Below are 115,343 nucleotides of genomic sequence, written 5' to 3'. Positions count from 1 at the left end.
GCGGCTGAAGCCGCTCCTACAGTTGCGACGACAGATGCCGCTACGCCACGGCAAAGGCGCATTGCTAAAGCCACTTGGAAACACGCCAAGTCGCTCATCGAGCGCAGCGCCCCGCGATCGCAAGATCACCCCATCTCCACCTGCGGTATCACCGCCAGCATATCGGTCACGCCGACACCCACACCCGCCTGGCTGAGCAGGGTGGTCGCTTGGCCGCGGTGGTGGGTCTGGTGGTTGAAGAAGTGCAGCAGCAGGTCGCCGAAGCGCCGGCAGTGCGATTCGCCACGGGTATTGCGATAGCGCAGCGCCACATCGAGATCGTCGGGCTGCAGTTCCGTCATCCAGGCGGCGATCGTCGCATCCAGCGCCTCGCGCTGCGTCTGCAGGTCCGCCAGGCAGTCGGCCTGCGGCACGTCCAGGGCGGCCGGGACCGGCTTGGCGGCGATGGCCTGCAGCGCCGGGTGCCGGGCCGGATGCTGGGCGAAGCGCTGTAGCCAGATCGTATCCGCCACCACCAGGTGGTTGAGCGTGCCCAACAGCGATCCGAAGAAGGCGCCGCGCGGTTCGGCGATGGCGGTGTCCGGCAGGGTCGCGGCCGCGGCGTAAAGACGCTGGTTCATCCACTGGCTGTAGTCGGCAAACAGCCGCAGTGTGTGCAAGGTGTCCATGCTCAGGCGCGGTCCTGGGGCGCGTGCAGTTCGCACAGATGGAGTTCGACCTCGGCCGCCTCCGGACTCAGGCGCACCTGCCCCTGCGCGACGAAGCCCAGCGCGGCGAGCAGCCGCAGCGAGCGCGCATTGCCTGGGGCCACGATCGCGTAGACCCGCGGCAGCGCCAGCACGCTGCGCGCGTACTCCAGCACGGCGCGCGCCGCCTCGCTGGCATAGCCCTGGCCCGCGTAGGGCTGCAGCAGGGCGTAGCCCAAATCGGGCGCGGGCAGGGTTGGCCGCAGCACCAGCCCGGCCACGCCAAGCCAGGCGCCGTCGTCGCGGCGTTCCACCGCATACAGGCCGAAGCCGTGCTCGGCGTAGCTGCGCGCCGAGCCGTCGGCGAGATAGCGGCTGGCCTGGGCTTCGTCGCGCACGCCGCGGTCGCCGATGTGCGCCAGGAAGCCGGGGTCGTTGAGCAGGGCCAGCATCGCCGCCGCGTCGCGCTCGGGGTCCAGCCGACGCAGCAGCAGGCGCGCGGTCTCGATCACGGTGGACATGCGGCGCTCCTGCGGGTCGGGGCGTCAGCGTGCCGCCGCCGTTACGGCTTGGCAAGCGACGCACCCGCGTTTCGTGGGGTAGACGCCTCGATGCAGCAGGTTCGGGAAGCGCGAAATCCCCTGCGCAGAGGCCACCGCGTCCGACATCCCGGTCACACATAACAAACGTCTAGTTAACAGCTTCACATGGGGTGCCGGTATTCTGACGCCCATGCGACCCATCCCCCGTCTCGCCACCTTCCTGTCCCTGCTCTCCCTGGCCGGCCTCGCCGAGGCCCGCGGCGTCATCGAGAAAGTGCAAATCGAGGGGCTGAACAAGGACGAAGACGAGGCGATGATCGAGAACATCCAGGTCTCGCTGTCCCTGTACGACGCCATCGGCAAGGACCAGGGCGAGTCGCGCCTGGAGTATCTGCTGAGCCAGGCCGAGCGGCAGACCCGGCAGGCGCTGGAGCCGTTCGGCTATTTCACTCCCACCATCACCGTCGACGCGCCGCGCCAGGACGACAAGCTGACCGTGGTGGTGCACGTGGACAAGGGCGAGCCGATCCGGGTGCGCAATTTCCATGTGGGCATCACGGGCCCGGCCGAGGACGACCGCTACCTGGGCGAGGACCTGAAGAACTTCCGCCCGCGCCAGGGCGACATCTTCGTCAGCAGCGTCTACGAGACCAGCAAGGTCACCATCACCCGGCGGCTGGCCGAGCGCGGCTACTTCGATGCCGACTTCACCCAGCGCAAGGTCGAGGTGACCCGCGCCGACCACGCCGCCGACATCGACCTGAGCTGGGACAGCGGCCGCCGCTACAACATGGGCCCGATCCGCTTCCACCAGGACTACTTCAACCAGAAGCTGTTCGATCCGCTGGTGTACTGGAAGGAAGGCAGCTACTACCACGAAGGAAAACTCGACCGCTTGCGCGAGTCGCTGGTCAAGCTCGACTACTTCAGCGTGATCGACATACAGCCCAAACCGGAAGAGGCCGACGCCAACGGCGAGGTGCCGGTGGACGTCAACCTCACCCGCGCCAAGCGCAGCATCTACACCGCCGGCCTCAGCTACGGCAGCGAGAGCGGCGCCGGTGTGCGCCTGGGCGTGGACCGCCGCTACGTCAATGCGCGCGGGCACAAGCTCAGCACGCAGCTGGATTACGCGCAGAAGCGCAAGAGCTTCATCACCAGCTACCGGATCCCGGCGTTCCGCTGGCTCGATGGCTGGTACACCACCTCGCTGCGCGTCTACGACGAGCAGACCGACTACATCGACCTGCGCAACGTCAAGCTCACCGGCAGCCGCAGCGGCCAGATCAACGAGCACTGGACCGCCATCGCCTCGATCAACGCGTTGCGCGAGCGCTGGCGCTACGCCACCGACGAGGTGTTCGACGGCGCGCTGTACCAGACCTCCACGCTGTTCTATCCGCAGATCGAGGCCGACTACGTCGGCGTGGACGACAAGGTGTTCCCGCGCAAGGGTTTCAGCGGCAACATCAGCCTGCGCGGCGGCGCCGAGGGCGCGGGTTCGGATGCCAGCTTCGTGCAGGCGCACATGCGGGTGAACTGGTTCCACGGCCTGGGCGACAACGACCGCCTGATCCTGCGCGGCGAAGCCGGCAGCACCTGGACCGACGCGCTGGTGGCGATGCCGCCGAGCCTGCGTTTCTTCGCCGGCGGTGACAACAGCATCCGCGGCTACGCGTTCCGCGAGGTCGGCCCGCGCACGCCGCGGCCGGATCGCTTCGCGCTCGGCGCCAAGCACGTGCTCACCGGCAGCGCCGAGTACGAGCACTACTTCAAGGGCGGCCCGTGGGGCGGCGCGGTGTTCGTCGACAGCGGCAGCGCCTTCGACGACACGCCGGATTGGCACACCGGCGTCGGCTTCGGCCTGCGCTGGCGCTCGCCGGTCGGCCCGGTGCGGGTGGACGTCGCCCATGGCTTGAACGATCCCGACTCGCAGTTCCAGCTCTACCTCAACATCGGAGCCAACCTGTGAGCGCGCCGATCGAGCCGACGTCGCCCGCCTCGCCGCCGCCGCGGCGCCCGCGTTTCTATCGGCGCAAGCGCTTCTGGTGGGGTTCGGCGCTGACCATTGCCGGCCTGGTGCTGCTGGCCGCGATCGCGCTGTACTGGCTGCTGCAGACCGTGGCCGGGCGCGACGTATTGCTGGCGCAGGTGGTGGCGCGGCTGCCGGCCGGCTCCACACTCACCTGGGAGCGCGCCGAAGGGCCGCTGGCCGGCCCGCTGACCCTGCACAACCTGGATTTCCGCTACAACGAGATCCACTTCACCGCCGAGCGCGCCTACCTCGATCCGGACATCCGCCCGCTGCTCGGGCGCAAGCTGCAACTGGACGCGCTGGAGCTGACCAACGCCACGCTCAACCTGGCCAAAAGCGACGAACCGTTCGAACTGCCGCGCTGGCCGCAGTCGTTGCCGCAGATCGAAGTGCCGCTGGCCCTGCAGGCCGACCGCATCGCCATCGATGGCCTGCGTATCACCCAGGCGCAGCAGCCGATGATCGACATCCGCACCCTGCGCGGCGGCGTGGAAGTGGCCAACGGCGAGTTCCGCGCCACCCAGGTGGTGGTGAACAGCGACCGCGGCGATTTCGGCGTCAATGGCGACTACCTGCCGGGCCAGGACTACAAGGCCGACCTCACCGCCAGTGCCGTGCTGCCGGCCGCGCGCGGGCGTACCCCGGCGCGCCTGGGCCTGGTCGCGCGCGGCGACCTGGACAAGATGGAAGTGGCCATCGCCGGCAACGCGCCGGCGCCGCTGCGCGCCACCCTGGTGTTCACCGGCCGCACCGATCCGGTGTGGGAGTTCGCCGCCAGCAGCAAGGCGCTGGATCCGTCGCTGCTGGTACCGCCGGCCGACGACGCGCCGGCGGCGGTGCCGTTGGCCTTCGACCTGCGTGCCAAAGGCAAGGGCGGCAACGCCGACCTGCAGGGCGAACTGTCGCGCGACGGGCAGAAGCTCGTGCTCGATCCCTCGCACCTGAGCCTGGACAACCAGGTGCTCACCGTGGCGCCGCTGCAGCTGCGCGCGTTCGACGGGCAATTGCGTTTGCGCGGCACCGCCGATCTGCGCGACCCGGACAATGCGCAGTTGCGCTTCGCGGTCAACGCCAGCGGCATGACCTTCACCACTGCGCCGGATCCGTCCACCCCGGACGCGCCAGCGGTGCCGATCAAGCTGGTCGAGGCCAACCTGGGTGTGGCCGGCACGATGAAACAGTGGGCCACCTACGGCGAAGCCACCGTCGCCCGCGGCAAGGACAGCGCCAACCTGCTGCTGGACGTGCGCGGCGACGATCGCCAGGCGCAGTTGAAGCAGGTGCGCGCGACCATGCCCAGCGGCACGCTCGACCTCGGCGGCACCGTGGCCTGGGTGCCGGAGTTGAACTGGGACGTGCAAGGCACGCTGGCTGGGTTCGACCCGGGCTACTTCGCACCGGGCTGGGACGGCAAGCTGTCCGGCACCTTCGCCTCGCAGGGCAAGCAGTTGCCGGCGCGGCCGGACGGCAGCGCCGCCGGCTACCAGGCCACGCTCGACATCCCGCGCTTGAACGGGCGCCTGCGCAGCCGCGCCCTCGATGCCAACGCCAAGCTCGCGCTGCAGGGCAGCCAGGGCGAGGGCAAGCTGCAGCTGAGCCTGGGCGACAGCCGCCTGCAGATGCAGGGCAAGGTCGGCGACCAGCTCGACATCGATGCGCAACTGCAGCCGCTGCAACTGGCCGACCTGCTGCCCGGCGGCGCCGGCAGCTTGCGCGGCAGCGTGCAGATCAAGGGCCGCCGCGATGCGCCGGACCTCACCGCCGACCTCACCGGCAATGGACTGAAGTGGGACAGCTACGGCGCCGACAGCCTCAGCCTGCGCGGGCGCCTGCCCTGGCGCGGCAACGGCGGTGAACTGGCGCTGCGTGGCAGCGCACTCAATGCCGGCGTGCTGCTGCAGACGCTGAGCGTGGATGCGCGCGGCGCGGTCGAAAACCTGCAGCTCGATGCCAAGACCCAGAACGATATGGGCGCATTGGCCCTGGCCGGGCAAGTGCGCCGCGACGGCGCGCGTTGGCAGGGCGCCTTGAACACGCTGCGCATCGCCCCGGCCAAGGGCGAGCCGTGGCAACTGCGGCAGGCAGCCAATTTCAGCGTGGCCGGCAGCGCCTTCAGCCTGTCCGAGAGCTGCCTGGCGCCGGGCAGCGGCGGCGCGTTGTGCGTGTCCGCCGACTGGCCGAAGCAGGGCCTGACCCTGCGCGGCGACGCCCTGCCGCTGGCCCTGGTGCAGCCATGGCTGCCGCCCAACAGCGGCCGCAAGATGTACCTGCGCGGCGACCTGTCCATCGACGGCAGCTTCAAGCCGGCCGGCAATGCCTGGCAGGGCTCGCTGCGCCTGGCCTCGCGCGAAGGCGGCCTGCGCCTGGGCGACAACGCGCGTGGCGAACTGCTGCGCTACGACCAGTTCAGTTTCGTCACCGATTTCAGCGCGCAGCACATTCATTCCAAGCTCGGCATCGGCTTCCAGGGCGACGGCTTCGTCGATGCCACCGTCGACACCGGCTGGGACGCGTACGCGCCGCTGACCGGCGAGATCTACATGAACATGGCGCGGCTGTACTGGCTGGAGCTGTTCTCGCCCGACCTGGTCCGGCCCAAGGGCTTGGTCGAGGGCCACGTCAGCCTGCGCGGCACCCGCTCGCAGCCGGCGATGGGCGGCGACGCCACGCTGAGCAACTTCACCGGCGAACTGCCGGCGCTGGGCCTGACCCTGAGCGAAGGCAAGGGCCGCTTCGACGCGCAGCCGGATGGCTCGGCGCGCATCGTCGCCTCGGTCAAGTCCGGCGAAGGCACGCTCAATGTCGATGGCGGCCTGTCCTGGTACGGCGACCGCACGCCGCTGCAGTTGAATATCCGCGGCACCAACGTGCTGGTGTCCAACACGGCCGAACTGCGCGCGGTGGCCAACCCCGACCTGCAGTTCGGCATCGCCAACAACACCATGATGCTGAGCGGGCAGGTCACCGTGCCCTCGGCCGATATCGATCTGGAGCGCTTGGACCGCGGCACCTCGCTGTCCGAGGATGTGGTGGTGCTGGATCCGGCCGACCCCGAGGCCGCGCCGAGCTCGCCGCTGGAAATGGATCTGCGCGTGACCCTGGGCGACCAGGTCAAGATGGCCGGCTTTGGCCTCAAGGGTGCACTGACCGGCGCCATGCAGGTGCGCTCGCGGCCGGGCCGCGAAATGACCGCCACCGGCGGGCTGGACGTCAGCGGCAAGTACAAGGCGTACGGGCAGGACCTGACCATCACCCGCGGCCAGCTCACCTGGAGCAACAACATCGTCTCCGACCCGCGCATCAACATCCGCGCCCAGCGCCAGGTCGCCGACGTCACCGCCGGCATTGACGTCACCGGCCGCGCCACCGCCCCGCATGCGGATGTGTGGTCGGACCCGTCGATGTCGCAATCCGAAGCGATGTCCTACCTGGTACTGGGCCGCAGCCTCAGCAACACCAGCAGCGCCGAAGCCGACCAGGTTACCGCCGCAGCCAGCGCCCTGTCGGCCGGCAGCGGCCTGCTCGCCTCGCAGCTCGGCGCCAAGCTCGGCTTCGACGACGCCGGCGTCAGCCAGTCGCGCACCCTCGGCGGCTCGGTGGTGGGCTTCGGCAAATACCTCTCGCCGAAACTCTACGTCAGCTACGGCGTGTCGCTGATCGGCAGCGGCTCGGTGCTGACGCTGAAATACCTGCTCGGCCGCGGCTTCGACGCCGAAGTGGAATCGAGCACGGTGGAGAACCGTGGGTCGGTGAATTGGCGGAAGGAGAAGTAAAAAGCGCCTCTCCCTAGGGGGTGCTGAAACTGACGCGATCGAATGATCTCTAAAGTAATTTGAGCGAAGTCGCAGCTCTTGAGATGCATGTGGCCCAAGATGCACGTCTGGTGTTAGCGCACGAGTTGTCTAAGAAGCTCACGCTCTTAGTCACAGCGTGGCCTTAAGCCTGCAACAAATGCCTTTTAGGCCGCACTTACTTGCAACATCCATTGCTGCCGGTTTGAGCAGCTAAAGGGCGCAGAGCCGAGATGTGACTTCGGTCCAATTGCAGCCACCTAATGCAACAAGTAGTTTCTATGTTGCAGTGGCGCAAATTGTTGACAAATTCAATGGATGTGAAGAAAATCGTAGAAGTACAGGGGTGCTCGATGTGTGGGCGGGTGTTTGTTACACATAGAGCCACGGAAGAAAGTTAGTTGCAGCGAAGCACCAGGGGGATAAAGTGAGCTTCAAGATCGGTCATGTCTGCAGCGTCAGCGCTGTGGCGGTTGTATGCCTTTCTATTTTTGGCGCCCAGGCAACAGAGCCATATCAAGAATACCGTAAGCGCATTGAGTCTTCCCAGAATCTCACTGCACTAAAGAGTGATCTCTTTGGTGAGAGTGTGAGTTTATACAACGGCAAGACAGAATTTTCCGCGACCGACATCGATGTGCCTGGTAACAGTGCGCTCCCTGTTCGTTTGCAACGTCGTTTCAATGTTGAAATTCATTTGACTGGAACTTCGACTAACTTCAACTCCAACATTGAAGGCGCCGGAGCCTGGGACATTGACGTTCCATACATCTCCGGAACGTTTCCTGGTTCTGGTTGGTCGGATCAACGCTGCAGTGGATCGATGGTCCCGAGTGTTCCAGCCGCTTTTATGCTGACTGATGTTTGGCAGGGAAATACGGTCCATATACCAGGCGACGGCGATCGCACCATGTTGGGGCTGGAATCCCAAACGCCGAAGCCATCCGACGGCGTCGGGAGGAAATGGACCACAAGTCAGAGAGATGCGATTGACTGCATCCCGATGCAGAGTGGCCTTACTGGAGAAGGATATCGGATCACCACAACGTCCGGCATCCGTTATTACTTCGATATCGCAACCAGTCGCCTGGCTGGTTTAATGCGAAAAACATTGGGCCCTGCCAGCACTGCACAGGTGAGTCGAACAAAAATCTATCTTCTCGCAAGCAAGGTCGAGGATCGCTTCGGCAATACAGTGCAATATCAGTACAACGCAGATGGTCATCCAACGCGGATTTGGTCGAGTGATGGTCGAGAGATTTCACTATCCTATAATGGTGCGCAACTCAGCACTGCGACATCTGCAGGGCGAAGCTGGGTTTATGGTTATGGTACTGTTGAAGGACAGGTGCGTCTTACCTCTGTCACGAGGCCGGATGGCAGCAGCTGGGGTTATGCATACTCGAATGCGCTCAGCCCCGAGTACGTAGCGTGGGATGGAAACTCAAATTCGACATGCAGCGAACAGCCACCAGAAGTGCCAGCGGAATTTTCGTTTTCGGTCACGCACCCGAGTGGAGCTGTAGGTACTTTCCAATTTGCCAATGCACGCCGCTTTCGCAGTGGCGTACATATGAGTGCCTGTATAAAAAGAATTAATAATAACAATCAGCAATACTACTATGAGTTGGCAACGCCGAATTTTTTTGACGTTGTGTCGCTTTATAGTAAAACGATCACCGGGCCTGGTCTGTCTGCGCCATTGAAATGGACGTACAGTTATGGTGGCGGTCGTCAATCGCTTTGGGGTACGAGTGGATCGGCAGCGGCATATCCCTGTACGACGTGTCCAACTGAAAAGGAAGTGGTGCTGACCAATCCTGACCAGACACAAATCAAATATCGCTATGGCTTCCTTTACGCGCTAAATGAAGGAAGGCTACTTGGTAGCACTGTGCTCGATGCCTCAGGAAATGTCGTCAGCGTCAGCAGAACCGATTATATGACGACCGACCAAGTTGCCAACCAGCCTTTCGCTCCGCGCTACGGTATTATTTACAACGGCGACGACCCCAGCACAGCCCAGGTGCGGCCTGTCATCAGCAGCAGTAAGCAGCAGGCGGGCGACACCTATACATCGGTCAATAATAGCTTCGATGCAATGGCTCGGGTGCGTAACGTGACCCTTTCAAGCCCGTGGCACAGCCGGACCAATACCACTGAATACTACGACGACACAGGTCGCTGGATTCTTGGACAAGTAGCGAAGCTGAGCAACGACAATAGTGGCTTGGTCGTGTCGCAGACCAGCTATGATGGCAATGCCATGCCTTACCAGGCATGGGCATTTGGAAAGCTGCAGCAGACGCTTTCGTATAATGCTGATGGCACTCTGGCGTCCGTTAAGGATGGCAATAATCAAATGACGGCACTTTCGTCATGGAAGCGTGGAGTGCCGCAATCGATCGTCTATGCTGACGGCAGCCATATGTCTGCGAATGTCGACGATAACGGCTGGATTAGCTCGGTTACTGATCAGAACGGTTATGTCACGTCCTATGGCTATGATGCGATGGGCCGCGTTGCAAGTATTAACTATCCGAGCGGCGACAGCGTTCCATGGAATGCGATGACGCAGACGTTTCAGCAGGTTCAGAGCGACGAATACGGGCTGGGCGCAGGCCACTGGCGTCAGACGATTTCCACCGGCAACGCTAGCAAGATCACATACTTTGACGCGTTCTGGCAGCCGATCGTCACCCGTGAGTATGACGCCGCTTCCACCGCATCGACACAGCGTTTTCAGCGCTTCGCTTATGACTACGAAGGCCGTACAACCTTTGCCTCTTATCCGGGCAGCAGCGACGCGCTCAGCAAGGGCACTTGGAACACGTACGACGCCTTGGGGCGGAAGACATCCGTTTCTCAGGACAGCGAACTGGGTGGGGCACTGACCACGTTGACGGAGTACTTGCCAGGCAATCAAACCCGCGTGACCGATCCACGCGGCAACAAGACCCTGACCGGCTACCAAGTCTTTGATCAGCCGGATTACACGACGCCGGTTTGGATCCAGCATCCGGAAGGTGTCTACACCGACATCAACCGCGACATCTTTGGCAAGCCGCTGTCCATCCGCCGCCACGACGCCAACAGCACCGTGTCCGTGACCCGCAGCTACGTCTACGATGGCTATCAGCAGCTCTGCAAGACGGTGGAGCCGGAAACCGGCGCCACCGCCAACGGCTACGACGCTGCCGGCAATCTGGTGTGGAGTGCGGCAGGCCTGTCGCTGCCCAGCACTACATCGTGCGATGCGGATTCCGCCTTCGCCTCCGGTCGCCGAGTCGACCGCAGCTACGACGTGCGTAACCGCATCAAGGCGCTGAGCTTCCCGGACGGCAACGGCAACCAGGCGTGGAGTTACTGGCCGGATGGGGCGGTCAAGCAGATCACCACCACCAACAACGGCGTCGCCACCTACAACAGCTACGCCTATAACAAGCGTCGCCTGCTGATCGCCGAGAGCCAGGGCCAGGCCGATGGCGAGACCTGGGCGCTGGGCTACGCCTACGATGCCAATGGCCACCTCGCCGCGCATCGCTATCCGTCGGGGCAGACGGTGGACTACGCGCCCAATGCACTGGGCCAACCGACCCAGGCCGGCAGCTATGCCACCGGCGTGAGCTACTACCCGAATGGTGCGATCAAGCAGTTCACCTACGGCAACGGCATCGTCCACACCATGACGCAAAATGCGCGCCAGTTGCCGGATACCAGCCAGGATGCCTACGGCGGCACGGCGTTCCTCAGCGATGGCTACGACTACGACGCCAATGGCAATGTCGCAGGTATCAGCGACGGCGCCACCGGCCGCAACCAGCGCGGCAACCGCACCATGACCTATGACGGCATGGACCGGCTGACCAAGGCCGAGTCGCCGATGTTTGGCACTGCCACCTACAGCTACGACGTACTCGACAACCTGACCCACGTCGTCGCGCCGGGCCGCGATCACTATTACTGCTACGACGCCAACTGGCAGCTCACCAACGTCAAGACCGGCAGTTGCGGCGGCAGCACGGTGATCGGCATGAGCTACGACCCACAGGGCAACCTCAGCAACAAGAACGGCCAGGCCTTCGTCTTCGATTACGGCAACCGCCTGCGCCAGGCGACCGGCAAGGAGACCTACCGTTACGACGGCAACGGCCGTCGTACGCTGTCGCTGCAGAGCGCGGGAAACATCGGCTCGCTCTACGATCAGCCAGGTGCGTTGCGCTTTCAGAAGAACCAGCGCCAGTCCAAGTCTACCGACTACATCCTGCTCGGCGGCAGCCTGGTCGCCGAAGCCGACTGGCCTTTGGGCCAGGCGCTTTCGGTCAAAGACTACGTGAACTGGAACCCGGTCTCCGGCGCGACCCGCTATGTCGTGGAAGAGAGCGTGGACGGCGTCACCTGGACCTCTGTGTACGACGGCAGCCAGGGCAACTGGACCTCGTTGGCCAGGCCGGCAGGGACCTATTCGTACCGGGTGACTGCATGCACGGCGGACGGCAACTGCACCGCGGCTTCGAACGTGACACATGACCAGCGGCCTGCGGTGGATATCGTGCCGTTGCTGTATCAGCTGCTGTTGAACGGTTAAGCCCAGCCGGATGACGGTCGAGCTCTTTGCTGTCGCGGCTAGAAAAGCTGTAGGCATTAAATACGACGAACAACGGAAAAAAGGGGATGAAATGAGCTTGAAGATGATGGGGCTGCTGTTGGCAATCGCAGCATCATGTTTTTCTTACGAGGCGCACGCTGCCATGCAGGTGGTCTGGACGGGGAAAATTACTTATGTCGAGAATGGTTGGGATGGCGAAGGGATGGCGATCCACACCTCAATCGATGGCCCATCTGGATGTTCGGCTCCCCTGAATGACTTCGCGATTGACAAGAATCATCTAGCCTACAAAGAGCTGACGGCGCTGGCGCTGGCTGCTTACACCAGCAATACGGACGTCGAACTCCTGGTCGACTCGGGTGTCTGCCTTTTCGGTAATCGCACTAAAGTTATTTCCATACGGCTGAAGAAGTGAGGAGATGCGAGGGTGTCAAGCCTCGGTTGTATGGCAAAGATCGATTCCAATTTCGGGAAGAAAAGAAATATGAAATATGAAGGAGGCTTGCTGTTGATGCTCGCTTTGCTGAGTTGGCAAGCATCGGCAAACGAATCGATGCAGAACCTCGACGTCGTGCAATTGGGCACATACCAGGCTCATGCTGACCATTTTGTCTGGCTGTCGGACACGCCAGCGGAATGCAAGGCCACATCCGGAAACCACGTCCTGCATTTTCAAGACGACCAGCCCGGGGGTAAGGCGCTGCTGGCAGTGTTAATGACGGCATTGGTAAACAAGCGCAAGATCGATGTGCAGACAAATTGCTGCGATATCGTCGAGGTCTACTTGAAGTAAGCCTGCTGTAGCGGAGTCTGCACCTTAGATTTCGTTGGATACGTTGCACCGTGATGTTGCTAGGGGAGGCGTTGTCGATCCGACTTCCATCAGAAAAGTCGACTGTACATCGCGTATCTATGGTTCCAACTCGCAAGGACGAGTGATGTCAAATTTCCAGGGGATTTGTGCGGTGATGCGCCTGATGGCTGCAACCGCTCTTTTATTGTTCGTTGCCTTCGGCGCTTCGGCGCAGACGGTCCGCTACATCCACACGGATGGGCTGGGGTCTGTCGTGCTGGTGACGGACAAGGATCGTAACGTCTTGGAGCGCAGGGAATACGAACCTTATGGGAGTACGGTGAATCAGCCTGTGACGGATGGGCCTGGCTACACTGGTCACGTCATGGATGCGGCGACCGGGCTGACTTACATGCAGCAGCGGTACTATGATCCCGTGATTGGACGGTTTCTCAGCGTTGATCCTATAACGACTAATGCAAGTGCTGGCGCAAACTTCAATCGCTACAAGTACGCTGCGAATAATCCTTATTTTTTTACCGATCCAGATGGACGGTGTGAAAAAGTTACTGGCTCAAATATTTGTGGGGGCGGCAGTGCTAATGCAATGATGGCTACATCAGCAGGGGGGCAAGCCGATGCAAGTACAAATAAAAATCCCGCAAAAAGCGCACCGCAGTCCACGCAAGAGAGTAAAAAAGCAGAAGCAGCTAGAATGCAACAGGTGGGTGAGGTTACGGTAACGGCCTTGGCTGCTCTTGCAATGGAAATTACAGAAATGTTTCCTGATGGCGGCAGTTCTGATTTCAATGCTATGGCTTCAGTTTTTTTCGTAAAAACTGAGGTGTCAGATTTTGATTCTTTAGTGGCTGCTGGCAACAAGCCGATCAACCCTTCAGGTTTGTCAGCCGCTGCACGCGCTTGGGACAAGCACGCGGGAAGACCAGGAGGTTCATTTCCAGTGCTAAGGGGGGGGGTTGAGCAGAAAAATCTAGCTGCGGAGAACTTTATTCGCGCAGCGCTTAATGGAACTAGGACCGAGCTTTCAGGTGGGGGCTTTGAGTATCGGACATCGACTGGACAGGGTGTTCGCTTTAATCAAGATGGATCTCTTTCTGGTTTTCTTGATCCTAAAAGGAAATAGTTTATGGGTGATTTTACATTTGATTTTGTGTCGAGAAATGACTGCCGATTTTTGGTTGTTGAGATTTCTTATTGTGGTCAGATTCTTTGCCAGATAGATTCCGAGCACGGAATTGATCAGTTGGAAGTTGAATTTGCTCATGAATCCCGACTGCTTCCTGGGGGTGTGCCGCTAAAATTTTCTGTTGCTCAATTTATGGATGTTTTTGCGCAAGCTTGCGCCGAGTTGATTGAGGTTAACAAGGTGAATTTTGAATAAATTGATAAATTTTTGGAGGGGGTTCTTTAATTCTGGGGGGTATTGGTGGGATTGTGTTTAATTCATTAAGGTTCATTGTTATTTTAAAACTTACTTGTTGATTCAGGGTAAATTGACGGAATGCTTAGTTGAGGTTGCTTGATTAAGTGTGAACTGAAATCCATTTGCTAGGGTCTGGGCAATTAAAATTTTGATGTTCAGGTGGGTGCCCTCTTGTGTGAATATCGATGAGGTATTTGAAATATTACATCCTGTCTTTACTGTGTTGGTGATCCAGTGGGGGTAATTGTTGAGTTAGATGTAGTAAATATTGACTGCGGTTGTTGAGCGCATATGAAAACCTCCTTCGCGTCGTGTCGTGGGTCGCGGTCGTGTGGTCGAGTCGATCTGCCAAGCCGACCAGCCTCGGTGCGGCTGGTCCATCCACGCACGTCGTACGTGACTTGGTCAGGTAATTAAAAGTCGCTATCCATTTACCCCGCTTCTGTTAGACCAAGGAACAACGAAGCCGGCAGGACGCCGGCTTCGTTGCCCGACACATATGGCTGCAAAGGCTTATGCAGACAACTCCAACAACAACTTGTTGAGCCGCCGCACACACCCCGCTGGATCCTTCAGGCTGTCGCCAGCCGCCAGCGCAGCCTGATCGAACAGCACCTTCGCCAGATCGCCGAAGCGCTCGCCATCGGCTTCCGCGTCCAGCTTCTCGATCGGCGGATGCGCGGGGTTGAACTCGAACACCGGCTTGCTCTCCGGCAGCTTCTGGCCGCTGGCTTCGAGGATCTGCCGCATCTGCAGGCCCAGGTCGCTCTGGCCGATGGCCAGGATCGCGGGCGAGTCGGTCAGGCGGTACGAGACGCGTACTTCGGAAACCTCGTCCTTGAGCACGTTCTGGATGCGTTCGACCAGGCCCTGCTTGGCCTTGGCCGCCTCTTCCTTGGCCTGCTTCTCTTCCTCGCGGCAGAACAGGGGTCAGAGTGCACTTTCCTTTCGGGGTAACGCCGTCAGGTTCACCTATTCAATAGCAGGCATTTGTGTACAGGGGCGTAGGAAGTAAGTTGACCCTGCGCTTTTTTGTCGGGAGCATTCTGGATCTTTCTTCGTAAAGATCACATCCATCGATGAATGGATCGGCGTGTTGGTTGCTGCGATCGCATTGGCCGGCTAAGGTCCCGGTTACGTTCTTTGCCTCGACTTCCGCATGCCCCTGCCCAATTCCCTTGCCGCCTCTCTCACCCTAGGCCTCGCTCTCACGACCACTGCCCACGCCGACGAAGGCATGTGGATGCCGTCGCAGATGCCGGAGCTGGCCAAGCCGCTGCACGAGGCTGGCTTTCAGGGCGATCCGCAGACGTTGGCCGAGGTCACGCAGCCGCCATTGAGTGCGGTGGTGAAGGTCGGGGGCGGGACCGGGGCGTTCGTGTCCGGGGACGGGTTGTTGTTGACCAATCACCACGTCGCCTACGGGGTGATTCAGTACAACACCTCGGCGAAGGAGAATCTGATCGAACAGGGCTTCATCGCCAAGGATCGCGCAGACGAGCGCGCGGCCAATCCGGATTTCCGGGTGCTGGTGACGGTGGGCTTCGACAAGGTCACCGATCAGGTGCTGGGGCCGGCCAAGGGCAAGACCGGGCGGGCCTACTACGATGCGGTGGATGCGGCGAGCAAGCGCATCGTCGCCGATTGCGAGCGCGAGGCCGGGGTGCGCTGCAGCGTTGCCAACATGTATTACGGCACGGACTTCTATCGGATCCGGCAGCTGGAGTTACGCGACGTGCGCCTGGTGTATGCGCCGCCGCGGGCGATCGGCAACTACGGCGACGAGATCGACAACTTCATGTGGCCGCGGCACAGCGGCGATTTCACCTTGCTGCGCGCGTACGTGGGCAAGGACGGCAAGCCGGCGGACTACAGCACCGACAACGTGCCCTACCAGCCGCCGGCGCATCTGCAGATCGCCGCCGATGGGCCGACGGCCGGCGACTTCGCGATGCTGGCCGGCTATCCCGGCATCACCTACCGTCATCGCAAGGCGGCCGAGTTCGCCGAGCAGGTGGAGGCGACGCTGCCGCAGCGGGTGGCGGTGCTGGACCAGTTGATCGGGGTGATCGAGGCGGCGGGCAAGGCCGATGCGGAGGCGCGCACGCGCTATGCGTCGCAGCTGCAGTCGCTGAAAAACAATCGCAAGCGGGCCGCTGGCGAACTGGAAGGCTTGCAGCGCAGCGATGCGGTGCGGCTGCGCGCAGAGGACGAGCACGGCATGCTCGCAGCCACCCGCGGCAGCGATGCGCGCGATATCGCTGCGTTGCAGAAGGTGCTCGGCCAGGCGTCGGCGTTGCGCGAGCGCGATCTGCTATTGGGCTTGATCGCCACGCAGACCCAGGCGCTGCGTTCCGCATTGACCCTGGAGCGGCTGCGGCTGGAGGCCGGCAAGCCCGACGATCGCCGCGAGAGCGGCTATCAGCAGCGCGACCTGGCGTTGATCGAGGGCATGCTCAAGCAGGTGCAGCGGCGCTACTCGCCGACCGTGGAGAAGGCGCTGCTGACGACGCTGTTGACCCGCTACCAGCAACTGCCGGATGCGCAACGCGTGCCGGAGTTCGATGCGGCGTTCGGGCGGACCCCGGCGCAATTGCAGACGGCGCTGGACAAGGCCTATGCCGGCACGGCGCTGGGCACCGAGGCCGAGCGCCTGTCGCGCTTCGCTACCGCGCGCGAGGGCAAGGCGCCTGCGGCCGATCCGTTGCTGACGCTGGCCGCCACGCTGGTGCCGGCGCAGCAGCGGCTGGACGACGAGCGCAAGGCGCGCGAGGGCGAGCAGTTGCGGCTGCGCCCGGCCTACATGCGTGCGCTGTTCGCCTGGCGCAAGCAGCAGGGCCGTGCGGTGTATCCGGATGCCAACAGCACGCTGCGGATCAGCTATGGCCGTGTGGAGCCGCTGGCGCCGCGCGATGCGGTCAGCTTCGCGCCGCTGACCACGGTGGCCGGCATCGTCGAGAAGAACACCGGCAAGGAACCGTTCGATGCGCCCAAGCCGTTGCTGGCGGCGATCGCCAAGGGCGATTTCGGCAGCACGGTCGATCCGCAGTCGAAGACGCAGCCGGTGAACTTCCTGACCAACCTGGACACCACCGGCGGCAACTCCGGCTCGCCTGTGCTCAATGCACGCGGCGAGTTGATCGGGCTGAACTTCGACAGCAACTGGGAGGCGGTCAGTGCCAGCTGGTGGTACGACCCGCGCTACAAGCGCGCGATCCATGTGGACATGCGCTACCTGCGCTGGCTGATGGCCAAGGTGTATCCGGCGCCGCAACTGCTGAAGGAGTTGAACGTTCCGAAGGAGTGATTGGCCGGGTTGGGATGCCTATGTCGCTTGGCGTTGCCTCTAGCGAAATGGGCATGCACTGTGCCCTGTGCGCTCGTGTGGCGGCGGCATCGTCCGCCGCTGCTTCGGAAGCGTGAGCCCTCAGCGCTCACCTCGATGCATTGTGCCGTCGGAGATCAGAAAGATGATCCCGATACCGGACACCGTCATGCGTCGGGACTGAAGTCCCTCCCACAATGAGCATCATGCGCTGCGGTCAGGAGACCGGCGTAATGGGTGTGGGCTGCGCCGGCCGCGGCTCACTCCGCCACGGCGATGCAAGGCTTAGACTGACCCGATGAAATCTCTTGTCGCCACGCCACTGCCGCGTGGGTTCTACGCCCGCGATGCGCGCGAGGTCGCGCCTGAGTTGTTGAACAACTTGCTCGTCACCGCCGATGGACGCTGCGGGCGCATCGTCGAGGTGGAGGCCTACTGCGGTGCGGAGGATCCGGCGGCGCATTCGTTCCGCGGCATGACCCCGCGCACGCGGGTGATGTTCGGCCCGCCCGGGCATCTGTATGTGTACTTCATCTACGGCATGCATTGGGCGCTCAATGCGGTGTGCGGCGGTGCGCCGGGGCATGCGGTGCTGATCCGCGCCCTGGCACCGGTGGCCGGTGTCGAGGCGATGCAGTTGGCCCGCGGTGCGGCGCGCGTGGCCGATCTTACGCGTGGGCCGGGGCGGCTGGCCAAGGCGCTGGGCGTGTCGGGCGCGGACAACGGGCTGGACCTGACCACGCGGCAGTCGCGCCTGTGGCTGGGGCAGGACGGGACGCCGCCGCCTGCCGCGCCGGTCGTCACCACGCGGATCGGCATCAGCAAGGCGATGGACGCACCGTGGCGCTGGCATGTGCCCGACGAGCCGAACGTGTCGCGCTTCCTGGCGGGGCGGGTGAGGCAGCGCTAGTAGTGCGGCGCGTGTGGGCATCGTCGCTCTGCAAGTTGCACGAAATCAGCGCCTTGCCGGTCGCCGTAAGCTGATCGCATTGCGTGCCCTCGTGATGGAAGACGCTTCGGCTCGAATGCGGGAGTGGCTGAGGCATCTTCTTCTTCTCGTTCGTCGCGGCTGAAGCCGCTCCTACGAAAAGCGGTTGATGCTCGTGTGGTGCTACCCGCAACACTCAAAAAAACGAGCTAGGTTCCGCGCCGCGCCGCTGTGCCGAAAATCGTCGCAAGACGCACCCTCTCAGTAGGCGGTGGACATCGCGAAGTGGCTTCCGAAGCACAGCGTCATGGACAGCTGGCATGCCATTGTGGGAGGGGCTTCAGTCCCGACGCGCGGTCTCATTGGTGCGAAGACGATTACGCTCCAGCCAGGACTATCCCCGGATTGGGGAAGAGCAGTGCCTACAGCAGCACGCATGTTCCCTATTCACTCAAATTGGAAAGAGTCCACGCGGTCACCGCCACAGCACAGTGCATGCAGCATTCGCCGACCACGCATAAGCAGCGCATTGCATGCATTCATGCCGCACACACACCGCACTCGCATCACGGGAATGCAGCGTGACCCAGGCTGCAATTTCTCCCCCACGTCGAGATGCCGCCATGAAAGTGCTCAATATCGTCACCCTGGTTCTGTTGATTGTTGGCGGGCTCAACTGGGGGTTGGTCGGCCTGTTCCAGTTCGACCTGGTCGCGGCGCTGTTCGGCGGCCAGGACGCGCCGCTGTCGCGCGTGGTCTATGCGCTGGTCGGGCTGTCGGCGCTGTGGCAACTGGTGCCGTTGTTCACCAATCGCCATGAGCCGGTGCGGCATGCCGAGCATGCGCCGCATCGCTGAGTTGCGAGCGGCCGGTGCGCGCGATCCCGATGCCGCGGTGTCGGGATCGCCATCGCTGGGCGTAGTCGCGTGGTGGCGTTGTCTGGTGCGCCCGATGCTGCGGCATCACCGCGCCAGGCACCGCCTATTCTGCTGAGACGGTGCCGGCACGCCGCCTAGGCGATCGTCACGGTGGCATCCAACTGCGCGATGGCATCGACCACGACCTCGTCGAACGGTGCGTCCACGTCCACCGAGATCACGTCGGTCTCGTCCAGTGGCAGTTCCAGCGTGTCGAGTTGGCTTTGCAGCAGCGTCGGCGGCATGAAGTGACCATGCCGCGCAGTCAGGCGTTCGGCGATCACATGCGCCGCCGCATGCAGGAACACGAAACGCATCGGCACTCCAGTGTCCCGTAACTGCTGCCGGTGCGCCTTGCGCAGCCCCGAGAAGGCCAGCACGACGCTCTGCCCGGCATCGACCGATGCGCGCAGGCGCTGCGCCAGGGCGGCGACCCAAGGTGCGCGCTGTGCATCGCTGAGCGGGATGCCATGCGCCATCTGCGCCTTGGCGGCGGTGCTGTGGAAATCGTCCGCATCCAGGAAGGTCAGCCGGTAGTGCGCTGCCAGCGCCTGGGCGACACTGGTCTTGCCGCTGCCGGAGACGCCCATCACGACGATGGCTTCGGCGCGCGGCGGCAGGGACGGGGCGGGTTCGGTCACGTGATGCGGCGGTCCTCGGGGGGCCCGCACATGATGCCAGCGTGGGCGTTGTGTGGACGTGCAGTGCAGCTGTAACCGGGTCGTGCACCAGTCCTGGCATCTTGCGGTTGGTGGGCGCGCCGGGGGAACCGGGTTCTGCCTGGACCATGGCGTTGGGCTGAAGCCCCTCCCACAGGGACGCCAGTCGGCACTCCTGGTTCCGCACCCCGCGCTTCCATCTTCCCGCGAGGTGTCTACGTCGTCGCGTTCGCCGTCTCGACCAGGTCGTCCCACTGCAGCCGCGTGCCGGAGGCGTCGTCGCTGTCCTGCAGGGCGCGGCGGACGGCGCGGCGCATGGCCCGGCTGATCCAGGTCTGCAGGTCGCGACCGGACTGGCCTTCGCTGCGATCGGCAACCCAGGCCGCCGCGGCGTCGGCGTCGAGATCCAGCGGTTTGCCGCGCAGCAGGCGCGCGACGATGGCGACACGCGCATCGCGGTCGGGCAGGGCGATGACGATCTGCCGGTCCAGCCGCGACAGCAGCGCCGGGTCGATCGCGGCGGCATGGTTGCTGGCGGCCAGCAGGAACACCTGGCCGGCGTGGCTGGCGACGCCGTCCAGTTCCTGCAGCAGCTGGCCGACGATCTCGCGGGTGTAGGCGTCGTCGCCATCGGCACCGCGCGCCGGCGCGACGATGTCGAGCTCGTCGACGAACACGATGCACGGCGCCTGCGCCCGCGCGCGCTCGAACGCGGCCTGCACGCGCTGGCCGGACTGGCCCAGATAGCCGGCCTTGAGGTCGGCGCTGCTCAGGGCGATGAAGGCCAGTCCCGACTGGCTGGCCAGGATCCGCGCGACCTGGGTCTTGCCGGTGCCTGGCGGGCCGACCATCAGGATGCCGCGCGGCACCGGCACGCCCAGCGTAGCCAGGGTCTCGGCATTGCGCAGTTCCTTGCCGAGGCCGACGAACTCCGCGACCGTGGCCGCCGGCAGCACGATGTCGTCCCAGCCGAGCGTGGCGACGGCGGTGGAGCCTTTGCCGCGCAGCGCACGCAGTTGGGTCAGCAGGGTGGCATTGTCCAGCGTGCCGTCCACGCACTCGGCGGCCACCCGCGCGACCAGCGTGTGCAGGTCGCGGCCGGAGAGGCCGCTGCTGTCGGCGATCACCTGCGTGTCCGGCTCCAGCGCGAAACCGGCCCGTCGCAGTTCGGCGCCGAGGATGCGGGCGCGCGCCGCGGCGTCGGGCAGGCCGATGGCGATGCTGGCGGTGAAGCGCGACAGGATCGCGTCGTCCAGCAGCGCCGGGCGGTTGGTCGCGCCGATCACCAGCACCTGCCCGTGCGCGGCATGGAAGCCGTCCCATTCGGCGAGAAAGGTCTGCACCAGTTCGGCGCTGAAGCTGTCGCTGTCGGCGCTGCCGCGGCGTGCGAACACGCTTTCGCATTCGTCGATGAACAGGATTGCCGGTGCGTGCTCGCGGCAGCGCTGCCAGATCGCCTGCACCTTGGGGCCGGTATGGCCGACGTGCGCAGCCTTCAGGTCGGCCACGCCCAGCGCCTCGACGTGGCAGCCGGCATGGCGCGCCAGCTTGCGCGCGATCAGGGTCTTGCCGGTGCCCGGCGGCCCGTGCAGGAGCATGCCTTTCGGCGCCGGCTGGCGTCCGGACACGAACAGGTCCATCAGTTTCAGGATCTGGTCGAGCGTGGCGTCGGGCAGGGCGATGTCGGCCCAGTGCCGCTGCACCGCGTCCAGGCTCTGCAGCCGCTGCTGCAGCGCACGTTGCTGGCCGCGCGCGGCATCCCAGGCCTGCACATGCTCGTGCAGCGCGGCGATCGGGGCCGCGTCCTCCACCGCGTCCTGCGCGAGCGCCAGCGCCACCGCGTGCAGCGCCTGCGGCGCGGCCTCGGTCACGGCGGGATCGAGGACGATGCAGGCCGCCGCGTGATCGCCGCCGGGCAGCACGATCAGGGCGAGCAGACGCGGTTCCGCGGCGCCGTCGTGCAATGCGAGCAGGCGCGCACCGGACAGAGCGCCGTGCGTGGCCGGCACCGTCCAACGGCCGTGCAGGGCGCGCTGCGGCCACGGCGCGCGGGTCACCGCATACGTCGGCCCCGCATCGCGCTGCCCGGTGTCGGCCACCTGCGCCAGCGCCAGCGGCGTGCGTGCGAACGCCTGCAGCGCGCGCCGCTCGGCATGGCTGTGGTGCCAGGCCAGCAACTGCGCGCCGGCGGCGGCCAGCAGGCCGTACGCCAACAACGAGGGCAGCAGGCTCTGCAGCAGCAGGCCGCCATCGCCGTGCAGGCCGACCTGCCGCCACCAGTCCAGGAAGCCGCGCGTCTCGCCCAGCCAGTGCGCACTGGTCCAGGGCAGCACGAGCACCAGGAAAGCGATCAATGCCGCACGCCAGCGCCAGTCCGGCAGCAATGGCCGCAGCATCAGGGCCGGCCCCCAGGCGCGGCGGCGTTCGCGCCGCACCGCCGCCCGCGCCGCGGTCCTGGCGTGCGCCATGAAGCGGCGCCGGATCGCGGCCACCGCCTGCTCCACCGCCGGCAGATGCCGCTCCACCTCCGCCTCGGCCTGCGCCTGGCGCGTCTGCGCCTGCTGCAATTGCGTGTGCAGGCGCTGCGTCTGCTGTTGCAGCGACGGCGGGGGCGTCGGCACGGCGGCCGGGATGCCGGACATCAGCGGGGGCGGGCGCAGGTGGTCACCGCGCGCATCTTAGCCCGGGCGCCGGGCGGACTGCCGTGGCTGGCTGCAGGTGGATATTGCCCGTGCTGGACGTGGCAGGCCGGCGCGTGAAGCGGCTGCTGCCATGGGAGAAGGAGATCTCGGACAAGAATAGGGCGCGAGGCCCGAGGTGGGTCTCGAGACCATCGGGCCTCGTTCGTCGCGGCTGAAGCCGCTCCTACGCATTGCTGTAGCTCCATGATGGCTTCGCCTGTGCCTGTGCCTGTGCCTGTGCCTGTGCCTGCGCCTGTGCTGTGCTGTTGCTTTGGTTGTTGCCTTTGCCTTATCGGGGTTCCCTTCCGAAGCGGCGGCCAGCGCGGGGAAAAACCCGAAGGGCGGCGTACATGGATGTACGCCGTCCGCGGCAGGGGCAGGATGCCCCTTCCGCGGATCCCCGTGATGGACGCGGACCCGGAGCGCGCAGCGCGGAGGGCGCGTAGGCAGGGCGCGCTTTCTTTTGGTTACTTTTCTTTGCGCGAGCAAAGAAAAGTAACTCGCCGCAAGGCGAAAGCTTTGCTTTTGCTGTTGTCGTTGCTGCGGCTGTTGCGTTTGGAAGCTTGAAAGCAACAGAAAAGGCTTTCGCCTGATGGCGAGCTACTTTGATCAGCCTTCGGCTACTCAGAAGCGCTTCTTAGCTTGTGCAAAGAAACGTAACCAAAGAAGCGCTCCACCACAGCCGAAGGCTGATCAAGCACACCTCGCCGTGGCTGCCGCGCCCGGGGGGCCATAAAGCAATAGCAACACCAGCCCGGTGCACGCGCAGTCCAAGCGAGACGCAGCGAGCCGAACTCCCGACTACGCCGAAACGCATCCCACCCTCTAGACTGCACCCATCATCGGGGGGACTCGCCTTTGGTTTCCAGTTGGATTCTGCTGCTGGTATCGGTCGGCTATGCGGCGCTGCTGTTCGCGGTGGCGTGGTGGGGCGACCGCCGTCCGCTGTACCCGGAGCGGCCGTGGCTGCGGCCGGCGGTGTACAGCCTGGCGCTGGCCGTGTACTGCTCGTCGTGGACCTTCTACGGCGCGGTCGGCAGCGCGGTGCGCAACGGCGCTGGCTATCTGCCGATCTACCTGGGCCCGTTGCTGATGCTGCTGTTCGGCTGGCGCATCGTCGAGCGCCTGGCGCTGATCGCGCGCAGCGAGAACACCGTGTCCATCGCCGACTTCATCTCCTCGCGCTACGGCCGCTCGCGGCGCCTGGCCGCGCTGGTGGCGGTGATCGCCCTGGTCGGCGTGGTGCCATACCTGGCGCTGCAGTACAAGGCGGTGGCGATGAGCCTGCAGGTGCTCAGCGGCCAGTCCAGCGCCGGCGCGCCGTTCTATGCAGATCCGGCGTTGTACGTGGCCTTGGGGATGGCGCTGTTCGCCACCTTGTTCGGCACCCGCCAGGTCGATGCCACCGAGCACCATCACGGCATGATGCTGGCGATCGCGCTGGAGTCGGTGGTCAAGCTGCTGGCGATGGTGGCGGTGGGCGTGTTCGCCTATGTCTGGCTGTCCGCGCGCGATGGCGGCCAAGTGCTGGCGTCGACGCGCACGCTGTTCCAGAACACGCCGCCGGTGGGCTTCATCTCGCAGACCCTGCTCAGCTTCCTGGCGCTGGTGTGCCTGCCGCGGCAGTTCCACGTGGCGGTGGTGGAGTGCAGCGACATTGGCGACATCCGCAAGGCGCGCTGGCTGTTCGGCCTGTACCTGGTGCTGATCTCGGCGATGGTGGTGCCGATCGCCGCGGCCGGCATCGCGCTGTTCGGTGGCGGCGACGTGGCCGACGACAGCATCGTGCTGGCGCTGCCGCTGGCCGAAAGCCGCACCGCGCTGGCGCTGGTCGCCTACGTCGGCGGCTTCTCCGCGGCCACCGGCATGGTCATCGTCTCCAGCATCGCGCTGGCGACGATGATCAGCAACGACCTGGTGATGCCGGTGCTGCTGCGCCGCCGCGGGCACCAGGCCGCCGGCGCCGACGTGGCCTCGAAGGTGCTGTGGATCCGCCGCCTGGCGATCCTGCTGCTGGCGCTGATCGCCTATGGCTACTACCGCAGCAGCAGCAACGACACCACGCTGGCCTCGTACGGGCTGATGGCCTTCGCCGCGGTGGCGCAGTTCGCGCCGGGGGTGATCGGCGGGCTGTATTGGCGCGGCGCCAGCCGCAAGGGCGTGGAGACCGGCATGGTGCTGGGCTTCGCCACCTGGATCTACACGCTGCTGCTGCCGGCGCTGACCCAGGCCGGCTGGCTGGCGCCGGCCTGGCTGCTGGACGGGCCGTTCGGCATTTCCTGGCTGCGCCCGCAGCAGCTGTTCGGGATGAGCGGCTGGGATCCGCTGGCGCACGGCACGTTCTGGTCGCTGCTGGTCAATGTCGGCACGATGATGCTGGTGTCGGCGCGCTGGCGCCCGGGCCTGGACGAGCGCCTGCGTGCGGCGCCGTTCCTGGAGCCGTATTCGCAGCGCCCGGCGGTGGCCGGCGACTGGCTCGGGCAGGTGCGCGTGGTCGACCTGCAGGCGCTGGCCGAACGCATGGTCGGCGAGCGTCATGCCCGCCGCGCCTTCGCCGAACAGGCGCAACTGCTCGGCCGCGAGCCGCAGCCCACCGCCGTGGCCGACCGCGTCTGGGTGCAGTTCACCGAGCGCCTGCTCGCCGCCTCGATCGGCGCGGCCTCCGCGCGCCTGGTGCTGACCAGCCTGCTGCGCGGCTCGGGCATGGACCTGGGCGAGGTGGTGGCGGTGCTCGACGAGGCCGGGCAGGAGCTGCGCTTCAACCGCGAGATCCTGTCCACCACGCTGGAGAACATCAGCGCCGGGGTCAGCGTGGTCGATCCTGCGATGCGCCTGACCGCGTGGAACCGCCGCTACCAGCAGATGTTCGGCTATCCCGACGGCATGCTCTACGTCGGCCGCCCGGTCGCCGACCTGATCCGCTACAACGCCGAGCGCGGCGAACTGGGCGGCGGCCAGGTGGAGGACCAGATCGCCCGCCGCATCGCGCACATGCGCGCCGGCACCCCGCACGTGTTCGAACGCACCCGCAGCGACGGCAAGGTGATCGAGATGCGCGGCCAGCCGCTGCCCGGCGGGGGCTACGTCACCAGCTACAACGACATCACCGACTACAAGCGCGCCGAGCAGGCGCTGCTCGAGGCCAACGAGACCCTGGAACAGCGCGTGGCCGAGCGCTCGCGCGAGGCCGAGCTGGCGCAGCAGTCCAAGACCCGCTTCCTGGCCGCGATCAGCCACGATGTGCTGCAGCCGCTCAACGCCGCGCGGCTGTTCGCCTCGGCCTTGCGCGATGCGCACCAGAACGAGGAGCAGCGGCATCTGGCCGAGCGCGTGGACGCGTCGCTGCGTGCGGCCGAGGAGCTGCTCGACGGCCTGCTCGACGTGTCGCGGCTGGATGCCGGCGGCCTGCGCCCGACCATCGAGGACGTCGATGCCGGCCTGCTGTTGCGCGAACTGGCCGCGCAGTACAGCCCGATCGCCGCCGGCCGCGGCCTGCGCCTGCACGTGTACGCGCGGCCGCTGTGGGTGCGCAGCGACCGCCGGCTGCTGCGGCGGGTGCTGCAGAACTTCCTCGCCAACGCGCTGCGCTACACCCGCCAGGGCCGCATCGTGCTGGGCATGCGCCGCCGCGGCGCGGCGCTGGAACTGCAGGTCTGGGATACCGGCCCGGGCATCCCGCCACACCACATGCAGCAGATCTTCGACGAATTCCAGCGCTACCAGCAGCCATTCGACTGGGGCGAGCAGGGGCTGGGCCTGGGCCTGTCGATCTGCCAGCGCATCTCGCGCCTGCTCGGCCACGACCTGGATGCGCGCAGCCGCGTCGGCCACGGCAGCATGTTCTCCATCACCGTGCCGCGGGCGGCACCGCCGCCGCAGGCGCAGCAACGCCCGGCGCGCGCGGCGTCCGCGGCCGATTCGCTGGCCGGGCTGCGCGTGCTGTGCGTGGACAACGACCAGGAAATCCTCGACGGCATGCGCGCGCTGCTCGGCCGCTGGCAGGTGGAGGTGATCTGTGCCAGCACCGTGGACGAGGCGCTGGCGCAGGCCGCGCGCGCGCCGCACGTGATGCTGGTCGATTACCACCTGCACGACCGGCTGGACGGCCTGGAGACCCTGGATGCGCTGCGCGAGGCGATGCCGGGGCCGGTGGCCGGCGCGTTGCTCACCGCTGACGGCCGCGACGAACTGAAGCTGCAGGCGCGCGAGCGCGGCTACCGGCTGCTGACCAAACCGGTCAAGCCGGCCTCGTTGCGCGCCTTCCTCACCGCCTACCACGATCCGATCTAGGAGCCGTCGCGCGTCTTTGTAACGGTAATGTATGCGCTGTGTGGCGGCCGCCGGCGCGGCCGGCGTGGCGCACGGCGCGAGCGGGCGGCTAAGGTGGTGGATCACTCACGACCCGCCCGCGCATGACCTCCCCGGACACCACCACGATGCCGTCGCTCCCGGACCTGCTGGCGGCGCTGGAGGCCGGCCAGGCAAAGACGCTCGAACACGGTGCCCGCGCCTACCTGCGGCAGCACCCGGACGATGTGCTGGCCAGCAGCCTCCTGGCGATGAGCCTGCAGATGCAGGGCCAGCCGGCACCGGCCGCCGCCGTGTACCGCGGGCTGGCCGAGCGCGAACCGCACGAGGTCGCGCACTGGAACAACCTCGGCACGGCGTTGCGCGAAGCCGGCGAACCCGGCCCGGCAGGCGAGGCCTATCTGCGCGCCCGCGCGCTGGCGCCGGACGATCCGTTGCCGCACCACAACCTGGGCCTGCTGGCGATGGACGCCGGCGACTACGCCGCGGCACGCGAACACCTGCTCGATGCGCATGCGCTGGCGCCGCAGGCGCCGCCGCTGTGCGTGCACGCGGCCATGGCCTGCCACGAATGCGGCGATTTCCAGCGCGTGCAGGCGCTCATCGCCGACTGGCGGCAGTGGCCGCCGCTGGACCCGGACACCACCGTGGAACTGGCCTGGCTGTTGTCGCAGGGCGGCGAGACCGACGCGGCCTGCGGGCTATTGCGCGCCTGCGCCGAGGGGCCGATGGCGCAGCCGGCCCGGGCCTGGTCGCGGTTGGTGCTGGTGCTCGAACGCGCCAACCGCTTGCCTCAGGCGCGTGAGGCCGCCGCGCAGCTGCCGCCGCCGGAGCGGATCGACGACCCCGACGTGCGTCAGGACGCCAGCAATGCGCTGGCGGTGCTGGCCATGCGCGATGGCCACTGGCCGCAGGCGCATGCGCTGCTGCGCGGGCTGCTGGTCACCGGCAGCGCGGTGGACCGGCGCAAGCAGAGCAACCTGTTCTTCGCCCTGGCGCGGGTCTGCGATCGCCTGGGCCTGTATGACCAAGCGCTGGACGCCTGCGCGCAGGGCCATGCCGGCCAGGTCGAGGGCTTGGCCGCACTGGTGCCGGAACTGGCGGCGGCGGATGCGCCGCCCTTGCCGGTCGCACGGCATCGCTGGGATCCGGCGCGCCATGCCGCGGCGCGGCCGGTGACGGCGCCGGCCATGCTGGATTCGCCAATCTTCGTGGTCGGCTTCCCGCGCTCGGGCACCACCTTGCTGGAGCAGATGCTCGACGCCCACCCGCAGCTGGTGGCGATGGACGAACGGCCGTTCCTGCAGGGGCTGGCCGATCGCCTGGAGGCGCGCGGCGTGGCCTGGCCGGACGGCCTGGGCGAGCTCGAAGATGCCGCCTGCGACGCGCTGCGCGCCGAGTACTGGCAGGCGGTGCGCGGGGTGGTGCAACTGCAGCCGGGCCAGCGCCTGGTCGACAAGAACCCGCTGAACCTGCTGCGTCTGCCGCTGATCCGGCGCCTGTTCCCGGAGGCGCCGGTGATCCTGGCGCTGCGCCATCCCTGCGACGTGCTGCTGAGCTGCTACATGCAGGCGTTCCGCTCGCCGGCCTTCGCCCTGCTGTGCGCCAGCCTGCCACGGCTGGCCCGCGGCTATGCCGACGCGATGGAGTTCTGGCTGTATCACGCCGCCCTGCTGCAGCCGCGCACGCTGGAGTTGCGCTACGAGGATCTGGTCGCCGACCCGCAGGCGCAGGTGACGCGCCTGGGGCAGTTCCTGCAACTGCGGCAACCGGAGCAACTGCTGGAGTTCCAGCGGCATGCGCAAGGCAAGGGCTTCATCAGCACGCCGAGCTATGCGCAGGTGGTGGAAGGCATCAACCGCAAGGCCCTGGACCGCTGGCATGCCTACCGGGACACCTTCGCGCCGGTGCTGCCGGTGCTGCAACCGTTCCTGGATCGCTGGGACTACGCCGGCAGTTGAGTCCCGTGCGCTTGTCTGAACCGTTCCCGTCTGCCGGTTGAACGGCAAAAACGCAGTGCGCGTTGCACCCGGGTGTAGCGGCGTTTTTGTCAGCCGCTGGCGCACGCCGGCACACCGAAACAACACCCTTCTTATAAAAAACTAACAAGTGCCTGACGGTTCCGTAATGGGCCGCCGGCCCGAGGCATCCATTCGCCCGCCGCGCTTCGGTGCGTACGGGACGGTTCGCGCGCGGCGCACAGTGCCGGCGCTTGTCGCACATCACACGAGGTCTTCCCGATGTCCGTAGCAAAGAACAGACTCGCTCACGCCGTTTGCCTGGCCATGGCGACGCTTCCCGCCACGCTCTATGCGCAGAGCGCCGCACCGGCGGCGTCCGCGTCCGGCGATGCGCCGGTGACCCTGGACAAGCTGACCGTCACCGGTTCGCTGGTGCGCCGCGTGGACGTGGAGACCGCCAGCCCGGTCGCCGTGGTCGATCGCCAGCAGATCCAGCAGAGCGGCAAGCAGACCCTGGGCGATCTGCTGCAGGCGCTGCCCGGCATCGCCGGCGCCGCGACCAATCCGCAGGTCAACAACGGCGGTGGCGATGGCGCCTCGACCATCTCGCTGCGCGGCCTCGGCGACGAGCGCACGCTGATCCTGATCGACGGCCACCGCATCCAGAACAACGATGTCAACTCGATCCCGGCCAACATGATCGACCACGTCGAAGTGCTGAAGGTCGGCGCCTCGGCGATGTACGGCTCCGACGCGATCGGCGGCGTGGTCAACTTCATCCTGCGCAAGAATTTCGAAGGCGGCGAAGTCTCGGCCAACTACGGCCAGACCAGTCGCGGCGACGGCGCGCGCCAGGGTGGCAGCTTCACCTTCGGCAAGACCTGGGACCGCGGCAACGTGGTGGTCGGCCTGGACTACAACAAGCAGAAGGACGTCTCCACCGCCAACCGCGCGTTCTCCAAGTACGCGATGTACCTGTCCAGCGGCAGCGTCTACAAGGGCGGTTCCGCACGTACGCCGAGTGGCTACTACAAGCTGCCGGCGGCGACCCTGGCGGCCAATGGCTGCAAGCCCGATGGCGCGCTGACCGGCAATGGCAGCGGCGGCTACAAGTGCTACAGCTCTTCCACCGATTCCTACAACTACGAGGCGCAGAACCTGCTGCTGACCCCGCAGCAGCGGGTCGGCGGCTTCGTGCTCGGCAGCTTCAACATCACCGACTCGATGCAGGCGTATGTCAACGCCTATCACAACCACACCATGTCGAACTTTGCGATCGCGCCGCTGCCGCTCGACGCGCAGAACGACGGCATCACCATCGCCGCCAACAACCCGTACAACCCGTTCGGCGTGGAGTTCGGCCCCAACGGCTACGAGTATCAGACCCGCTTCACCTCGCTCGGCCAGCGCGAGGGCTTCTACGACACCGCCACCGATCAGGACGTGATCGGCCTGAAGGGCGGCATCGGCGACAGCAGCTGGGTATGGGATGCCAACTTCAACTACGGCCACTACCGCCAGCGCAACTGGAGCCACGGCTACGTCGATTACGCGGCGCTGCAGAACGCGATCAATGCGGGGCAGGTCAACATCCTGGACCAGACCAGCCCGACCACGGTCGCCTGGCTGCAGAGTAACGAGTCGATTCCGCGCCAGGAGACGACCACCATCATGCGGCAATGGGAAGCCAGCGCCAACGGCAGCCTGTGGGACATGCCGGCCGGTGCCGCACAGCTGGCGGTGGGCGCGCTGTATCGCAAGGAGAGCCTGAATTCCACGGTGTCGGCCAACGCGCTGATCAACAGCGACAACACCTGCGCGGTCTCCTCCGAAGCCTGTTCTTCGCCACTGAGCGGCAGCTTCAACGTCAAGGAGGCGTACGCCCAGCTGTTCGTGCCGGTGCTGGAGCAGTCCTCGCCGATCGGCGCGCTCAACCTGACCCTCAGCGACCGCTATTCCGACTACAGCAGCGTGCGGTCGGGCAACAACAGCGCCTCGTTCCAGATGGAGTGGCGGCCGATCCACGACCTGATGGTGCGCGGCACCGCGGCGCAGGTGTTCCGCGCGCCGACCATCACCGACATCTACCAGGGCCCGACCGCCGACGCGCCGAACTTCATCGACCCGTGCGTCGGCTACAGTGGCAGCGGCCATGCCAACGCCTGCGCAGGCGTGCCGGCCGGCTTCAGCGGCACGGGCCTGTCGCAGACCAATGCGATCAAGTCCGGCGCCACCTATGTCGGCTACCAGCTCAAGCCGGAGAAGGGCACCTCGTTCGACTACGGCCTGGTCTACAGCCCCGAGTACGTGCCGGGCCTGTCGGTCAACCTCGACTGGTGGAAGGTCAAGCTCGACGACCTGATCCAGCCGATCTCCGCGCAGACCGTGGCCGACCTCTGCTACAACGACGACAACAGCCCGTACTGCAGCTACATCCATCGTTACGCCGCCGGCACCGTCAGCGCCGGCAACATCGACCATATCCAGACGCCGGTGGTGAACATCGGCAAGCTCAATACCCAGGGCATCGACCTCGGCGCCAGTTACGCGCTGCCGGACACCGACTACGGCAAGTTCACCGTGACCGTGGACAGCACCTACCTGCACCGCTACGACATCGACACCGGGGACACGGTGGTGCACATGGCCGGCCGCTACAACTCGTCCTACGGCAATTACGCGCACTGGCGCGCGCATGCCCTGGTCGGCTGGAAGCTGGGCAACTGGGACGCGAGCTGGACCACGCGCTGGATCGGCAAGATGCAGGTCGGCAGCGGTGACCTGAGCCAGAACATGTCCGCCGACGCCCAGTTCAAGGGCGTGGTGCTGGACTACGGCAGCTACATGTACCACAACCTGCAGGTGGGCTACGACATGGCCGGGGCCAACCTGCGCCTGGATCTGGGCGTGGACAACCTGACCAACAAGCAGCCGCCGATGATGTACCAGAACAACGTGTTGAACGCGAACACCGACGTGAGCACCTACGACACGCTCGGCCGCTACTACTGGATGCGGGCCACGTACAAGTTCTAACCGGTTGTTGCAGAGGCAATGGTGTCGGCGCTCCTTCATGGGGCGCCGATGCCAAATGTGGTGTTTTTGTCAGCTTGGTACCTGTGAGGATTTCCCCGAAAATTTCTTCAATTTCAACGGCAAGGATTTAGCTCATGAAATTTGCATATGGTCTGCTGGGTGCAGTGCTGTCGGCCTCGTCCTTCGGGGCAAGTGCCACCGTCGTCACCGACAGGGTCGATGAGATATTCATTCAATGCGCCGACTGCGCAGTGGCGAAAAATACGGACGCCGTGCTGGGCTACGTGAAGATCGCGCTGAGCGCCTACGCATCCGCAGCAAGCAGTAACGGTTGGGGGCCGGTCAAGGTAGGCAATCAAGTCCAGATCGAGAAGTACACGCAGACACCTGGCGGCTACCTCCTTGTCGATCACTACTACACGATCAAAAATCTTCCGGTCACTTCCTTCAATGACTTGATCGATGGAGGTGTCGAGCGGGATTCGGATGTCAGAGCCGTTCCTGCACGCGCGCAAGCGGAAGCTTCAATGAAAGGCGATGTTGCCAGCTTTGTCGAAAGCTTCTCCGACTCTGGCGGAGTAACAACGATTTATGGATTCTTCCCGCAGAATTGACCCGTATCGCGTCGCGCCACCCAACTGCCTGGGTGGCGCGGGGCAATGTCATCTCTGAAGACGCGGCTTGGCCTCACCAATTGGGTATGGCCACAGTTGGCGCCTGGTATCGAGCCGGGCGTCTGCTGATCTTCCGCGCCCACGCTCGATGTTCCTGCATGCAGGGCCTGCCGCCGCGCAGCGGCAACAAGTACATCCTGTCCACCTACCTGGAATTCACCGCCAAGCCGGCCTGACCCAAGGCGCCGTCACGGCATGATCGGCACGCACCGTCGCCGCACATCCCCAATCCCGAATCCCCACTCCCGGCCGAACGCGCGCCACGTCGATCAACCTGCACCATACAGATGCTCGAACAGGATGGTGCTGCCGATCGCGATCAGCAGCGCGCCGCCGACGATCTCGGCGCGCTTGCCGGCGAGCGTGCCGAGCGCGCGGCCGAGCATGATGCCCAGGGTGACCATGGTCAGCGTGCACAGGCCGATGATCGCCGCGACCTCGACGATGTTCACGTCGAGGAAGGCCAGGCCGACGCCGACCGCCATCGCGTCGATGCTGGTGGCAAAGCCGGTGGCGGCCAGGTTCCAGAAGCCGTGGCGCTTGGGCGCGGCGTCCTCGGGCCCGTCGGTCTCCGGCTTGAGGCCGGCGACGATCATGTGCACGCCCAGCGCGCCGAGCAGGCCGAAGGCGATCCAGTGGTCGAAGGCGACCACGTACTTGGCCGCGGCCTGGCCCAGCGCCCAGCCCAGCGCCGGGGTCAGCGCCTCGATGCAGCCGAAGATCAGGCCGGCGCGCAGCGCATCGGCCCAGCGCGGCCGCTGCATCGCCGCGCCCTTGCCGACCGCCGCGGCGAAGGCGTCGGTCGACATGGCGATGCCGAGCAGCAGAATCGAAAGAAACGACATGGGGAACCGTACCGGGACAGGCGACAACGACGAGCGCGCGCGCCCGGCCATCGCCTTGCGCACTCGCCGCTGGTCTCGCCAACCGAACTGGCTGCCCGTACCACGGCGCATCGGCCGAGTCTGTTGATACGGGCGCCGTCCGCACCGGGCGGACAGCAGGCTACTCCCCAAGGGGACGCGCAGTCTAACAGTCGCCAACTGCAGCGAACATCCCTGGAACGCACGCGAACCTGCAGCTTCTCTTCTTAGCATCGGCTATAGCGGCACGTGCTGGCGGGCATCCGTGCGGGACGCTGCGGCGCGATCGTGCGGCGGCGATCGATGTTGTCGCTGCGGTCCTGTGCACGCTTGTCGTGCACGTCCGTCGCTGTGGGCGAACGTCGCTTGTGCGCTGTCGGCATTCGCGCGCTGCGTGCCGGCGCCCACACCGCGCGCTGCGCTGCAGCGTGTTGCCGTCGCCGCGGCGCGACTACACTGGTCACGCTTCAGGTGCCTGGTCGTCGCAAGATGCGCCGGGTGAAACGGGAAGCCGGTCCGATGCCGGCGCTGCCCCCGCAACGGTAGGCGAGAACACCCGACAACAGACCACTGCGCAAGCGGGAAGGTGTCGGGGTAATGCGATCGCGCATTGCTCGCAAGCCCGGAGACCGGCCTGGCGCGGACGTCCTGCGACGTTCTTTCTCGGGTGTTGCGGTGGGCAACCTGGCGAGTCGAACGACGTCGGGGCCCTGCGCCGCGCGTTCGCTTGTCCTGTCCATCGCCGCCCGCCCGGTGGTGATGCGATGAGGAGACAGGACCCGTGAACCAGATGACCCGGACCCGCGCCGAGGTGGCGACCGTCAAGCTCTTGATCGACGGCGCGTTCGTCGAATCCAGCAGCAGCCAATGGCGCGAGGTGGTCGATCCGGCGACCCAGGACGTGCTCGCACGCGTGCCGTTCGCCACCGCCGCGGAAGTGGACGCCGCCGTGGCCGCCGCGCAACGCGCGTTCGCCAGCTGGCGCAAGACGCCGATCGGCGCCCGCGCGCGGATCTTCCTCACCTACCAGCAGCTGATCCGTGCGCATATGGGCGAGCTGGCGGCGATCCTCACCCGCGAGCAGGGCAAGACCCTGGCCGATGCGGAAGGCGATGTCTTCCGCGGCCTGGAAGTGGTGGAACAGGCCGCGGCGATCGGCAATCTGCAGCTCGGCGAGCTGGCCAACAACGTCGCCAACGGCGTGGATACCTACACGCTGCTGCAGCCGCTGGGCGTGTGCGCCGGCATCACCCCGTTCAACTTCCCGGCGATGATTCCGCTGTGGATGTTCCCGATGGCCATCGCCATCGGCAACACCTTCGTGCTCAAGCCGTCCGAGCAGGATCCGCTGGTGACCATGCGGCTGGTCGAACTGGCCTTGCAGGCGGGCGTGCCCAAGGGCGTGCTGAACGTCGTGCATGGCGGCGCCGAGGTGGTCGACGCGCTGTGCGATCACGCCGACATCAAGGCGCTGTCGTTCGTCGGTTCGACCAAGGTCGGCACCCACGTGTACCAGCGAGCGGCGCTGGCCGGCAAACGCGTGCAATGCATGATGGGCGCCAAGAACCACGCGGTGGTGTTGCCGGATGCGCCGCGCGCGCAGACCCTCGACGCGCTGGTGGGCGCGGCCTTCGGCGCCGCTGGCCAGCGCTGCATGGCCGCCTCGACGGTGGTGCTGGTCGGCGAGGCGCGGCAGTGGATTCCTGACCTGGTGGCCAGGGCGCAGACGCTGAAGGTCAACGCCGGCAGCGAACCCGGCACCGACCTGGGCCCGGTGATCTCGCGCAGCGCGCGCGAGCGCATCGAAGCGCTGATCGCCGCCGGCATCGCCGAGGGCGCGACGCTGGAACTGGACGGGCGCAACCCGACGGTGCCCGGTTTCGCGCACGGCAACTTCGTCGGCCCGACGATCTTCTCCGGGGTCGCGCCGGGCATGCGCATCTACGACGAAGAGATCTTCGGCCCGGTGCTGGTGATCCTGGAGGCGGCGACGCTGGAGGACGCGATCGCCCTGGTCAACGCCAATCCGCACGGCAACGGCACGGCGCTGTTCACCCAATCCGGCGCCGCCGCACGCAAATTCCAGGAGGAGATCGACGTCGGCCAGGTCGGCATCAACGTGCCGATTCCGGTGCCAGTGCCGCTGTTCTCCTTCACCGGGTCGCGCGCCTCCAAGCTCGGCGACCTCGGTCCCTACGGCAAGCAGGCGGTGCAGTTCTACACGCAGACCAAGACCGTCACCGCGCGCTGGTTCGACGACGCCGGCGCCGGCCAGGGCGTCAACACCACGATCCGCCTGTCATGACCGCCGCGGCGATGCAGTGGCCGCTGGAGCAGCCGGCCGATGCCGGCCTGGACGAGGCCCAGCGCGCCTATCGCGAGGCCGCGCGCGGCTTCGCCCAGGCCGAACTGGCGCCGCACGCGGCGCGCTGGGATGCGGAGGGGATCTTTCCGCGCGAGGCGATCGGCCAGGCCGGCGAACTCGGTTTCTGCGGCCTGTACGTAGACGAGGACGCCGGTGGCAGCGGACTGTCGCGCCTGGATGCGGCGATCGTGTTCGAGGAGCTGGCCGCGGTCGATCCGTCCACCGCCGCCTTCATCAGCATCCACAACATGGCCACCTGGATGCTGACCCGTTTCGCCACGCCGGCGGTGCGCAAGGACTGGGGCGCGGCGCTGGCCAGCGGCCGCAAGCTCGCCTCATACTGCCTGACCGAACCGGGCGCCGGTTCCGACGCGGCCGCGCTGAAGACCCGTGCCGTGCGCGACGGCGACGGCTACCGCATCGACGGCAGCAAGGCCTTCATTTCCGGCGCTGGCGCGACCGACCTGCTGGTGGTGATGGCGCGTACCGGCGAGGACGGCGCGCGCGGCATCAGCGCCTTCGCGGTGCCGGCCGATGCGGCGGGAATCGCCTACGGCCGCAACGAGGACAAGCTGGGCTGGCACAGCCAGCCGACCCGCGCGGTGAGCTTCGACGGCGTGCGCGTGCCGCTGGCGCATCGCCTGGGCGAGGAGGGCGAGGGCTTCCGCATCGCGATGCGCGGCCTCGACGGCGGCCGCCTCAACATCGCCGCGTGCTCGCTGGGCGCGGGGCAGGGCGCGCTGGACGCGGCGCGGCGCTATCTGGGCGAGCGTCGCCAGTTCGGCAAGAAGCTCGCCGAGTTCCAAGCGCTGCAGTTCACCCTGGCCGACATGGCCACGCAACTGGTCGCCGCGCGGCAGATGGTGCACACCGCCGCGCGCAAGCTCGATGCCGGCGCGCGCGATGCGACGGTGTGGTGCGCGATGGCCAAGCGCTTCGCCACCGATGCGGGCTTTTCGATCTGCAACGACGCGCTGCAGCTGCACGGCGGCTACGGCTACATCCGCGAGTATCCGGTCGAACGCCTGCTGCGCGACAGCCGCGTGCACCAGATCCTGGAGGGCACCAACGAAATCATGCGCGTGATCGTCGCGCGCCACCTGCTGAACACCGAAGAGGAATTGCGATGAGCGTTGCCGACACCTCCTACCGCAGCCGGGACTGGACCGGGCTGGGCCTGCAGATCGACGGCCACACCGCCGTGGTCACCCTGTCCAATCCGCCGGCCAACACCTGGACCGTGCACAGCCTGCGCGCGCTGGGCGAACTGGTCGGCGCGCTGGACGCGGATCGCGAGATCTATGCGCTGGTGCTCGTCGGCGCCGGCGAGAAATTCTTCAGCGCCGGTGCCGACCTCAATCAGTTCGCGGACGGCGACAAGGCGCTGGCGCGCGAGGCGGCGCGGCGCTTCGGCGAGGCCTTCGAGGCGCTGAGCGGATTCCGCGGCGTCAGCATCGCCGCGATCAACGGCTATGCGATGGGCGGCGGGCTCGAAGCGGCCTTGGCCTGCGATCTGCGCATCGCCGAGGCGCAGGCACAGATGGCCCTGCCCGAGGCGACGGTGGGCCTGCTGCCCTGCGCCGGCGGCACCCAGAACCTGCCGCGGCTGGTCGGCGAGGGCTGGGCCAAGCGCATGATCCTGCTCGGCGAACGCGTCGATGCCGAGACCGCGCTGCGGATCGGCCTGGTCGAGGAGGTGGTGCCGACCGGGCAGGCGCAGGCGCGCGCGCTGGAATGGGCGGCCAAGGCGGCGCGGCAGAGTCCGATCAGCGTGGCCGCGGCCAAGCGCTTGGTGCAGGCCACCCGCACGCAGTCGCATGCGAGCGCATTGGTCAGCGAACGCGAGGCGTTCGTGGACCTGTTCGACAGCGCCGACCAGGCCGAGGGCGTCAACGCCTTCCTCGGCAAGCGTGCGCCGGTATGGAGCAACGCGTGAGCGCCTCCGCTGCCGAGGAGGCCGCGGTGCTGTTCGAGACGCGCGCCAGGGGCGACGGCCGCCGCATCGGGATCGCCACGCTCAACGCGCCGCGCACCCTCAATGGGCTGTCGCTGGAGATGGCACGTCTGCTGGATGCGCAACTGACGCAGTGGGCGCAGGACCCGACAGTGGCGCTGGTGGTGCTGCAGGGTGCGGGCGAGAAGGCGTTCTGCGCTGGCGGCGACCTGCATGGGCTGTATCGCGGGATGCGCGAGCGCGCCACCGAAGGCGCCGCCCTGCACGTGGACCCGCGCGGCGATGCGCATGCCGAGGCCTTCTTCGAAACCGAGTACCGTCTCGACTACCGCATCCACACCTTCCCCAAGCCGGTGCTGTGCTGGGGCCACGGCATCGTGATGGGCGGCGGGATCGGGCTGATGGCGGGCGCCAGCCACCGCGTGGTCGGCGAACGGTCCCGGCTCGCCTTCCCCGAGATTACGGTCGGCCTGTTTCCCGACGTCGGCGGCAGTTGGCTGCTGTCGCGGGTGCCGGCGCATGCCGGCCTGTTCCTGGCGCTGACCGGCGCGCCGCTGGGCGCCGGCGATGCGATCTACGCCGGCCTGGCCGATGTGCACGTGCCGGAGGCGGCGCGCGCGGAGGTGCTGGCCGCCCTGCAGGACACGCCTTGGCCGGCCGCCGCGCAGGACACGGCGCGCGCGCTGGACGCGGTGCTGGCCCGCTTCGCCACGCCGGCGCCGGCCGGTCCGTTGCAGCGGCACGCCGCGGCGATCGCCGATGCCTGCGCGCATCCCACGCTGGACGCGGTGGTGGCGGCGATCGCCGGCCTCGATGCCGCCGATCCGTGGATCGCGACCGCGCAGGCCACGCTCGCCGCCGGCGCGCCTGGCTCGGCACGGCTGGCCTTCGCGCTGCAGCAGCGCGCCGCATCGCTGTCGCTGGCCGAGGTGTTCCGGCTGGAGTACACCGTCGCCTTGCACTGCGCCGCGCATGGCGATTTCGCCGAAGGCATCCGCGCGCTGCTGATCGACAAGGACCGCGCTCCGCGCTGGCAGCCGGCCACGCTTGACGCCGCGTCCGCGGCGTGGACGCACGACTTCTTCCACGCGCCGTGGCCGGCGCAGGCCCACCCCCTGGCCGATCTCGGCCGTCACACGGAGACCCGCGCATGAGCCGGATCGCCTTCATCGGCCTGGGCAACATGGGCGGCCCGATGGCCGTCAACCTGGTCAGGGCCGGGCACGTGGTGCGCGTGTTCGACCTCAACCCCGCCGCCCTCGCGGCCGCCGCCGCCGCCGGCGCGCACGCGGCCGACAGCGCGGTGGCCGCGGTCGCCGAGGCCGAGGTGGTGATCTCGATGCTGCCGGCCAGCCGCCACGTCGAAGCCCTGTTCCTCGGTGCGGAGGGACTGCTCGCGCACATTCCCGCGGGCGCCCTGCTCATCGACAGCAGCACGATTGCGCCCGCCTCGGCGCGCACGCTGGCCGCCGCGGCAGTGGCGCGTGGCCTGCAGCCGCTGGATGCGCCGGTGTCCGGCGGTACCGCCGGCGCCGCCGCGGGCACCTTGACCTTCATCGTCGGCGGCGCGGCCGCCACCCTGGAGCGCGCGCGGCCGGTGCTGGAGGCGATGGGCCGCAACATCTTCCACATGGGCGAGGCCGGTGCCGGGCAGGTGGCCAAGCTCTGCAACAACATGGCGCTGGGGGTGATCATGGCCGCGACCGCCGAAGCGCTGGCGCTGGGCGCGGCGCATGGGCTGGATCCGGCGGCGCTGTCGCGGATGATGGCGGTCAGCACCGGCCGCAGCTGGGCCACCGAGGTCTGCAACCCATGGCCGGGCGTGCTGGACCAGGCGCCGGCCTCGCGCGGCTACAGCGGCGGCTTCGGCAGCGACCTGATGCTCAAGGACCTGGGCCTGGCGGCGGAAGCGGCGATGGCCACCGGCGCGGCGATCCCGCTCGGCGAACTGGCGCGCAACCTGTACGCGCTGAACCGCCGCCAGGGCCGCGGCGGCCTGGATTTCTCCAGCGTCGTCCAGCTGCTCGCGGAGGCGCCATGAGCACTGTCCGCGAGCGCCTGACCCTGCCCGGCGGCAGTGGACGCCTGCTGCTGCACTCGTGCTGCGCGCCGTGCTCGGGCGAGCTGATGGAATCGTTCGTCGAGTCCGGCATCGACTACACGGTGTTCTTCTACAACCCCAACATCCACCCGGCCCGGGAATACGAGCTGCGCAAGCAGGAGAACATCCGCTTCGCCGAGCAACATGGCGTGCCCTTCGTCGATGCCGACTACGACACCGACAACTGGTTCGCGCGCGCCCGGGGCATGGAGAACGCCCCCGAGCGCGGCATCCGCTGCACCATGTGCTTCGACATGCGCTTCGAGCGCACTGCGCTGTATGCGCACGAGCACGGCTATGCGGTGATGACCAGTTCGCTGGGCATTTCGCGCTGGAAGGACATGCGCCAGATCACCGACAGCGGCATCCGCGCGGCCGCCCCGTACCCGGACCTGACCTACTGGGACTACAACTGGCGCAAGCACGGCGGCGCCGCGCGCATGGTCGAGATCAGCAAGCGCGAGCGCTTCTACCAGCAGGAGTACTGCGGTTGCGTGTATTCGCTGCGCGACACCAATCGCCACCGCCGCGCGCAGGGCCGCGAGCGGATCAAGCTCGGCGTGCTGTTCTACGGCGACGAGGGCGGGACATCGGACTGAGCGTGGCGTGCAGGCCGGGGCGTGCGCGCTTCCGGCGGCTCAATCCTCTTCCGGCGGCAGCACGATGGCGTCGCTGTCGATGGCCAGCTTGCCGGCCAGCAGCACCGCCTGGGTGCGGTTGGTGACGCCGAGCTTGCGCAGGATCGCGGTGACGTGTGCCTTGATCGTGGCCTCGGACACGCCCAGGTCGTAGGCGATCTGCTTGTTGAGGCTGCCGGCGCCGAGCATCTGCAGCACCCGGAACTGCTGCGGGGTCAGTTCGCGCAGGCGCTGCCCGACCTCGCGCTCGGCGCGGTCGGTGGGCGGCACGTTGTGCGCTTCCGGCGGCGCCCAGTGCTCGCCGTCCAGCACCGTGCCCAGGGCCAGGCCGATGGTGTCCGAATCGGCCGACTTGGGAATGAAGCCGAACGCGCCGTGGTCCAGCGCGCGCCGCATCACCGTCGGCTCCTCGCGCGCGGACACCACCACCACCGGCAACTGCGGATGCAGCGCGCGCATATGCACCAACGCGCTGAAGCCCTGCGCGCCGGGCATGTTGAGATCCATCAGCAGCAGATCGGCATCGGCATGGCGCTCGGCCAGCGCGTACAGCGCCTCGACACTGTCGGCCTCGTACAACTGCACCCCGGGCATCACCCGCTGCACCGCCCCGCGCAGCGCCTCGCGGAACAGGGGATGGTCGTCGGCGATCAGCAGGGTGGGCATGGGGCGGGGATTCGGGATTGGGGATTGGGGATTCGTAGAGCAACAGCAACAGCGGAGCGTGACGTCGCCAGGAGATCGGACACGGACCGGGGACCGCTTTGACGAATCCCCAATCCCGACTCCCGAATCCCGGCGCGCGTCAGCGCGCCAGCCGTTCGTTCACCAACGAATCCACCACCGACGGATCGGCCAGGGTCGAGGTGTCGCCGAGTTGGTCGGGGGCGTTCTCGGCGATCTTGCGCAGGATGCGGCGCATGATCTTGCCCGAGCGGGTCTTGGGCAGGCCGGGCGCCCACTGCAGGTGGTCGGGGGCGGCGATCGGGCCGATCTCCTTGCGCACCCAGGCCACCAGTTCCTTGTGCAGGGCCTCGCTCGGCTGCTCTTCGGCGACCAGGGTCACGTAGGCGTAGATGCCCTGGCCCTTGATGTCGTGCGGGAAGCCGACCACCGCCGCTTCGGCGACCTTGGGGTGGGCCACCAGCGCGCTCTCCACCTCGGCGGTGCCGATGCGGTGGCCGGAGACGTTGATGACGTCGTCGACGCGGCCGGTGATCCAGTAGTAGCCGTCGGCGTCGCGGCGGCAGCCGTCGCCGGTGAAGTAGCTGCCCGGGTAGGTGCGGAAGTAGGTATCGATGAAACGCTGGTGGTCGCCGTAGACGGTGCGCATCTGCCCCGGCCAGGAATCGCGCAGCACCAGGTTGCCCTCGGTGGCGCCTTCCAGAACCTCGCCGTCGGCGCTGACCAGCGCCGGCTGCACGCCGAAGAACGGCAGCGTCGCCGAGCCGGGCTTGAGGTCGATGGCGCCAGCCAGCGGGGTGATCAGGATGCCGCCGGTCTCGGTCTGCCACCAGGTGTCCACGATCGGGCAGCGGCCGTCGCCGACCACGTCGTAGTACCAGCGCCAGGCTTCGGGATTGATCGGCTCGCCGACGCTGCCGAGCAGGCGCAGACTCGTGCGCGCGGTCTTCTTCACCGGCGCCTCGCCCTCGCGCATCAGCGCGCGGATCGCGGTCGGGGCGGTGTAGAAGATCGTCACCTGGTGCTTGTCGATGACCTCCCAGAAGCGCGACACGCTCGGGTAGTTGGGCACGCCCTCGAACATCAGTGCGGTGGCGCCGTTGGCCAGCGGCCCGTAGACGATGTAGCTGTGGCCGGTGACCCAGCCGACGTCGGCGGTGCACCAGTAGATGTCGTCCTCGCGCAGGTCGAACACGGTCTCGTGGGTGTAGGCCGCGTACAGCAGGTAGCCGGCGGTGGTGTGCAGCACGCCCTTGGGCTTGCCGGTGGAACCGGAGGTGTAGAGGATGAACAGCGGATCCTCGGCGTTCATGCGCTCGGGCTCGCACTCGGCCGGCTGGCTGTCGACCACGTCGTGGAACCAGCGGTCGCGCGGGGCCTGCATGTCGACCGCGCCGCCGGTGTGGCGCACCACCAGCACGGTTTCCACGCTGGTGGTGCCGGGCAGCTTCAGCGCCGCGTCCACGTTGGCCTTGAGCGGGATCTTCTTGCCGCCGCGCAGGCCTTCGTCGGCGGTGATGATCAGCTTGCTGCCGCAGTCGATCACCCGGTCGGCGATCGAGTTGGGCGCAAAGCCGCCGAACACCACCGAGTGGATCGCGCCGATGCGCGCGCAGGCCAGCATCGCCACCGCCGCGTCGGGGATCATCGGCAGGTAGATGGTGACGCGGTCGCCCTTCTGCACGCCCAGCGCGCGCAGCGCGTTGCCGAGCCGGCACACGCGCTCGTACAGCTCGCGATAGGTGACGCGGTAGGACGGGGCGTCCGGGCTGTCCGGCTCGAACAGCAGCGCGGTCTTGTCGCCGCGGGTGGCCAGTTGCCGGTCCAGGCAGTTGACGCTGGCGTTGAGTTCGCCGTCGTCGAACCAACGGATGTGGAAGTCGTCCAGGGCGAAGCTGACGTCCTTGATCCGGGTCGGCTTCTTGAACCAGTCCAGGCGCTCGGCCACCTTGCCCCAGAACGCCTCCGGCTGTTCCACCGATGCCTTGTACTGGGTCTGGTACTGGGTCTTGTCGACCCGCGCACGGGCGGCGAATTGCGGATCGACGGGATAGAGATCGGCCATGGTTCCCTCTGCAATGAACGGGGCGCCGCATGCGGCGGCGCGTCAACGCGCAGTGTGCCGCATCCGGCGTTAAGCGCACACGCCTCGGGCCTTAGACGATGGTCGTAACTCAGCCGACGTTCGACTAATGGCCAATAGGCGCGGCCGGCGCGCTCGCGCACGCTGGGCTACGGCCGTGCGCATGCGTGCGGCCATCCATTATTCGGGAGGGAGTAATGAGCAACCGCATCGCATCCTTGGCGCGCCGCCCGTTGGCGGCCGCGCTCTTGGTGGCCCTGGTCGCGCCCGGCGCGGCCTTCGCCCAAGGCAAACCCTCGGCGCGCGAACAGGCGCTGGAGACCCGCGTGGCCGAGCTGGAGCGGCAGGTGCAGCAACTGCTGTCCGCGCAGCAACAGCAGCAGGGGCAGATCACGCAGACCCAGACCGAGGTCGCCGCGGTCCGCTCGAGCCAGGCCGCGCCGCCGCCGGCCCCACCGGCCCCGCCGGCCGGCAAGGCGCCGATCCAGGTCACCACGATCACCCCGGGCGCGGCGCCCGGCACCACGTTCAAGGTCGGCGGCTTCATCAAGGCCGACTTCCTGGCCACCCGCACCGGCGACGGCCAGCTCGCCGACGATGCCACCGGCCGCGCGCTGTACCTGCCCGGGCAGACCCCGGTGGGCGGCGCCAAGTCCGGCACCGACTACAACGCCCACGCCAAGTTCTCGCGGATCAACTTCGGCGTGGACAGCGTCACCGAGGGCGGCAACAAGGCCGGGGCGCTGGTGGAACTGGATTTCTTCGGCAATTCATTGGGTACCCAGACCGCCACCAATACCTACGGCGCCACCCTGCGCCACGCCTACATGTACTGGAACCACTGGCTGGCCGGCCAGACCTGGTCCAACTTCATGGACCCGGCGGCGCTGCCGGAAGCGGCCGATTTCATCGGCCCCACCGACGGCGTGGTGTTCGTGCGCCAGGCGCAGCTGCGCTACACCAACGGCGGTTTCAGCATCGCCCTGGAGAACCCGGAAACCACCCTGTACACGCGCAGCGCGGCCGGCGTGGTCAGCACCGCCAGTTCCGACCGCGGCGCGCTGCCGGACCTGACCGTGCGCTACGGCTGGAAGGGCGACTGGGGCAGCTTCGGCGTCGCCGGCGTGGTCGGCCAGCAGAAGGTCGACAACCGCGCCACCGGCGCCGACGCCAGCAAGGCCTCCGGCGGCCTGACCCTGGGCGGCAAGTGGGTGGCCAGCGACAGCGACAGCCTGTTCTACCAGCTCACCGGCGGCGAAGGCATCGGCCGCTACATCGGCCTGGGCATCGCCCAGAACGCGGTGTACGACGCCGCCGACCGCGACCTGGACACGGTCGGGGTGGTCGCCGGCTACGTCGGCTGGCGCCACGCGTTCTCGCCCAAGCTGCGCACCAACCTGATCTACGCGCGCAGCGACTACGACAACGACACCGCGCGCACCGGCCTGGGCGTGACCAAAAGCGTGCAGAGCATCCGCGGCAACGTCTTCTACTCGCCGTTGCCCAAGGTCGATATCGGCGCCGAGCTGATGTACGGCAAGCGCGAGATCGAAAGCGGCGCCAAGGGCGACATCACCCGCCTGCAGTTCACCACCAAGTACAGCTTCTGATCCGCGCTGCGGTCACTACCCCGGAGGCACCACATGACCCTCTCCAACGACGCGCTGATCGCCAAGATCGACGCCAATCCGAAGTACCACGCGCTCAAGCGCCAGCGCAACGCGCTGGGCTGGACGCTGACCATCCTGATGCTGCTGGCCTACTACGGCTTCATCGGCCTGATCGCCTTCGACAAGGCGTTCCTGGCCCAGCCGATGGGCAGCGGCGTCACCACCATCGGCATTCCGATCGCGATCGGGGTGATGGTCTTCACCATCGCCATCACCGCCATCTACGTGCGCCGCGCCAACACCGTGTACGACCAGCTGACCGCCGAGATCCTCGAGGACGCCCGCCAATGAGCAAGCACCTGCGCTTCCTTCTGCTGTTGCTGGCCGCGCTGCTGCCGGCCGGCGCGGCCCTGGCCGCCGGCGGCGATGTCGGCCAGACCGACAAGCAGCCGACCAACTGGGTGGCGATCGCGATGTTCGCCTTCTTCGTCGCCGGCACCCTGTGGATCACCAAATGGGCGGCGAAGAAGACCCGCTCGGCGTCGGACTTCTATACCGCCGGCGGCGGCATCACCGGCTTCCAGAACGGCCTGGCGATCGCCGGCGACTACATGTCGGCGGCCTCGTTCCTGGGCATCACCGCAGCGGTGATGACCAATGGCTACGACGGCCTGATCTACGCGATCGGCTTTCTGGTCGGCTGGCCGATCCTGACCTTCCTGATGGCCGAGCGCCTGCGCAACCTCGGCAAGTACACCTTCGCCGACGTGGCCGGCTACCGCTTCGCACCGACCGCGATCCGGACTTTCGCCGCCTCCGGCACGCTGGTGGTGGTGCTGTTCTACCTGATCGCGCAGATGGTCGGCGCCGGCGCCCTGATCAAGCTGCTGTTCGGCCTGGACTACTGGGTGGCGGTGAGCCTGGTCGGCGTGCTGATGATGGTCTACGTGCTGTTCGGCGGCATGACCGCCACCACCTGGGTGCAGATCATCAAGGCGGTGCTGCTGCTGACCGGCGTGACCTTCATGGCCGTGGCGATCATGTGGCACTTCAACTTCAGCTTCGAGGCGCTGTTCGCCGAGGGCGTGCGGGTGAAGACCGCGGTGGCGGCCAACGGCGGCGCCTCGCCGGAAGAGGCGGCCAGCGCCGGCCTGTCGATCATGGGCCCGGGCGGCTTCGTCAAGGATCCGATCTCGGCGATTTCCTTCGGCATGGCGCTGATGTTCGGCACCGCCGGCCTGCCACACATCCTGATGCGCTTCTTCACCGTCCCCGACGCCAAGCAGGCGCGCAAGTCGGTGCTGTGGGCCACCACCTGGATCGGCTACTTCTACATCCTGATCTTCATCATCGGCTTCGGCGCCATCGCCCTGGTGCTGACCAACCCGCAGTTCGCCGACGTCGCCACCGGCACCATCCACGGCGGCAAGGGCGCGGCCAACATGGCGGCGGTACTGGTCGGCAACGCGGTGGGCGGCAACGTGTTCATGGGCTTCATCTCGGCGGTGGCCTTCGCCACCATCCTGGCGGTGGTCGCCGGCCTGACCCTGTCCGGCGCCTCGGCGGTGTCCCACGACCTGTACGCCACGGTGATCAAGAAGGGCAATCCGGCCCCCGGCTCGGAGCTGAAGGTGTCGCGCGTCACCACCATCGCCCTGGGCGTGATCGCGGTGCTGCTGGGCATCGTGTTCGAGAAGCAGAACGTGGCCTTCATGGTGTCGCTGGCCTTTGCCATCGCCGCATCGGCCAACTTCCCGGTGCTGATCCTGTCCTTGCTGTGGAAGAACTGCACCACCCGCGGCGCGGTGATCGGCGGCTTCCTGGGTCTGATCTCCTCGCTGGTGCTGACCGTGCTGTCGCCGTCGGTGTGGGTGGACACGCTGGGCAACCCGACCGGCTCGGCGCCGTTCCCGTACACCTCGCCGGCGCTGTTCTCGGTGACCATCGGCTTCGTCGGCATCTGGCTGTTCTCGGTGCTGGATCGCAGCGCGCAGGCGGGCAAGGAACGCGCCGCGTTCAAGGCGCAGCAGATCCGCGCCGAGACCGGGCTGGGCGCCTCGCGCGGGTCGGGGCACTGAGCCCACGCACCTGGCAGGACGCGGCAACCGCCGCAGGCGACGCCGGCCCTTGGGCCGGCGTCGTCGTCTGGGCGGTGATGCAGCGCTACCATGGTTGCCCGTCGCCTTGGCCGTCCCACCGCATGCGCTACCGCTGGATCCTGTTCGACGCCGACGACACCCTGTTCCACTTCGACGCCTTCGCCGGCCTGCAGCGCATGTTCGCCGGCTACGGCGTGCAGTTCGGCGAAGCGGAGTACGCCGCCTACACCGCCTGCAACCGGCCGCTGTGGGTGCAGTACCAGAACGGCGCGATCACCGCGCTGCAATTGCAGCAGCGCCGCTTCGCCGACTGGGCGCAGCGCCTGCAGACTGCGCCGGAGACCTTGAATGCGGCGTTCCTGGCGGCGATGGCCGAACTGTGCGCGCCGCTGGATGGGGCGGCGGACTTGCTCGACGCCCTGCGCGGACACGCCCGCCTGGGGCTGGTCACCAACGGCTTCGGCGCGCTGCAGACCGCGCGCCTGCAGCGCACCGGCCTGCACGACCGCTTCGAGGTGATCGCGATTTCCGAGGTGGTGGGCGTGGCCAAGCCGCACCCGGCGATCTTCGCGTACGCGCTGGCGCAGCTGGGCGATCCGCCGCCGGCGCAGGTGCTGATGGTCGGCGACAACCCGCAGGCGGACATCGCCGGCGGCCTGGCCGCGGGCCTGCACACCTGCTGGTTCAATGCGCATGGCGCCGCCGCGCCGGACGGCATCGTGCCGCATCACGAAGTCGCCTCGCTGGCGCAGCTACAGGCCTGGTTGCTGGAAGAACCTGCATAACCGGGCGGATGCGCGCGAGCGCCTTGCGTGTATCGGGTCGGGGCTGAAGTCCCCCCCACAACGAGAACCGCACCAGCATCGCGGGCCGAAGCAAAGCACACGGTAGGAGCGGCTTCAGCCGCGAGTGGCTCCACCGGGAACGGCTGTCGCGGCTGAAGCCGCTCCTACGGAGATGCGGGCGTTCGGTTGACGCGCGGCAAAAGCTGCTGCATGGAGGCTTCCTTCCGTCCTGACGCCCGGTCGCCGGGCTGCCGGCAGGCAACGCAACCGCCGTCGTATAGTGCGCCCATGCCGACCTCCGTTGCCGATGCCGCTTCCGCCGACACGCCGCTGGCGGCCTTGCCTGTCACCCTGCAGCGCCTGCGCGCGGCCTGGCAATCAGCCAAGCCGGAGCGCACGCAGCGCCGCGAGGATCTGCTGCGGTTGCGCGCGGCGCTGAAGCGGCGGCTGCCGGAGATGGCCGATGCCATCGCCGCCGATTTCGGCCACCGCTCGCGCCACGAATCGCTGCTGGCCGATGGCATGACCGTGCTTGGCGAGATCGATCACCTGCTGCGCCACCTTACGCGTTGGATGCGCCCGCAGCGGGTCGGCGCCGGCTGGCGGCTGTGGCCGGCGCGGGCGGAAGTGCGGCCGGTGCCGGTCGGCGTGGTCGGGGTGATCGCGCCCTGGAACTACCCGGTCAACCTGGCGCTGATCCCGCTGGCCACCGCCATCGCCGCCGGCAACCACGTCTATCTCAAACCCTCCGAGCACACCCCGCGCAGCGCGCAATTCCTGCAGTCGCTGCTGGCCGAGGTGTTCCCGCCGCAGCGGGTGGCGGTGGCGCTGGGCGGGGCCGAGGTGGCGTCCGCGTTCGCCGCGCTGCCGCTGGACCACCTGGTGTTCACCGGCTCCACCGCGGTGGGGCGCAAGGTGATGGCCGCCGCCGCGCCCAACCTGACCCCGCTGACCCTGGAACTGGGCGGCAAGTCGCCGGCCATCGTCTGCGCCGACTACCCGCTGGAACAGGCCGCCGCGCGCCTGGCCACCGGCAAGTGGTTCAACGCCGGGCAGACCTGCATCGCCCCGGACTACGTGCTGGTCGACGCTGGCCGCGAGGCGGCGCTGGTGCAGGCGCTGCGTGCGCAGGTGCTGGCGCGCTACGGCGATTTCGCCAGTGCCGAGGACTACACCCGCATCGTCAACGACGGCCAGTACCGGCGCCTGCGCGGCTATCTGGACGATGCCCGTGCGCGCGGCCTGGAGGTCATCGAACTGGCCACGGTGGAGCGCGAACGCGCCGAGCGCGAGCGGCTGATCGTGCCGACCGTGGTGTTGCAGCCGGGCGACGACGCAGTGCTGATGCAGGAGGAGATCTTCGGCCCGATCCTGCCGGTGCGCAGCTACCGCTCGCTAGATGCGGCCATCGCCGAGATCAACAGCCGCGACCGGCCGCTGGCGCTGTATCCCTTCAGCCACGACCGCGCGCGCATCGAGAGCATCCTGCATGCCACCGTCGCCGGCGGCGTCACCGTCAACGACAGCCTGCTGCACTTCGCCGCCAACGCGCTGCCGTTCGGCGGCATCGGCCCCAGCGGCATGGGTGCCTACCACGGCCGCGCCGGCTTCGACGCCTTCAGCAAGGCCCTGCCGATCCTGTGGCAGGCACGCCGCGCCGGCAGCGACCTGCTGAAGCCGCCGTACGCGCGGATCGCGCGCATGCTTTCGTTCCTGGTGCGGTGAGCGGGCGCCGCGGGGGGCCAAGTGCGGGTGCATGGCGTCGCGATAGGGCACCTGCGTGTAGGAGCGGCTTCAGCCGCGACGAGGCGTTACCGGTAAAGCGTCGCGGCTGAAGCCGCTCCTACAAGAGATGTGTGCACTAGAAGCCTGCTTCAGCCGCGACCGGCGAAGCCCAGGCCCGATCCCGCCGGTGCGGCGCCGGTCGGCGCTCACAGATGTGGTCCGACAGCTTCGCCACCGGGGCGCACCGCAAACCCAGACGGTACCAAAGCGCGGCGCAGTCCACAGTCCATCACCGGGTCGCGCTCCGGAAATAAATAATTCACAGTGAGTTATTAGGTTCTCGCCCGACGCCGCCGCCGATCACGGTGGCTCAGGCTCCTGCGCGAGATGTCCGTGCGGAGCGCACCACACGAGCTGCCGCCATGCGTCGACCTGACCGGCGCTCGTCCCCCCGTGTCTCCCCCTTTCCTTCAGAACCGGACGCAGCCCAATGAAGATCGCATTCGTTCCCTCGCCCCTGGCACGCGCCTGCCGCGCGCTCGCCGCCCTGGCGGTGCTGGCCGTCGTGCCGCAGCTGGCCATGGCCAACTGCAACGACACCGTCGGCACCAAGATGAGCAACATCCTGTTCGCCGACAGCAGCGGCGACACCATGGTGCTGGCCCACCGCGGCCTGTGGGGCAAGTACGGCAACTTCCCCGACATGCCGGAAAACTCGCGTGGCGCGCTGCAGCTGGCCAACGACCAGTGCATGGACGGCGTGGAACTGGACATCAAGATGACCAGCGACGGCGTGCCGGTGGTGCTGCACGACTGGAACCTCGGCCGGACCACCAACGTCTGGACCAGCCGTGCCGGCGAGACCAAGTACGACCCGATGAGCAACCAGGGCTACAACCCGTCGATCACGGTGACGCCGTGGTCGGTGGTGAGCGGCCTGTTCCTGCTGACGCCCGACCGCCGCACCACCACCGGCTACCACGTGCCGCGCGTGGACGAGCTGTTCTCCTACTTCAAGCAGCACGGGCTGAAGACCCCGATCGTGTTCGACATCAAGACCGCCGATGCGGTCCGTGCGGTGTCGCGTGCGGCCGATGCGGCGTTCTCGGCGGCCTCGCCCAGCTTCGTCGCGGCCAAGGTCAACGCCACCCTGTACCCGAGCCGCTCGGCATTCCGTGCCGACGGCAGCAGCATGGTCGGCATCCCGGTGTTCACCACCAACATGCTGACCAAGATCAACGTCAACAATGCCGTCTCGGCCTGGCTGGACACCAAGCAGGCGATGGAGATCAACGTCAAGCAGGTCGGCGGCCTGTTGCAGGACGAGGCCGACCGCGTGCGCGAACGCGGCGTGCGCGTGGGCGTGTTCCAGGCGATTCCGGACAGCCCGCGTGCCGGGGAGTTCTACCAGAACAGCGGCGCCTGCTGCTATCGGCTGTCGGACCTGTACTTCTCCTATTCCGGCGGCCGCGACACCGCCGACAACCGTGGCGATCTCAACTTCATCGTCAACCAGGAGGCGTTCAGCCTGATCACCACCGACGATCCGAAGGCGGCGATCGCCTACCTCAAGGCGCGCGGCAAGCACGACTGAGTCCTGGTACGTCCTGGCGGCCGGCCCTGCGGTCGGCCGCCTTTTGCGGCCGCGGCGCTCCGGCACCGCGCCGCCCCTTCCCGGAGAAGCGCATGTCCCTTCCTTTCGCCAAGTCCGCCTTCGTCAAGTCCGCCGCACTGGCCGCCTGCGCGCTGAGCGCCGTCGCCGCGCTGGCCGCACCCGTCGCCGAACGCGGTGCCACCGATCCGGTGGTCCTGCGCGTGGGCGCACAGCAGTTCACCGCCAGCGAGTACCGCGCGCTGGTCGGCAATGACGTCGGCAGCGTCGCCAAGATCGACGACCCGTCCATCGTGCGCCGCTTCGCCGATCGCGCCATCCTGCTGGAGCAGGCCAGGCAGCAGCATCTGCAGGACGATCCCGTGGTGGCCGCGCGCCTGCGCCAGGCCGCCGACGCGATCCTGGCCGAGGCGGCGAAGGCGCGGCTCGGAACCGATGTGCAGATCGACGAGGCGAGGCTGCGCCAGCAGTTCGCCGCGCACCCGGACGACTACACCGAATACCATCTGCGGCATCTGTTCGTTGCGCTGCGCCCGCAGGGCGGACCGCGTGCCGGGCAAACGCTGAGCGAGGCGCAGGCACTGCAGCGCGCCGAGGCGCTCAAGCGTCAGCTCGACGGCGGCGCCGACTTCGCCACGCTGGCGAAGCGCGAATCCGACGACGCCGCCAGCGCCGGCGAGGGCGGGCAGCTGTCGCCCACCTTCGGCCGCTACCTGGCCGATGCCTTCGTCGCGCCGATCCGCCAGCTTGCGGTAGATCACGTGTCTGCGCCGGTACGCGGCCCCGATGGCTATCACCTGATCCGCCTGGATGCGAAGACCGATGCGACGTTCGAGACGGCGCGCGGGCAGATCGCCCTGCAGTTGCGCGAGCAGGCCGCCGACGACGCCATGCAGCGGCTGCGCGCGGCGCAGCCGATCGCCTTCGACCGCGCGGCCTACGCGGCCGCGGCGCAGTGAGCATGGCGGGGTCGCGGCGCCGCCTGCTCTGGCTCGGCGGCGCGGCCGTGGCGGCGATGGCGCTCGTGGCCACGCGGACGCCATCGGCGGCAGTGCCCACCGCGCCCGCGCACGCGGCGGCGCAGGCGCCCTCGCCACGACCGCCAGCGTTGAGCACGCCGACGCCCTCCGCGTCCGCCGGCACCGCGCCCGACGCGACAGCGGCGCCCGCGACCAGCGAGGCGCAACGCCTGTACGCCACCGCGATGCTGGCGCTGGATTGCCGGCAACGCGCACTGGCGTCGCCCAGTCCGGTCGTGCTGCCGGGCGCGGACAAGGACGACCCTGCGACTGCCGCGGCGCGCCGCGTCGCCGAACAGCGCCGGCGCGCGGCCTGCCGCGACGTCGCCCAGCTCGATGCGGTACAGATCGAGGCGATGCTGCACAGCGCGGCCGCACGCGGCGACGCCGATGCGCAGCGCTACCTCCTGACCCGGCGCGTGGCGCAGGTGGTGGCACGCGCTGGCGCCACCGACGCGGACGGGCAACGCACGCCGCTGTCGGCCGCCGACGAGCGCGACGCCGAGGACGTGGTGACGCAACTGGAAGACCGCGCGCTGCATGGCGACCGCAGGTCCATCGACGCGTTGGCGCAACTGCTGCGCGCGCCCTGGCTGGCGGTGGCCGACCCGCCGTATGCCGCGGCCTGGCAACTGGCCGCGCGTCAGGCGCCGGAGCGGCCGTTCCCGCCGCCGGAACAGGCGCTCGGCGCCGAGGAACTGCTCGACGGCTTGAACGAGGCGCAGCGCCAGCAGGCGCTGAGCCTGGCGCCGGCGTTGTTCGCGCAGTGCTGCGCGCGGCGCTGAATGGCCCGGTGCCCCGGGGTTTGGCCACTGCGGCGGCTGCAGTCAGAATAGCGGCCGGCTTCCCCGTCCCGGATTTCCCTTGAAGATCGCCAGCTGGAACGTCAACTCGCTCAACGTGCGCCTGCCGCACCTGCAACAGTGGCTGGCCGCGTTCGCGCCGGACGTGGTCGGGGTCCAGGAGACCAAGCTGGAGGACCACAAGTTTCCCGACACCGCGCTGGCGGAGGCCGGCTACCGCAGCGTGTTCGCCGGGCAGAAGACCTACAACGGTGTCGCGATCCTGTCGCGCGCGCCGATCGGCGACGTGCAGATTGGCGTGCCGGGCCTGGAGGACGAGCAGAAGCGCGCCATCGCCGCCACCGTCGGCGACCTGCGCATCGTCAATCTGTACGTGGTCAACGGCCAGGACGTGGGCACCGACAAGTACGCCTACAAGCTGCGCTGGCTGGAGGCGGTGCACGCCTGGCTGGCCGACGAGCTGCAGCGGCATCCGCGGCTGGTGGTGCTGGGCGACTTCAACATCGCCCCGGACGCGCGCGACGTACACGATCCGCTGGTGTGGAGCGACAACCACATCCTCACCTCCACTGCCGAGCGCGGCGCCCTGCACAAGCTGCTCGCCCTCGGCCTGCACGACGGTTTCCGCCTGCACCATGCCGATGGCGGCATCTTCAGCTGGTGGGATTATCGCCAGGCCGGCTTCCGCCGCGACCTGGGCCTGCGCATCGACCTGACCCTGGTGTCCGAGGCGCTGAAGACGCGCACCCGCGGGGCCGGCATCGACCGCGAGCCACGGACCTGGGACCGCCCCAGCGACCATGCGCCGGCCTGGGTCGAACTGGAGCCGGCGGCATGAGCGAGCGCCACCTGCGCCGCTGCGTCGACAAGGTCGGCGATACCGCGATCGCGCCGCTGCACCGGCTGAGCTGCCACTGCGGTGCGGTGCAGATCGACCTGGAGCTGCCGCACGGCATCGTCGACCCGCGCCGCTGCAACTGCTCGCTGTGCCGGCGCCGCGGCGCCATCGTCGCCTCGGTGCCGCTGGCCGCCCTGCATGTCCGCCAGGGCGAGCAGGCGCTGCGCCTGTACCAGTTCCATACCCACACCGCACAGCACTACTTCTGCGGTACCTGCGGCATCTACACGCATCATCGGCGCCGCTCCGATCCCAGCCTGTACGGCTACAACGTCGGCTGTCTGGAAGGCGTGGACCCGTATGCGCTGGCCATCGCGGTACCGGTCGAGGACGGTGTGCGGCACCCGGCCGATCGCGCTGCGCCGTGAGCCGGGCCACAAACGCAAAACGCCCGGCGAACCGGGCGTTTGCGCAAGCGGCGGGGGCGACGCGTCAGCGCGCGCGGCCGCGGGTGAACAGGTTGACGATCGCCAGCAGGATGATCGCGCCGATCAGCGAATACAGGAACGTCCACAGGGTGATCGCCTGGTTGATACCGCCGCCGAACAGCCAGCCGGCGATCAGCGCGCCGACGATGCCGACCACGATGTTCAGGATGATGCCCTGCTGTGCGTCACGGCGCATGATGATGCTGGCCAGCCAGCCCACGATGCCGCCGACGATCAACCAGATGATGATGCCCATGCGTCAGACTCCTCGGTTCGGCCCACACCCGGAGCGGTGGGGTGGGCGCCATTTAAGGAGCGCTGCCGTGAAGCGACCGTATAGCGCCGGGCGCACCGCGCAGCCGCCATTGCGCTTTGTGGGCGCGGCGTGAGCGTGCCGGTGCCGCCCACTCCCGCCGTTGCCGCGGAGTCGCCGGAGTGGCGCTTCGGTCCAGTAGCGGTGTGGCTGCGCCCGCATCCGCCGCGTACCTCCGGCGAGGCGCAGGCGCGGCATCTGCTGGCCGGGGAACTGGCGATGCCGGCGGCGCAGTTGCCGTTGCGCCGCGACGCCCGCGGCCGGCCCGGGCTGCACGCACCGCTGGCGCACGTGGACACCGGCTGGAGCCACAGCGGCGACTATCTGCTGGTGGCGGTCGCCGCGCATGCGCGGCTGGGCGTGGACATCGAGCGCCAGCGGCCGCGGCCGCGCCTGCTGGAACTGGCGCAGCGCTTCTTCCATCCGGACGAGGTCGCGCTGTTGGCCGCGCTGGCGGCGCCGGCGCGCGAGGCGATGTTCTTCCGCCTGTGGTGCGCCAAGGAGGCGCTGCTCAAGGCGCATGGCCACGGCATCGCCTTCGGCCTGCACCGGCTGCGCTTCGCCGAGGACGCCGGCGGCGCGCTGCGCCTGGTCTGGTGCGACCCGGGCCTGGGGGCAGCCGAAGCCTGGCACCTGCACGAATGGGAGGCCGCGCGCGGCTACCGGGCCGCCCTGGCCTGGTGGCCAGGGCGGCCGTAGTTTCCATGCGTCTGGATCGCGTTGCAGCCTTGTGATTCCGATGTCGGCATCTTTGGCTGGCCAGGTCGTGCTTTGATGTAATTTGCTGTAAAAAGATACATATGTTTTATAGGAAAGCGCGATGAAGCTCCCTGTGCCGCCCCCAGACAGCTGGCGTCTTCTTGCTGACGAACCTGAACGCATGATGAAAGTGTTTAGGTCGAAGATCGGCCCCGAGGTGGCTGGAAGCTACGAGCACTGGGACAAACTCAGGCATAGAGTCCCGCCAGACGGCCTCACCACAGAAGAATGGTGGGCAGGCATAAAGTGGAGCCGTCAAGCGTTGGCGCGCGAACTTGAACTGGTGGACAAAGACGACGAGAACTTCGTCGTCTCCATTACCGATTCGATGCAGCGCAGGCTTCACTACATTGATCGCGAGGCGGCTGGGGCGATCAAAGGTATGGAGAGCAGCGGTGGACAGAATAGGTTTCTGATCCGTTCGCTGATCGAAGAGGCCATGACTTCGTCCCAGCTTGAGGGGGCAGCTACCACCCGGGCGGTTGCAAAAGAGATGTTATCGACTGGCAGACTGCCGCGTGATCAATCGGAGAGAATGATCTACAACAACTACCTCGCGATGAACATGATTCGCGAGAGAGGTAAGCGGCCAATCACGCCAGAGGAAGTGCTGGAACTGCATAGCATCCTGACGGAAGGGACGCTGGAAAGCGCGGAATATTCTGGTCGATATCGCTCCGTGGGAGACAATGTCGTCATCTACGACCGAGGTTCTCCGCCGACGCTGCTGCATGTCCCTCCGCCTGCAATCCAAGTGGCGGATAGGATGAGACGGCTTTGCGCGTTCGCGAACGACACGGCGAGCGAAACCTTCATTCATCCGGTCGTGCGCGCCATCGCAATTCACTTCCAGATTGGATACGACCATCCATTCGTTGACGGGAACGGACGAACGGCCAGAGCGCTCTTCTACTGGAGCATGATGAACTCCGGTTACTGGTTGACCGAATATCTGTCGATTTCGAGCGTGTTGAAGAAGTCGCCCGGGAAATACATGCGCGCCTATCTTTACACCGAGAGCGATGGTGCCGATCTGAGCTATTTCGTCTCGCAGCAGTTGGAAGCGATCGAGCAGTCCATCCAGGCGTTGCACACGTATATCGCGAAGAAGCAACAGGAAGATCGGCTTGCACGTCATGTGCTGCGCAAGGCGCATGTGGGCGACGCTGTGCTGAATCACAGGCAGCGCGCCTTGCTGGCTAATGCACTGAAGGATCCTGATCGGCCATACACCGTGGCCGGGCATCGGTCAGCGCACACGATCACCTATCCAACAGCGCTGGGCGACCTGAATTCCCTGGTCGCTGCGGGCCTGCTCTACAAGCAACGGGTCGGCAAGGCGTTCGAATACTACCCGGTACCTGGCCTGGCACGTATGTTGGGAGCCTGACCGCCCCAGGCGGGGTGTTGGGCTTCTATTCGTTCCGGGAAATGCCTTGGTCAGAGTGCGGCAGCGGCGGCACCTGCGATAATCCGTCGATGACCGATGCCTCCCTTCCCGATTCCGTCCGCGCCGCGCTCGAGCAGGGCCTGCACGCGCAAGGCCTGGACGCCGCCGCACTGGCGCCGCCGCTGCTGGCCTACCTGGCGCTGCTGACGCGCTGGAACCGCACCTACAACCTGACCGCGATCCGCGACCCGCACGAGATGGTGACCCGTCACCTGCTGGATTCGCTGGCGATGCAGCCGTTCGCCAGCGAGGGCGCACTGGCCGACCTGGGCACCGGCCCGGGGCTGCCCGGCATCCCGCTGGCGATCGCGCGGCCCCAGCTGCGGGTGACCCTGGTCGAGAGCAACGGCAAGAAGGCGCGGTTCCTGCGCGAGGCGGTGCGCCAGCTGCGCCTGGACAACGCGCGGGTGGCCGAATCGCGCGCCGAGGCGCTGGACGAGGCCGGCGCCTACGACCTGCTGACCGCGCGCGCGCTGGATACCCTGGCCGGCATCGTCGCCGTCGGCGGCCACCTGCTGCGCCCCGGCGGGCGCCTGCTGGCCATGAAGGGCGTGCGCCCGGACGAGGAGATCGCCGCGCTGCCGCCGGGCTGGGTGGCGCCGACGGTGCACCCGCTGCAGGTCCCCGGCCTGGGCGCCGACCGCCACCTGGTGGTGGTCGAGCGCGGTTGAGCGGCGCCCGCGGCCGGCCCCGATTTCCGCCACGGGGGGCTGTGACCGCATAATGCCCGGTCCCACCCCATCGCCGACGAGGCTCCCGCATGGCCCGCATCATCGCCATCGCCAACCAGAAGGGCGGCGTCGGCAAGACCACCACGGCGGTCAATCTGGCCGCGTCGCTGGCGCGGCAGTCGCAGCGCGTGCTGCTGGTGGACCTGGACTCGCAGGGCAATGCGACCATGGGCAGCGGCATCGACAAGCGCGAGCTGGCTGCCTCCACCTGCGACGTGCTGCTCGGCGAGAGCGCCGCCGAACAGATCCGGGTGACCGCGCCGGAGGGCTTCGACCTGCTGCCGGGCAACATCGATCTCACCGCCGCCGAGATCCAGCTGATGGACCAGCCGGCGCGCGAGCAGCGGCTGAAGACCGCGCTGGCGCCGCTGCGCGAGGCCTACGACTTCATCCTGATCGACTGCCCGCCGGCGCTGTCGCTGCTGACCCTGAACGCGTTGACCGCCGCCGATTCGGTGATCGTGCCGATGCAGTGCGAGTACTACGCGCTGGAAGGGCTGACCGCGCTGCTGGAGACCATCGAGGCGCTGCGCGCCGAACTGAACCCGGCGCTGGAGATCGAAGGCGTGCTGCGCACCATGTTCGACGTGCGCAACAACCTGGCCAACGCGGTGTCGGCGGAGCTGACCAACCACTTCGGCGACAAGGTGTTCCGCACCATCGTGCCGCGCAACGTGCGCCTGGCCGAGGCGCCCAGCCATGGCCAGAGCATCGTCGGCTACGACCGCACCTCGCGTGGTGGCGTCGCCTACCTGGGACTGGCTGGCGAGATCGTGCGCCGCCGCAACGAACGCAATCGGCCGATGCCGGCCATGGAGACGTACTGATGAGTGCCAAGCCCCCCGCCCTCGGAGCGAAGAAGCGCGGCCTCGGCCGTGGCCTGGAAGCGCTGCTGGGGCCGAAGGGCGCGGCGGCGCCGGTGCCCACCGCCGAGCTGCAGCCGGGCGAGAGCCTGCGCCGCCTGCCGGTCGGCCAGCTGCAGCCGGGCAAGTACCAGCCGCGCCAGGAGATGGACGAGGCCAAGCTGCAGGAGCTGGCCGAGTCGATCAAGGCGCAGGGCGTGATCCAGCCGATCGTCGCCCGCGAACTGGCCCCGGGCAGTTTCGAGATCGTCGCCGGCGAACGCCGCTGGCGCGCCTCGCAACTGGCCGGCCTCAGCGAGGTGCCGGTGGTGGTGCGCGAGTTGGACGACCGCACCGTCATCGCCATGGCGCTGATCGAGAACATCCAGCGCGAGGACCTCAATCCGCTGGAAGAGGCGCAGGCGCTGCAGCGGCTGATCGACGAATTCTCGCTGACCCACGCCGAGGCCGCCGAAGCGGTGGGCCGCTCGCGCGCCTCGGTGTCCAACCTGCTGCGCCTGCTGGAGCTGCCGCCGGCGATCCGTGCGCTGCTGGAAGCGCGGCGCCTGGAGATGGGCCACGCGCGCGCGCTGCTGACGCTGTCGCCGGAACTGGCCAGCCGGCTGGCCTCCGACGCCGCCGACCAGGGCTGGTCGGTGCGCGAGGTCGAGCACCGCGCGCAGCAGTTCGCCGCCGGCAAGGTGCCGAGCAACCGCAAGGCCAAGCCGGCGCGCACCGCGCCGCAGGCCGACATCGCCTCGCTGGAGACCGAGCTGTCCGAGTCGCTGGGCACCAAGGTGTCCATCGCCCACGGCCGCGGCGGCAAGGGCAAGCTGGTGATCCACTACACCGACCTGGACACGCTGGACGGCGTGCTCGAGAAACTGCGCCCGCGGCAGGCCTGAGCGCCGCCGCCCGCGTCCGCCAGGACCGCTTCCGCCATGCATCCCAGCAAGGTCGACCGCCACCATCTGCTGCGCCTGACCGACCTGCCCAACGTCGGGCCGGCCTGCGAGAAGGATCTGCGTCTGATCGGCATCCGCGTGCCCGCGCACCTGCACGGCCGCGATCCCTACGACATGTACGCGCAGCTGTGCCTGCGCACCGGCGTGGTGCACGACCACTGCGTGATCGACGTGTTCCTGTCGATCGTGCGCTTCATGCAGGGCGAGACGCCGCGCCCGTGGTGGGAATTCAGCAAGGAGCGCAAGGCGGCGCTGGCCAAGGACGCGCCGCTGACCCTGCGCTGAGGCCGCGCGCCGCGGCGCGCACCAGCAACCGGAGCATTGCATGAGCAACGAGGACACGCAGATCAGCCCGGACGGCAGCCCGATCCTGCAGTACCGCCAAGCAGGCGCCGTCGATCCGGGCGGGGTCAACGCCGGTCTGCCCTGATCGTTGCCGTGCCGCGACGCCCTCCGTTTCTTCGCCTTTCGCTTTCCAGGATTCCGCCATGCCCACTCTCGTCACCGGCGCCGCCGGCTTCATCGGTGCCCACACCGTCCGCGCGCTGCGCGCCGCCGGGCAACTGGTGGTGGGCCTGGACAACTACAACGACTACTACGACCCGCAGCTCAAGCGCGACCGCGTCGCCGCGCTGTGCGCGGGCGCGGACATCCGCACCCTGGACCTGACCGACCGCGAGGGCCTGGCCGCGCTGTTCGACGAGGTGCAGCCGACGCGCGTGGTGCACCTGGCCGCGCAGGCCGGGGTGCGCTATTCGCTGCAGAATCCCTACGCCTACGTCGACAGCAACCTGGTCGGCTTCGTCAACATGCTGGAACTGTGCCGGCACCGCGGCGTGGAGCACCTGGTCTATGCGTCCAGCAGCTCGGTGTACGGCGATTCGGCGATGCCGCCGTTCTCCGAGGACCAGCGCATCGACCAGCCGCGCTCGCTGTACGCGGCGACCAAGGCCGCCAACGAACTCATGGCCCATACCTATGCGCAGCTGTACGGCCTGCGCGCCACCGGGCTGCGCTTCTTCACCGTGTATGGCCCGTGGGGCCGCCCGGACATGGCGCCGCTGCTGTTCAGCCGCGCGGTGCTGGCCGGGCGCCCGATCGAGGTGTTCAACCACGGGCGCATGCGCCGCGACTTCACCTTCGTCGCCGACATCGTCGCCGGCGTGCTCGGCGCGCTCGATCACCCCTCCGGCGAGGCGGTGCCGCACCGCGTGTTCAACCTCGGCAACCATACCCCGGTGGAGCTGGAGCGTTTCATCGCGGTGATCGAGGCCGCCGCCGGACGCAGCGCCGAAAAGGTGTACCGGCCGATGCAGCCGGGCGACATGATCGAGACGATGGCCGATACTGCGCGGGCCCACGCCGCGTTCGGCTTCGATCCGAGCACCCCGATCGAGCTCGGCCTGCCGCAGGTGGTGGACTGGTGCCGTGCGTACTTCGGCGCCGCCGCCTGACGCTTCATCCGCGGATCATCGGTCCGCGGCACAATGCCTGCCGTTTTTTCCCCACGCGCCCCCGCGCCCAGCCTTGCCGAATCCATGAGCCAGCTTTCCCTTTCCGTCGTCGTCCCGGTGTTCAACGAGCGCGACAACGTGCCGCCGCTGGTCGCCGAGATCGTCGCCGCGCTGCGCGGCACGATCGATTTCGAGATCGTCTACGTCGACGACCATTCGCGCGACGACACCCTGGCCGTGCTCGAAGGGCTGAAGGCGTCCACGCCGGAACTGCGCGTGCTGCACCACGTCAGCCAGAGCGGGCAGAGCACGGCGGTGCGCAACGGCGTCAAGGCCGCGCGCGGGCTGTGGATCGCCACCCTCGACGGCGACGGCCAGAACGACCCGGCCGACATTCCCAAGCTGCTGGCCGCGCGCCAGGCAGCCGAGCCGCTGGTCAAGCTGTTCGCCGGCTGGCGGGTGTCGCGGCAGGATTCGGGCAGCAAGCGCTGGGCGTCGAAGTGGGCCAACGCGATCCGCGCGCGCATGCTGCGCGACGACACCCCGGACACCGGCTGCGGCATCAAGCTGTTCGAGCGCGAGGCGTTCCTGGACCTGCCGTACTTCGACCACATGCACCGCTACCTGCCGGCGCTGATGCAGCGCGCCGGCTGGCAGACCCTGAGCGTGCCGGTCAATCACCGCCACCGCACCTCCGGCGTGTCCAAGTACAACAACCTCAACCGCGCCCTGGTCGGCATCCGCGATTTGCGCGGCGTGGCCTGGCTGATCGCGCGCAGCCGCCGCACCGCGGTGCAGGAGCGCTGAGATGGACGCGCATTTCCTCAACGAACCGATCCAGGCGCTGTACTGGACCGGGCTGCACGTCACCGGCTGGAAGCTGATCGGCTACGTCGGCGCGCTGATGTTCGGCGGCCGCTGGCTGGTGCAGTTCGTCGCCTCCAAGCGCGCCGGCAAGCCGGTGATCCCGCGCCTGTTCTGGTACATGAGCGTGGTCGGCAGCCTGATGACGCTGAGCTACTTCATGTTCTCGGCCAAGCAGGACTCGGTGGGCGTGCTGCAGAACCTGTTCCCCGCCTTCACCGCCTTCTACAGCCTGTACCTGGACATCAAGCACCGCGGCTGGCGCCGCGACCGCGCCTCGCATTGAGCGCGCGGCGCGCTTGCGCGTGATCGCAGGCGGTGCGCAACACGTTCCGATCGCGATCCACCACCCTTCGTAGGAGCGGCTTCAGCCGCGACCCGGATCCTGCCGCCCCTGCAGATACGTCGACAAGCGCGCACGCGGCGACTGCCAGCGCCGTTCCGACACGGATTCGCGCACTATTCCGACAAGCGCCACCGCCATGCCCCGCTGGTGCCACGCTGGGATGGATTGGATGCTGGTGCCATGCACATCCAATCAGCCAAAGGCCATCGCGCGCTGCGTGCCGGACGCCATAGCGACCGGGGACAGCTCTACTTGTTGACCGCCGTGACGTTCGAGCGCGCGCCGTTGTTCGCGGACTGGCGATGTGCTCATGCGGCGGCGGCATGCCTGGCTGAGCGAGACAGTTGGCCTGATGCCCGTCTGCTGTGCTGGGTATTGATGCCTGACCATTGGCACGGCTTGGTCGAACTGCAAACGACCACCACGTTGGCGCACGCCATGCACCGGGCGAAGGGCAGGTGCGCCCGTGCAGTAAATCTCGCGCGTGGTCGTGGTGGCTGCGTCTGGTCCCGCGGCTTCCACGATCATGCGCTGCGGCGCGACGACGACGTCTTGCATGTCGCCCGTTACATCGTGGCCAATCCATTGCGTGCCGGCCTGGTACCGCGTCTGGGCGACTATCCGTATTGGGATGCGGTGTGGCTGACTTCTCCACCGTGAAGTGGCAGACGTGAGCGAAGCCAACGGTGCAGGTGCATTGTATGGGCGGTCTCAGGACTTCTCATCAGTGAGGACGGCGTATTGTAGGAGCGGCTTCAGCCGCGACGGGCGTTACCGGTAATACCCGTCGCGGCTGAAGCCGCTCCTACAAAAGGCGACATGCCACGTTGGTTCCGGCAAAGCGGGTTACCAGATACCTTAACGCCGTCACCGCACATCATCGTCCACACAGGACTTCCGGCCCACCCGCCAGGCAGGGCAGGGGTGCGATGATCGACGATCCGTTCCCGCCGTGTGCCGCCCATGCCGATGCTCGCCAAGACCCCGCTGGCCATTTCCCTGCTGCTCGCTCTCGCCGTGGCCGCACCCACGTTGGCCGCGCCGCCGTCGTCGGCATCGTCCAGTGCAACACCGACCACGGCCGCTGCCAGCGCCGCCGATGCGCGCTTCCAGGCCATCTACGAGAAGGAGTGGGCCTGGCGCCAGGCGCAGCTCGGCCAGGCCGACGAGGACAGCGACAGCAGCGGCGACAACCGCCGTCTGCCGGACGTCGGCGCGGCGGCCCAGGCAGCGCGCCTGAAGGTGTGGGAGGACGTGTTGCGGCAGCTGGACACGCTCGATGCGGCCCAGCTTTCGCCGGAGAACCAGGTGAACCTGGCGGTGTACCGGCCGCAGGTGGAGAACCTGGCCGCGGCGGTGCGCCTGCGCGCCTACGAGATGCCGTTCAACTCCGACAGCGCGTTCTGGTCGGACCTGGCGTTCATGGCGCGGCGCAACCTGCGCACGCCCGACGAGTACCGCGCCTACATCGCGCGGCTGGAGGACGTGCCGCGCTACTTCGCGCAGCAGACCGACAACATGCGCGCCGGCCTCAAGCGCGGCTTCAGCGTGCCGCGCGCGGTGCTCGATGGCCGCGACGGCGCCATCGCCAACGTGGCCGAGCTGAAGGATCCGACCGCGGCGGTGCTGTACACGCCGTTCAAGCAGATGCCGGACCAGATCCCCGCCGCCGAGCAGGCGCAACTGCGCGCGCAGGCGCAGGCGGCACTGCGCGACAAGGTGATCCCGGCCTATGCGCAGCTGCTGACCTTCTATCGCCAGGAGTACATGCCGCAGGCGCGCACCACGCTGGCCGCCGAAGCTCTGCCCGACGGCAAGGCCTACTACCGGCAGCAGATCCGCGAGTACACCACGCTGGACATGGACCCCGAGCAGATCCACCAACTCGGCTTGCGCGAGGTGGCACGCATCCAGAAGGAGATGGACGCGATCATCCAGCAGGTCGGCTTCCACGCGCCGGCCGGGCAAAAGACCTTCCCGGCGTTCCTGCAGTTCCTGCGCACCGATCCGCAGTTCTACGTGAAGACCCCGCAGGAGCTGCTCGATCGCGCCGCGTGGATCGCCAAGCGCGTGGACGGGGAGGTCGGCAAGTTCATCGGCACGCTGCCGCGCGGCCGCTTCACCATCGTGCCGGTGCCGGCGGACATCGCCCCGTTCTGGACCGCCGGGCGCGGCGGCGTCGGCACCTACTGGCTCAACACCTACGACCTGCCGTCGCGGCCGCTGTACAACCTGCCGGCGCTGACCCTGCACGAATCTTCGCCGGGCCATTCGCTGCAGGGCGCGCTGGCCGAGGAGCAGGGCGCGCAGCCGGCGTTCCGCCGCGAGAACTACATCTCCGCCTACGGCGAGGGCTGGGCGCTGTATACCGAGAAGCTGGGCAAGGAGATGGGCATCTACGCCACGCCCTACGAGGACTTCGGCCGGCTCAGCTACGAGATGTGGCGCGCCTGCCGCCTGGTGATCGACACCGGCGTGCACCACAAGGGCTGGACCCGCGCGCAGGCGCAGGCCTACCTGCGCGAGCGCACCGCGCTCAGCGAGCACGAGGTCACCACCGAGGTCGACCGCTACATCTCCTGGCCGGGCCAGGCGCTGAGCTACAAGCTCGGCGAACTGACCATCCTCGACCTGCGCGCCGAGGCCGAGCGCGAACTCGGCCCGGAGTTCGACATCAAGTCCTTCCACGACGCGGTGCTGCAGCAGGGCTCGGTGCCGCTGCCGGTGCTGCAGCAGCAGATCCGCGCCTACATCGCCGCGCGCAAGAAGAAGGCCTGATCGCCGCCGTGCAGGCCCGCGCCGCTTCCCGCGGGAAGCGCGCCGGCCTGCGCCGGATCAGCCGGCCACGCGCGGCGCGGCGATGCGTGCGGCGAACGTCGGCAGCACCAGCAAGGTGAGCGCGGTGGCGGTCAGCAGGCCGCCGATCACCACCGTCGCCAGCGGTTTCTGCACCTCCGCCCCGGCGCCGCTGGCGATGGCCATCGGCAGGAAGCCGACGATCGCCACCAGCGCGGTGGTCAGTACCGCGCGCAGGCGGCTGGCCGCGCCGTCGATCGCTGCCTGCCACGGCGCCGCGCCGGCCTGGCGGCGCTCGCCGATGGCCTGCATCAAGACCAGCCCGTTCAAGGTCGCCACGCCGGACACGGCGATCAAGCCGACCGCCGCCGAGACCGAGAACGGCATGCCGCGCAGCAGCAGGGCGAGGATGCCGCCGACCAGCGCCAGCGGCACGCAGCCGAACACCAGCAGCGCTTCCCTGGCGTTGCGCAGGGCCATGAACAGCAGGCTGCCGATCAGCAGGAACACCACCGGCACCACCATCGCCAGGCGCCGTTCGGCACGCTGCAGGTTCTCGAACTGCCCGCCCCAGCGCAGGTAGGCGCCCGGCGGCAGCGCCACCTCGGCCACCGCTGCCTGCGCCGCGGCGACGAAGCCGCCCAGGTCGCGGCCGCGCACGTTGGCCTGCACCACCACGCGGCGGCTGCCGTTGTCGCGGCTGATCTGGTTCGGCCCTTCGCTGACGTCGATCCGCGCCACCGAGGACAACGCAATCACCTGCCCGGCGGGCGTGGCGATCGGCAGTGCGGCCAGTTGGTCCGGATCGTTGCGCGCGGCGTCGTCCAGCCGCACCACCACGTCGAAGCGGCGGTCGCCCTCGAAGATCCGTCCGGCCGCGGCGCCGCCGATGCCGGTGCTCACCGCCGCGCTGACGTCGGCCGCGGTCAGTCCGAGTTGCGCGGCCGCCACGTGGTCGATGCGCACGTTGAGCGTGGGCAGGCCGGCGACCTGTTCCACCCGCACGTCGGCGGCGCCGGGCACCGCACGCAGTCTCAGCGCCACCTGGTCGGCGGCGGCGCGCAGGCGCTGCATGTCGTCGCCGAACACCATCACCGCCAGGTCGGTGCGCACGCCGGAGATCAACTCGTTGAAGCGCAGTTCGATCGGCTGGCTGAACTCCACGCCGTTGCCCAGTTGCTGCCCGGCCAGTTGCTCCAGGCGTTCCACCAGCGCCTCCTTGTGCAATGCCGGATCGGGCCACTGCGCGCGCGGCTTCAGCACGATCACGCTGTCGGAGATGTTGGTCGGCATCGGGTCGATTGCCGCCTCGGCGGTGCCGGTGCGCGAGAACACCGCCGCCACCTCCGGCTGCTGGGCGATGGCCGTCTCCAGCGCCAGCTGCATCGCCAGCGACTGCTCCAGCGAGGTCGAGGGCACGCGCAGCGCCTGCATCGCCACGTTGCCTTCGTCCAGCGTCGGCATGAACTCGCGGCCCAGCAGCGCGAACGCGCCTACGCCGAGCACGCCCACCAGCGCCACGCCGGCGGCCACCGTGCGCGGTCGTGCGACCGCGCTTCCGATCAGCGGTTGCAGGCGTCGCCGCAGCCGGCGGATCAACCAGGTTTCGTGGTCATCGGCGTGGTCCTCGGCGGCGTCGGCGCGCGGGGTCGGCTCGCGTACCAGCAGCGCGGCCATCGCCGGTACGAAGGTGAAGGAGAACAGGAACGCGCCGACCAGGGCCAGCATGAAGGTCGCCGCCATCGGCTGGAACGTCTTGCCCTCCACGCCCTCCAGGGTGAGGATCGGCGCGAACACCAGCAGGATGATCAACTGGCCGAATGCCGCCGGTCGCGCCATCTTGCGTGCGGCCTCGGCGGCCACGCCCAGCCGCTCGGCCGCGGTGAGGGCGCGGCCGAGCGCGGCGCGGCGCTGGCCCAGCAACAGCAGCGTCGACTCGACCACGATCACCGCGCCGTCGACCAGGATGCCGAAGTCCAGCGCGCCCAGGCTCATCAGGTTGCCGCTGATGCCGAAGCGCTGCATGCCGATCACCGCGAACAGGAACGACAACGGGATCACCAGCGCGGCGATGGCCGCCGCGCGCAGGTTGCCCAGCAGCAGGAACAGCACCACCACCACCAGCAACGCGCCCTCGCTGAGGTTCTTGGCCACCGTGCGGATGGTGGCGTTGACCAACACGCTGCGGTCCAGCACCGGCATGGCGACGATGTCCGGCGGCAGGGTGGCGTTGACCTGCTGCAACCGCGCGGCCGCGGCCTGCGCCACGGTGCGGCTGTTGTCGCCGGCGAGCATCAGCGCCGTGCCCAGCACCGCCTCGTGGCCGTTGCGGCTGGCCGCACCCAGGCGCGGCGCGCGGCCGGAGGCGACCTCGGCCACGTCGGCCACGCGCACCACCACGCCGTTGCGGGTGGCCACCGGCGCCTGTGCGAGATCGTCGGCGCCCAGCGCCAGGCCATCGGCACGCACCACCAGGCCTTCGCCGGCGCGCTGCACGAAGCCGGCGCCGGCTTGCACGTTGGCGCGCTGCAGGGCCGTCACCAGATCCGCCAGGCCCAGGCCATGCGCGGCCAGCCGCGCGGTGTCCGGATGCACGGCGAATTCCTTGACGTAACCGCCGATCGTGTCGACCCCGGCCAGTCCCGGGCTGGAGCGCATCTGCGGCGCGATGATCCAGTCCTGCACGGTGCGCAGGTAGGTGGCGCGCTCCTGCGGCGTGCGCAGCAGCTCGCCTTCCGGCGTGCGGTAGACCGCGCCGGCCTGCCAGCCCGCCGCGCCCGGCTGTGCCAGCCGGGCCGGGTCGAACGCGGTGAAGTCCACCGTCCACATCAGCACCTCGCCCAGGCCGGTGGTCACCGGCGACAGCCGCGGCGTCACGCCGTCGGGGAGATCCTCGGCCGCCTCGCGCATGCGCTCGGCCACCTGCTGGCGGGCAAAGTACAGGTCGGTGGCGTCGCTGAAGATCGCGGTGACCTGCGAGAAGCCGTTGCGCGACAGCGAGCGCGTGGTGACCAAGCCGGGAATGCCGGCCAGTGCCGTCTCCAGCGGATAGGTCACCTGGCGTTCGATCTGCTCGGGGGTCAGCGCCGGCGCCACCGTGTTGAGTTGCACCTGGCGGTTGGTGATGTCCGGGACCGCGTCGATCGGCAGCCGGCCCAACTGATACAGGCCCCAGCCGGCGATCAGCGCGGCCAGGAATAGCACCAGCCAGCGCAGGCGCACCGCGGTTTCGATGATGAGCGTGAACATGGTCGCCTCCTCAGTGGCCGTGTTCGGCGTCGCCCTTGGCCAGTTCGGCCTTGAGCAGGAAGGCGTTGCGGCCGGCGATGCGTTCGCTGCCGCGCAACCCGTCGAGGATCTCGATGCGGTCGCCGGCGCGGCGTCCGGTCAGCACCGGCTGCGCACGGAAGCCCTCGGCGACGGCGACGAATACCGCGCTGCGTCCTTCCACGGTCTGCACCGCGTCGGCCGGCACGCTCAGCGCGGTGTCCTGGCCCTCGGTGACGACCACTGCCGTCACCGGCGACCCGGCCGGCGGCACCGGCGCGGCGACCGGCATCGCACGGATCACCGCGGTGCCGCCCGGCGCGCGCAGGTCGGCGGTCGCCGCGGTGACCGTAGCGGCAAAGTTGCCGCCCGGCGCGCTCACCTCCAGCGTCGTCCCCGGCGCGACCTGCGCCGCCAGCGCCGGCGGCGCGGCAAACACCAGTTCGTTCATGGCCGGATCGGTGACCTCGGCCACCACGCTGCCGGCCGCGACCACGCTGCCCGGAGTGACCTGCACCGCGCCGACCCGCCCGTCCAGCGGGCTGACGATGCGCACGCGGCCGCTGGCGTCGGGCGCGCCATTGGCGGCGGCCTGCGCCTGCGCCGCCGCGGCCTGCGCACGCGCCGCCACCGCCCGCGCATGCGAGCTTTCCAGCTCCTGCCGGGCGACCACGCCCTGCGCGACCAGGGTCTGGTCGCGCGCATGCGCCAGCCGCGCCGCCTCGGCCTCGGCGCTGGCGGCCAACGCATTGGCGCGGAACACTGCGGCCTCGCCGCTGACCACGATCGCCAGCGGCTGCCCGCGGCGCACCGCGCTGCCGGGCGCGACCAGTACGCGCTCGACGCGGCCGGTGATGCTCGCGGCCACCGCGGCGCGTGCACCCACCGCCGGTTCGACCCGGCCGGCCAGGCGGGTCGAGGCGCCGCCGCCGCGGCCGACCGCGACCACCTCGATGCCGGACGCGGCGCGTTGCTGCGGGGTCAGCCGCACCGTGTCGCCGGGTTCGGCCTCGGCGTCCGCAGCGGACGTCGTCGCGGGTTCGCGCGCATCCTGCTGGCGCTCGGCGCCATGGCCGTGCGCCTCGTCGGCCGCCGGGGCGGCCTGCTTGTCGCCGGCGCAGGCGGCCAGCAGGAGGGCCGGCAAGAACGCCAGCAGCAGGCTGCCGGCACGGAAGAGTGGGCGGGACAGGTTCATTGGGCCTCCATGAACGGCGCGCGCCCTTCCAGGCGGGCCAGCTCGATTTCTGCCGTGACCCGCGCCAGGCGGGCGTCCACGGCGATGCCGCGGGCGGCGATGAGCGCAGCACGGGTGCTGCGCAGTTCCAGTTGTGCGATGCGTCCGGCGTCGAAGCCGATGCGGGCGAGACGATAGGCCTCCTCCGCGGCCGCCACGCCGTCGTCGGCCGCGCGTGTGCGGCTGCCGGCGGCCTTCAGCATGGCGAGCGCGGCCAAGCGGTCGGCGGCGCTGGCGCGGCGTTGCTGGTCCAGCCGCGCCTCGGCCGCGCGCTGTTCGGCGCTGGCGGCGCGGACGCCGGCGCGGTTGCGGTCGAACAACGGCACGCTGAGGCTGACGCCAAGCGTGTAGGCGTGCGCGCGGTCTTCGCGGACGCGCGTCTGCCCGGCGGTCAGGCTCAGGTCGGGCAGGGCGCGCTTGCGCTCCACCTCGACCAGGCGCGCGGCGGCCTCGGCCTCGGCGCTGGCGATGCGCACCGGCAGCGCCGCCGCCTCACGCGCGCGCGGCAACGGCGGCGCGCGGTCGAGCAGGCCGGCGTCGATGGACTGCACCGGCGTCTCCAGCAGGGCGATGGCGGCCAGGCGCGCCAGTGCCGCGTCGCGGAACGCCTGCGCCTCGTCCACGGCGGCGCTGGCATCGGCCACCTCGCTGCGCGCCTGCACCGCGCGCAGCTGCGGCTCGCGGCCCTGCGCGACCATCGCGGCCATGGCCGCCGCATCGTCGCGGGTCAGCGCCAGCGCCTGTTCGGCCAGGGCGGCGCGGCGCACCGCGGCCTCGGCCTGCGCGTAGGCCAGCGCCAGCTCGCCGGCGGCATCGCTGCGATGCTGCGTGCCGCGCACGGCGGCCGCATCGGCGTCGGCGCGGGCCGCGCGGATGCGTGCGCCGCGCTGGCCCCACAATTCCAGCGGTTGCGACAGGGTGAGCGAGATCTCGGCCCGGCCGGTGCCGGCATAGGTGCCGCTGCCCCAGGCGTTTTCGCTGGACCAGGACAGCGACGGGTTGGGCAGCGCCCGGGCCTGCTCGGCGCGCGCGTCGGCGGCCTCGGCCAGGGCCGCGCCGACGCGGGCGCCAGGCAATTGGTCCAGCCGTTCGAGCAAGGTGTCGTAGGAAGGAGCGGTCTGCGCCATCGCCAGCGCGGCCGGGGCCAGGCCCAGCAGCACGGCGACGACCCGCCCGGCCGCGCGCGGCGGCCGACGTGTCGGAGTCGACATGAAGAAATTCCAGAGGTGAGGGAAACGGAAACCCGCGATCGCGGGACACGCTCAACTCACGCTCTGGGCGGGCGCTTCAATCCGTCCTGGACGACGCCCGCAGGGGAAGCGTCGGCGGCCTGCATCCAGCGCGCCGGTCGCGGCGCGCCGAACACGGCGAGGGCGCTCGCCGGCAGGCTCAGATTCGAGTGGTGGCAATGGTTGTGGCTGCAGCTGCCGGCGTGCTTGCCGTCGCTGTCCTCGCCATCGGCATGCGCCGCGGCCGGCGTGTGCACGGCATCAGCGGATTCCGGCTCCAGCGCGCAGGCCAGCGCGTCGGCCACCGGCACGACCACGAACGCCGCCAGCAGCAGCATCAGCAGGGAGGTACGCAGTGGTCGAAAGAAACGGCGCATGAGGCCGGCAGACTAACAAGCGCTTCCGCGCGGACACAATATCAACGCCGCGCGCTGCCGCATGCTCAGGGCAGCTTCGCGATCACCTTGATCTCGAACTGGAAGCCGTACAGCCAGGTCACGCCGATGCCGGTCAGGGTCGGGTGCGGGGCCTGGCCCCAGTACTCGGGCACGATCGCCCAGGCGGTGGCGAAGTTCCGTTCCGGATCGACCAGGAACACGGTCGCGTCGATCACGTCGTCGAACGTGCAGCCGGCGGCGGCCAGCACCGCGTTGAGGTTGTCGAAGGCGCGGCGCACCTGGGTGGCGAACTCCGGCTCGGGCGAGCCGTCCTCGCGGCTGCCGACCTGGCCGGAAACGAACAGCAGGCCATTGCAGCGGATCGCCGGCGAGTAGCGGTTGCGCGCGTACAGCGCCTGGCCGCCGGCGGGAAAAACGACGTCGCGGTGGGACATGGGTGTGCTCCAGAAGAAGGCGGCGCGCAGTGCGCGTGCCGGAGCCGCCATCGTGGCCGGCACCGTTGTCTGGATAAAGCGCGATGATCCGCATAGATTGATTGCAAATTCCAAACAATCGCGGGGCCGCCGATGGACCGATTCGAGGCGATGCGGGCGTTCGCGCGCGTGGTGGAGACCGGCAGCTTCACCCGCGCCGCGCACACCCTGCAGCTCAGCCGCACCAGCGTGACCCAATTGGTGCAGCAACTGGAGGCGCACCTGCGGCTGCGCCTGCTCCACCGCACCACCCGCCGGGTCAGCGTCACCGCCGACGGCGCCGCTTACTACCCGCGCATCGCCCGCCTGCTGGCCGACCTGGAAGAGGTCGAGGCCGGCCTGGGCAGCGCCGCCGCGGCCCCGCGTGGGCGCTTGCGCATCGATGTGCCAGGTCCGTATGCGCGGTTGCGGCTGGTGCCGGCGTTGCCCGACTTCCATGCCCGCTACCCGCAGATCCAGCTCGACGTGGGTGTGAGCGACCGCGAGGTCGACGTGATCGCCGACCAGGTCGACTGCGTGATCCGCGGTGGCGCGCCGGCCGATCCGGCGCTGGTGGCGCGGCCGCTGGCCAGTCTGCCGCTGGGCTTCCATGCCAGCCCGGCGTACCTGCATCGGCACGGGGTGCCTGACCACCCGCGCGCGCTGGACGGGCCGGCGCATCACACGGTGGGCTTCCTCAGCCCGCGAAGCGGCCGCGCACGCAGTTTCCAGGCGCGGCGCGGTGAGGAGCAATGCGCGGTGCAGGGGCGCTACCAGGTCGGCTTCGACGACGGCAACGCCTATCTGGCCGCCGGCCTGGCCGGGTTGGGCGTGGTCGTGCTGCCGTCCTACATGGCGGCAGCGCATGTGGCCGAGGGTACGCTGCGGCCGCTGCTGCAGGACTGGCAGTTGCCGCCGATGCCGATGCACCTGATGTTCGCGCCCAACCGGCACATGAGCCAGCGGCTGCGCGCGTTCATCGACTGGGCGGTGGAGGTGTTGGGCCCCGCGGAGCCGGTCTAGTCGCCGCTGGTGCCGATCATCGCCGACGGCGTGCGAGGTCGTGTGTACCGCCCCGGGCGTTCAAGGCGCGGGCCGCGCCTGTGGACAACTTGCACAAGCCCTTGATCGCCTGCATAATGCGCGGCTCGCTGTGCCCGACGAGGTCGGGGCCGGCGGCCGGATGCGCGATCTCCGGCCGGCCTCTCCCAGCGTAACCGTTTGATTTCCCACGTCGCGTGGTGGCCGCAGGGCTGCCGGGGCCGCCGTCTCCCAGGCTATGGGCGACCAAACTACTATCGAGGTGCGCAATGTCCCGCGTATGCCAAGTGTCCGGCAAGCGTGTGCAGACGGGTAACAACGTCTCCCACGCCAACAACAAGACCCGCCGTCGTTTCCTGCCCAACCTGCACGAGCGCCGCTTCTGGGTCGCCAGCGAGAACCGCTGGGTCAAGCTGAAGGTTTCCGCGCACGCGCTGCGCACCATCGACAAGAACGGCATCGACACCGTTCTGGCTGAGCTGCGTGCGCGCGGCGAAAAGGTCTGAGGAGTAGAGCATCATGGCAGGCAAGCGCGATAAGGTCCGTATGATTTCCTCGGCCGGTACCGGCCACTTCTACACCACGGACAAGAACAAGAAGAACACCCCGGGGAAGATGGAATTCCTCAAGTACGATCCGGTCGTGCGCAAGCACGTCCTGTACAAGGAAGGCAAGATCAAGTGATCGGCTGATCCTCGGATCGCTGCTCACGCTGGACACGGAACCCGCCGCAAGGCGGGTTTCGTGCGTCTGGGGAACGGAAAACCCCGCCGCCGATGCGGCCATGGTTGCGTTTGCCGGCGCAGTCCGCAGAATCGGGCGACCTGGGTTGCGAGGATCGCGATGCTGCCGGTCTGGTTGGAAGGCACGTGGCTGCTGGCGCTGGACTGGCTGATCCGGCTGGTGGCGCTGTTGTGGATCCCTACCCGCACCACGCCCGGCGCGGCACGCAGCTGGCTGTTGCTGGTGGGCTTCGTGCCGTTGTTGGGATTGCCGCTGTACCTGTTGCTCGGCCATCCCTGGCTGTCGCGCGAGCGCATCCGCCGCCAGGCGCTGGCCTCGCAGGTGATCCGCGAGCAGCAGGTGCCGCTGACCGCGCTGCGCTGGGCGCCGCCGGCCGACACCGTGGTCGCTGAAGTGGTGCCGCTGGTCGAGCGTCAGGGCGATTTCATGCCGACCCATGGCAACAGCGTCGAGCTGCTCGATCGCTATGCGCCCTCGCTGCAGGCGCTGATCGACGACATCGACGCGGCGGTCGAGCGCGTGCACCTGCTGTACTACCTGATGTTCGACGACGCGGTCGGCGATGCGGTGAGCGCGGCGTTGCTGCGCGCCGCCGCGCGCGGCGTGCGCTGCCGGCTGCTGCTGGATGCGCGCGGCGGCCGTCGCGGCCTGCGCCGTTACCGCAAGCGCCTGCACGCGGCCGGGGTCGAGGTGCAGGCCTTGTTGCCGGGCGGGCTGCGCTGGCGCCGCAGCGGGCGCATGGACCTGCGCAACCACCGCAAGATCGCGGTGATCGACAACCGCGTCGGCTACATCGGCTCGCAGAACCTGGCCGAGCCGCAGTTCGTCCCCGGCCATCCCAACCGCGAACTGGTGGCGCGGGTGCAGGGGCCGGTGGTGGCGCATCTGGAAGCGGTGTTCGCCAGCGACTGGTTCATCGAGACCGGGCAGCGCCTCAGCGTGGTCGCACCCGCCTCCATCCACGGTGGCGGCGTCGCCGCGCAGCTGCTGCCCAGCGGACCGGCGTACCCGTTCGAGAACGCGCGCGACACCGTCAACGCGCTCGTCCATCTGGCGCGGCGGCGCATCGTCATGGTCACGCCGTACTTCGTGCCGGACGAGGCCACGCTCAGCGCGCTGCGCATCGCCGCGCTGTCCGGGGTGGACGTGCAGCTGATCCTGTCCGAGAGCAACAACCAGCGGCTCACCGCCTGGGCACAGGAGGCCTACTACGACGAGCTGCTGCGCAGCGGAGTCAAGATCGCGCTGTACCGGCCGTGCTTCCTGCACGCCAAGCACCTGAGCGTGGACGAAGGCATCGCCCTGGTCGGGTCGATCAACCTGGACATCCGCTCGTTCGCGTTGAACGCCGAGGTCGGCATGCTGTGCTACAGCGCCGCGGTGGTGCAGCGGCTGCGCGCGGTGGAGGCCGATTACCTGGCCGATGCGCGGGTGCTGACGCTGCAGGACTGGCGCAAGCGGCCGGCCTGGCGGCGCAGCCGCGAAGGCATCGCCCGCCTCGCCGATGCCCTGATGTGACGCACGCCGATGACAGGCGCATGACGCGCTCATGCGCGATCGGTGCCGGCACATGCGCGACGGTTCTCAGCCGCGGGCCGGGTCGGTGGAGGCTTCCCTTACAATCGCGGCATGAGTGAGCTTGTCCCCAGCGACCCGGTCGACGACGACTGCGACATCGCCATCGTCGGCGGCGGCGCGGCCGGCGTGCTGGTCGCCTTGCAGCTGCTGCGCCACGCCGACACCGCGCTGCGCGTGCAACTGATCGAATCGCAGCCGGCGCTGGCGCAGGGCGTGGCTTATGCGACGCCCTGCGCCGAGCACCTGTTGAACGTGACGGCCGGCCGCATGAGCGCCTTCGCCGAGGCGCCCGACGATTTCCTCGACTGGCTGCAGCAGCAGGCGCTGTATCCGCAGCTGTCGCGTGCGGCGCTGGCCGAAGCCTACGTGCAGCGCCGCCATTACGCCGCCTACCTGCGCGCGCGGCTGCAGCAGGCGCAGGCCGCCGGGCCGGCGCGCCTGCAATGGCGGCAGGCGCGCGTGCTGGCGCTGCACCCGCAGCCGACCGGCGCGCACCTGCTGCAGTTGCACGACGGTGGCCACCTGCACGCCGGTGCCACCGTGCTGGCGCTGGGCAACAGCCTGCGTCCGCTGCCGGCGCGCGGTGCCCCCAGTCTCGACGCGCCGTCGCGGATCGAGGCCTGGGACTACGCGCAGTTGCAGGCGATTCCGCGCGAGGCGACGGTGTGCATCGTCGGCTCCGGCCTGAGCATGGCCGACAGCGTGCTGACCCTGCTGGCCAACGCGCACCGCGGTCCCGTGCACGTGGTCTCGCGGCACGCGTTGCTGCCGTTGCCGCACGCCGCACATGGCGCGCCGGCCGACTTCGATGCGCATGCGCTGCTGGCGATGCCGCTGCGCCAGCGCGTGCGCGCGCTGCGCCGCCACGCCGCCGCGGCGCAGGTGCAGGGCCAGCCCTGGCAGAGCGTGATGGACCGGGTGCGGCCGCTGAGCCAGGCACTGTGGCAATCGCTGTCGGTCGCCGAGCAGCGCCGGTTCCTGCGCCACGTGGTGCGCTACTGGGATGTGCACCGGCATCGCATCGCCGCGCCCGTGTTCGCGCAACTGCAGGCGATGCGCCAGGTCGGCCAGTTGCGCCTGCACCGCGCGCGGCTGGACACGGTGTTCCCGGTCGGCGCCTGCGTGCAGGTCAACGGCATGGGCGCCGACGGTGCGCCGTTGCAGCTCGACGCGCAATGCGTGATCAACGCCACCGGCGTCGAACTGCGCGCGCAGACCATGCGCAATCCGCTGCTGCACCAGTTGCTGGGCTGCGGCCATGCGCAGCCGGGGCCGCACGGCATCGGCGTGGGCAGCGCCGCCGACGGTGCGCTGCTCGACGCCGACGGCCGCGCCACGCCGCGCATCCGCGTGCTCGGCAGCCTGCGCATCGGCAGCCTGTGGGAAAGCCTGGCGATCCCCGAATTGCGGGTGCAGGCGCAGCAGACCGCGCAGGCGCTGCTGGCGCTGGACGTGTCGACAGCGGCCGTGCATTGAGCGTCGCGGCGCATGCCGGCCGCGGTTGCGCGCGGCGCAGCTGCGACCTCCTTTGTAGGAGCGGCTTCAGCCGCGACCCGGGATTTCGGTAACGCCCGTCGCGGCTGAAGCCGCTCCTACAGGGACAGGGCCTTTGCGTCGTTTCTAGTCGCGGCCGGCATTGCCGGTCCTACAGGCGGGTCTCCTATCGCGATCACAGGCCCCATCCACCGCGTTCTGCGGCGTGCGCCCGAGCAGCAGGCAGATCGCGATCGCCGCCAGCGCGGTGATCGCCGCCAGCACCCGGGTGAGCGTGCCGAAGGCCGCCGCGTAGGCCAGGCGCAGTTGTGCGGCGGACAGCGCGCCCTCCTGCATGGAGGCCGGCAGGTCGCCGGCGACCAGGCGCTGCGCGGTGTCCGCCAGGGCCGCGTGCGGCAGCAGCGGTGCAACCGTGGCCAGCCGCACCTGCAGCAAGGCCGCCAGCAAGGCCGCCACGCTGGCCAGGGCGATGCCTTCGCCGGCCACGCGCAAGGTGCCGAACAGGCCGGCGGCCATGCCGGCGCGTTCGCTCGGCACCACGCTGACCGACAGCGCATCCATCAGGCCCCAGGGCAGGGCGGTGCCGGCGCCGATCACCAGCAGCGCCGGCAGCGCCTGCGCCGGCGGCCGCGCGCCCAGCCAGCACAGGCCGGCCGCGGCCGCCGCCAACCCGGCCGCGGACAGCCAGGCCGGGGCGATGCGCTGCGCCAGCACGCCGGCCAGGCTCGGCACCAGCAGCATCGGCGCCGACAGCGCCAGCAGCGTCAGGCCGGCGCTGGCGGCGGGCGCGCCATCCACGCCGATCATGCGCAGCGGCAGCAGCACCAGCAGCACCACGTAGCTGTAGCAGGTGGCGACCGGCAGCAGCTGCACGCCGACGAAGCGCCGGTAGCGGAACAGGCTCAGGTCCAGCAGCGGATGGCGGCGGCGTCGTTCGATCTCCACGAAGGCGAACAGCAGCAGCGCGGCGGCGCCGAGCAGGGCCAGTGTCGCGGCGCTGCCCCAGCCGCTGTGCGGCCCCTGGATCAGGCCGGCGGTGAACAGCGCCAACGCCGCGCTGAAGCTCACGGCACCGGCACGGTCGGGCGGACCGGCGGCCGGAGTGCGCGAGGCGGGCAGCCAGCGCGCGGCCAGTGCCCACGCCAGCGCCGCGACCGCGGCCACGCCGAAGAAGATCGCGCGCCAGCCCAGCCGTTCGCTCAACGCGCCGGCGGCCAGCGGGCCGAACGCCAGGCCGGTGCCGAAGGTGGTGCCGAGCAGGCTGAACGCACGCGTGCGCGCGGCGCCGGTGTACAGCGGCGCCAGCGCCGCGGTGCCGGCGGCCAGCGCGGCGGCGGCACCGACACCCTGCAGCGCCCGCCACAGGTCGATCGCCGCGACCGAACCGGCCACCGCCACGCCCAGGGTCGCCAGGGCGAACAGCGCCAGGCCGCCAAGGAACACCCGGCGCCGTCCATGCCGATCGGCGAGCGCGCCGGCGGCCAGCAGCAGGCTGCCGAAGCTGAGCATGAAGGCATTGGTGATCCAGGCCAGGGCCAGCGCGCTGCCGCCCAGGGCCGCACCGATCGCCGGGGTGGCGACGGCGCCGCCGGAGAAGTTCAGCGGCAGCGCCAGGGCGGCCAGGCACACCGCGGCCAGGGCGGCACCCCGGCGCGGCAGGGGCGTGGAGGGGGAGGTCGAAGCGGAGGTCATCGGAGCGACTCTTGGGCGGATGTCGGAAGGCCACTAGAGATACCGAGGCGGTAATCCGCGAAAAAGACCCTGCTCTTCCACGCTTTGCGGAACAGAACGCTCTAATATCGCCGCATGGACCGCCTCACCGGCATCGTCGCCTTCGTCCGTGCCGCCGAGCAGCGCAGTTTCGTCGGTGCCGGCCGCGTGCTCGGCATCTCGGCCTCGGCGGTGGGCAAGAGCGTCGCGGCGCTGGAACGCGAGCTCGGCGTGCGCCTGCTGCAGCGGACCACCCGGCGCATCGCGCTGACCGCCGAGGGCGCGCTGTTCCTGGAGCATTGCCAGCGCGTGCTGGCCGACCTGCGCGAGGCCGAGGAGGCGCTGGCGCAGACCCGGCAGGCGCCGCGCGGGCGCCTGCGGGTCGGCCTGCCGACCATCGGCTACCGGTTCCTGGTGCCGCTGTTGCCGGAGTTCCGCCAGCGCTATCCGGACGTGGAGCTGGACCTGGACTTCGACGACCGCGTGGTCGATCTGCTCGAACACGGCCTGGACGCGGTGATCCGCAGCGGCGTGCAGGCCGACTCGCGGTTACTCGCGCGGCGGCTGGGGCCGTTCCGCTTCTGCCTGTGCGCGGCGCCGGACTACCTGCGCCGCCGCGGCGTGCCGCAGACCCCGGCGGAACTGGCCGCGCACGATGGCGTGCTGTTCCGCGTTCCCGATACCGGCAAGCCGCAGGACTGGCCGCTGGCCGCGGCGCCGCTGCCGCCGGCGGTGCTCACCTGCAACAACATGGAGGCGGTGCGCGCGGCGGCGATCGCCGGCATGGGCATCGCCTGCATGCCGGCGTTTCTGGCCCGCGATGCGTTGGCCGACGGCCGCCTGCAGTCGGTGTTGGATGCGCACATGGCCGATGGCGGCGCGTTCTTCGTGGTGTGGCCGTCGCGCCGGCAGCTCTCGCCGAAGCTGCGCGTGTTCGTGGATTTCCTCGCCGAACGGCTGTTCCGCACCGATTGACGCCAGGCCGTGTGCCGGGCGGCGCGCGCTGTCGCAGCCGCTGCGCCGCTGCACCGGCTAAAATGCACGGGTGGATGTCTCTCATTTGCTCGACGATCTGAACCCCGCCCAGCGCGAGGCCGTTTCCGCCGCCCCCGGCCACTACCTGGTCCTGGCCGGCGCCGGCTCCGGCAAGACGCGCGTGCTCACCCATCGCATCGCCTGGCTGCACCAGGTGCATGGCGTGCCGGTGCACGGCATCCTGGCGGTCACCTTCACCAACAAGGCCGCGGGCGAGATGCGCCACCGCGCCGACCTGCAGTTGCGCAACGGCAGCCGCGGCATGTGGATCGGTACCTTCCACGGCCTGGCGCACCGCCTGCTGCGCCTGCACTGGCAGGACGCGAAGCTGCCCGAGAGCTTCCAGGTGCTCGACGCCGACGACCAGTTGCGCCTGGTCAAGCGCGTGGTGCAGCAGCTGGAGCTGGACGAGGGCAAGTTCCCGCCCAAGCAGATCGTGTGGTGGATCAACCAGCAGAAGGACGAGGGCCGCCGCGCGCAGCACATCCAGCCGGAGCCGCGCGACGAGTGGGTCACCACGTTGCGCAACGCCTACGCGCTGTACCAGGAGCGCTGCGACCGCGCCGGCCTGGTCGACTTCGCCGAACTGCTGCTGCGCGCGCACGAACTGCTGCGCGACACCCCGGCGTTGCTGGCGCATTACCGCGCCCGCTTCGGCGAGATCCTGGTCGACGAATTCCAGGACACCAACGCCATCCAGTACGCCTTCGTGCGCGTGCTCGCCGGCGACAGCGGCCACGTGTTCGTGGTCGGCGACGACGACCAGGCGATCTACGGCTGGCGCGGCGCCAAGGTCGAGAACGTGCAGCGCTTCCTCACCGATTTCCCGAGCGCGCAGACCATCCGCCTGGAGCAGAACTACCGCTCCAGCGCCAACATCCTCAACGCCGCCAACGCGGTGATCGCGCACAACCCCGACCGCATCGGCAAGCAGCTGTGGACCGATTCGGGCGATGGCGAGCCGATCGACCTGTACGCGGCCTACAACGAGGTGGACGAGGCGCGCTACGTGGTCGAGCGTGTGCGCCAATGGGTACGCGACGGCGGCAGCTACAGCGAGGCGGCGGTGCTCTACCGCAGCAACGCGCAGTCGCGCGCGTTCGAAGAGGCGCTGATCGCCGAGCAGGTGCCGTACCGCGTCTACGGCGGCATGCGCTTCTTCGAGCGCGCCGAAATCAAGGACACCCTGGCCTACCTGCGCCTGGTCGCCAACCGTGCCGACGATGCGGCATTCGAGCGCGCGGTCAACACGCCGCCGCGCGGCATCGGCGACCGCACCCTGGACGAGGTGCGGCGCCTGGCGCGCGCGCAGTCGCTGTCGCTGTGGGCGGCGGCGCAACAGGCCGCGCAGCAGGGCGGCGAACTGGCCGCACGCGCGCGCAACGCGCTGGGCCAGTTCCTCGGCCTGATCGAGCAACTGGCCGCGGACGTGGCCGGGCTGCCGTTGCCCGAACAGATCGACCAGGTGCTGGCGCGTTCCACCCTGCGCGATCACTGGAGCAAGGAGAGCCGCGGCGGGCTGGATTCGGAGTCGCGCACCGACAACCTCGACGAACTGGTCTCGGTGGCCTCGCGCTTCGTCCGCGCCGATGGCGACGAGGATGCCGACGAGGGCCGCCAGGCGATGACCGAACTGGTCGCGTTCCTGGCCTATGCCTCGCTGGAGGCCGGCGAAGGCCAGGCCCAGGCCGGCGAGGACGGCGTGCAGTTGATGACCCTGCACTCGGCCAAGGGCCTGGAATTCCCGCTGGTGTTCCTGGCGGGCATGGAAGACGGCTTGTTCCCCAGTGCGCGTTCGCTGGAAGAGAGCGGGCGCCTGGAGGAAGAGCGGCGCCTGGCCTATGTCGGCATCACCCGCGCCCGCCACAAGCTGGTGCTGAGCTATGCCGAGTCGCGGCGCATCCACGGCCAGGACAACTACAACGTGCCCTCGCGCTTCCTGCGCGAGATCCCGCGCGAGCTGCTGCACGAAGTGCGGCCGAAGGTGCAGGTCTCGCGCAGCGCCTCGCTGGGGGCACCGCGCAGCCTGGGCCACAGCGTGATCGAGGCGCCGGCGATCAAGCTCGGCGCCAACGTGCAGCATCCCAAGTTCGGCGGCGGCGTGGTCATCGATTACGAAGGCAGTGGCGCGCACGCCCGCGTGCAGGTGCAGTTCGACGAAGCCGGCGCCAAGTGGCTGGTGATGGCGTACGCCAATCTGACGGTGCTGTGAGTGGCGGCAGCGCGCGGACCTCGTGCCGCCTCGCGATCAGGGCGTGCGCTTGTGCGCGATGCAGATGCCGTCGCTACCTGCGTTTTCGCTCTGATTGCACAAGCTCCAGCAGCGCTGCGCTGGCCGTGACCAGGCGGTGGCGATGCGCTCGCATTGGGTGATGGCGTCCTGCAGGTCGCTGGCGGATAGCCACCCGCACCCCATCGTGGGCAATGACACGTGAGGCTTACTGATGGCAGTGTCGCCCACGACCAGAATTGCGCGTTTGCCCTGGTTTTCGCGAAAGAACATCGCCGCCTGCTGCGCCGATGCGCACTGCAACAGCACTGCGGCGACCTCATTGCGGTAAATGATGATGCGCAGCGCATCCGGGCGGTAGTTCAGGCGCGCCGCACCGCGATCCACGCAGATCTTTGAATTGTCGGCAGGCGATGCGAGCAGATGCCGATCCTGCTGCCGTGTCGTTGCCGAACACGGCATGCCGATCCAGACCTGCGGCGGATCGCTAGGCGAGGGATGCGATGGTGATCCCACCGCACCGCACCCGCCGAGCAGGCTCGTCCAGATCGCCGCGGCTGCGATCCTTGGCAGCCCGCGTTCTGATGTGCGCATGCGCATGCGCAGGCGACGCGTCACCCTGCGCATGCGTCAGCGCTGCGACGCCGCGACGCGGGTGAAGTAATTGGTGCGCATCGTCGGCGTGCCGTCCGGTGCGAATGTGGAGACCGTCTCGGTCATCGAGCGTCCGTCCGCGGCGACGGTGTAGATGCGGGTCGAGGCCACGCTCTTGTCCTTGGCCAGCATCATCATAAGTACGTTGGGGGCCGGCATCTGCAGGGCGAAGACATCGGCCTCGAAGTTGTTCTTCACCGGCGTGGCGCCGCCATCGAGCGCGGCGACGCCTTCGGCATGCATGGTGCCACCGCCCTGTTCGGCAATGTCGACCTTGACCGCCCACTTGCCCTTGCCCGCCTCGCTGAAGCGCAGGGTGACGGCCTCGGGCCGGTCCTGGGGTGCCCGATCCAGGCGCGCCACGTCCACGGCCCAGTTGCCGAGCAGGGGCGAGGGCGCAGCGGGTGCGGCGGATGCTGACAGACACGGCGACAGCAGCGTCGCGAGCGCGACGGCGAACAGCAGTTTCATGCGACCTCTCGGGAATGATGCGCGGCGATGAGGACAGCCAATGGTGCGCTGCGCGCGTTCGCTCGGTCGACTGTGCCGGGGTGCCGAAGAGCGCATCCGTGCGGCGGCATGACCATACTGCTCCAGAACGCGTGCGCTGCGACGCTAGCACCGGAGGCGCAGCGCAACAAGTCCGGTGGTCAGGAGGCTGGGTCCGTCGCGTGCATGGCCTTGCTCAGCCCGCGCCGCGCCGTCTCCGCGCCTCCAGCACCGCATAGCCGGCACAGGCCAGCAGCAGCGGGCCGAGGTAGTAGAAGGCGCGATAGGCCAGCAGCGCGGCCAGCAAGGCCGACTGCGGCGCCTGGGATCCCAACAGCGGCAGCACCACCGCTTCCAGCACGCCGATGCCGGCCGGCACGTGGGCGATGGCGGTGGCCACGGCCGCCGCCAGCAGTGCGCCGAGCACCGAGAGGTAGGCCACGCCGGCCGGCATCAGCACGTACAGCAGGGCCCCCATCAGCGCCCAGTTGCCGGCACCCAGGCCAAGTTGCAGCAGGGCCAGCGGCAACGGCGGCAGGTGCAGGGTGTGGCCGCGCACCTGCAGCGTGCGGCCATGTGCGCGCTGGCAGCCGATCAGGTACGCCAGCACGGCGGCCAGCATCGCGGCGCCGATCCAGGGCAGTGCCGCGCCGCTCAGCGGCCACTGCGCCGGCGTGCGCAGGCGGCCGCTGACCAGCAACGCGCCGGTCAACAGCAGGTAGCCCATCCAGTTGGTGGCGATGGCGAAGCCGACCACGCGGCTGATCGTCGCCAGCCCCAATCCGGCGCGCCCATACAGGCGGTAGCGGATGCCGGTGCCGCCGATCAGCGCGCCGACATTCAGGCTGAAGGCGTAGGCAATGGTCGCGATCGCCATCACCCGCGGCGTCGGAAGCGCATGCGCCGCGTAGCGACGCGCGGCCAGGTCGTAGCCGGCATACAGCACATAGCTGGCTAGGCTCAGCCCGGCCGCGACGGCCAGGGTGCCGGCGCCGTAGCCGGCCAGGGTCGTGCCGACCTGCGCCCAATCCACGTTGTGCGCCGCGCGGACCAGCAGGACCGCCACCAGCACCAGGAAGGCCAGATAGGCGACGCGGCGCAGCACGCGCCAGCGTTTGCGCGGTCGGCTCATGGCGCGTGCCGCTTGCGCCGCAGCACCGCGGTGCGCGGCGTGCGCGCCGGCAGCCGGCTGGCCCACTGCGGCACGTTGCGCAGCACATGGAACAGCAGCGGCCGCAGCAGCGGTTGCCAGAAGCGTCCGCGTGGCACCTGCGCCGGCACGACTTCGCGGCAGTGCCGTTGCATCAGCCGTTGCAGGCGCCCGTGCAGGTCGCGCGCGAAGGCGGCATTGCGGATCACCAGGTTGGCTTCCAGGTTCAGCGCCAGGCTCAGCGGATCCAGATTGCTCGATCCCACCGTGCTCCAGTGGCCGTCGATCACCGCGACCTTGCCGTGGAACGGGCGCTCGCAGTATTCGAAGATCTGCACGCCGGCATCGACCAGATGCCGGTACAGCGCGCGTGCGGCGAACAGCGCCAGCGGCGTGTCCGGCTGGCCCTGGAAGATCAGCTTCACCGCCACCCCGCGGCGGGCGGCGGCGCACAGGTCGCGCAGGAAGCCGTAGCCGGGGAAGAAGTAGGCGTTGGCGAGCACGATCTCGTGGCGCGCGCCGCGGAACGCCTGCCGGTAGGCGCGTTCGATGCTGCGCGAACGGCCGGCATTGTCGCGCGGCAGGAAGCACACTTCGGCCTCGCCGGCGGGCGGCACATCGACCTTCTCCTGCGGCACCCACCCCGCGCCGGTACCGTGGGTGTCCAGGGTGCGGCGCACGAACGCGACCATGTCCGCCACCACCGGGCCGTGCACCTCCACCGCGTAGTCCTGCTTGGCCTCCGGGCCGAAATCGGCCAGATGATCGGCCGACCAGTTGATGCCGCCGATCATGCCGATCCGCCCGTCCACCACCAGCAGCTTGCGGTGCATGCGCCGGAACACGTTCAGGCGCACGCCGAGCAGGGTCGGCTGCTGGTCGAACAGGCGCAGCTCGGCGCCGGCCTCGGTGAGTTCGCGCACGAAGCCGGGCGAGAGATCCGGCGAGCCGAACGCGTCCACCAGCAGGCGCACGCGCACGCCGCGGCGGGCGGCGGCGACCAGGTGGTCCTTCAGCGCCAGGCCCACCTTGTCCTCGAACCAGATGAAGGTCTCCAGCAGCACCTCGTGCCGGGCCGCATCGATCGCGGCGAAGGCGCGCGGGAAATACGCATCGCCGTTCTCCAGCAACTGCAGGCGGTGCCCCTGGCGCCAGCGCGTGTCGCGGTTCGCCGCACGGTTCACAGCACGATCCTGGCATGCAGCGGCGCGTGGTCGGACAGGTGCGACCAGGGGCGGCCGGTCAGCACCCGTGCGGCCTCGATGCGCACGTTGCGCAGATAGATCCGGTCCAGCGGCAGCAGCGGCCAGCGCGCCGGGAAGCTGCGCGCCACACGCCCGTGCAGGTGCGCGAAGGCTTCGGTCAGGCCATGCCGCTGCAGCAGCGGATGCCCGCGCTGGCGCCAGTCGTTGAAATCGCCGGCGACGATCAGCGGCGCCTGCGCCGGCAGTTCGGCGACCAGCGCGCCGAGCAGGCCGATCTGCCGGCGCCGGTGCGCCTCGCGCAGGCCCAGGTGCACGCAGATCGCGTGCACCGCCATGGCATGCCCGGGGATCTCCAGCACCGCATGCAGCAGTCCGCGGTGTTCGTGGCCGGCGATGGAGACGTCGCGGTTGACGAAGGAGGCGATCGGGAAGCGCGACAGCAGCGCGTTGCCGTGGTGCCCATGCGGATACACTGCATTGCGGCCGTAGGCGAACTGCGGCCACAGCGCGTCGGCGAGGAATTCGTACTGGCTCTGCGCCGGCCAGTCGGCATGGCGGCCGGCATGCACCTGGTGTTCGCCCAGCACTTCCTGCAGGAACACCAGGTCCGCGGGCAGGGCGCGGATCGCCGCGCGCAGTTCCGGCAGCATGAAGCGCCGCTTCAGCACGCTGAAGCCCATGTGCGCATTGATGGTCAGCAACTCGATCGCAGGCATGCCGGGGCAGGACGGACATTACGCCTGCCATTGTCGCCAGCCTCCGCGTGCGGCGCGTGACGGCGCCGCTGCGCGTGGCCTGCCGCCGCTGCGTTGCCGGCAGCGGCGGCGGTGTCGGCTCAGCGCCGTGCGGCGATGATCTTGCTCAGGTAGTCCGGCGTGCCCTCGACCCGCACCAGGTGCGGGTACTGCAGGCCGTCGTGGTAGTTCACCGGCACGTCGCGCACACCGCCTTGGTACTTGAGCGTCAGCACGATCGGCGCGCTGCCGCCCTTGGCGTCGGCGATGGCCTGCTTGAGCGTGTCGCGCGAGTAGTCCTGGCCATTGACCGCGAGCACCGTGGCGCCGCTGCTGACCCCGGCCTTGAACGCCGGCCCATCCCACAGCACGTCGTTGATGCTGGCGTCGTCGTTCATCACCAGGCCGATCGACCAGGCGAAGTTGTAGCGGTGCCGCGCCGACTGGTGGCGGCCGTCGTACTGCTTCTCGAATGCGCTGGGCTGGTCGGTGTACACCAGCTTCCAGCCGCTGGCCTGCAGGCCTTCCAGCAGCGGCGGGTCCACCTGGTACACGCGCCGGTTGATGTAGTCGGCCCAGTCGTAGTGGACCACGCCATCGAGCGCGGCGATGACGTCGTCGAAGGTATAGGTCTTGACCGCGAAACTGCCGTCGTCGATACCGAAAAACGCCTTGGCCACGTCGTCCAGCGACTTGCGGCCGCCGCTCATCGCGCGCAGCTTGGCGTCCACCGCCAGCCACACCATCTGCCCGCCGCTGTAGTAGTCCTCGCTCATCTGCCAGCTGCGGTAGGGCAGCGGCGCGCGATGCGCGGCGGTGGGGTCGTTGGTGGTGTCCTCCAGCGAGCGCCAGCGGAAGCCGGCGCGGTTGCGGTCGTAGTTGGCCGCGGTCATCGCCAGCGCGTCGCGGAACTGCTGTGGCGTCCACATCCCGGCGCGTGCGGTCAGCACATACCCCCAGTACTGGGTCTGGCCCTCGTAGACCCACAGCAGCGAGTCGCCCATCGGCACGTTGAAGGTGGGCGTCCACAGGTCGGCCGGGCGCCGGAACTTGCCGTTCCACGAGTGCGTGTACTCGTGCGCGAGCAGGTCGCGGTCCGGGGCGTTCTCGTCCCAGGCGCTGAAGTAGTCGGCGGCCAGCCCGTTCTCGCTGGACTGGTGGTGCTCCAGGCCGTTGCCGCCGAGCACGTCCGACAGCGAGAACAGGAAGTCGTAGTGCGCGTAGTGGTGCGAGCCGAACAGCTTGATCGCCTGCACCGGCAGGTTGCGGTGCGCCTGCAGCTGCTCGGCGCTGATGTCCAGGAACCGCGGCGCGTCGGCGACCACGTCCAGGTGCACCGGCGCGCTGCCGGCCGGCGTCAGGTCCACGCGCTTGAAGTAGCGCCCGGCGTAGATCGGCGAGTCGACCAGGGTGGTGAAGTCCACCGGCTTGAAGGTGGTGGTGGCGCCGTTGCGGCTGGCGGTCTCCAGCGCGGTGCCGAACTCCCAGCCGGCCGGCAGGGTCACGCTGGGCACCACGGTGATGCCGCGGGTGTCGTGGCCGGCCGGGTACAGCGCCACCTTGTTCCACTCCAGCTGCAGCATCTTGTCGGTCATCTCGAAGCCGTCGTCGCGCGGCGACAGGTACTGGAAGCTGGCGTCGATCGCGCTTACGCCTTGCGGCACGTCGACATGGAAGCTGTACACGTCGAAGGTGTCGCGGCGCCACGGCAGCGGCGCGCCGTTGGCGGTGAGGGTGAGGCCGGCCAGCATCGCCACCGGTCCGCTCGGCGAATGGTCGCCGGGGATCCACTGCGGGTACTGCAGGGTCAGCCGCCCGGCGCTGACCGGGATGGTCTCGCGCACCCGGTAGATGCCCTGGCGCACGTCGCCGGCGTCCACCTGCAGGGTCAGCGTGCCGGGATAGGGCGTGTCCTGCGGCGCCGGCACGTCGGGCGTGCGCACCACCTGCGCCTGCGCGGCACCGGCGAGCGCCAGGCCGATGCCGAGGACCAGCGCCCGGCGGGCGCGACGGGAGACGGGGAAAGCGGTGGCGGACATGCGCGGCTCCGAGGGCGGGGTACGGAAGCGCGGAACGTTAGCACCTGCCGCCGCCGCCGGTGCACCGGGTCGGCCCGGCCGGGAACGCGCCGGGCGATGCCGTTCATGCGGGTACAGTGCGCCTGCGGCTGTCGGAAGGCGGTGCGCCGATGCGGCGCCCATCCAGTGCGTCCCGGCAGTTGGTTGCCCGCGTCGGTCTGCCGCGGGGCAGTTCGCTCACAAGCGAGGCGTCGCCGGCCGCCTTGCCCGTCCGGCGCTGCGGCCAGCGCGCGCGCCGCTTCAGTCCTTCAGTGCCCCGTCGCCCGGATCGCTGGCGGCGTAGGTCGAGGTCGGCAGCTCCGCGGCGTGCGGATGCCGCAGCGCCTCGCGCAGCGGTGCGGGCAGGTGCTCGACCGCCAGGATCACCTTGCCGAAATGCACGTCGCGCACCGCGCTCGACGGCACCACGAAATCGCCGCCGTTCTCGATATTGATGACAAAGGCCGCGCCGCCGTCGCGCACTTCGCGCACCGCACCCACACCGACCTCGCCGTCGGCGACGAACACCATCTGGCCTGCTTCCACACGCTGTGACATCGCGCACCGCCTTGTCTGGGAGAAAAATCCGCGGGGCCGGGCGTGCGCCGACGCGGTCGGGACGATGATCGGACGCGCATTCGTCGCGGGGCGTGAATGCGGCGTGGCGGGCTGGTCAGGGCGCACCGATCAAGGCCTCCGCCGGCAACCCGGCGGGCCGGCCGCTCAGCCGCTCGAACTCGCCCACATCGTGTGAGCAGAACACCTGGACGTCACCGCCCTGCTGCCGGCACAGCGTGCGCAGGCGGTGCTGGTTGTCCAGGCGCGCGCGCCGGTCCTTTTCCAGCATCCACTGGTACAGGCGCAATCCCGGTGGGCAATGCGGACGCGTCGGGTCCATCTCGCCAGCGTGGAAATATGCGTCCCCGGCCAGCAGGTGCCAGCGTCCGCTGGCCTGCACGGCCACGCCGGTATGGCCGAAGGTATGCCCGGGCAACGGCACCAGCAGGATGTCCGGCGGCAGGCCACGCAGCGCACGGATGCAGTCGAAGCCCTTCCACATCTCGCCATCGGCCGCGGCGTAGGTGCGCCAGCGCGTGCGGTCCCTCCACTGCTGTGGGCGAAAGCGCTGGCGGTCCATCCAGCTCGCTTGGCGCAACGCGTGATCCCGCTCGCTGGCCAGCAGATGCACCTGCGCCTGTGGGAAGTCGTCGAGGCCACCGGCATGATCGAAATCCAGGTGGGTCAGGACGACATGGCCCACGTCGCGCGGATCCAAGCCCAGTCGCTGGATCTGCCGGATCGCGGTCATTTCTGCACGGAACGCCGGCCGTACCAGGGTCAGGAAAAAGCGGCTGAGACGGCTGTGCGGATCGGCGACGTCCCGCAAGCCGAATCCGGTGTCAACCAGGACCAGGGTGTCGTCGGTTTCGATCAGCATGCAGTGGCAGGTCAACTGGCCGCGTTGCAGCAGGCCGGTGCTGCTGCGTCCGTCCATCCAGTGGCCGCCGAGCGGGCAGGTGGAGATGCAATTCAGATGATGCAGGCGCATCGCCGTTCCTTGCGTGGCGCTCCAGCATCGGCGGCATCGGGTTGGAGGCATGTGACCGCTCCGTCAACCCGCCGTGGTGCATTGGAACCGCAGGTCAGGCGCTTCCTGGCGCCGCGGGCGATGCCGGCTTGCGCGGCTCCTTCGTGCAGCGAACGCGTTGGCCGCCGCGCACGGCAGTGCCATCATGCGGGTGGAACGATGCCTGGGAGGGCAGGATGCGAAGCGAGAAAGAGAAGATGCTGGCCGGCGAGGCGTATCGTCCCAACGATGCGCAGCTGCAGGCCGAGCAGGACGCGGCCAGTGCCTGGATGCGGCGCTACAACGCGGCACTGGCCGAGCCGCCGGCGCGGCGGCACGCACTGCTGGAAGAGGGGCTGGGCTCGGTCGGACGTGGGGCGGTGGTGCGGCCGCCGTTCCATTGCGACTACGGCTACAACATCCACCTCGGCGAGGACGTGTTCCTCAACTTCAACTGCGTGATCCTGGACGTGGCGCCGGTGCACATCGGCGCCGGCACCCAGATCGGCCCGGCGGTGCAGCTCTATGCGGCCGATCATCCGCGCGAGGCCGCGCAGCGTGCCGAAGGGCTGGAACTGGGGCGGCCGCTGACCATCGGGCGCAACGTCTGGATCGGCGGCGGCGCGATCGTGCTGCCGGGCGTGACCATCGGCGACGATGCGGTGATCGGCGCCGGCAGCGTGGTCACCCGCGACGTGCCGGCCGGCGCGCGCGTGGCCGGCAATCCGGCACGCCTGCTGAAGCCGCACAGCGCCTGAATTTGATCCGGGTCAAGGCGGGCGCCGCGCAACGGGTGTGCAATGCTGTCCTAGCCGCCGCGCGCGGCGTCACCGGAGGCACCCCATGTACCAGCGCATCCTGATCGCCATCGATGGTTCCGAGTTGTCCGCCAAGGGTCTGCAGCAGGGCCTGGCGCTGGCCGCCGCGCTCGGCGCGGAGGTGGATATCGTCACCGCGTCCGAGCCGTGGGCGATGGGCATGTACGACGCGATGGGCTGGAGCGTGGGCTACGAGGCCAGCCCCGAATACCGCCAGGACCGCGAAGCCGGCGCGCAGACGATCCTGGCGCCGGCGCTGGCCGCCGCCGCGGCCACCGGGGTGACCGCGCACGGCCGCCACGTGCTCGACCGCTACGCCGCCGAGGGCATCATCGACATGGCCGTGGCCTGCAACAGCGACCTGATCGTGATGACCTCGCACGGCCGCCGCGGCATGAGCCGGGTCCTGCTCGGCAGCCAGACCGCCGAAGTCCTCACCAACAGCCAGATCCCGGTGCTGGTGATCCGCTGAGCGGCTGACGGCCCCGCGCCGGCATCGGCGCGGAGGCTGGAACGATCGACGCATGCGGTCGGCGGGTGCCGGCGCGGCGTCGCCGCACGCCGCATGGCTCTCGCGAATGACGCTGCGCGGCCCGGGGTAGGTCGCCGGATGCAATGAGCAGGCTGCGACGTAAGACCGCCGCATCGACCCTACCGCGGCCACTGCGTGTCGCGGTGCCGTATGCGGCGGGCCGGCGTTCGGCGGATGCGTACACACGCCGCTGCGCGCCGCCGTTTGGCTGCGCGCAGTGCGCGCGTCACCAGCTGTAGAGCTTCCAGTACACCGGCGAGACGTTGTCCTTGCTGCCGTCCACTTCCATGTGGCCGTCGCCGTTGCGGTCGTACAGGTAGTAGGCCGGTCCGCGCGCCGGCGTCACCTTGACCATGCGCAGTTGGCCGCCCACTCGGTATTCGTCGACGGTGTCGCCGTTCTCCATCTTGCGCTGGGTCGTTTCCGCGCCGCGCACGTCCACGGGCGCGCCGTCCGGGCCAAGGCCGGTGGAGGCGCAGCCCGCCAGCAGCAGCAACGGGACCAGGATCAGGGCTTTCATGACGGTGTTCTCCACGGGCAGGACATGACGCAGAGTATGCGCCGAGTGTGTGCGTACGGCATGCCAATGGCGGGCCGGACCCTCACCCCAACCCCTCTCCCGGTGGGAGAGGGGCTCGCAGTTTCCTTCTCCCCTCGGGAGAAGGTGCCCCGCGGGGGCGGATGAGGGTACGGGCGCAGCCTCGTGGATCAGGTCGGCGCGTCGCTTCGCGCCGTACCCTCGCCCTAACGCCTCTCCCGATGGGAGAGGGGCTCGCAGTTTCCTTCTCCCCTCGGGAGAAGGTGCCCCGTAGGGGCGGATGAGGGTACGGGCGCAGCCTCGTGGACCAAGTCAGCGCGTCGCTTCGCGCCGTACCCTCGCCCCAACGCCTCTCCCGATGGGAGAGGGGCTCGCGCGCTCCCTTCTCCCACCGGGAGAAGGTGCCCCGCAGGGGCGGATGAGGGTGCGGGCGCAGCCTCGTGATCCAAGTCAGCACGTCGCTTCGCGCAGACCGTCACCCCCAACCGCTCTCCCGCTGGGAGAGGGGCTCACCGCCGCAGCGTAGAATTGGCCGATGAGCCGATTAGTCCTGATCGACGGGTCCAGTTACCTGTATCGCGCGTTCCACGCGCTTCCGCCGCTGACCAATGCCGCCGGTGAGCCCACCGGCGCGCTGTTCGGCGTGGTCAACATGTTGCGCGCCACCCTCAAGGAGCGCCCCGAGTACGTGGCCTTCGTGGTCGACGCGCCGGGCAAGACCTTCCGCGACGAGCTGTACCCGCTGTACAAGGCCAACCGCCCGCCGATGCCCGACGAACTGCGCGCGCAGGTCGAGCCGATGTGCCAGATCGTGCATGCCCTGGGCATCACCATCCTGCGCCAGGACGGGGTCGAGGCCGACGACGTGATCGGCACCCTGGCCTTGCAAGGCGCCGGCGACGGCCTGGACGTCACCATCTCCACCGGCGACAAGGATTTCGCCCAGCTGGTGCGCCCCGGCGTGCAGTTGGTCAACACCATGAGCGGCAGCCGCATGGATTCGGATGCGGCGGTGATGGAGAAGTTCGGGGTCTGGCCGCACCAGATCGTCGACCTGCTGGCGCTGATGGGCGACGCCATCGACAACGTGCCAGGGGTGGAGAAGTGCGGGCCCAAGACCGCCGCCAAGTGGCTGGCCGAGTACGGCTCGCTGGACGGGGTGATCGCCCACGCCGACGCGATCAAGGGCAAGATCGGCGACAACCTGCGCGCGGCGCTGGAGCGCCTGCCGCTGAACCGCGAACTGGTCACCATCAAGACCGACGTGGCGCTGGCCGGCGGGCCCCGCACCCTGGGCCTGCGCGAACAGGAACCGGAGCAGCTGCGCGGCCTGTACCAGCGCTACGGCTTCACCCAGGCGCTGCGCGACCTGGACGGCGGCGTGGCCGCGCCGGAGGCCGCCAGCGAGGCCACGCCCAGCCTGCGCGGTACTGCTGCCGGCTATGCCCGCGGCGCCGCGCCGGCCGATGCCGCCGTGCTGGATCCGGCACTGGCCGCCCAAGGCGACTACACCGCGGTGAGCACACCCGAGCAGTTCGAGGAACTGCTCGTGCGCCTGCGCGCCGCCGACGGCTTCGCCTTCGACACCGAGACCGACGCGCTGGACGCGATGCGCGCCAACCTGGTCGGGCTCAGCTTCGCCACCGAGCCGGGCCGCGCCGACTACCTGCCGCTGGGCCACGACTACCCCGGCGCGCCGGTGCAGCTGGATCGCGCGCTGGCGCTGGCGCTGCTCAAGCCGCTGCTGGAGGATCCGGCCAAGGCCAAGGTCGGCCAGCACGGCAAGTACGACCTGCACGTGCTGCGCCGCCACGGCGTGGAGGTGCAGGGCTACGCCGACGACACCATGCTGGAGAGCTTCGTGCTCAACTCCACCGCCAGCCGCCACGACATGGATTCGCTGGCCCGGCGTTACCTGGGCTACGACACGGTGAAGTACGAGGACGTGGCCGGCAAGGGCGCCAAGCAGATCGCCTTCTCGCAGGTGGCCATCGACGATGCCACCCGCTACGCCGCCGAGGACGCCGACATCACCCTGCGCCTGCACCGCACGCTGTCGGCGCAGTTGGACGCCGAGCCGGAGCTGGCGCGGGTCTACCGCGAGATCGAGATGCCGCTGGTGCCGGTGCTGGCGCGGGTGGAGGCCAACGGCGTGTGCGTGGACATCGCCGAGCTGCGCAGGCAGAGCCAGGACCTGAGCCAGCGCATGCTGGCGGCGCAGCAGAAGGCCACCGAGCTGGCCGGGCGCAGCTTCAACATGGACTCGCCCAAGCAACTGCAGGCGGTGCTGTTCGACGAACTGAAGCTGCCGGCAGTGCTGAAGACCCCCAAGGGCCAGCCCAGCACCAACGAAGAGGCGCTCGAGGCGATCGCCGACCAGCACGAGCTGCCGCGGGTGATCCTGGAGTACCGCGGCCTGGCCAAGCTGCGCGGCACCTACACCGACAAGCTGCCGGAGATGGTCAATCCCGACACCGGCCGCGTGCACACCAGCTACCACCAGGCCGGTGCCGCCACCGGGCGGCTGTCGTCCTCCGATCCCAACCTGCAGAACATCCCGATCCGCACCGACGACGGCCGCCGCATCCGCCGCGCCTTCGTCGCCCCGCCGGGGCGCAAGCTGATCGCCTGCGACTATTCGCAGATCGAGCTGCGGATCATGGCCCACCTGTCCGAGGACCCGGGCCTGCTGCGCGCCTTCGGCAGCGGCGTGGACGTGCACCGCGCCACCGCTGCCGAGGTGTTCGGGCGCAAGCTGGAAGAGGTCACCGGCAACGAGCGCCGCGCCGCCAAGGCGATCAACTTCGGCCTGATGTACGGCATGAGCGCGTTCGGCCTGGCCCGCAACCTGGGCATCGGCCGCGGCGAGGCGCAGGACTACGTGGCGCTGTACTTCAGCCGTTACCCTGGCGTGCGCGACTTCATGGAGCGCATGCGCGAGCAGGCGCGCACCCAGGGCTACGTGGAGACCCTGTTCGGCCGCCGCCTGTACCTGAACGACATCAACGCCCGCCAGCAGGGCCTGCGCGCCGGCGCCGAGCGCGCGGCGATCAACGCGCCGATGCAGGGCACCGCCGCCGACATCATCAAGCGCGCCATGGTCGGTGTGGACGCCTGGCTGCAGGCGCATCGCGACCGCGCGTTGATGATCCTGCAGGTGCACGACGAACTGGTGTTCGAGGCCGATGCCGATTTCGTCGACACCCTGCTGCCGGAAGTGACCCGGCGCATGGCCGCGGCGGCGGAGCTGAAGGTGCCGCTGGTGGTGGACAGCGGGGTGGGCAACAACTGGGACGAGGCGCATTGATCGCCCGGGTCCCGGGGATGCATCCGGGACGCGGCCTGCGCTGCGGTGTCTTGCGTAGACATCGCACGCGCGTGCACCACGGATATCGAAATCGGATTTTCCCGGGGATTATCCCGCCAGTGATTTTCGCTTTCCCATTCGCGTTGGTTTTTTGACCCGATCAAGCGCTACGTGCCACGGAATTCCAACTGGCGTCACACCTGCGGCCGCGCGGCGCAGCCGCGTTTGAACGGAATTTTGACGCAGTGTATTCGCGGCGATTTTGGGAATGAATCCGTCCTTAATCTGACAAATTTTTAACTTAAATCTTCACGAACGAGCAAGGTGGGAAATGTTCTTATATCCCTCGACAGGCGCAATACCTGTCGCGGATCTCCTCCCATCCCCTGGAGCAGATCCAGGAACGGCGACTCCTCCCCAAGTCCCCGTTCCCTGGCCCCGCCGACCTCCCCCTGGTCCGCGGGGCTTTTTTATGCCTGCAGGTTTGCCGGCGCCGCGTTCCTGGCGTCCGCTGCCGCGCTCAGCGGCGCGTGTCGGTGGGCTGCTGCAGTTGGTACAGCGCGTCGTCCAGGCTGTCCAGCTGCGTGGCCAGCAGCGCGCGGGCATCGTGCAGGCCGCGGTTGTAGTAATGCGCGCCGATGCGCTCGGCGACGAAGTCGAGCAGGAATTCGGCCTCGAACGCGCCGACCTGCTGCTGCAGCTCGGTGCGCAGGTAGGCCTGCAGCTGTTCGGCGATGGCGCGCTTGTCCTCGCGGCCCAGCACGGCGGTGCGCGCGGGTGCGCTCATGCCAGCCATTCGCGCGGCACCAGGTACTCGGCCAGGCGCGCCTCGGCGCTGCCCGGTTCGGGCTGGAAGCCGTATTCCCAGCGCACCCGCGGCGGCAGGCTCATCAGGATGCTCTCGCTGCGGCCGCCGCTCTGCAGGCCGAACAGGGTGCCGCGGTCGTAGACCAGGTTGAATTCGACGTAGCGGCCGCGCCGGTACAGCTGGAACTCGCGCTCGCGCTCGCCCCAGGGCAGGCCGCGGCGGCGTTCGACGATCGGCAGGTAGGCGTCGAGGAAGCCGTCGCCGACCGCGCGCTGGTAGGCGAAGTCGCGCTCGAATTCGGCATGCAGGTCGTCGAAGAACAGGCCGCCGACGCCGCGGGTCTCGTTGCGGTGCTTGAGGAAGAAGTACTCGTCGCACCAGCGCTTGTGCGCCGGATAGCGGTCTTCGCCGAACGGTGCGCACAGGTCGTGCGCGGTCTGGTGCCAGTGGCGGGCGTCCTCGTCGAACGGGTAATAGGGGGTCAGGTCGAAGCCGCCGCCGAACCACCAGGCCACGGTGGCGCCATCGCGCTGCGCCTCGAAGTAGCGCACGTTGGCATGGGTGGTGGGGATGTACGGGCTGAGCGGGTGGAACACCAGCGACACCCCGACCGCGCGCCAGGAGGCGCCGGCCAGTTCCGGGCGGTTGGCGCTGGCCGAGGGCGGCAGGCGGGTGCCGGCGACGTCGGAGAAGCCGATCCCGGCCTGCTCGAACAGGGCGCCGTCGCGCAGGATGCGGGTGCGGCCACCGCCGCCCTCCGCGCGCTGCCACAGGTCTTCGGCGAAGCGGGCCTGGCCGTCGGCGGCCTCGACCGCCGCGCAGATGCGGTCTTGCAGGCCAGTGAGATAGTCGCGGACACGGTCGAAGGTTTGCATGCCGCCATTCTAGAAGCTCGTCGTGTCAGGCGTCTGCGGCGGGATGCGCAGACCGAACGCGTGCGTCAGCGGCGGAACTCGGTGCGGATCGCGGGGCGGCACAACTGGTAGACCAGCCAGCCATGCAGGCCGGCGAAGACCAGGGCGGTCAGCGCGCCGCTGAGCATGAAGGTGATCCGGCCCAGGGCCAGGTCGTGCTGCATCTGCTGCGGGTCGAAGGCGTGCTGCGGCGCCCAGGCCTGCAGCATGTCGAGCAGCTGCCACAGCAGCGGCAGCACCGCGAAGTTGCCCGCGGCGGTGACCACCAGGAACACGATGAAGGCCAGCCGCGCCCACTCGCGCCGCTGCAGCAGCGCCCACGCCGCCGCGCACAGGCCCGCGGACAGCAGCGCGGTCAGCCAGGACAGCGCCAGCGCATGGGTCACGCACCATTGCAGCAGCGACGGCAACGCCAGGCCAGCCTGGCGCAGCACGCCGTCGATCGCCCCCTCCGGCAGCGCCATCAGCAGCAGGGCCTGGCCAATGCCGTACAGCAGCGACAGCACCCCCAGCAGCAGCGTGAGCTTGGCCATTGCATCGATGGTCTGGTTGCGGGCGGCAGTCAGGGGCAAGGGCGGGGGCGGCATCGGCGGTCCTTCGGTCGGGGCGACACCGGCATGTGCGTCGGCGGCAGTCCGGCAAGGATAGGGACGGTGGACCCGCGCGCAAGCCGGGTGGGCGCGAGGGGGCGGCCCAGCGGAGGTGCCGAGAGCGCGCGGTCTCGCGGCCAGGGCACGGCCGATGCGGTGTCGCCAGGAGCCCGGGCTACGGCAAGGTCGTGCCGATGCCGTCCGGGTCCGGGCGCCCTGGCCGCCAATGCCGCCGGGGCGCAAGCACCTGTCCTGCTAGCCGTGGGCGCCTGCGTAGGAGCGGCTTCAGCCGCGACGGGGCGTTCCCGGGAATGCGTGTCGCGGCTGAAGCCGCTCCTACAGGACGGCGCGATGCGTGACGGGTGCAGGTGGTCGGCGGGATCCTAGGGGCGCCGCCGCGGCGGCGCCCGGCGCCTGCCGCACGTCGACGGCAGGCGCCTCGGCGAGCGGCCGGCTCAGCGCAGCTCGCGCTCGAACAGCTTGAGGATGCGCTTGTACTCGTCCAGCCAGGAGTCGGCGCGGGTGAAGCCGTGCTTCTCGAGCGGGTACGGCGCGATCTCCCAGTTGTCCTTGTGCAGCTCGATCAGCTTCTGGGTCATGTCCACCGAGTCCTTGAAGAACACATTGTCGTCGACCATGCCGTGGGCGATCAGCAGATGGTCGCGCAGCCCGCTGGCGTACTCGATCGGCGAGGAAGTGCGGTAGGCCTCCGGGTCCAGGTCCGGGGTGTTGAGGATGTTGGAGGTGTACTCGTGGTTGTACTGGCTCCAGTCGGCCACCGGGCGCAGCGCGGCGCCGGCCTTGAACGTGCCGGGGCTGCGGAACAGCGCCATGTAGGTCATGAAGCCGCCGTAGGACCCGCCGTAGATGCCGGCGCGGCTGCGGTCGCCCTGCTTGCTGTCGACCAGCCAGTCCAGGCCGTCCAGGTAGTCCTCCAGCTCTGGATGGCCCATGTCGCGGTAGATCGCGGTGCGCCAGTCGCGGCCGTAGCCGGCGCTGGCGCGGTAGTCCAGGTCCAGCACGATGTAGCCCTTCTGCACCAGCAGGTTGTGGAACATCTGCTCGCGGAAGTACGGGCTGTAGCGCGCCGACACGTTCTGCAGGTAGCCGGCGCCGTGCACGAACATCACCACCGGGTAGCGCTTGCCCGGCTCCGGCTGCGCAGGTCCGTAGTACTTGCCCCAGACGGTACCGGCGCCGTGCTTGGACGGCACCTGCACGAACTGCGGCTGCACCCACGGGCGCGCCTTGAACGCGGCGCTGCGGGTGTCGGTGAGCACGCGCGCGTTGCCACCGGTGGCCGGCAGCACCGCCAGCTGCGGCGGCAGGTAGGGGCCGGAGTAGTGCACCAGCAACTGCTGGCCGTCCGGAGACAGCGCGAAGTCTTCCACGCCGTCCAGCGCGGTCAGTTCGGCGACGCTGTCGTTGCGCAGGTCGAGCTTGCACACCTCGTAGTCGCCCGGCCACTTGCGGTTGCACAGGAACAGGAAGCCCTGGCCGTCGGCGCTGACCACCGGCGCGGACACTTCCCACTTGCCGGAGGTGCGCTGGCGCGGTTTCTCGTTGCCGCGCTGGGTGTACAGGTGCGAATAGCCGGACTGCTCGGACAGCAGCCACAGCGTCTGGTTGTCCGGCATCCAGCCGAAATCGTTGAAGCTCCAGTTGATCCAGGCCGGATCGGTGAGGCGGTGGCGCGGCTGCAGCACCGCCTTGTCCAAGTCGACGCTGGCGATCCAGCGGTCCTTGTTGTCCACCGCACGCAGCAGCACGGCGACGTTGCGGCCGTCCTCGCTCCAGTGCATGGAGGCGCCGCTGCCGTCGCCGTCGGTTTCCACGCGCACCGCGCGCGGGCCCTGCAGCGGCTCCTGCTTGGCGGCCTTGCGCAGCGCCGCCAGCGGATCGGTGCCGATCCCGGGCAGCACCGACAGGTCGAGCTTGCGCGCGCTGCCGGCCACCGCATCGACCAGCCACAGGGTCTGCGCCACCGGCGAATTGCGCCCGACCAGGGTGCGCGCTTCCTGGAATTCGGCGTAGCCGGACTCGGTCACGTAGCGCGGCATCTTGCTGTCGCGGCCTTCCTCGGCGCCCTTGGCGTGGGTCACCACCAGCAGGTGGCGGCCGTCCGGCGACAGCGCGCTGTCGTCGACCACCACGTCGTCGCCCAGGTACACCGGCGCCGGCGCGCGGCTGCTGTCGGCGCGGCGCCAGGCCTGCTCCTGCTGGCGCAGCAGTTCGCGCTGCGCGCGGTCGCGGGCCAGGGTTTCCAGGGTGCGCAACTGCTGCTCGCGCAGCACGTCGGGCTTGGGCGCGGCATCGGGATCGCGCTCGGCCTTGAGCACCGCGGCCTGCTGCACGCCGCCGCCGGGGCTCCAGCGGTACCAGTCGTTGCCGACCCGCCACAGCGCGCCGCCATCGGTGGTGAACTGCGGCCGTGCGGCAGCCTGGTTGCTGCGGGTCAGCTGGGTCAGCGCGCCGCTGCGCAGGTCGCGCAGGAACACGTCGCCGTTGCGCACGAACAGCATGCGCTGGCGGCCTGCGTCGTAGACCGGGTTGGCCGCATCCAGGGTGCTGCGCTGGGCGTCCTCGACCCGCTGCGCGGCGCTGCCGTCGATGCCCTGGCGGTAGGTGTCGCGCACCGGGCTGCCGGTGCGTTTGAGCTGGTACTGCACCTGGCGCCCGTCCCAGGCCCACCAGGCATCCTCGACCGGCGGCCCGATCCAGTCCGGATCGGCCATGGCCTGCTCGATGGTCAGCGGGGCGGCGGCATCCTGGGCCGCGGCCAGCGGCGGCAGGCAGGACAGGGACAGCAACACAACAGCGCTCAGGGCGAGACGACGCATCTGGGATTCCGGACGAACGGCAAACCGCAAGCGTAGCAGCCGCCAGGGCGGCGGCGATTGCGCCATCGGTCATGGGCGGGCCGGGTCAAGGCGATCGGAGCAAGCGGCCCTCGAGTGCCGCGGCCCAGTCGTGGCGGCGCCCATTCAGGGACACGGCGCCTGCTTCGGTCATCGATCGTGCCGCGCACGATGCAGGCGTGTGCCCGGGGGTGGGGGCTTGCGCACTGGCGTCAGTGCGTTGAAAAACGCCCATCCGTGATGCCGCACATCGCTCAATGCGCGCAAGCGCAACGCAAGCTGCTTGCACATGGTTCGGCTACGTGCGCGGCCACACAGGATCGGCGTGGTCGGCATCTTCCCCGTCCGCATGAGCGTACGTGCAGGACGCACACGCACTCTCGCAACGGATGCTGCTGCGACACGACGCCGCTGCGACAAACCGTCACATCCCATTTCGCCGCGCCGCACCAACAATAGGCATCGTTTCCGCTGCCTCAGGCGCTACCCATGGACGCCCTGCTGCTGTCACGCATCCAGTTCGGATTCGTCATCAGTTTCCACGTGCTGTTTCCGGCTTTCACCATCGGCCTGTCGAGCTGGCTGGCGTTCCTGGAGTGGCGCTGGCTGCGCACCCGCGACACGGTGTGGCGCGATCTGTACTTCTTCTGGCTGAAGATCTTCGCCGTGTCCTTCGGCATGGGCGTGGTCAGCGGCATCGTGATGAGCTTCCAGTTCGGCACCAACTGGGCGGTGCTCAGCGAACGTGCCGGCAACATCTTCGGTCCGCTGCTCAGCTACGAGGTGCTGACCGCGTTCTTCCTGGAAGCCTCGTTCCTCGGGGTGATGCTGTTCGGCTGGCACAAGGTGCCGGAGAAGCTGCACTTCCTGTCCACCTGCCTGGTTGCCATCGGCACGCTGATCTCCACCTTCTGGATCCTCTCGGCCAACAGTTGGCTGCAGACGCCGGCCGGCTACGCCGTGGTCGAAGGCGTGTTCCAGCCGGCCAACTGGCGCGAGGTGATCTTCAATCCGTCGTTCCCGTACCGCCTCACGCACATGGTGCTGGCCGCGTTCATCACCACCTGTTTCGTGATCGGCGGGGTCAGCGGCTGGTATCTGCGCCGCGGCGAGCATCTGGACGCGGCCGGACGCATGCTCAAGCTGGCGGTGGCGTTCGCCGCGATCGCGCTGCCGTTGCAGATCGCCGCCGGCGATGCGCATGGCCTGAATACGCTCGAGCACCAGCCGATCAAGGTGGCGGCGATGGAGGGGCACTGGCACGGCGAGGCGCCGGGGCAGGGCGTGCCGCTGGTGGTGTTCGCGGTGCCCAACGAGGCCGCCGAGCGCAACGACTACGAGGTGACCATTCCGCGCCTGGGCAGCGTGATCCTCACCCACACCCTGGATGGCGAGATCACCCCGCTGACCGCGGTGCCGCGGGACGAGCGGCCGCCGGTGAAGCCGGTGTTCTATGCGTTCCGGGTGATGGTCGGGCTCGGCATGGCGATGCTGCTGCTGGCGCTCGTGTCGCTGTTCTTCTGGTGGCGCGGCACCCTGCTGCGCCGGCGCGCCCTGCACGTGGCGTGGAACGCGATGCTGCCGGCCGGGTTCGTGGCGCTGGTCGCCGGCTGGTTCGTCACCGAGATCGGGCGCCAGCCGTACGTGATCTATGGCCTGCTGCACACCCGCGATGCGGTCAGCCCGACGGTCAGCCCGGCGATGGTGTGGATCTCGCTGAGCGTGTACGTGCTCGCCTACGCGCTGGTGTTCGGTTTCGGCAGTTGGTACATCCTGCGCATGCTGCGCCATGGCCCGCTGCCGCACGAGCCGGCGCCGCGCATGCAGGAGGGCGACAAGACCCCGGCGCGGCCGCTGTCGGCGGCCGACGACGACATCGAGGAGACCCGCTGATGGACATGGCGACCGTATTGCCGGTGATCTGGTTCGGGGTGATCGGCTTTGGCGTGCTGATGTACGTGCTGCTGGACGGCTTCGTGCTCGGCCTGGGCATCCTGGCGCCGTTCGCCGAGGACGAGGATCAGCTCGACCTGATGATGAACACCGCCGCGCCGATCTGGGACGGCAACGAGACCTGGCTGGTGCTCGGCGGCGCCGGCCTGCTGGCGGCGTTCCCGAAGGCGTACGCGGTGGTGCTGTCGGCGCTGTACCTGCCGGTGCTGCTGATGCTGATCGCGCTGGTGTTCCGCGGCGTGGCCTTCGAGTTCCGCTTCAAGGCACGCAGTTCCAAGTACCTGTGGGGCTGGGCGTTCGCGCTGGGCTCGCTGTGCGCGGCGTTCTGGCAGGGCGTGATCCTGGGCGCGCTGGTGGAAGGCATGCCGCTGCAGGACGGCAAGTACCTGGGCGGGGTGCTGGGCTGGTTCAGTCCGTTCTCGATGCTCACCGGCGCGGCGGTGGTGTTCGGCTACGCGCTGCTCGGCGGCAGCTGGCTGATCCTCAAGACCGAGGGCCCGATGCAGCGCATCGCCCGCACCCTGACCCGGCCGCTGGTGCTGGTGGTGGTGGTGTTCATGGGCCTGGTCAGCGCCTGGCTGCCGTTCCTGGACTCGCGGATCATGGCGCGCTGGTTCCACGACGGGAATTTTTGGTGGCTGTCGCCGGTGCCGCTGCTGGTGCTGCTCAACGCGGTGGCGCTGTGGCGCGCGGCGATGGCGCAGGGCCGCGATGCGCGCCCGTTCGTGCTGACCCTGTGCTTCTTCGTGCTCGGCTTCTTCGGCCTGGTACTGGGCATCTGGCCGAACATCGTGCCGCCCGGGCTGACCATCTGGGAAGCGGCCTCGCCGCCGTCCTCGCAGGGTTTCGTGCTGGTCGGGCTGTCGGTGCTGCTGCCGGTGATCCTGGGCTATACGGCGTGGTCGTACCGGGTGTTCCGCGGCAAGATCACCGCCGACACCGGCTACCACCACTGACGGCGGGCCGTCGCGGCGGCCGGCGGCTTGCCAGCGGCGGCGGCGGCGGCCAAGCTACCGGCTCCCCGCGCCGTGCGGGTCATCGCCCGCCGAGTCGCCGCCCCGCATGTCCGCCGTTTCCTCCGAGATTCCCGCCGCGCCCCTGTTGCACCCGCTCGTCGTCGGCGACGCGCGGCGTCCGCTGGCCTTCGCCAGCGGCGAGCAGATCGACCTGGCCACCTTCCTCGGCCACGTGCGCGGCCTGGCCGCGGCGTTGCCGGCCGGCCGGCATGCGCTGAACCTGTGCGAGGACCGCTACCGCTTCATGGTCGCGTTCTGCGCGGTGGCGCTGCGCGGGCAGACCTCGCTGCTGCCGTCCTCGCGCGCGCCGGCGGTGGTGGCCGAGGTGCAGCGCACCCATGCCGACTGCTACTGCCTGGGCGACCTGGCGCTGGCCGAGCCGCCGCCGCGCTACTGGCAGTTGCCGGACGTGCTGCCGTCGCTGGACGGACCGATGCCGCAGCTGGCCGACGACGCCCTGGTGGCGATCGGCTTCACCTCCGGCAGCACCGGCGCGCCCAAGCCCAATCCCAAGACCTGGGGCAGCTTCCTCACCAGCACCCGCCAGGACCTGCTGGCGCTGGTCGGGCTGTGGCCGGAGACGGCTGTGCCGCAGGTGGTGGCCACGGTGCCGCCGCAGCACATGTACGGCATGGAGTTGTCGATCCTGCTGCCGCTTGTGACGCCGCTGGCGGTGCACGCCGGGCGCCCGTTCTTCCCGGAGGACGTGGCGCGCGCATTGGCGCAACTGCCGGCGCCGCGGCTGCTGGTGACCACGCCGGTGCATCTGCGCGCGCTGGTCGAATCCGGCGTCGCCCTGCCGCCGCTGGCCGGCATCGTCTCGGCCACTGCGCCGCTGGCGCAGGAACTGGCCGCCGCCGCCGAGGCGCGCTTCGGCGGCGAGGTGCGCGAGATGTTCGGCTCCACCGAGACCTGCGTGTTCGCCAGCCGCCGCACCGCCTGCGAAGTGCCGTGGACGCCGCTGCCGGGCGTGCGCGTGGCGCCGCAGCCGGACGGCACCCTGGTGCACGCGCCGCATCTGCCGCAGCCGGTGCTGCTGGCCGACCTGATGGAAGTGGACGCCGATGGCCGTTTCCAGGTGCGCGGCCGCCAGGCCGACCTGCTGGAAATCGCCGGCAAGCGCGCCTCCCTGGCCGACCTCACCCGGCGCCTGCTGGCCGTGCCGGGCGTGGTCGACGGCGCGATGCTGCAACTGGATCCGGAACCGGGCCAGGCGGTGGGCCGCATCGCCGCGGTGGTGGTGGCGCCGACCCTGGACGAGGCCGCGATCCTGGCCGCGCTGCGCCGCGAATTGGACCCGGTGTTCCTGCCGCGCCGGCTGCGCCTGCTCGACGCCTTGCCGCGCAACGAGACCGGCAAGCTGCCGCGCGATCGCATGCTGGCGCTGTTGGCGGCGGGTCGCGAGGACTGAGGGCAGCACGCGCCGCCACCGGCGGCGCATGAGCACTGGCGTTCTGCCATCGCCGCGGCTTGATCGCGACGGTTGCACTCTGACAACGCGGTGCTGCCGCCGCTCAGCGGGATACGTCGCACCTTCCCGTCGTAGGAGCGGCTTCAGCCGCGACGGGCTTTCCCGGTAGAGCCCGTCGCGGCTGAAGCCGCTCCTACGACACCATGGGACGTAGCGCGCGCCGCAGCGCTGCCTCAGCCATGCACGCCGTCGATCTCCACCGCCAGTTCGTCGCGGCAGATCACCGCGTGCAGCAGCAGGCGCGGCACGCGCTCGCCGAAACGGGCATCCAATGCGTCGGCGACCAGAGGCAGGTCGCCGGGCTCGCGCACGTAGACCTTCAGGCGAGTGCCGTCGCCGAACTGCGGCGGCAGGTCCGGGGCGTGTTCGCGGGCGGCCGCCAGCAGGGCGTCGAAGTTGGCGAAGGTCTCTTCCAGCTGCGCCAGCAATTGGCCCTGGTGCATGGAGGCGTGGCCGACCACGCTGGCGGTGCCGGACAGCAGCAGCGGCATGTCGCTGCCGGCCGGCGGCAGCATGGCGCGGGCGAAGCTGGGCGGCTGCGGGCCGTACTGGCGCGGGTAGCGGTAGGCGCTGACCTGGCGCGGGTTCTCCAGCGGGGTGCCGGCCTGCGCGGCGGCCAGCCAGTAGATCTGCATCACCCGCGCGTCGTCGCAGCGGCCGACCGCGGTCGCCGCGGGCAACTGGGTGGCGTCGAAATCGCCCAGCCCGCGCGCGCGACCGACGCAGAAGCGCCGGTAGCGTTCGCGGTCGCCGCTGCCCAGGGTGATCGCGTCGAGGTAGTTCCAGATGCGCAGCAGGCGCGGCGTGGCGCTGCCGGCGACGAAGGCGCTGATCTGCGCGTAGGCGAGCGCGGCGGCTTCCTCGATGTCCAGGTCGACCTGGCGTTCGTCGATCTCGATGACGCCGAACTGCAGGCGGCCGTCGCTGGCCCAGGCGATGGCGCCGTCGCGGCCGCTGTGTACCGGGGCGTCGGTGCGCCACACCTCGAGCATGCGCGGGCCGTGCGGCTGCAGCGGCACGCGCAGGTAGCGCGGGTCCTCGTGGTAGGGCGCGGTCTCGCCGAAACCGAACACCGCCAGCACGTGGTCCTCGCCCAGCAACTGGCCGGGATCGGTCTCGGCGACGTAGTCCACCTGCAACTGCGGATGGCCCTGCGTGTGGTGCGGAAACTGCAGGTGCGGGCGGCTCATGGGGTATCTCCGTGCAAGGTGTCGCCGTGGAACTGTTCGCGGGCCTGGCGGCGGCGGTGGCGCCAGGCGCGCCACGCCCGCGGCAGCATCGCCACCGCGGACAGCGCATAGATGGCGCGGAACACGCGCAGGCGGCGCAGCACCGCACGGTTGTCGAAGACGTCGCCGGCGAGCATCGCCACCACCGCCTGTTCCACCTGCAGCACGTTGCGCGGCTGCGCGAACAGCTCGCGCATGGTCGGCGAGGTGAAGCGGTAGATGAACCACTTGAACTCGTCCAGGCCGCCGCGCAGGTGCCGCTCCAGGCGCCGCTGCAGCCGCGCCTCGCGGGCCGGCTCGCGCAGCGCCGCGTCGACCACAGCCGCGCCGCGCTCGGCGCTGTGCATGGCCAGGTACACGCCGGAAGAGAACATCGGGTCGACGAAGGCGTAGGCGTCGCCGAGCATCAGCCAGCGCGGGCCGCTCATGCGCGTGCATTCGTAGGCGTAGTTGCCGGTGGCATGCACCGGCGCCACGCGCTGCGCGCCGGCCATGCGCTCGACCACGTCGGGGTTCAGCGCCAGGGTGCGCAGCAGGAAGGTCTCGCTGTCGCAGCCCTGGCGGGTCTTCATGTAGTGCGGGTCGCACACCGCGCCCACGCTCATCACGTCGTCGGGCAGCGGGATCAGCCACATCCAGCCGTGCGCGTGGCGGTAGATGCTGATGTTGCCGGCGTCCTCGCCCGGGCGCCGCGCCACGCCGCGGAAATGGCTGAACAGCGCCGCCGACTGGTGCCGCGGGTTGGCGCGCTTGAGCTTGAGCTTGTTGCCGAGGAAGGTGTCGCGGCCGCTGGCGTCGATCAGGTAGCGCGGCCGGTAGTGGCGTACGCCATCGGCGCTGCGCGCCTGCACCGCCGGCGCGTCGCCGTCCAGCTGCACCGCCTCGACGCGGACGCCTTCGTGCACGTCGGCGCCGACCGCGCGCGCCTGCGCGAACAGCACCCGGTCGAAGTCGGCACGCGGCACCTGCAGCGCGAAATCGGACTGCGCGCCCAGCGCGTGCGCGAAGCGGAAGGTGTTGTAGCCGCCGGCGTCGTTGGGGAAGTCGGCGCCGAGCTTGAGCACGCCGATCGCCCGCACCTGGTCGAGCACGCCCAGCCGCTGCAGGATCGGCATGTTCATCGGCAGCAGCGATTCGCCGATGTGGAAGCGCGGGTGGTGGTCCTTTTCCAGCACGGTCACCCGCCAGCCGCGTTGCGCCAGGACGATCGCCGCCGCGCAGCCGGCCGGCCCCCCGCCGATCACCAGCACGTCGGGCGTTTCCGCCTCGATGGCGCTTGCGGTGGGAGGAGGGGAAGCAACAGCGGGGGACGTCATCCTAAGGGAACCTGCGGGCGCAACGGCGGGGCGAAACGGCATGATAGCGTGCCGTTCGCGGGCCGATGGTTGCGCCGCAGCGCCCGATGCACCATCTTGTCGCACCCGTCCTTTCGCCTGGAAGCCCCTGGATGTCTTCGCAAACCGCCGCCGAACGTGAACTGGCCGAGCTGCTGGTCGAGAGCCTGAACCTGGAAGACGTCCAGCCCGGCGACATCGATCCGGAGGCGCCGCTGTTCAATACCGGCCTGGGGCTGGACTCGATCGACGCCCTGGAACTGGCGCTGGCGATCAGCAAGCGCTACGGCTTCCAGCTGCGCTCGGACAACGACGAGAACCGCCGCATCTTCGCCTCGCTGCGCGCGCTGTCGGCGCATGTCGAAGCCAACAAGACCAGCTGAGCCGGCCGACGCCGCGCCCTGGGCGCTGGCCCTGGGCGTGCTGCTGGCGCTGGCCTATTCGCCGCTGGCGCACTGGGCCAATGCCGCGCACCGCCCGGACCTGGCGGTGCTGGCCGGGGCGGCGCTGGTGCTGATGGTGCTGGTGGAACCGATGGCGCGCTGGCGGCCCTGGGCCTGGGCGCTGGCCATCGCCGCGACGGTGGCGCTGGTGCCGCTGTGGCGCTCGCCGCACGCCCTGCTGCTGCTGGCCGCCCCACCGGTGCTGTTCACCGCCTGGGTGGCCTGGTTCTTCGGGCGCAGCCTGCAGCGTGGGCGCACGCCGCTGATCACCCGCATCGTCGAGGCCCTGTACCGCCAGGCCGGCATGCCGATCACCCCGGAGCAGTTGCGCTACACCCGCCGCCTGACCCTGGCCTGGACCCTGCTGCTGGTCGGGCTGACCCTGCTCAACCTGGTGCTGGCGTTGTGCGCCCAGCCCAGCGGGGTGCTGGCGCAGCTGGGCCTGGCCGCGCCGCTGCCGATCAGCGACGCGCGCGCCTCGCTGTTCGCCAACCTGCTGGGTTACGGTGTCATCGGCGGCTTCTTCGTCGGCGAGTATCTGCTGCGCGGGCGCTGGTTTCCGCAGCGTCCCTACCGTAATCTGCCCGACTTCCTGCACCAGCTGGCGCGGCTGGGGCCGGTTTTTTGGCGCGATCTGTTGCGCTGACGCGCGCAGTGCAGGGGACGCAAGGTCGTGCAGATCATCAAGGAAAACACCAAGTTGCCGCAGGCAGGGATGCCCTCGCGCATGGCCTGGGCCGTGTGGAACACCCTGCAGCTGCTGTTCACCCTGGCGTTCACCGCGCTGGGCATCGTCGTTGCGCTGGTCCTGCTATGGCTGACCGGGCCACGCCTGCCGCTGCGCATGGGGGCGCGGTTCTGGGCGCCGGTGCTGCTGTTCGGCGCCGGGGCGCGGCTGCAGGTGGAGGGCCAGGAGCGGGTGGACTGGTCGCGCAACCACCTGTTCGTCAGCAACCACCAGTCGATCATCGACATCTGCGCGCTGTTCATGGCGCTGCCGGTGCCGCTGCGCTTCCTGCTCAAGGACGAGATGCTGAAGGTGCCGTTCGTGAACTGGTATGCGCGCGCGACCGGCATGCTGTTCCTGGACCGCGACAGCCGCCGCGCCGGGGCGATGATGCGGCGCGAGGCGGCGGCGCTGCTGCGCCGTGGCGAGGACCTGTGCCTGTTCCCGGAAGGCACCCGCAGCCGCAGCGGCGCGCTGGCCGAGTTCAAGGCCGGGCTGCTGCAGGCGGCGATCGACGCAGGGGTGGACGTGGTGCCCGTGGCGCTGGACGGGGCGGGCAAGGTGTTGCCGCCGACCAGCCTGTTCCGGGTCCGGCCCGGCGTCATCCGGGTGCGGATCGGCACGCCGATCCGGGTGAACGGCGAGGACGGCCCGCTGAATCGCCAGGAAGTCACCCAGCGCGCACACCAGGCCGTCCGTGCCATGCTCGAACCCAGGATATGAGTCGCCCGTATGCACTTCGTCGTCCCGCATGATCATCCCAGCCTGCCCGGTCACTTCCCCGGACGCCCGGTCGTGCCCGGCGTCGTGGTGCTGGACCACGTGCTGCAGGCCGTCGAGGCGGCGCACGGCGCGCGCGCGCCGCTGCGCCTGCCGCAGGTGAAGTTCGTGCAGCCGCTGTTTCCCGGGCAGCCGGCGTGGGTGGAACTGGACGGTGCCGCACCGCGCTGGCGCTTCCGCGTGCTGCGCGGCGAGGACCTGCTGGTCAGCGGCGAACTGAACGCCGAGGCGGCGCCGTGAGCGCCGGCTGGAAGCACCGCCCGGAAGGCGGCGGCCGTTTCGCCCTGTGGCTGATCCGCAGCATCGCCCGCTATGGCGGCCGCGCCGTCGGGCGCCTGCTGCTGTATCCGATCACCCTGTATTTCCTGCTGGTGCGCGGCCCGGAGCGGCGCGATTCGCGGCACTACCTCAGCCGCGTGTTCGACCGCCCGGCCACGCTGCTGGAGGTGGCCCGGCACATCCACACCTTCGCCTCGACCATCCTCGACCGGGTGTTCATGCTGTGCGGGCAGATGCATCGGTTCCGGGTGCAGATCCGCGGCCTGGACCAGTTGCACGCGCAGATGGACCGCGGCCGCGGCGTGCTGATCTTCGGCTCGCACCTGGGCAGCTTCGACGCGCTGCGGGTGCTGGCCACCGAACGTCCGGACGTGCAGGTCAAGGTGGTGCTGGACAAGGCGCACAACCCGGCGATGACCGAACTGCTGGGCGCGCTGAATCCGCAGCTGGCCGCCAACATCATCGATGCCGGCATGGACAGCACCTCGATCGTCATGGCGATCAAGCAGGCCACCGACGAGGGCGCGCTGGTCGCGCTGCTGGTGGACCGGCCGCGCCCGGAGGATCCGGCGCTGCCGGCTGCGTTCATCGGCCAGGGCGCGCTGTTCCCGACCTCGCCGTGGCTGATCGCCGCCGCGCTCAAGGTGCCGGTGGTGCTGGCGTTCGGCCTGTATCGCGGCGGCAACCGCTACGAGCTGGTGTTCGAGACCTTCAGCGAAGGCCTGGACCTGCCGCGCCGGCAGCGCGCGCCGGTGCTGGCGGCGCTCATCCGCGATTACGCCGCCAGGCTGGAGCATTACACCCGCTCCGCGCCCTACAACTGGTTCAACTTCTACGACTTCTGGAACAACCGCCATGCCGATGCGCCGCACCTTGCCGTGGATGCTGATACTGCTGTGCAGCGCCGCACCGCTGTGCGCCGCATCGCCTGAGGCGCCGGACGCCGACTGGATCCTGCAGAAGCTGGCGCGGCCGGCGCCGGTCAGCACCGCCTTCGTCGAGCTGCGCGGCTCGGCGCTGCTGAAGACGCCGCTGCGCGTGCAGGGCGAGTACCGCCGCCCGGACGCGCAGACTCTGGTGCGCGAGGTCACCGCGCCGTACCACGAGACCACCACCCTGCGCGGCGGCGAGGCCACGCTGGAGCGCGACGGCAAGCCGCCGCGGCGCTTCTCGCTGGCGCGCGTGCCGGAACTGGCCGGCCTGCAGAGCGGCTTCGGCGCGCTGCTGTCCGGCGACCGCGCGCTGCTGCAGCAGCAGTTCAGCGTCAGCAGCAGCGGCACCCGGGAGCGCTGGCAACTGCAGTTGCAACCCAAGGATCCGGCCATGGCCGCGCACGTGCGCAGCCTGCGCCTGTACGGCCGCGGCGCCGAACTGCGTTGCATCGAGACCACCCCGACCAAGGGCGACGTCCAGCGCACCCTGCTGGCCGGCGCCGCGCAGGCTGCCGGCACCCTTGCCGACGGGGCCGCGCTGACCGCGCTGTGCCACGGCGACGCGGCGTGATCTCCGCACGCGTTGAGCGGGACCGGCAGCGCACTGCCGGCCTGACGGCTGCGCGTGCGCTTGCCGATTGCGCGGCGCAGGCAGACGTGGGGACATCGCGATGACACGTGCCCTCAGCTCGAAGATGCGCATCTCGCTGGCCCTGTTGTGGCTGGCGCTGCTGACCGTGGCCGGGATCTGGCTGGGCAATGCGCTGCAGGTGTCGGGCGATCTGCGCAAGTTCATGCCGGAAGCGCGCACCCCCGCGCAAAAACTGCTGCTCGACGAACTCGGCGAAGGCCCCGGCTCGCGGCTGCTGCTGATGTCGCTGTCCGGGGCCGATGCGGCCACGCTGGCGCGCCAGTCGCAGGCGCTGCATGCGGAACTTGCCGCCCAGCACGACGTATTCGAGCTGGTCGCCAACGGCGCCGATGCCGGCCTGGACGCGATCCCGCAGCGCCTGCTGCCGTACCGCTACCTGCTCAGCGACAGCTTCGACGCCAGGCCGCTGGATGTGCCGACCCTGCGCGATGCGCTGCAGGCGCGGCTGCAGGACCTGGGCTCGCCGGCGGCGGCGATGGTGGAGCCGCTGCTGCCGCGCGATCCGACCCTGGAAGTGCTGCACCTGGCCGAGCGCCTGCAGCCGGCCGGCGGCCCGCAGCAGCGCGACGGGGTCTGGTTCGACCGCGCCGGCAAGGATGCGCTGCTGGTGGCGCAGACCCGCGCCGCCGGCTTCGACCCCACCGGCCAGCAGCGCGCGGTGGACGCCATCCACGCCGCCTTCGCCAAGGTCAGCGCCGGCACCAGCAGCAAGCTGACCCTGACCGGCCCGGGCGCGTTCTCGGTGGAGATCGGCGGGCGTACCCAGAACGAGGCGCAGTGGATCGGCACCCTGGATACGGTGGGGCTGATCGTGCTGCTGCTGGTGGCCTACCGCAGTTGGAAGATCCCGGTGCTGGGCGTGCTGCCGCTGGCCAGCGCCGGCCTGGCCGGGCTGGGTGCAGTGGCGCTGCTGTTCGACGGCGTGCACGGCATCACCGTGGCGTTCGGCTTCACCCTGATCGGCGTGGTCCAGGATTACCCGATCCACTTGTTCAGTCATCAACGCCCGGGCCTGGATCCGCGCGAGAACGCACGTCATCTGTGGCCGACCCTGGCCACCGGCGTGGTCTCCACCTGCATCGCCTACGTCACCTTCCTGTTCTCCGGCGTGGACGGCCTGCGCCAGTTGGCGGTGTTCACCATCGCCGGGCTGCTGGTGGCGGCGCTGACCACGCGCCTGCTGCTGCCGGCGCTGATCGATCCCTCGCCGCGCGACCATGCCGATTCGCCGATGCTGGAGCGGCTGTGGCGCGGCATCGCGCGGCTGCCGCGGCCGCGCTGGTCGCTGCTGCCGCTGGCCCTGCTGGCGGCCGCGGTCATCGTGTTCGCGCCGGGCCCGTTCTGGCAGAACGACCTGTCCAAGCTGACCCCGGTGCCGGCCGACGGCCTGGCCCGCGACGCGCACCTGCGCCAGGAACTGGGCGCGCCCGACGTGCGCTACGTGCTGGCCCTGCCGGCCGCCTCGGCCGAGGCCGCGCTGGCCGCCTCCGAACGCCTGCGCCCGCGCCTGGACACGCTGGTGGCGCAGGGCGAACTGGCCGGTTACGACATGGCCGCGCGCTACCTGCCCAGCGCCGCCACCCAGCGCCGGCGCCAGGCCGCCTTGCCCGATCCGGCGCAGGCGCAGGCGATCACCGCTGCCGCGGTCGCCGCCACGCCGTTCCGCGCCGACGCCTTCGCGCCGTTCCTGGCCGACCTGCAGGTCGCGCGCACCGCGCCGCTGCTGACCGCGCGCGACCTGCACGGCACGCCGCTGGCCACCCCCGTCGGCGGCCTGCTGCTGGAACGCCCGGACCGTGCCACCGCGCTGGTGTCGCTGACCGGGCTGCGCGATCCGGCGCAGCTGGCGCGCGCGGTGCAGGGCAGCGGTGCGCAGCTGCTGGACCTGAAGGACGCGTCCGAGTCGCTGGTGGCCGCCTATCGTGGCCGCGTGCTCGCCGCGCTGGGCGTGGCCGCGGTGCTGCTGGCGCTGACCGTGGCGATCGCCCTGCGCACGCCGCGGCGGATCGTGCGCGTGCTGCTGCCGATGGCGCTGACCACGCTGCTGATCCTGGCGATCCTGCGCGGCTGCGGGGTCGAACTGAACCTGTTCCACCTGATCGCGCTGATCCTGGCCGCCGGCCTGGGCCTGGACTACGCGCTGTTCTTCGACCACGCCGGCGACGACCGCGCCGACCAGTTGCGCACCTTGCATGCGCTGATCGTGTGCAGCCTGATGACCCTGCTGGTGTTCGCGTTGCTGGCCGCCTCCAGCATCCCGGTGCTGCGCGCGATCGGCAGCACGGTGGCGCTGGGCGTGCTGTTCAATTTCGTGCTGGCGCTGCTGATTTCGCGCGAGACCGCCAGCGAAGCCCAGGAGAGCCGTCATGCACACTGAGCCATTGCACGGACGCGACGCCATCGCCGCACTGGTGCCGCACCAGGGCCTGATGTGCCTGTGGGAAGAGGTGGTGGCCTGGGACGCGCAGCGCGTGGTGTTGCGCAGTCTCGCCCATCGCCAAGTCGAGCATCCGCTGCGCAGCGGCGGACGCCTGCACGCGCTGCACCTGTGCGAATACGGCGCGCAGGCGATGGCGGTGCACGGCGGATTGCTCGGGCGTGCCGCCGGCACGCCGGTGCGGCCGGGCATGCTGGTGGCGCTGCGCGGGGTGCAGTTGCACGTCAGCGAGCTGCAGGACCTGGCCGGGCCGATCGAAGGCGAGGCCGAGGTGCTGCTGCAGGCCGACGACAGCCAGCAGTACGCCTTCCGCCTCAGCCATGCCGGGCAACTGCTGGCCGAGGGCCGCGCCACGGTGGTGCTGCGCGCGGCATGACAGCGTCGGCGGCCACTGCCCTGCAGCCGCAACGAACGCAGCCCGCCTTGGAAGGCGTCGGGACTGAAGTCCCTCCCACAATGCACCCGGACAACGCAATGCAACTTCCTGTATCCGCATCGTGCATGGCGGGGCAACTGCTGGGCGAGCGTCGCGCCACGGTGGCGATGCGCGCGGCCTAGCGGCTCGACCGGCCTGTGCAGGAGCTGCTTCAGGGCATCTCGAATCACCTGCGTTCGTCGCACTCGAGGCCGGATCCAGGCTGAGCGGCTGCGCGCGCACGTTGACCGGCACGTCGCGCAGCGGTTCGGTGGTGGCGCTGGAGGCACTGTTGAGATTCTGTCCCGTAGGAGCGGCTTCAGCCGCGACGAGGCGTTCCCGGTAAAGCCCGTCGCGGCTGAAGCCGCTCCTACGACCTTTGCTGTCGTAATAAGAGGCGCCTTTCCGTCGCGACACGTCTTCCCGGGACGTCGTCGGGGCTGAGGCCTTGCCTACGAGGGCGCGGATGAACCGTTAGGATGACGGCCCATCCCATTGCGACCGAGGAGTTTCGATGTCTGCATCCCCCGCACCGCGCCGTGCCCTGGTCACCGGCGGCAGCGGCGATCTCGGTGGCGCGATCTGCCGCGCCCTGGCCGCGCAGGGCCTGCACGTGATCGTGCACGCCAACGCCAACGTCGCGCGGGCGGCGGCAGTGGTAGAGGCGATCGTCGCCGCCGGCGGCAGCGCCGAGGCGGTGGCGTTCGACGTGGCCGACCCCGATGCCAGCGCGCAGGCGCTGGCGACGTTGCTGGAGGCCGGCCCGATCCAGGTGCTGGTCAACAACGCCGGCATCCACGACGACGCGCCGATGGCGGGCATGAGCGCGGCGCAGTGGCACAAGGTCATCGACGTCTCGCTGCACGGCTTCTTCCACGTCACCCAGCCGCTGCTGCTGCCGATGGCGCGCACGCGGTGGGGGCGCATCGTCAGCGTGTCCTCGGTGGCGGCGGTGCTGGGCAACCGCGGGCAGACCAACTATGCCGCGGCCAAGGCCGCGCTGCATGGCGCCAGCATCTCGCTGGCACGGGAAATGGCCAGCCGCGGGATCAGCGTCAACGTGGTGGCGCCCGGGGTGATCCAGGGCGCGATGGCCGAGAGCGCATTCCCGCCGGAGGCGATCAAGCAGATGGTCCCCGCCGGACGCCCGGGCAAGCCGGAGGAAGTGGCCGCGCTGGTCGCCTTCCTGTGCTCGGACGCGGCCGCCTACATCAACGGCCAGGTCATCGGCATCAACGGCGGCATGGGCTGACCGCACAGACGAGGACGCGAGCGTCGCGCCGCCACGCAGGCGGCGCAACCGCGGCCCGCGCTCAGCGGCAGACGAAGCTGGACGCCGCCTCCACGTCGCCGCCGACGTAGCGCGCCACCTGCGGATACGGGCACAGCGGCCGGCTGCGCTGGCTGCTCCAGCTGGCCGGCACCTCGGCGTTGGGCGCGGCGCTGCCGTTGCCGCGTGCGTTGGCGACGATCGCGGCCGGCGCCTGGCCCTGTTCGACCCAGGCCACCAGCGGGGTCAGCGCATCGAACTGGTCGGTGGCCGGTCCGCCGGCGCAATGGGCCATGGCCGGCACCGCGAACAGGCGCGCGTAGCTGGCGGCGTCGGCATCGGCCGTGCGCAGGCGGTCGTACCAGGCCGCGGTGTCGGCGAAGGAGAAGATGCCGTCGCCGGTGCCGTGGTAGATCAGCAACTTGCCGCCGCGCGCCTTCAGCGTGGACAGCTGGGTCTCGTTCGGCGGGGTCATGTACGACCAGGCGGATTCGCGGAAGGCACCGGCCGTGGCGAAGATCTTCGGCGCGTCGCGGTCCATGTCGAACTGCAGCGCATAGCGCTTCAGGTCCTGCAGCACCGCCGGATCCTCCGGCGGGGTGACGAAGCCGAAGGCCACCGATCCGGGCACCAGGGTCAGCGAGGCATCCTGCCGCCAGCCGGCCCAGTCGCCGCTGGCGATGCCCGGGTCGTAGGGGAAGGGCGCGTACAGCGGCGTGCCGGCGCTGTTGCGCACGCCGGCGTGGATGGCGCCGAGCGCGCGTTTCTGCGCCGGGGTCAGGCATTGGCCGGTGCGCCCGGCGCTGCCGCAGGTGGCGACATCGCGGTTCAGGTCGAAGCGGCGCTGGCAGGCGAGCACGTCCTGCACCATGCCGTCGCGCACGCCGTCCAGCGCATCGCAGGTGGCGACGATGCGCTCGGCCACCAGGCTGCGCTCGGCCGCGGTCAGGCCGCTGCGCGTGTCGTTGCCGCCGGCCAGCGCCGCCAGTTGCTGGGCCGCGGCCAGGTCGGCGATCGCCGCCTTGGGCAGGTGGAACCCCGGATCGCCGACCAGGATGCCGTCGTAGTCCTGCGCGTCGCGCGCGGCGGCGACCATGCCGTGGCGGCCGCCGTTGGAGCAGCCGCCGAAGTAGCTGTAGTCCGGCGCCTTGCCGTAGGCGATCTGCACCACGCGCTTGGCCATCGGAGTCAGCGCC

94 protein-coding genes, 1 pseudogene and 1 riboswitch (1 of these 96 running past the window's edge) are annotated in these 115,343 nt (G+C 69.1%); of the genes and pseudogenes, 64 read left to right on the top strand and 31 right to left on the bottom strand.

Going from position 1 to position 115,343, the window contains the following annotated elements; all coding sequences use genetic code 11:
- Window positions 1-125 precede the first annotated feature (125 nt).
- On the bottom strand, window positions 126-668 hold the full coding sequence (locus FHR56_RS17835; RefSeq protein WP_160946897.1) for a DinB family protein: 543 nt from the start codon (window positions 666-668) through the stop codon (window positions 126-128).
- Window positions 669-670: 2 nt separating this feature from the next.
- Complete coding sequence (locus tag FHR56_RS17830) at window positions 671-1,207, bottom strand: GNAT family N-acetyltransferase (RefSeq protein WP_160946898.1); 537 nt, start codon at window positions 1,205-1,207, stop codon at window positions 671-673.
- Between the two features lie 211 nt (window positions 1,208-1,418).
- On the opposite strand from FHR56_RS17830, the gene FHR56_RS17825 reads away from it, so the two are divergent.
- The 7 genes from FHR56_RS17825 to FHR56_RS17795 all read left to right on the top strand — a co-directional run bounded on the left by FHR56_RS17825 (window position 1,419) and on the right by FHR56_RS17795 (window position 13,858).
- Window positions 1,419-3,200, top strand: coding sequence for an autotransporter assembly complex family protein (locus FHR56_RS17825; protein ID WP_160946899.1), 1,782 nt, complete (start codon window positions 1,419-1,421; stop codon window positions 3,198-3,200).
- Window positions 3,197-7,036 carry a translocation/assembly module TamB domain-containing protein gene (locus FHR56_RS17820; RefSeq protein ID WP_160946900.1) on the top strand — a complete coding sequence of 1,280 codons (3,840 nt, stop codon included), beginning with the start codon at window positions 3,197-3,199 and terminating at the stop codon, window positions 7,034-7,036. Before FHR56_RS17825 ends, FHR56_RS17820 begins: the two co-directional genes overlap by 4 nt.
- 445 nt (window positions 7,037-7,481) lie before the next feature.
- On the top strand, window positions 7,482-11,642 hold the full coding sequence (locus FHR56_RS20770) for an RHS repeat protein (protein ID WP_343160753.1): 4,161 nt from the start codon (window positions 7,482-7,484) through the stop codon (window positions 11,640-11,642).
- Window positions 11,643-11,652: 10 nt separating this feature from the next.
- On the top strand, window positions 11,653-12,078 hold the full coding sequence (locus tag FHR56_RS17810) for a hypothetical protein (protein ID WP_160946901.1): 426 nt from the start codon (window positions 11,653-11,655) through the stop codon (window positions 12,076-12,078).
- 30 nt (window positions 12,079-12,108) lie between these two features.
- Window positions 12,109-12,456: a hypothetical protein gene (locus FHR56_RS17805; RefSeq protein WP_160946902.1), complete on the top strand. Its 348-nt coding sequence runs from the start codon at window positions 12,109-12,111 to the stop codon at window positions 12,454-12,456.
- A gap of 145 nt (window positions 12,457-12,601) precedes the next feature.
- Window positions 12,602-13,600, top strand: coding sequence for an RHS repeat-associated core domain-containing protein (locus FHR56_RS20520; protein ID WP_202406949.1), 999 nt, complete (start codon window positions 12,602-12,604; stop codon window positions 13,598-13,600).
- 3 nt (window positions 13,601-13,603) lie between these two features.
- Complete coding sequence (locus tag FHR56_RS17795) at window positions 13,604-13,858, top strand: hypothetical protein (RefSeq protein WP_160946903.1); 255 nt, start codon at window positions 13,604-13,606, stop codon at window positions 13,856-13,858.
- A gap of 555 nt (window positions 13,859-14,413) precedes the next feature.
- Here FHR56_RS17795 and FHR56_RS17790 read toward each other — a convergent pair.
- A pseudogene (locus FHR56_RS17790) lies at window positions 14,414-14,815 on the bottom strand (molecular chaperone HtpG); the annotation flags it as partial.
- 244 nt (window positions 14,816-15,059) lie between these two features.
- On the opposite strand from FHR56_RS17790, the gene FHR56_RS17785 reads away from it, so the two are divergent.
- The 3 genes from FHR56_RS17785 to FHR56_RS17775 all read left to right on the top strand — a co-directional run bounded on the left by FHR56_RS17785 (window position 15,060) and on the right by FHR56_RS17775 (window position 19,010).
- Window positions 15,060-17,207, top strand: a complete 2,148-nt coding sequence (locus tag FHR56_RS17785; RefSeq protein ID WP_160946904.1) for a S46 family peptidase — start codon at window positions 15,060-15,062, stop codon at window positions 17,205-17,207.
- A 316-nt stretch (window positions 17,208-17,523) separates the two neighbouring features.
- Entirely contained in the window at window positions 17,524-18,135 is a 612-nt protein-coding gene (locus FHR56_RS17780; RefSeq protein WP_160946905.1) for a DNA-3-methyladenine glycosylase, read from the top strand.
- Window positions 18,136-18,776: 641 nt separating this feature from the next.
- A complete protein-coding gene (locus tag FHR56_RS17775; RefSeq protein ID WP_048492074.1) occupies window positions 18,777-19,010 on the top strand; it encodes a DUF378 domain-containing protein in 234 nt (77 codons plus the stop codon).
- Window positions 19,011-19,165: 155 nt separating this feature from the next.
- Here the strand turns inward: FHR56_RS17775 and FHR56_RS17770 are convergent, their stop codons facing one another.
- Together FHR56_RS17770 and FHR56_RS17765 are read right to left on the bottom strand one after the other, a co-directional pair.
- Window positions 19,166-19,660: a gluconokinase gene (locus FHR56_RS17770; RefSeq protein ID WP_160947007.1), complete on the bottom strand. Its 495-nt coding sequence runs from the start codon at window positions 19,658-19,660 to the stop codon at window positions 19,166-19,168.
- A gap of 284 nt (window positions 19,661-19,944) precedes the next feature.
- Complete coding sequence (locus tag FHR56_RS17765; protein ID WP_160946906.1) at window positions 19,945-22,371, bottom strand: AAA family ATPase; 2,427 nt, start codon at window positions 22,369-22,371, stop codon at window positions 19,945-19,947.
- Window positions 22,372-23,268: 897 nt separating this feature from the next.
- On the opposite strand from FHR56_RS17765, the gene FHR56_RS17760 reads away from it, so the two are divergent.
- From FHR56_RS17760 to FHR56_RS17740, 5 genes are all read left to right on the top strand, one after another.
- Window positions 23,269-26,700, top strand: coding sequence for a PAS domain-containing hybrid sensor histidine kinase/response regulator (locus FHR56_RS17760; RefSeq protein WP_160946907.1), 3,432 nt, complete (start codon window positions 23,269-23,271; stop codon window positions 26,698-26,700).
- A gap of 146 nt (window positions 26,701-26,846) precedes the next feature.
- Complete coding sequence (locus tag FHR56_RS17755; RefSeq protein WP_260400320.1) at window positions 26,847-28,679, top strand: sulfotransferase; 1,833 nt, start codon at window positions 26,847-26,849, stop codon at window positions 28,677-28,679.
- A 324-nt stretch (window positions 28,680-29,003) separates the two neighbouring features.
- Window positions 29,004-31,715, top strand: coding sequence for a TonB-dependent receptor (locus tag FHR56_RS17750; RefSeq protein WP_160946909.1), 2,712 nt, complete (start codon window positions 29,004-29,006; stop codon window positions 31,713-31,715).
- A gap of 134 nt (window positions 31,716-31,849) precedes the next feature.
- Window positions 31,850-32,329 carry a hypothetical protein gene (locus FHR56_RS17745; protein ID WP_160946910.1) on the top strand — a complete coding sequence of 160 codons (480 nt, stop codon included), beginning with the start codon at window positions 31,850-31,852 and terminating at the stop codon, window positions 32,327-32,329.
- A gap of 86 nt (window positions 32,330-32,415) precedes the next feature.
- On the top strand, window positions 32,416-32,565 hold the full coding sequence (locus FHR56_RS17740; protein WP_237473139.1) for a hypothetical protein: 150 nt from the start codon (window positions 32,416-32,418) through the stop codon (window positions 32,563-32,565).
- A gap of 93 nt (window positions 32,566-32,658) precedes the next feature.
- On the opposite strand, the gene FHR56_RS17735 is transcribed toward FHR56_RS17740, so the two are convergent.
- Window positions 32,659-33,234, bottom strand: coding sequence for a manganese efflux pump MntP family protein (locus FHR56_RS17735; protein WP_160946911.1), 576 nt, complete (start codon window positions 33,232-33,234; stop codon window positions 32,659-32,661).
- A gap of 470 nt (window positions 33,235-33,704) precedes the next feature.
- A riboswitch (cobalamin riboswitch) is annotated at window positions 33,705-33,905 on the top strand.
- 137 nt (window positions 33,906-34,042) lie between these two features.
- Between FHR56_RS17735 and FHR56_RS17730 the strand changes: the two genes are divergently transcribed.
- From FHR56_RS17730 to FHR56_RS17705, 6 genes are read left to right on the top strand one after another with little or no spacing between them, the layout of a single operon-like run.
- Window positions 34,043-35,557 carry a CoA-acylating methylmalonate-semialdehyde dehydrogenase gene (locus tag FHR56_RS17730; RefSeq protein ID WP_160947008.1) on the top strand — a complete coding sequence of 505 codons (1,515 nt, stop codon included), beginning with the start codon at window positions 34,043-34,045 and terminating at the stop codon, window positions 35,555-35,557.
- A gap of 11 nt (window positions 35,558-35,568) precedes the next feature.
- On the top strand, window positions 35,569-36,747 hold the full coding sequence (locus FHR56_RS17725) for an acyl-CoA dehydrogenase family protein (protein WP_160947009.1): 1,179 nt from the start codon (window positions 35,569-35,571) through the stop codon (window positions 36,745-36,747).
- Window positions 36,744-37,553 carry an enoyl-CoA hydratase gene (locus tag FHR56_RS17720; protein ID WP_160946912.1) on the top strand — a complete coding sequence of 270 codons (810 nt, stop codon included), beginning with the start codon at window positions 36,744-36,746 and terminating at the stop codon, window positions 37,551-37,553. The genes FHR56_RS17725 and FHR56_RS17720 overlap by 4 nt, the downstream gene beginning before the upstream one ends.
- Window positions 37,538-38,725 carry an enoyl-CoA hydratase/isomerase family protein gene (locus FHR56_RS17715; RefSeq protein ID WP_160946913.1) on the top strand — a complete coding sequence of 396 codons (1,188 nt, stop codon included), beginning with the start codon at window positions 37,538-37,540 and terminating at the stop codon, window positions 38,723-38,725. Before FHR56_RS17720 ends, FHR56_RS17715 begins: the two co-directional genes overlap by 16 nt.
- The gene (mmsB, locus tag FHR56_RS17710) at window positions 38,722-39,612 is read left to right on the top strand and encodes a 3-hydroxyisobutyrate dehydrogenase (protein WP_160946914.1); all 891 of its coding nucleotides are present in this window, start codon (window positions 38,722-38,724) and stop codon (window positions 39,610-39,612) included. Before FHR56_RS17715 ends, mmsB begins: the two co-directional genes overlap by 4 nt.
- A complete protein-coding gene (locus FHR56_RS17705) occupies window positions 39,609-40,271 on the top strand; it encodes an epoxyqueuosine reductase QueH (protein ID WP_019797712.1) in 663 nt (220 codons plus the stop codon). The genes mmsB and FHR56_RS17705 overlap by 4 nt, the downstream gene beginning before the upstream one ends.
- Window positions 40,272-40,310: 39 nt before the next feature.
- Here FHR56_RS17705 and FHR56_RS17700 read toward each other — a convergent pair whose 3' ends face one another.
- Entirely contained in the window at window positions 40,311-40,976 is a 666-nt protein-coding gene (locus FHR56_RS17700) for a response regulator transcription factor (protein WP_019797713.1), read from the bottom strand.
- A gap of 139 nt (window positions 40,977-41,115) precedes the next feature.
- Window positions 41,116-43,059 carry an acetate--CoA ligase gene (gene acs / locus FHR56_RS17695; RefSeq protein ID WP_160946915.1) on the bottom strand — a complete coding sequence of 648 codons (1,944 nt, stop codon included), beginning with the start codon at window positions 43,057-43,059 and terminating at the stop codon, window positions 41,116-41,118.
- Window positions 43,060-43,274: 215 nt separating this feature from the next.
- Between acs and FHR56_RS17690 the strand changes: the two genes are divergently transcribed.
- The 10 genes from FHR56_RS17690 (at window position 43,275) to FHR56_RS17645 (ending at window position 53,996) form a co-directional block, all read left to right on the top strand.
- Window positions 43,275-44,687 (top strand): DcaP family trimeric outer membrane transporter, encoded by a 1,413-nt coding sequence (locus FHR56_RS17690; RefSeq protein WP_160946916.1) that lies wholly within the window; start codon window positions 43,275-43,277, stop codon window positions 44,685-44,687.
- A 33-nt stretch (window positions 44,688-44,720) separates the two neighbouring features.
- Window positions 44,721-45,038 (top strand): DUF485 domain-containing protein, encoded by a 318-nt coding sequence (locus tag FHR56_RS17685; protein WP_019797327.1) that lies wholly within the window; start codon window positions 44,721-44,723, stop codon window positions 45,036-45,038.
- Window positions 45,035-46,765 carry a cation acetate symporter gene (locus FHR56_RS17680; RefSeq protein WP_160946917.1) on the top strand — a complete coding sequence of 577 codons (1,731 nt, stop codon included), beginning with the start codon at window positions 45,035-45,037 and terminating at the stop codon, window positions 46,763-46,765. The genes FHR56_RS17685 and FHR56_RS17680 overlap by 4 nt, the downstream gene beginning before the upstream one ends.
- Before the next feature lie 122 nt (window positions 46,766-46,887).
- Window positions 46,888-47,571: a pyrimidine 5'-nucleotidase gene (yjjG, locus tag FHR56_RS17675; protein ID WP_160946918.1), complete on the top strand. Its 684-nt coding sequence runs from the start codon at window positions 46,888-46,890 to the stop codon at window positions 47,569-47,571.
- A gap of 288 nt (window positions 47,572-47,859) precedes the next feature.
- Window positions 47,860-49,296: a coniferyl aldehyde dehydrogenase gene (locus tag FHR56_RS17670; protein ID WP_160946919.1), complete on the top strand. Its 1,437-nt coding sequence runs from the start codon at window positions 47,860-47,862 to the stop codon at window positions 49,294-49,296.
- Between the two features lie 580 nt (window positions 49,297-49,876).
- Window positions 49,877-50,890 (top strand): glycerophosphodiester phosphodiesterase family protein, encoded by a 1,014-nt coding sequence (locus FHR56_RS17665; protein ID WP_184502811.1) that lies wholly within the window; start codon window positions 49,877-49,879, stop codon window positions 50,888-50,890.
- Window positions 50,891-50,982: 92 nt separating this feature from the next.
- Window positions 50,983-51,867: a peptidylprolyl isomerase gene (locus tag FHR56_RS17660; protein WP_160946921.1), complete on the top strand. Its 885-nt coding sequence runs from the start codon at window positions 50,983-50,985 to the stop codon at window positions 51,865-51,867.
- A gap of 149 nt (window positions 51,868-52,016) precedes the next feature.
- Window positions 52,017-52,712: a hypothetical protein gene (locus FHR56_RS17655; protein ID WP_160946922.1), complete on the top strand. Its 696-nt coding sequence runs from the start codon at window positions 52,017-52,019 to the stop codon at window positions 52,710-52,712.
- A 79-nt stretch (window positions 52,713-52,791) separates the two neighbouring features.
- A complete protein-coding gene (gene xth, locus FHR56_RS17650) occupies window positions 52,792-53,568 on the top strand; it encodes an exodeoxyribonuclease III (RefSeq protein ID WP_160946923.1) in 777 nt (258 codons plus the stop codon).
- On the top strand, window positions 53,565-53,996 hold the full coding sequence (locus FHR56_RS17645) for a GFA family protein (RefSeq protein WP_160946924.1): 432 nt from the start codon (window positions 53,565-53,567) through the stop codon (window positions 53,994-53,996). The genes xth and FHR56_RS17645 overlap by 4 nt, the downstream gene beginning before the upstream one ends.
- A gap of 64 nt (window positions 53,997-54,060) precedes the next feature.
- Here the strand turns inward: FHR56_RS17645 and FHR56_RS17640 are convergent, their stop codons facing one another.
- Window positions 54,061-54,312, bottom strand: coding sequence for a GlsB/YeaQ/YmgE family stress response membrane protein (locus FHR56_RS17640; RefSeq protein ID WP_017908994.1), 252 nt, complete (start codon window positions 54,310-54,312; stop codon window positions 54,061-54,063).
- A gap of 141 nt (window positions 54,313-54,453) precedes the next feature.
- On the opposite strand from FHR56_RS17640, the gene FHR56_RS17635 reads away from it, so the two are divergent.
- The 11 genes from FHR56_RS17635 (at window position 54,454) to FHR56_RS17585 (ending at window position 64,558) form a co-directional block, all read left to right on the top strand.
- Window positions 54,454-55,068: a 4'-phosphopantetheinyl transferase superfamily protein gene (locus FHR56_RS17635; RefSeq protein ID WP_343160754.1), complete on the top strand. Its 615-nt coding sequence runs from the start codon at window positions 54,454-54,456 to the stop codon at window positions 55,066-55,068.
- A gap of 121 nt (window positions 55,069-55,189) precedes the next feature.
- Window positions 55,190-56,518 (top strand): Fic family protein, encoded by a 1,329-nt coding sequence (locus tag FHR56_RS17630; RefSeq protein ID WP_237473140.1) that lies wholly within the window; start codon window positions 55,190-55,192, stop codon window positions 56,516-56,518.
- A gap of 89 nt (window positions 56,519-56,607) precedes the next feature.
- Complete coding sequence (gene rsmG, locus FHR56_RS17625) at window positions 56,608-57,249, top strand: 16S rRNA (guanine(527)-N(7))-methyltransferase RsmG (RefSeq protein WP_160946926.1); 642 nt, start codon at window positions 56,608-56,610, stop codon at window positions 57,247-57,249.
- Window positions 57,250-57,338: 89 nt separating this feature from the next.
- Window positions 57,339-58,136: an AAA family ATPase gene (locus FHR56_RS17620; protein ID WP_160946927.1), complete on the top strand. Its 798-nt coding sequence runs from the start codon at window positions 57,339-57,341 to the stop codon at window positions 58,134-58,136.
- Window positions 58,136-59,056, top strand: a complete 921-nt coding sequence (locus FHR56_RS17615; protein ID WP_160946928.1) for a ParB/RepB/Spo0J family partition protein — start codon at window positions 58,136-58,138, stop codon at window positions 59,054-59,056. Before FHR56_RS17620 ends, FHR56_RS17615 begins: the two co-directional genes overlap by 1 nt.
- A 36-nt stretch (window positions 59,057-59,092) precedes the next feature.
- On the top strand, window positions 59,093-59,401 hold the full coding sequence (locus tag FHR56_RS17610; protein ID WP_019798938.1) for a helix-hairpin-helix domain-containing protein: 309 nt from the start codon (window positions 59,093-59,095) through the stop codon (window positions 59,399-59,401).
- Between the two features lie 203 nt (window positions 59,402-59,604).
- Window positions 59,605-60,570: an NAD-dependent epimerase/dehydratase family protein gene (locus FHR56_RS17605; protein ID WP_160946929.1), complete on the top strand. Its 966-nt coding sequence runs from the start codon at window positions 59,605-59,607 to the stop codon at window positions 60,568-60,570.
- 84 nt (window positions 60,571-60,654) lie between these two features.
- Complete coding sequence (locus tag FHR56_RS17600) at window positions 60,655-61,377, top strand: glycosyltransferase family 2 protein (protein WP_010342743.1); 723 nt, start codon at window positions 60,655-60,657, stop codon at window positions 61,375-61,377.
- Between the two features lies 1 nt (window position 61,378).
- A complete protein-coding gene (locus tag FHR56_RS17595) occupies window positions 61,379-61,720 on the top strand; it encodes a lipid-A-disaccharide synthase N-terminal domain-containing protein (protein WP_048491144.1) in 342 nt (113 codons plus the stop codon).
- A gap of 240 nt (window positions 61,721-61,960) precedes the next feature.
- A complete protein-coding gene (locus tag FHR56_RS17590) occupies window positions 61,961-62,440 on the top strand; it encodes a transposase (protein WP_184502706.1) in 480 nt (159 codons plus the stop codon).
- Between the two features lie 303 nt (window positions 62,441-62,743).
- Window positions 62,744-64,558: a DUF885 family protein gene (locus FHR56_RS17585; RefSeq protein ID WP_184502705.1), complete on the top strand. Its 1,815-nt coding sequence runs from the start codon at window positions 62,744-62,746 to the stop codon at window positions 64,556-64,558.
- Between the two features lie 57 nt (window positions 64,559-64,615).
- On the opposite strand, the gene FHR56_RS17580 is transcribed toward FHR56_RS17585, so the two are convergent.
- From FHR56_RS17580 to FHR56_RS17560, 5 genes are all read right to left on the bottom strand, one after another.
- Window positions 64,616-67,825, bottom strand: coding sequence for a CusA/CzcA family heavy metal efflux RND transporter (locus tag FHR56_RS17580; protein ID WP_160946930.1), 3,210 nt, complete (start codon window positions 67,823-67,825; stop codon window positions 64,616-64,618).
- A gap of 10 nt (window positions 67,826-67,835) precedes the next feature.
- Window positions 67,836-69,038, bottom strand: coding sequence for an efflux RND transporter periplasmic adaptor subunit (locus FHR56_RS17575; protein WP_160946931.1), 1,203 nt, complete (start codon window positions 69,036-69,038; stop codon window positions 67,836-67,838).
- A complete protein-coding gene (locus FHR56_RS17570) occupies window positions 69,035-70,288 on the bottom strand; it encodes a TolC family protein (protein WP_160946932.1) in 1,254 nt (417 codons plus the stop codon). The genes FHR56_RS17575 and FHR56_RS17570 overlap by 4 nt, the downstream gene beginning before the upstream one ends.
- A 56-nt stretch (window positions 70,289-70,344) precedes the next feature.
- Window positions 70,345-70,683, bottom strand: a complete 339-nt coding sequence (locus tag FHR56_RS17565; protein WP_160946933.1) for a hypothetical protein — start codon at window positions 70,681-70,683, stop codon at window positions 70,345-70,347.
- Between the two features lie 65 nt (window positions 70,684-70,748).
- A complete protein-coding gene (locus tag FHR56_RS17560; protein WP_160946934.1) occupies window positions 70,749-71,138 on the bottom strand; it encodes a RidA family protein in 390 nt (129 codons plus the stop codon).
- A gap of 132 nt (window positions 71,139-71,270) precedes the next feature.
- Between FHR56_RS17560 and FHR56_RS17555 the strand changes: the two genes are divergently transcribed.
- The 5 genes from FHR56_RS17555 (at window position 71,271) to FHR56_RS17535 (ending at window position 75,995) form a co-directional block, all read left to right on the top strand.
- Window positions 71,271-72,179: a LysR family transcriptional regulator gene (locus tag FHR56_RS17555; protein WP_160946935.1), complete on the top strand. Its 909-nt coding sequence runs from the start codon at window positions 71,271-71,273 to the stop codon at window positions 72,177-72,179.
- Between the two features lie 287 nt (window positions 72,180-72,466).
- Complete coding sequence (rpmB, locus tag FHR56_RS17550; RefSeq protein ID WP_010342733.1) at window positions 72,467-72,703, top strand: 50S ribosomal protein L28; 237 nt, start codon at window positions 72,467-72,469, stop codon at window positions 72,701-72,703.
- A gap of 10 nt (window positions 72,704-72,713) precedes the next feature.
- The gene (gene rpmG / locus FHR56_RS17545) at window positions 72,714-72,881 is read left to right on the top strand and encodes a 50S ribosomal protein L33 (protein WP_169411268.1); all 168 of its coding nucleotides are present in this window, start codon (window positions 72,714-72,716) and stop codon (window positions 72,879-72,881) included.
- Between the two features lie 159 nt (window positions 72,882-73,040).
- Window positions 73,041-74,459, top strand: coding sequence for a cardiolipin synthase (gene cls, locus FHR56_RS17540; RefSeq protein WP_160946936.1), 1,419 nt, complete (start codon window positions 73,041-73,043; stop codon window positions 74,457-74,459).
- A 111-nt stretch (window positions 74,460-74,570) separates the two neighbouring features.
- Entirely contained in the window at window positions 74,571-75,995 is a 1,425-nt protein-coding gene (locus FHR56_RS17535; RefSeq protein ID WP_160946937.1) for an FAD/NAD(P)-binding protein, read from the top strand.
- A gap of 144 nt (window positions 75,996-76,139) precedes the next feature.
- Here FHR56_RS17535 and FHR56_RS17530 read toward each other — a convergent pair whose 3' ends face one another.
- Complete coding sequence (locus tag FHR56_RS17530; protein ID WP_160946938.1) at window positions 76,140-77,705, bottom strand: MFS transporter; 1,566 nt, start codon at window positions 77,703-77,705, stop codon at window positions 76,140-76,142.
- 114 nt (window positions 77,706-77,819) lie between these two features.
- Here FHR56_RS17530 and FHR56_RS17525 point away from each other — a divergent pair, with 114 nt between their 5' ends.
- Together FHR56_RS17525 and uvrD are read left to right on the top strand one after the other, a co-directional pair.
- Entirely contained in the window at window positions 77,820-78,698 is an 879-nt protein-coding gene (locus FHR56_RS17525; RefSeq protein WP_160946939.1) for a LysR substrate-binding domain-containing protein, read from the top strand.
- Between the two features lie 70 nt (window positions 78,699-78,768).
- Window positions 78,769-80,970 (top strand): DNA helicase II, encoded by a 2,202-nt coding sequence (uvrD, locus tag FHR56_RS17520; protein WP_160946940.1) that lies wholly within the window; start codon window positions 78,769-78,771, stop codon window positions 80,968-80,970.
- Between the two features lie 36 nt (window positions 80,971-81,006).
- Here the strand turns inward: uvrD and FHR56_RS17515 are convergent, their stop codons facing one another.
- From FHR56_RS17515 to FHR56_RS17480, 8 genes are all read right to left on the bottom strand, one after another.
- Window positions 81,007-81,606, bottom strand: a complete 600-nt coding sequence (locus tag FHR56_RS17515; RefSeq protein WP_160946941.1) for a hypothetical protein — start codon at window positions 81,604-81,606, stop codon at window positions 81,007-81,009.
- 12 nt (window positions 81,607-81,618) lie between these two features.
- Entirely contained in the window at window positions 81,619-82,113 is a 495-nt protein-coding gene (locus FHR56_RS17510; RefSeq protein ID WP_184502704.1) for a hypothetical protein, read from the bottom strand.
- A 214-nt stretch (window positions 82,114-82,327) separates the two neighbouring features.
- The gene (locus FHR56_RS17505) at window positions 82,328-83,263 is read right to left on the bottom strand and encodes a lysylphosphatidylglycerol synthase domain-containing protein (protein WP_202406950.1); all 936 of its coding nucleotides are present in this window, start codon (window positions 83,261-83,263) and stop codon (window positions 82,328-82,330) included.
- Entirely contained in the window at window positions 83,260-84,465 is a 1,206-nt protein-coding gene (clsB, locus tag FHR56_RS17500) for a cardiolipin synthase ClsB (RefSeq protein ID WP_160946943.1), read from the bottom strand. The genes FHR56_RS17505 and clsB overlap by 4 nt, the downstream gene beginning before the upstream one ends.
- On the bottom strand, window positions 84,462-85,202 hold the full coding sequence (locus FHR56_RS17495; RefSeq protein WP_160946944.1) for an endonuclease/exonuclease/phosphatase family protein: 741 nt from the start codon (window positions 85,200-85,202) through the stop codon (window positions 84,462-84,464). The genes clsB and FHR56_RS17495 overlap by 4 nt, the downstream gene beginning before the upstream one ends.
- A gap of 119 nt (window positions 85,203-85,321) precedes the next feature.
- On the bottom strand, window positions 85,322-87,259 hold the full coding sequence (locus FHR56_RS17490; RefSeq protein WP_160946945.1) for a M61 family metallopeptidase: 1,938 nt from the start codon (window positions 87,257-87,259) through the stop codon (window positions 85,322-85,324).
- Window positions 87,260-87,538: 279 nt separating this feature from the next.
- Window positions 87,539-87,835, bottom strand: a complete 297-nt coding sequence (locus tag FHR56_RS17485; protein ID WP_184502703.1) for a hypothetical protein — start codon at window positions 87,833-87,835, stop codon at window positions 87,539-87,541.
- A 115-nt stretch (window positions 87,836-87,950) separates the two neighbouring features.
- Entirely contained in the window at window positions 87,951-88,826 is an 876-nt protein-coding gene (locus tag FHR56_RS17480; protein ID WP_160946946.1) for an MBL fold metallo-hydrolase, read from the bottom strand.
- A 215-nt stretch (window positions 88,827-89,041) separates the two neighbouring features.
- Here FHR56_RS17480 and FHR56_RS17475 point away from each other — a divergent pair, with 215 nt between their 5' ends.
- Together FHR56_RS17475 and FHR56_RS17470 are read left to right on the top strand one after the other, a co-directional pair.
- Window positions 89,042-89,602 carry a sugar O-acetyltransferase gene (locus FHR56_RS17475; RefSeq protein ID WP_160946947.1) on the top strand — a complete coding sequence of 187 codons (561 nt, stop codon included), beginning with the start codon at window positions 89,042-89,044 and terminating at the stop codon, window positions 89,600-89,602.
- Between the two features lie 85 nt (window positions 89,603-89,687).
- Window positions 89,688-90,134 (top strand): universal stress protein, encoded by a 447-nt coding sequence (locus FHR56_RS17470; protein ID WP_160946948.1) that lies wholly within the window; start codon window positions 89,688-89,690, stop codon window positions 90,132-90,134.
- Between the two features lie 286 nt (window positions 90,135-90,420).
- Here the strand turns inward: FHR56_RS17470 and FHR56_RS17465 are convergent, their stop codons facing one another.
- Window positions 90,421-90,714: a DUF2782 domain-containing protein gene (locus FHR56_RS17465; protein ID WP_160946949.1), complete on the bottom strand. Its 294-nt coding sequence runs from the start codon at window positions 90,712-90,714 to the stop codon at window positions 90,421-90,423.
- Between the two features lie 553 nt (window positions 90,715-91,267).
- Here FHR56_RS17465 and polA point away from each other — a divergent pair.
- The gene (gene polA, locus FHR56_RS17460) at window positions 91,268-94,039 is read left to right on the top strand and encodes a DNA polymerase I (RefSeq protein ID WP_160946950.1); all 2,772 of its coding nucleotides are present in this window, start codon (window positions 91,268-91,270) and stop codon (window positions 94,037-94,039) included.
- A gap of 520 nt (window positions 94,040-94,559) precedes the next feature.
- On the opposite strand, the gene FHR56_RS17455 is transcribed toward polA, so the two are convergent.
- From FHR56_RS17455 to FHR56_RS17440, 4 genes are all read right to left on the bottom strand, one after another.
- A complete protein-coding gene (locus tag FHR56_RS17455; RefSeq protein WP_160946951.1) occupies window positions 94,560-94,826 on the bottom strand; it encodes a DUF2164 domain-containing protein in 267 nt (88 codons plus the stop codon).
- Window positions 94,823-95,722: an oxygen-dependent coproporphyrinogen oxidase gene (hemF, locus tag FHR56_RS17450; RefSeq protein WP_160946952.1), complete on the bottom strand. Its 900-nt coding sequence runs from the start codon at window positions 95,720-95,722 to the stop codon at window positions 94,823-94,825. Before hemF ends, FHR56_RS17455 begins: the two co-directional genes overlap by 4 nt.
- Window positions 95,723-95,787: 65 nt before the next feature.
- A complete protein-coding gene (locus FHR56_RS17445; RefSeq protein ID WP_160946953.1) occupies window positions 95,788-96,348 on the bottom strand; it encodes a hypothetical protein in 561 nt (186 codons plus the stop codon).
- Between the two features lie 458 nt (window positions 96,349-96,806).
- On the bottom strand, window positions 96,807-99,191 hold the full coding sequence (locus tag FHR56_RS17440) for a S9 family peptidase (RefSeq protein WP_160946954.1): 2,385 nt from the start codon (window positions 99,189-99,191) through the stop codon (window positions 96,807-96,809).
- Between the two features lie 507 nt (window positions 99,192-99,698).
- Here FHR56_RS17440 and FHR56_RS17435 point away from each other — a divergent pair.
- From FHR56_RS17435 to FHR56_RS17425, 3 genes are all read left to right on the top strand, one after another.
- Window positions 99,699-101,102, top strand: coding sequence for a cytochrome ubiquinol oxidase subunit I (locus tag FHR56_RS17435; protein ID WP_160946955.1), 1,404 nt, complete (start codon window positions 99,699-99,701; stop codon window positions 101,100-101,102).
- Entirely contained in the window at window positions 101,102-102,118 is a 1,017-nt protein-coding gene (gene cydB, locus FHR56_RS17430; protein WP_160946956.1) for a cytochrome d ubiquinol oxidase subunit II, read from the top strand. Before FHR56_RS17435 ends, cydB begins: the two co-directional genes overlap by 1 nt.
- Window positions 102,119-102,224: 106 nt before the next feature.
- Complete coding sequence (locus FHR56_RS17425) at window positions 102,225-103,589, top strand: AMP-binding protein (RefSeq protein WP_160946957.1); 1,365 nt, start codon at window positions 102,225-102,227, stop codon at window positions 103,587-103,589.
- A 233-nt stretch (window positions 103,590-103,822) separates the two neighbouring features.
- On the opposite strand, the gene FHR56_RS17420 is transcribed toward FHR56_RS17425, so the two are convergent.
- Entirely contained in the window at window positions 103,823-104,839 is a 1,017-nt protein-coding gene (locus tag FHR56_RS17420) for a pteridine-dependent deoxygenase (RefSeq protein ID WP_160946958.1), read from the bottom strand.
- On the bottom strand, window positions 104,836-106,194 hold the full coding sequence (locus FHR56_RS17415; RefSeq protein WP_202406951.1) for an NAD(P)/FAD-dependent oxidoreductase: 1,359 nt from the start codon (window positions 106,192-106,194) through the stop codon (window positions 104,836-104,838). The genes FHR56_RS17420 and FHR56_RS17415 overlap by 4 nt, the downstream gene beginning before the upstream one ends.
- 131 nt (window positions 106,195-106,325) lie before the next feature.
- Between FHR56_RS17415 and xanC the strand changes: the two genes are divergently transcribed.
- From xanC to fabG, 9 genes are all read left to right on the top strand, one after another.
- Window positions 106,326-106,595: a xanthomonadin biosynthesis acyl carrier protein XanC gene (xanC, locus tag FHR56_RS17410; protein WP_003470209.1), complete on the top strand. Its 270-nt coding sequence runs from the start codon at window positions 106,326-106,328 to the stop codon at window positions 106,593-106,595.
- Complete coding sequence (locus FHR56_RS17405) at window positions 106,570-107,301, top strand: ketosynthase (RefSeq protein WP_160946959.1); 732 nt, start codon at window positions 106,570-106,572, stop codon at window positions 107,299-107,301. Before xanC ends, FHR56_RS17405 begins: the two co-directional genes overlap by 26 nt.
- Window positions 107,302-107,355: 54 nt before the next feature.
- Complete coding sequence (locus FHR56_RS17400; protein WP_184502810.1) at window positions 107,356-108,105, top strand: lysophospholipid acyltransferase family protein; 750 nt, start codon at window positions 107,356-107,358, stop codon at window positions 108,103-108,105.
- 9 nt (window positions 108,106-108,114) lie between these two features.
- On the top strand, window positions 108,115-108,402 hold the full coding sequence (locus FHR56_RS17395) for a hypothetical protein (RefSeq protein ID WP_160946960.1): 288 nt from the start codon (window positions 108,115-108,117) through the stop codon (window positions 108,400-108,402).
- A complete protein-coding gene (locus FHR56_RS17390; RefSeq protein ID WP_160946961.1) occupies window positions 108,399-109,373 on the top strand; it encodes an acyltransferase in 975 nt (324 codons plus the stop codon). The genes FHR56_RS17395 and FHR56_RS17390 overlap by 4 nt, the downstream gene beginning before the upstream one ends.
- Entirely contained in the window at window positions 109,297-109,944 is a 648-nt protein-coding gene (locus FHR56_RS17385) for a LolA-related protein (RefSeq protein ID WP_304951774.1), read from the top strand. Before FHR56_RS17390 ends, FHR56_RS17385 begins: the two co-directional genes overlap by 77 nt.
- Before the next feature lie 100 nt (window positions 109,945-110,044).
- The gene (locus FHR56_RS17380; protein WP_160946962.1) at window positions 110,045-112,402 is read left to right on the top strand and encodes an MMPL family transporter; all 2,358 of its coding nucleotides are present in this window, start codon (window positions 110,045-110,047) and stop codon (window positions 112,400-112,402) included.
- Between the two features lie 4 nt (window positions 112,403-112,406).
- Window positions 112,407-112,838: a phosphotransferase gene (locus FHR56_RS17375; protein WP_160947018.1), complete on the top strand. Its 432-nt coding sequence runs from the start codon at window positions 112,407-112,409 to the stop codon at window positions 112,836-112,838.
- Window positions 112,839-113,391: 553 nt separating this feature from the next.
- Window positions 113,392-114,129: a 3-oxoacyl-ACP reductase FabG gene (fabG, locus tag FHR56_RS17370; protein WP_160946963.1), complete on the top strand. Its 738-nt coding sequence runs from the start codon at window positions 113,392-113,394 to the stop codon at window positions 114,127-114,129.
- Window positions 114,130-114,190: 61 nt separating this feature from the next.
- On the opposite strand, the gene FHR56_RS17365 is transcribed toward fabG, so the two are convergent.
- Window positions 114,191-115,343, bottom strand: partial view of a tannase/feruloyl esterase family alpha/beta hydrolase gene (locus FHR56_RS17365; RefSeq protein ID WP_160946964.1) — the 3' portion only. Its footprint extends 524 nt past the window's final position; the window shows 1,153 of its 1,677 coding nt (coding positions 525-1,677); its start codon lies off the right edge, out of view; its stop codon occupies window positions 114,191-114,193.

Origin of the sequence: Xanthomonas sp. F10 (assembly GCF_014206815.1) — a bacterium.
In the GTDB taxonomy this organism is placed as follows: domain Bacteria; phylum Pseudomonadota; class Gammaproteobacteria; order Xanthomonadales; family Xanthomonadaceae; genus Xanthomonas_A; species Xanthomonas_A indica.
The sequence above is the reverse complement of the archived record's forward strand: the minus strand, read 5'-3'. Positions and strand labels throughout refer to the sequence as shown.

Excerpts from the sequence above, each read along its gene's own strand:
- FHR56_RS17560 (WP_160946934.1), bottom strand. The coding sequence starts at position 71,138 with ATGTCCCACCGCGACGTCGTTTTTCCCGCCGGCGGCCAGGCGCTGTAC.
- FHR56_RS17805 (WP_160946902.1), top strand. The coding sequence starts at position 12,109 with ATGGCAAAGATCGATTCCAATTTCGGGAAGAAAAGAAATATGAAATAT.
- FHR56_RS17570 (WP_160946932.1), bottom strand. The coding sequence starts at position 70,288 with ATGTCGACTCCGACACGTCGGCCGCCGCGCGCGGCCGGGCGGGTCGTC.
- FHR56_RS17630 (WP_237473140.1), top strand. The coding sequence starts at position 55,190 with ATGAAGCTCCCTGTGCCGCCCCCAGACAGCTGGCGTCTTCTTGCTGAC.
- cydB (WP_160946956.1), top strand. The coding sequence starts at position 101,102 with ATGGACATGGCGACCGTATTGCCGGTGATCTGGTTCGGGGTGATCGGC.
- FHR56_RS17535 (WP_160946937.1), top strand. The coding sequence starts at position 74,571 with ATGAGTGAGCTTGTCCCCAGCGACCCGGTCGACGACGACTGCGACATC.
- fabG (WP_160946963.1), top strand. The coding sequence starts at position 113,392 with ATGTCTGCATCCCCCGCACCGCGCCGTGCCCTGGTCACCGGCGGCAGC.
- cls (WP_160946936.1), top strand. The coding sequence starts at position 73,041 with ATGCTGCCGGTCTGGTTGGAAGGCACGTGGCTGCTGGCGCTGGACTGG.
- FHR56_RS17510 (WP_184502704.1), bottom strand. The coding sequence starts at position 82,113 with ATGAAACTGCTGTTCGCCGTCGCGCTCGCGACGCTGCTGTCGCCGTGT.
- FHR56_RS17455 (WP_160946951.1), bottom strand. The coding sequence starts at position 94,826 with ATGAGCGCACCCGCGCGCACCGCCGTGCTGGGCCGCGAGGACAAGCGC.
- FHR56_RS17795 (WP_160946903.1), top strand. The coding sequence starts at position 13,604 with ATGGGTGATTTTACATTTGATTTTGTGTCGAGAAATGACTGCCGATTT.
- yjjG (WP_160946918.1), top strand. The coding sequence starts at position 46,888 with ATGCGCTACCGCTGGATCCTGTTCGACGCCGACGACACCCTGTTCCAC.
- FHR56_RS17620 (WP_160946927.1), top strand. The coding sequence starts at position 57,339 with ATGGCCCGCATCATCGCCATCGCCAACCAGAAGGGCGGCGTCGGCAAG.
- FHR56_RS17810 (WP_160946901.1), top strand. The coding sequence starts at position 11,653 with ATGACGGTCGAGCTCTTTGCTGTCGCGGCTAGAAAAGCTGTAGGCATT.
- FHR56_RS17765 (WP_160946906.1), bottom strand. The coding sequence starts at position 22,371 with ATGTCCGGCATCCCGGCCGCCGTGCCGACGCCCCCGCCGTCGCTGCAA.
- FHR56_RS17735 (WP_160946911.1), bottom strand. The coding sequence starts at position 33,234 with ATGTCGTTTCTTTCGATTCTGCTGCTCGGCATCGCCATGTCGACCGAC.
- FHR56_RS17665 (WP_184502811.1), top strand. The coding sequence starts at position 49,877 with ATGGCCAACTGCAACGACACCGTCGGCACCAAGATGAGCAACATCCTG.
- FHR56_RS17660 (WP_160946921.1), top strand. The coding sequence starts at position 50,983 with ATGTCCCTTCCTTTCGCCAAGTCCGCCTTCGTCAAGTCCGCCGCACTG.
- FHR56_RS17720 (WP_160946912.1), top strand. The coding sequence starts at position 36,744 with ATGAGCGTTGCCGACACCTCCTACCGCAGCCGGGACTGGACCGGGCTG.
- FHR56_RS17525 (WP_160946939.1), top strand. The coding sequence starts at position 77,820 with ATGGACCGCCTCACCGGCATCGTCGCCTTCGTCCGTGCCGCCGAGCAG.
- FHR56_RS17835 (WP_160946897.1), bottom strand. The coding sequence starts at position 668 with ATGGACACCTTGCACACACTGCGGCTGTTTGCCGACTACAGCCAGTGG.
- FHR56_RS17755 (WP_260400320.1), top strand. The coding sequence starts at position 26,847 with ATGCCGTCGCTCCCGGACCTGCTGGCGGCGCTGGAGGCCGGCCAGGCA.
- FHR56_RS17495 (WP_160946944.1), bottom strand. The coding sequence starts at position 85,202 with ATGCCTGCGATCGAGTTGCTGACCATCAATGCGCACATGGGCTTCAGC.
- FHR56_RS17600 (WP_010342743.1), top strand. The coding sequence starts at position 60,655 with ATGAGCCAGCTTTCCCTTTCCGTCGTCGTCCCGGTGTTCAACGAGCGC.
- FHR56_RS17780 (WP_160946905.1), top strand. The coding sequence starts at position 17,524 with ATGAAATCTCTTGTCGCCACGCCACTGCCGCGTGGGTTCTACGCCCGC.
- FHR56_RS17445 (WP_160946953.1), bottom strand. The coding sequence starts at position 96,348 with ATGCCGCCCCCGCCCTTGCCCCTGACTGCCGCCCGCAACCAGACCATC.
- FHR56_RS17640 (WP_017908994.1), bottom strand. The coding sequence starts at position 54,312 with ATGGGCATCATCATCTGGTTGATCGTCGGCGGCATCGTGGGCTGGCTG.
- FHR56_RS17480 (WP_160946946.1), bottom strand. The coding sequence starts at position 88,826 with ATGCGCCTGCATCATCTGAATTGCATCTCCACCTGCCCGCTCGGCGGC.
- FHR56_RS17670 (WP_160946919.1), top strand. The coding sequence starts at position 47,860 with ATGCCGACCTCCGTTGCCGATGCCGCTTCCGCCGACACGCCGCTGGCG.
- FHR56_RS17705 (WP_019797712.1), top strand. The coding sequence starts at position 39,609 with ATGAGCACTGTCCGCGAGCGCCTGACCCTGCCCGGCGGCAGTGGACGC.
- FHR56_RS17395 (WP_160946960.1), top strand. The coding sequence starts at position 108,115 with ATGCACTTCGTCGTCCCGCATGATCATCCCAGCCTGCCCGGTCACTTC.
- FHR56_RS17610 (WP_019798938.1), top strand. The coding sequence starts at position 59,093 with ATGCATCCCAGCAAGGTCGACCGCCACCATCTGCTGCGCCTGACCGAC.
- FHR56_RS17685 (WP_019797327.1), top strand. The coding sequence starts at position 44,721 with ATGACCCTCTCCAACGACGCGCTGATCGCCAAGATCGACGCCAATCCG.
- mmsB (WP_160946914.1), top strand. The coding sequence starts at position 38,722 with ATGAGCCGGATCGCCTTCATCGGCCTGGGCAACATGGGCGGCCCGATG.
- hemF (WP_160946952.1), bottom strand. The coding sequence starts at position 95,722 with ATGCAAACCTTCGACCGTGTCCGCGACTATCTCACTGGCCTGCAAGAC.
- FHR56_RS17555 (WP_160946935.1), top strand. The coding sequence starts at position 71,271 with ATGGACCGATTCGAGGCGATGCGGGCGTTCGCGCGCGTGGTGGAGACC.
- FHR56_RS17615 (WP_160946928.1), top strand. The coding sequence starts at position 58,136 with ATGAGTGCCAAGCCCCCCGCCCTCGGAGCGAAGAAGCGCGGCCTCGGC.
- FHR56_RS17745 (WP_160946910.1), top strand. The coding sequence starts at position 31,850 with ATGAAATTTGCATATGGTCTGCTGGGTGCAGTGCTGTCGGCCTCGTCC.
- FHR56_RS17385 (WP_304951774.1), top strand. The coding sequence starts at position 109,297 with ATGCCGATGCGCCGCACCTTGCCGTGGATGCTGATACTGCTGTGCAGC.
- FHR56_RS17580 (WP_160946930.1), bottom strand. The coding sequence starts at position 67,825 with ATGTTCACGCTCATCATCGAAACCGCGGTGCGCCTGCGCTGGCTGGTG.
- FHR56_RS17715 (WP_160946913.1), top strand. The coding sequence starts at position 37,538 with ATGGAGCAACGCGTGAGCGCCTCCGCTGCCGAGGAGGCCGCGGTGCTG.
- FHR56_RS17505 (WP_202406950.1), bottom strand. The coding sequence starts at position 83,263 with ATGAGCCGACCGCGCAAACGCTGGCGCGTGCTGCGCCGCGTCGCCTAT.
- FHR56_RS17565 (WP_160946933.1), bottom strand. The coding sequence starts at position 70,683 with ATGCGCCGTTTCTTTCGACCACTGCGTACCTCCCTGCTGATGCTGCTG.
- FHR56_RS17575 (WP_160946931.1), bottom strand. The coding sequence starts at position 69,038 with ATGAACCTGTCCCGCCCACTCTTCCGTGCCGGCAGCCTGCTGCTGGCG.
- FHR56_RS17700 (WP_019797713.1), bottom strand. The coding sequence starts at position 40,976 with ATGCCCACCCTGCTGATCGCCGACGACCATCCCCTGTTCCGCGAGGCG.
- FHR56_RS17825 (WP_160946899.1), top strand. The coding sequence starts at position 1,419 with ATGCGACCCATCCCCCGTCTCGCCACCTTCCTGTCCCTGCTCTCCCTG.
- FHR56_RS20520 (WP_202406949.1), top strand. The coding sequence starts at position 12,602 with ATGTCAAATTTCCAGGGGATTTGTGCGGTGATGCGCCTGATGGCTGCA.
- FHR56_RS17465 (WP_160946949.1), bottom strand. The coding sequence starts at position 90,714 with ATGAAAGCCCTGATCCTGGTCCCGTTGCTGCTGCTGGCGGGCTGCGCC.
- polA (WP_160946950.1), top strand. The coding sequence starts at position 91,268 with ATGAGCCGATTAGTCCTGATCGACGGGTCCAGTTACCTGTATCGCGCG.
- FHR56_RS17475 (WP_160946947.1), top strand. The coding sequence starts at position 89,042 with ATGCGAAGCGAGAAAGAGAAGATGCTGGCCGGCGAGGCGTATCGTCCC.
- FHR56_RS17470 (WP_160946948.1), top strand. The coding sequence starts at position 89,688 with ATGTACCAGCGCATCCTGATCGCCATCGATGGTTCCGAGTTGTCCGCC.
- FHR56_RS17530 (WP_160946938.1), bottom strand. The coding sequence starts at position 77,705 with ATGACCTCCGCTTCGACCTCCCCCTCCACGCCCCTGCCGCGCCGGGGT.
- FHR56_RS17425 (WP_160946957.1), top strand. The coding sequence starts at position 102,225 with ATGTCCGCCGTTTCCTCCGAGATTCCCGCCGCGCCCCTGTTGCACCCG.
- FHR56_RS17690 (WP_160946916.1), top strand. The coding sequence starts at position 43,275 with ATGAGCAACCGCATCGCATCCTTGGCGCGCCGCCCGTTGGCGGCCGCG.
- FHR56_RS17830 (WP_160946898.1), bottom strand. The coding sequence starts at position 1,207 with ATGTCCACCGTGATCGAGACCGCGCGCCTGCTGCTGCGTCGGCTGGAC.
- FHR56_RS17485 (WP_184502703.1), bottom strand. The coding sequence starts at position 87,835 with ATGTCACAGCGTGTGGAAGCAGGCCAGATGGTGTTCGTCGCCGACGGC.
- FHR56_RS17440 (WP_160946954.1), bottom strand. The coding sequence starts at position 99,191 with ATGCGTCGTCTCGCCCTGAGCGCTGTTGTGTTGCTGTCCCTGTCCTGC.
- FHR56_RS17725 (WP_160947009.1), top strand. The coding sequence starts at position 35,569 with ATGCAGTGGCCGCTGGAGCAGCCGGCCGATGCCGGCCTGGACGAGGCC.
- acs (WP_160946915.1), bottom strand. The coding sequence starts at position 43,059 with ATGGCCGATCTCTATCCCGTCGATCCGCAATTCGCCGCCCGTGCGCGG.
- FHR56_RS17775 (WP_048492074.1), top strand. The coding sequence starts at position 18,777 with ATGAAAGTGCTCAATATCGTCACCCTGGTTCTGTTGATTGTTGGCGGG.
- FHR56_RS17420 (WP_160946958.1), bottom strand. The coding sequence starts at position 104,839 with ATGAGCCGCCCGCACCTGCAGTTTCCGCACCACACGCAGGGCCATCCG.
- FHR56_RS17730 (WP_160947008.1), top strand. The coding sequence starts at position 34,043 with ATGACCCGGACCCGCGCCGAGGTGGCGACCGTCAAGCTCTTGATCGAC.
- FHR56_RS17490 (WP_160946945.1), bottom strand. The coding sequence starts at position 87,259 with ATGTCCGCCACCGCTTTCCCCGTCTCCCGTCGCGCCCGCCGGGCGCTG.
- FHR56_RS17405 (WP_160946959.1), top strand. The coding sequence starts at position 106,570 with ATGTCGAAGCCAACAAGACCAGCTGAGCCGGCCGACGCCGCGCCCTGG.
- FHR56_RS17435 (WP_160946955.1), top strand. The coding sequence starts at position 99,699 with ATGGACGCCCTGCTGCTGTCACGCATCCAGTTCGGATTCGTCATCAGT.
- FHR56_RS17770 (WP_160947007.1), bottom strand. The coding sequence starts at position 19,660 with ATGGGCGTCTCCGGCAGCGGCAAGACCAGTGTCGCCCAGGCGCTGGCA.
- FHR56_RS17740 (WP_237473139.1), top strand. The coding sequence starts at position 32,416 with ATGGCCACAGTTGGCGCCTGGTATCGAGCCGGGCGTCTGCTGATCTTC.
- xanC (WP_003470209.1), top strand. The coding sequence starts at position 106,326 with ATGTCTTCGCAAACCGCCGCCGAACGTGAACTGGCCGAGCTGCTGGTC.
- FHR56_RS17750 (WP_160946909.1), top strand. The coding sequence starts at position 29,004 with ATGGCGACGCTTCCCGCCACGCTCTATGCGCAGAGCGCCGCACCGGCG.
- FHR56_RS17785 (WP_160946904.1), top strand. The coding sequence starts at position 15,060 with ATGCCCCTGCCCAATTCCCTTGCCGCCTCTCTCACCCTAGGCCTCGCT.
- FHR56_RS17595 (WP_048491144.1), top strand. The coding sequence starts at position 61,379 with ATGGACGCGCATTTCCTCAACGAACCGATCCAGGCGCTGTACTGGACC.
- FHR56_RS17645 (WP_160946924.1), top strand. The coding sequence starts at position 53,565 with ATGAGCGAGCGCCACCTGCGCCGCTGCGTCGACAAGGTCGGCGATACC.
- FHR56_RS17590 (WP_184502706.1), top strand. The coding sequence starts at position 61,961 with ATGCACATCCAATCAGCCAAAGGCCATCGCGCGCTGCGTGCCGGACGC.
- FHR56_RS17415 (WP_202406951.1), bottom strand. The coding sequence starts at position 106,194 with ATGACGTCCCCCGCTGTTGCTTCCCCTCCTCCCACCGCAAGCGCCATC.
- FHR56_RS17680 (WP_160946917.1), top strand. The coding sequence starts at position 45,035 with ATGAGCAAGCACCTGCGCTTCCTTCTGCTGTTGCTGGCCGCGCTGCTG.
- FHR56_RS17585 (WP_184502705.1), top strand. The coding sequence starts at position 62,744 with ATGCCGATGCTCGCCAAGACCCCGCTGGCCATTTCCCTGCTGCTCGCT.
- rsmG (WP_160946926.1), top strand. The coding sequence starts at position 56,608 with ATGACCGATGCCTCCCTTCCCGATTCCGTCCGCGCCGCGCTCGAGCAG.
- FHR56_RS17380 (WP_160946962.1), top strand. The coding sequence starts at position 110,045 with ATGACACGTGCCCTCAGCTCGAAGATGCGCATCTCGCTGGCCCTGTTG.
- FHR56_RS17605 (WP_160946929.1), top strand. The coding sequence starts at position 59,605 with ATGCCCACTCTCGTCACCGGCGCCGCCGGCTTCATCGGTGCCCACACC.
- rpmB (WP_010342733.1), top strand. The coding sequence starts at position 72,467 with ATGTCCCGCGTATGCCAAGTGTCCGGCAAGCGTGTGCAGACGGGTAAC.